106 protein-coding genes, 1 pseudogene and 1 riboswitch (1 of these 108 running past the window's edge) are annotated in these 113,380 nt (G+C 71.9%); of the genes and pseudogenes, 63 read left to right on the forward strand and 44 right to left on the reverse strand.

The annotated features are described in order from the left end of the window. Together OG472_RS27105 and pcrA are read left to right on the forward strand one after the other, a co-directional pair. Positions 1-29, forward strand: the 3' end of a protein-coding gene (locus OG472_RS27105) for an ArsR/SmtB family transcription factor (RefSeq protein ID WP_383565247.1). Its footprint begins 319 nt before the window's first position; the window shows 29 of its 348 coding nt (coding positions 320-348); its start codon lies off the left edge, out of view; its stop codon occupies positions 27-29. Continuing rightward, positions 13-2,529 (forward strand): DNA helicase PcrA, encoded by a 2,517-nt coding sequence (pcrA, locus tag OG472_RS27110; protein ID WP_405942151.1) that lies wholly within the window; start codon positions 13-15, stop codon positions 2,527-2,529. The genes OG472_RS27105 and pcrA overlap by 17 nt, the downstream gene beginning before the upstream one ends. 68 nt (positions 2,530-2,597) lie before the next feature. Here pcrA and OG472_RS27115 read toward each other — a convergent pair whose 3' ends face one another. Both OG472_RS27115 and OG472_RS27120 read right to left on the reverse strand, forming a co-directional pair. Continuing rightward, complete coding sequence (locus tag OG472_RS27115) at positions 2,598-4,142, reverse strand: M23 family metallopeptidase (RefSeq protein WP_405942152.1); 1,545 nt, start codon at positions 4,140-4,142, stop codon at positions 2,598-2,600. Positions 4,143-4,362: 220 nt separating this feature from the next. Further along, positions 4,363-5,121, reverse strand: a complete 759-nt coding sequence (locus tag OG472_RS27120) for an esterase/lipase family protein (RefSeq protein WP_405831653.1) — start codon at positions 5,119-5,121, stop codon at positions 4,363-4,365. Positions 5,122-5,319: 198 nt separating this feature from the next. Here OG472_RS27120 and OG472_RS27125 point away from each other — a divergent pair, with 198 nt between their 5' ends. Then, complete coding sequence (locus OG472_RS27125) at positions 5,320-5,721, forward strand: cobalamin B12-binding domain-containing protein (RefSeq protein WP_401607264.1); 402 nt, start codon at positions 5,320-5,322, stop codon at positions 5,719-5,721. Between the two features lie 88 nt (positions 5,722-5,809). Here OG472_RS27125 and OG472_RS27130 read toward each other — a convergent pair whose 3' ends face one another. Together OG472_RS27130 and OG472_RS27135 are read right to left on the reverse strand one after the other, a co-directional pair. Beyond that, positions 5,810-7,396 (reverse strand): DUF5691 domain-containing protein, encoded by a 1,587-nt coding sequence (locus OG472_RS27130; protein ID WP_405942153.1) that lies wholly within the window; start codon positions 7,394-7,396, stop codon positions 5,810-5,812. A 294-nt stretch (positions 7,397-7,690) separates the two neighbouring features. Next, positions 7,691-9,034, reverse strand: a complete 1,344-nt coding sequence (locus OG472_RS27135) for an SWIM zinc finger family protein (protein ID WP_405942154.1) — start codon at positions 9,032-9,034, stop codon at positions 7,691-7,693. Positions 9,035-9,168: 134 nt separating this feature from the next. On the opposite strand from OG472_RS27135, the gene OG472_RS27140 reads away from it, so the two are divergent. Beyond that, entirely contained in the window at positions 9,169-10,275 is a 1,107-nt protein-coding gene (locus OG472_RS27140; RefSeq protein WP_362852019.1) for an AAA family ATPase, read from the forward strand. 11 nt (positions 10,276-10,286) lie between these two features. On the opposite strand, the gene OG472_RS27145 is transcribed toward OG472_RS27140, so the two are convergent. After that, positions 10,287-11,489: an RNA-guided endonuclease InsQ/TnpB family protein gene (locus OG472_RS27145; protein ID WP_401607254.1), complete on the reverse strand. Its 1,203-nt coding sequence runs from the start codon at positions 11,487-11,489 to the stop codon at positions 10,287-10,289. 167 nt (positions 11,490-11,656) lie between these two features. On the opposite strand from OG472_RS27145, the gene OG472_RS27150 reads away from it, so the two are divergent. From OG472_RS27150 to sucD, 4 genes are all read left to right on the forward strand, one after another. Continuing rightward, positions 11,657-13,915, forward strand: a complete 2,259-nt coding sequence (locus tag OG472_RS27150; RefSeq protein WP_405942155.1) for a DUF5682 family protein — start codon at positions 11,657-11,659, stop codon at positions 13,913-13,915. A 135-nt stretch (positions 13,916-14,050) separates the two neighbouring features. Then, positions 14,051-15,226, forward strand: a complete 1,176-nt coding sequence (locus tag OG472_RS27155; RefSeq protein WP_405942156.1) for a VWA domain-containing protein — start codon at positions 14,051-14,053, stop codon at positions 15,224-15,226. Between the two features lie 292 nt (positions 15,227-15,518). Further along, positions 15,519-16,697 carry an ADP-forming succinate--CoA ligase subunit beta gene (sucC, locus tag OG472_RS27160; RefSeq protein WP_361771006.1) on the forward strand — a complete coding sequence of 393 codons (1,179 nt, stop codon included), beginning with the start codon at positions 15,519-15,521 and terminating at the stop codon, positions 16,695-16,697. Between the two features lie 21 nt (positions 16,698-16,718). Beyond that, positions 16,719-17,609, forward strand: coding sequence for a succinate--CoA ligase subunit alpha (gene sucD, locus OG472_RS27165; RefSeq protein ID WP_362056576.1), 891 nt, complete (start codon positions 16,719-16,721; stop codon positions 17,607-17,609). Between the two features lie 85 nt (positions 17,610-17,694). Here the strand turns inward: sucD and OG472_RS27170 are convergent, their stop codons facing one another. Further along, the gene (locus OG472_RS27170) at positions 17,695-18,927 is read right to left on the reverse strand and encodes a helix-turn-helix domain-containing protein (RefSeq protein WP_405942157.1); all 1,233 of its coding nucleotides are present in this window, start codon (positions 18,925-18,927) and stop codon (positions 17,695-17,697) included. A gap of 119 nt (positions 18,928-19,046) precedes the next feature. Here OG472_RS27170 and OG472_RS27175 point away from each other — a divergent pair, with 119 nt between their 5' ends. Next, positions 19,047-20,702, forward strand: a complete 1,656-nt coding sequence (locus OG472_RS27175) for a DUF6350 family protein (protein WP_405942158.1) — start codon at positions 19,047-19,049, stop codon at positions 20,700-20,702. A 144-nt stretch (positions 20,703-20,846) separates the two neighbouring features. Here OG472_RS27175 and OG472_RS27180 read toward each other — a convergent pair whose 3' ends face one another. Beyond that, positions 20,847-21,425: a hypothetical protein gene (locus OG472_RS27180; protein ID WP_401607244.1), complete on the reverse strand. Its 579-nt coding sequence runs from the start codon at positions 21,423-21,425 to the stop codon at positions 20,847-20,849. Positions 21,426-21,670: 245 nt separating this feature from the next. Between OG472_RS27180 and purN the strand changes: the two genes are divergently transcribed. After that, the gene (purN, locus tag OG472_RS27185; protein WP_401607243.1) at positions 21,671-22,294 is read left to right on the forward strand and encodes a phosphoribosylglycinamide formyltransferase; all 624 of its coding nucleotides are present in this window, start codon (positions 21,671-21,673) and stop codon (positions 22,292-22,294) included. After that, entirely contained in the window at positions 22,291-23,883 is a 1,593-nt protein-coding gene (gene purH / locus OG472_RS27190; protein ID WP_401607242.1) for a bifunctional phosphoribosylaminoimidazolecarboxamide formyltransferase/IMP cyclohydrolase, read from the forward strand. The genes purN and purH overlap by 4 nt, the downstream gene beginning before the upstream one ends. A gap of 83 nt (positions 23,884-23,966) precedes the next feature. Here the strand turns inward: purH and OG472_RS27195 are convergent, their stop codons facing one another. Further along, positions 23,967-24,614, reverse strand: coding sequence for a hypothetical protein (locus tag OG472_RS27195; RefSeq protein ID WP_401607240.1), 648 nt, complete (start codon positions 24,612-24,614; stop codon positions 23,967-23,969). Positions 24,615-24,858: 244 nt separating this feature from the next. Between OG472_RS27195 and OG472_RS27200 the strand changes: the two genes are divergently transcribed. After that, the gene (locus OG472_RS27200; protein ID WP_401607238.1) at positions 24,859-25,719 is read left to right on the forward strand and encodes a bifunctional methylenetetrahydrofolate dehydrogenase/methenyltetrahydrofolate cyclohydrolase; all 861 of its coding nucleotides are present in this window, start codon (positions 24,859-24,861) and stop codon (positions 25,717-25,719) included. After that, positions 25,709-26,248 (forward strand): DUF3017 domain-containing protein, encoded by a 540-nt coding sequence (locus tag OG472_RS27205; RefSeq protein ID WP_405942159.1) that lies wholly within the window; start codon positions 25,709-25,711, stop codon positions 26,246-26,248. Before OG472_RS27200 ends, OG472_RS27205 begins: the two co-directional genes overlap by 11 nt. On the opposite strand, the gene OG472_RS27210 is transcribed toward OG472_RS27205, so the two are convergent. Then, complete coding sequence (locus OG472_RS27210) at positions 26,235-27,152, reverse strand: LysR family transcriptional regulator (RefSeq protein WP_405942160.1); 918 nt, start codon at positions 27,150-27,152, stop codon at positions 26,235-26,237. The two genes, OG472_RS27205 and OG472_RS27210, sit on opposite strands and share 14 nt — an antisense overlap. Before the next feature lie 70 nt (positions 27,153-27,222). Here OG472_RS27210 and OG472_RS27215 point away from each other — a divergent pair, with 70 nt between their 5' ends. The 5 genes from OG472_RS27215 to OG472_RS27235 all read left to right on the forward strand — a co-directional run bounded on the left by OG472_RS27215 (position 27,223) and on the right by OG472_RS27235 (position 32,276). Then, the gene (locus tag OG472_RS27215) at positions 27,223-27,849 is read left to right on the forward strand and encodes a short chain dehydrogenase (protein ID WP_405831672.1); all 627 of its coding nucleotides are present in this window, start codon (positions 27,223-27,225) and stop codon (positions 27,847-27,849) included. 216 nt (positions 27,850-28,065) lie between these two features. After that, on the forward strand, positions 28,066-29,055 hold the full coding sequence (locus OG472_RS27220) for a malate dehydrogenase (protein WP_401607229.1): 990 nt from the start codon (positions 28,066-28,068) through the stop codon (positions 29,053-29,055). A gap of 133 nt (positions 29,056-29,188) precedes the next feature. After that, on the forward strand, positions 29,189-30,898 hold the full coding sequence (locus tag OG472_RS27225) for a hypothetical protein (protein ID WP_405831674.1): 1,710 nt from the start codon (positions 29,189-29,191) through the stop codon (positions 30,896-30,898). Next, positions 30,885-31,274: a hypothetical protein gene (locus OG472_RS27230; RefSeq protein WP_405831676.1), complete on the forward strand. Its 390-nt coding sequence runs from the start codon at positions 30,885-30,887 to the stop codon at positions 31,272-31,274. Before OG472_RS27225 ends, OG472_RS27230 begins: the two co-directional genes overlap by 14 nt. Before the next feature lie 3 nt (positions 31,275-31,277). Then, positions 31,278-32,276: a hypothetical protein gene (locus OG472_RS27235; protein ID WP_405831677.1), complete on the forward strand. Its 999-nt coding sequence runs from the start codon at positions 31,278-31,280 to the stop codon at positions 32,274-32,276. Between the two features lie 79 nt (positions 32,277-32,355). Here the strand turns inward: OG472_RS27235 and OG472_RS27240 are convergent, their stop codons facing one another. Then, positions 32,356-32,880: a carboxymuconolactone decarboxylase family protein gene (locus OG472_RS27240; RefSeq protein WP_401607220.1), complete on the reverse strand. Its 525-nt coding sequence runs from the start codon at positions 32,878-32,880 to the stop codon at positions 32,356-32,358. 47 nt (positions 32,881-32,927) lie between these two features. Here OG472_RS27240 and OG472_RS27245 point away from each other — a divergent pair, with 47 nt between their 5' ends. Then, positions 32,928-34,322 carry a PLP-dependent aminotransferase family protein gene (locus OG472_RS27245; RefSeq protein ID WP_405831678.1) on the forward strand — a complete coding sequence of 465 codons (1,395 nt, stop codon included), beginning with the start codon at positions 32,928-32,930 and terminating at the stop codon, positions 34,320-34,322. Between the two features lie 70 nt (positions 34,323-34,392). Here OG472_RS27245 and OG472_RS27250 read toward each other — a convergent pair whose 3' ends face one another. Then, on the reverse strand, positions 34,393-35,217 hold the full coding sequence (locus OG472_RS27250) for a hypothetical protein (protein ID WP_401607872.1): 825 nt from the start codon (positions 35,215-35,217) through the stop codon (positions 34,393-34,395). 116 nt (positions 35,218-35,333) lie between these two features. On the opposite strand from OG472_RS27250, the gene OG472_RS27255 reads away from it, so the two are divergent. Together OG472_RS27255 and OG472_RS27260 are read left to right on the forward strand one after the other, a co-directional pair. Further along, on the forward strand, positions 35,334-35,636 hold the full coding sequence (locus tag OG472_RS27255) for a hypothetical protein (protein WP_030710521.1): 303 nt from the start codon (positions 35,334-35,336) through the stop codon (positions 35,634-35,636). Positions 35,637-35,650: 14 nt separating this feature from the next. Beyond that, positions 35,651-36,853 carry a glutathionylspermidine synthase family protein gene (locus OG472_RS27260; protein ID WP_401607215.1) on the forward strand — a complete coding sequence of 401 codons (1,203 nt, stop codon included), beginning with the start codon at positions 35,651-35,653 and terminating at the stop codon, positions 36,851-36,853. An 18-nt stretch (positions 36,854-36,871) separates the two neighbouring features. Here the strand turns inward: OG472_RS27260 and rocD are convergent, their stop codons facing one another. After that, positions 36,872-38,074, reverse strand: coding sequence for an ornithine--oxo-acid transaminase (gene rocD / locus OG472_RS27265; RefSeq protein ID WP_405831680.1), 1,203 nt, complete (start codon positions 38,072-38,074; stop codon positions 36,872-36,874). A gap of 134 nt (positions 38,075-38,208) precedes the next feature. Beyond that, a riboswitch (ZMP/ZTP riboswitch) is annotated at positions 38,209-38,299 on the forward strand. Positions 38,300-38,333: 34 nt separating this feature from the next. Here rocD and glyA point away from each other — a divergent pair. The 5 genes from glyA (at position 38,334) to OG472_RS27290 (ending at position 43,248) form a co-directional block, all read left to right on the forward strand. Further along, complete coding sequence (gene glyA, locus OG472_RS27270; RefSeq protein WP_383565302.1) at positions 38,334-39,602, forward strand: serine hydroxymethyltransferase; 1,269 nt, start codon at positions 38,334-38,336, stop codon at positions 39,600-39,602. A 309-nt stretch (positions 39,603-39,911) separates the two neighbouring features. Further along, entirely contained in the window at positions 39,912-40,925 is a 1,014-nt protein-coding gene (gene trpS / locus OG472_RS27275; RefSeq protein WP_383565304.1) for a tryptophan--tRNA ligase, read from the forward strand. Positions 40,926-41,022: 97 nt separating this feature from the next. Next, the gene (locus OG472_RS27280; RefSeq protein WP_383565306.1) at positions 41,023-41,628 is read left to right on the forward strand and encodes a 2'-5' RNA ligase family protein; all 606 of its coding nucleotides are present in this window, start codon (positions 41,023-41,025) and stop codon (positions 41,626-41,628) included. Positions 41,629-41,806: 178 nt separating this feature from the next. After that, entirely contained in the window at positions 41,807-42,706 is a 900-nt protein-coding gene (locus tag OG472_RS27285; RefSeq protein WP_405831682.1) for a YihY/virulence factor BrkB family protein, read from the forward strand. A gap of 245 nt (positions 42,707-42,951) precedes the next feature. Beyond that, the gene (locus OG472_RS27290) at positions 42,952-43,248 is read left to right on the forward strand and encodes a hypothetical protein (protein ID WP_405942161.1); all 297 of its coding nucleotides are present in this window, start codon (positions 42,952-42,954) and stop codon (positions 43,246-43,248) included. A 41-nt stretch (positions 43,249-43,289) separates the two neighbouring features. On the opposite strand, the gene OG472_RS27295 is transcribed toward OG472_RS27290, so the two are convergent. Then, positions 43,290-44,531 (reverse strand): D-alanyl-D-alanine carboxypeptidase family protein, encoded by a 1,242-nt coding sequence (locus OG472_RS27295; RefSeq protein WP_401607202.1) that lies wholly within the window; start codon positions 44,529-44,531, stop codon positions 43,290-43,292. A gap of 121 nt (positions 44,532-44,652) precedes the next feature. Between OG472_RS27295 and OG472_RS27300 the strand changes: the two genes are divergently transcribed. From OG472_RS27300 to OG472_RS27310, 3 genes are all read left to right on the forward strand, one after another. After that, a complete protein-coding gene (locus OG472_RS27300; RefSeq protein WP_401607199.1) occupies positions 44,653-44,955 on the forward strand; it encodes an SCO4848 family membrane protein in 303 nt (100 codons plus the stop codon). Continuing rightward, positions 44,952-46,232 (forward strand): metallophosphoesterase, encoded by a 1,281-nt coding sequence (locus OG472_RS27305; RefSeq protein WP_405831687.1) that lies wholly within the window; start codon positions 44,952-44,954, stop codon positions 46,230-46,232. The genes OG472_RS27300 and OG472_RS27305 overlap by 4 nt, the downstream gene beginning before the upstream one ends. A gap of 122 nt (positions 46,233-46,354) precedes the next feature. Next, entirely contained in the window at positions 46,355-47,911 is a 1,557-nt protein-coding gene (locus OG472_RS27310) for an ABC transporter substrate-binding protein (protein ID WP_405831689.1), read from the forward strand. Positions 47,912-47,926: 15 nt separating this feature from the next. Here the strand turns inward: OG472_RS27310 and OG472_RS27315 are convergent, their stop codons facing one another. The 3 genes from OG472_RS27315 to OG472_RS27325 are packed head-to-tail and all read right to left on the reverse strand — an operon-like array spanning position 47,927 to position 49,533. Then, positions 47,927-48,667, reverse strand: a complete 741-nt coding sequence (locus OG472_RS27315; protein WP_383565320.1) for a TetR family transcriptional regulator — start codon at positions 48,665-48,667, stop codon at positions 47,927-47,929. 11 nt (positions 48,668-48,678) lie between these two features. Continuing rightward, positions 48,679-49,107: a thiol-disulfide oxidoreductase DCC family protein gene (locus OG472_RS27320; protein ID WP_405831691.1), complete on the reverse strand. Its 429-nt coding sequence runs from the start codon at positions 49,105-49,107 to the stop codon at positions 48,679-48,681. Positions 49,108-49,128: 21 nt separating this feature from the next. Then, on the reverse strand, positions 49,129-49,533 hold the full coding sequence (locus tag OG472_RS27325) for a hypothetical protein (RefSeq protein WP_401607188.1): 405 nt from the start codon (positions 49,531-49,533) through the stop codon (positions 49,129-49,131). A 224-nt stretch (positions 49,534-49,757) separates the two neighbouring features. Here OG472_RS27325 and OG472_RS27330 point away from each other — a divergent pair, with 224 nt between their 5' ends. Then, on the forward strand, positions 49,758-51,191 hold the full coding sequence (locus OG472_RS27330; protein ID WP_405942162.1) for a family 2B encapsulin nanocompartment shell protein: 1,434 nt from the start codon (positions 49,758-49,760) through the stop codon (positions 51,189-51,191). A 48-nt stretch (positions 51,192-51,239) separates the two neighbouring features. Here the strand turns inward: OG472_RS27330 and OG472_RS27335 are convergent, their stop codons facing one another. Continuing rightward, positions 51,240-51,791 carry a hypothetical protein gene (locus OG472_RS27335; protein ID WP_401607184.1) on the reverse strand — a complete coding sequence of 184 codons (552 nt, stop codon included), beginning with the start codon at positions 51,789-51,791 and terminating at the stop codon, positions 51,240-51,242. Positions 51,792-51,890: 99 nt separating this feature from the next. Between OG472_RS27335 and OG472_RS27340 the strand changes: the two genes are divergently transcribed. Next, on the forward strand, positions 51,891-52,283 hold the full coding sequence (locus OG472_RS27340; protein WP_401607182.1) for a hypothetical protein: 393 nt from the start codon (positions 51,891-51,893) through the stop codon (positions 52,281-52,283). Further along, positions 52,283-54,694: a DUF4132 domain-containing protein gene (locus OG472_RS27345; RefSeq protein ID WP_405942163.1), complete on the forward strand. Its 2,412-nt coding sequence runs from the start codon at positions 52,283-52,285 to the stop codon at positions 54,692-54,694. Before OG472_RS27340 ends, OG472_RS27345 begins: the two co-directional genes overlap by 1 nt. 75 nt (positions 54,695-54,769) lie before the next feature. Here OG472_RS27345 and OG472_RS27350 read toward each other — a convergent pair whose 3' ends face one another. The 5 genes from OG472_RS27350 to OG472_RS27370 all read right to left on the reverse strand — a co-directional run bounded on the left by OG472_RS27350 (position 54,770) and on the right by OG472_RS27370 (position 58,995). Beyond that, positions 54,770-55,528 carry a succinate dehydrogenase iron-sulfur subunit gene (locus OG472_RS27350; RefSeq protein ID WP_189733159.1) on the reverse strand — a complete coding sequence of 253 codons (759 nt, stop codon included), beginning with the start codon at positions 55,526-55,528 and terminating at the stop codon, positions 54,770-54,772. Next, the gene (gene sdhA / locus OG472_RS27355; RefSeq protein ID WP_266604148.1) at positions 55,528-57,282 is read right to left on the reverse strand and encodes a succinate dehydrogenase flavoprotein subunit; all 1,755 of its coding nucleotides are present in this window, start codon (positions 57,280-57,282) and stop codon (positions 55,528-55,530) included. Before sdhA ends, OG472_RS27350 begins: the two co-directional genes overlap by 1 nt. Positions 57,283-57,305: 23 nt before the next feature. After that, a complete protein-coding gene (locus OG472_RS27360; protein ID WP_383565338.1) occupies positions 57,306-57,797 on the reverse strand; it encodes a succinate dehydrogenase hydrophobic membrane anchor subunit in 492 nt (163 codons plus the stop codon). A gap of 5 nt (positions 57,798-57,802) precedes the next feature. Beyond that, positions 57,803-58,183 (reverse strand): succinate dehydrogenase, cytochrome b556 subunit, encoded by a 381-nt coding sequence (gene sdhC, locus OG472_RS27365; RefSeq protein WP_383565340.1) that lies wholly within the window; start codon positions 58,181-58,183, stop codon positions 57,803-57,805. 152 nt (positions 58,184-58,335) lie between these two features. Further along, the gene (locus tag OG472_RS27370; RefSeq protein ID WP_405942164.1) at positions 58,336-58,995 is read right to left on the reverse strand and encodes a 2-oxo-4-hydroxy-4-carboxy-5-ureidoimidazoline decarboxylase; all 660 of its coding nucleotides are present in this window, start codon (positions 58,993-58,995) and stop codon (positions 58,336-58,338) included. Positions 58,996-59,335: 340 nt separating this feature from the next. On the opposite strand from OG472_RS27370, the gene OG472_RS27375 reads away from it, so the two are divergent. Together OG472_RS27375 and OG472_RS27380 are read left to right on the forward strand one after the other, a co-directional pair. Further along, entirely contained in the window at positions 59,336-60,088 is a 753-nt protein-coding gene (locus OG472_RS27375; protein WP_401607870.1) for an RNA polymerase sigma factor, read from the forward strand. Further along, entirely contained in the window at positions 60,088-61,134 is a 1,047-nt protein-coding gene (locus OG472_RS27380; RefSeq protein ID WP_405942165.1) for a hypothetical protein, read from the forward strand. Before OG472_RS27375 ends, OG472_RS27380 begins: the two co-directional genes overlap by 1 nt. Positions 61,135-61,394: 260 nt before the next feature. Here OG472_RS27380 and OG472_RS27385 read toward each other — a convergent pair whose 3' ends face one another. After that, a complete protein-coding gene (locus tag OG472_RS27385; RefSeq protein WP_401607173.1) occupies positions 61,395-62,270 on the reverse strand; it encodes a peptidoglycan-binding protein in 876 nt (291 codons plus the stop codon). Positions 62,271-62,449: 179 nt separating this feature from the next. Between OG472_RS27385 and OG472_RS27390 the strand changes: the two genes are divergently transcribed. Together OG472_RS27390 and leuE are read left to right on the forward strand one after the other, a co-directional pair. Further along, a complete protein-coding gene (locus tag OG472_RS27390) occupies positions 62,450-64,030 on the forward strand; it encodes a methylmalonyl-CoA mutase (RefSeq protein ID WP_401607172.1) in 1,581 nt (526 codons plus the stop codon). Between the two features lie 61 nt (positions 64,031-64,091). Continuing rightward, entirely contained in the window at positions 64,092-64,742 is a 651-nt protein-coding gene (leuE, locus tag OG472_RS27395; RefSeq protein WP_383565352.1) for a leucine efflux protein LeuE, read from the forward strand. Here leuE and OG472_RS27400 read toward each other — a convergent pair. Continuing rightward, entirely contained in the window at positions 64,735-66,093 is a 1,359-nt protein-coding gene (locus OG472_RS27400; RefSeq protein ID WP_405942166.1) for a polysialyltransferase family glycosyltransferase, read from the reverse strand. The two genes, leuE and OG472_RS27400, sit on opposite strands and share 8 nt — an antisense overlap. Then, on the reverse strand, positions 66,093-67,073 hold the full coding sequence (locus OG472_RS27405) for a glycosyltransferase family 2 protein (RefSeq protein ID WP_405831705.1): 981 nt from the start codon (positions 67,071-67,073) through the stop codon (positions 66,093-66,095). Before OG472_RS27405 ends, OG472_RS27400 begins: the two co-directional genes overlap by 1 nt. Before the next feature lie 176 nt (positions 67,074-67,249). On the opposite strand from OG472_RS27405, the gene OG472_RS27410 reads away from it, so the two are divergent. The 14 genes and pseudogenes from OG472_RS27410 (at position 67,250) to OG472_RS27475 (ending at position 83,497) form a co-directional block, all read left to right on the forward strand. Next, positions 67,250-68,674 carry a DUF6716 putative glycosyltransferase gene (locus tag OG472_RS27410; RefSeq protein ID WP_405942167.1) on the forward strand — a complete coding sequence of 475 codons (1,425 nt, stop codon included), beginning with the start codon at positions 67,250-67,252 and terminating at the stop codon, positions 68,672-68,674. 17 nt (positions 68,675-68,691) lie between these two features. Continuing rightward, positions 68,692-69,066 (forward strand): annotated as a pseudogene (locus OG472_RS27415) (cytidylyltransferase domain-containing protein); the annotation flags it as partial. Between the two features lie 396 nt (positions 69,067-69,462). Continuing rightward, positions 69,463-70,371: an N-acetylneuraminate synthase family protein gene (locus tag OG472_RS27420; protein ID WP_405943212.1), complete on the forward strand. Its 909-nt coding sequence runs from the start codon at positions 69,463-69,465 to the stop codon at positions 70,369-70,371. Between the two features lie 48 nt (positions 70,372-70,419). Further along, complete coding sequence (locus tag OG472_RS27425; protein WP_405831707.1) at positions 70,420-71,643, forward strand: hypothetical protein; 1,224 nt, start codon at positions 70,420-70,422, stop codon at positions 71,641-71,643. Between the two features lie 136 nt (positions 71,644-71,779). After that, positions 71,780-73,024, forward strand: a complete 1,245-nt coding sequence (locus tag OG472_RS27430; protein WP_401607865.1) for an amidohydrolase — start codon at positions 71,780-71,782, stop codon at positions 73,022-73,024. Between the two features lie 230 nt (positions 73,025-73,254). Next, a complete protein-coding gene (locus OG472_RS27435; protein WP_401607162.1) occupies positions 73,255-74,313 on the forward strand; it encodes a BMP family protein in 1,059 nt (352 codons plus the stop codon). Between the two features lie 230 nt (positions 74,314-74,543). Continuing rightward, positions 74,544-76,202 carry an ABC transporter ATP-binding protein gene (locus tag OG472_RS27440; RefSeq protein WP_405834941.1) on the forward strand — a complete coding sequence of 553 codons (1,659 nt, stop codon included), beginning with the start codon at positions 74,544-74,546 and terminating at the stop codon, positions 76,200-76,202. Further along, positions 76,199-77,314 carry an ABC transporter permease gene (locus OG472_RS27445; RefSeq protein ID WP_401607159.1) on the forward strand — a complete coding sequence of 372 codons (1,116 nt, stop codon included), beginning with the start codon at positions 76,199-76,201 and terminating at the stop codon, positions 77,312-77,314. The genes OG472_RS27440 and OG472_RS27445 overlap by 4 nt, the downstream gene beginning before the upstream one ends. Further along, complete coding sequence (locus OG472_RS27450) at positions 77,311-78,576, forward strand: ABC transporter permease (RefSeq protein ID WP_405942168.1); 1,266 nt, start codon at positions 77,311-77,313, stop codon at positions 78,574-78,576. Before OG472_RS27445 ends, OG472_RS27450 begins: the two co-directional genes overlap by 4 nt. Next, complete coding sequence (locus OG472_RS27455; protein ID WP_383565368.1) at positions 78,573-78,971, forward strand: cytidine deaminase; 399 nt, start codon at positions 78,573-78,575, stop codon at positions 78,969-78,971. Before OG472_RS27450 ends, OG472_RS27455 begins: the two co-directional genes overlap by 4 nt. An 88-nt stretch (positions 78,972-79,059) precedes the next feature. Continuing rightward, positions 79,060-80,337, forward strand: a complete 1,278-nt coding sequence (locus tag OG472_RS27460; RefSeq protein WP_405942169.1) for a thymidine phosphorylase — start codon at positions 79,060-79,062, stop codon at positions 80,335-80,337. Positions 80,338-80,435: 98 nt separating this feature from the next. Continuing rightward, positions 80,436-81,029: a Uma2 family endonuclease gene (locus tag OG472_RS27465; RefSeq protein WP_405942170.1), complete on the forward strand. Its 594-nt coding sequence runs from the start codon at positions 80,436-80,438 to the stop codon at positions 81,027-81,029. 52 nt (positions 81,030-81,081) lie between these two features. Further along, positions 81,082-81,390, forward strand: a complete 309-nt coding sequence (locus OG472_RS27470) for an STAS domain-containing protein (RefSeq protein ID WP_401607152.1) — start codon at positions 81,082-81,084, stop codon at positions 81,388-81,390. 319 nt (positions 81,391-81,709) lie between these two features. Further along, positions 81,710-83,497 (forward strand): FG-GAP-like repeat-containing protein, encoded by a 1,788-nt coding sequence (locus OG472_RS27475; protein ID WP_405943213.1) that lies wholly within the window; start codon positions 81,710-81,712, stop codon positions 83,495-83,497. A 57-nt stretch (positions 83,498-83,554) separates the two neighbouring features. Here OG472_RS27475 and OG472_RS27480 read toward each other — a convergent pair whose 3' ends face one another. After that, on the reverse strand, positions 83,555-84,532 hold the full coding sequence (locus OG472_RS27480; protein WP_401607150.1) for a sigma-70 family RNA polymerase sigma factor: 978 nt from the start codon (positions 84,530-84,532) through the stop codon (positions 83,555-83,557). A gap of 169 nt (positions 84,533-84,701) precedes the next feature. Between OG472_RS27480 and OG472_RS27485 the strand changes: the two genes are divergently transcribed. Beyond that, positions 84,702-86,090 (forward strand): MFS transporter, encoded by a 1,389-nt coding sequence (locus OG472_RS27485; RefSeq protein WP_405942171.1) that lies wholly within the window; start codon positions 84,702-84,704, stop codon positions 86,088-86,090. A 4-nt stretch (positions 86,091-86,094) separates the two neighbouring features. Here OG472_RS27485 and OG472_RS27490 read toward each other — a convergent pair whose 3' ends face one another. After that, positions 86,095-86,808 (reverse strand): L,D-transpeptidase family protein, encoded by a 714-nt coding sequence (locus tag OG472_RS27490; protein WP_401607147.1) that lies wholly within the window; start codon positions 86,806-86,808, stop codon positions 86,095-86,097. Positions 86,809-86,899: 91 nt separating this feature from the next. After that, on the reverse strand, positions 86,900-88,192 hold the full coding sequence (locus tag OG472_RS27495) for an MFS transporter (protein WP_405942172.1): 1,293 nt from the start codon (positions 88,190-88,192) through the stop codon (positions 86,900-86,902). 98 nt (positions 88,193-88,290) lie between these two features. Here OG472_RS27495 and OG472_RS27500 point away from each other — a divergent pair, with 98 nt between their 5' ends. Continuing rightward, positions 88,291-89,232 (forward strand): LysR family transcriptional regulator, encoded by a 942-nt coding sequence (locus tag OG472_RS27500; protein WP_037805817.1) that lies wholly within the window; start codon positions 88,291-88,293, stop codon positions 89,230-89,232. A gap of 85 nt (positions 89,233-89,317) precedes the next feature. Next, positions 89,318-90,364, forward strand: a complete 1,047-nt coding sequence (locus OG472_RS27505; RefSeq protein WP_405831720.1) for a hypothetical protein — start codon at positions 89,318-89,320, stop codon at positions 90,362-90,364. Here OG472_RS27505 and OG472_RS27510 read toward each other — a convergent pair. The 3 genes from OG472_RS27510 to OG472_RS27520 all read right to left on the reverse strand — a co-directional run bounded on the left by OG472_RS27510 (position 90,361) and on the right by OG472_RS27520 (position 93,103). Continuing rightward, on the reverse strand, positions 90,361-91,458 hold the full coding sequence (locus OG472_RS27510) for a LuxR C-terminal-related transcriptional regulator (protein ID WP_401607139.1): 1,098 nt from the start codon (positions 91,456-91,458) through the stop codon (positions 90,361-90,363). The two genes, OG472_RS27505 and OG472_RS27510, sit on opposite strands and share 4 nt — an antisense overlap. Before the next feature lie 443 nt (positions 91,459-91,901). After that, positions 91,902-92,270, reverse strand: a complete 369-nt coding sequence (locus OG472_RS27515) for a cupin domain-containing protein (RefSeq protein WP_405943214.1) — start codon at positions 92,268-92,270, stop codon at positions 91,902-91,904. 98 nt (positions 92,271-92,368) lie between these two features. Further along, the gene (locus tag OG472_RS27520) at positions 92,369-93,103 is read right to left on the reverse strand and encodes an alpha/beta hydrolase (protein WP_401607134.1); all 735 of its coding nucleotides are present in this window, start codon (positions 93,101-93,103) and stop codon (positions 92,369-92,371) included. 114 nt (positions 93,104-93,217) lie between these two features. Between OG472_RS27520 and OG472_RS27525 the strand changes: the two genes are divergently transcribed. The 3 genes from OG472_RS27525 to OG472_RS27535 all read left to right on the forward strand — a co-directional run bounded on the left by OG472_RS27525 (position 93,218) and on the right by OG472_RS27535 (position 95,659). Then, a complete protein-coding gene (locus OG472_RS27525; protein ID WP_361757735.1) occupies positions 93,218-94,366 on the forward strand; it encodes an adenosine deaminase in 1,149 nt (382 codons plus the stop codon). A gap of 139 nt (positions 94,367-94,505) precedes the next feature. After that, positions 94,506-94,769: a hypothetical protein gene (locus OG472_RS27530; RefSeq protein ID WP_401607130.1), complete on the forward strand. Its 264-nt coding sequence runs from the start codon at positions 94,506-94,508 to the stop codon at positions 94,767-94,769. Between the two features lie 134 nt (positions 94,770-94,903). Next, the gene (locus OG472_RS27535; RefSeq protein ID WP_405831723.1) at positions 94,904-95,659 is read left to right on the forward strand and encodes a hypothetical protein; all 756 of its coding nucleotides are present in this window, start codon (positions 94,904-94,906) and stop codon (positions 95,657-95,659) included. 40 nt (positions 95,660-95,699) lie between these two features. Here OG472_RS27535 and OG472_RS27540 read toward each other — a convergent pair whose 3' ends face one another. The 6 genes from OG472_RS27540 to OG472_RS27565 all read right to left on the reverse strand — a co-directional run bounded on the left by OG472_RS27540 (position 95,700) and on the right by OG472_RS27565 (position 100,305). Continuing rightward, on the reverse strand, positions 95,700-95,900 hold the full coding sequence (locus OG472_RS27540; RefSeq protein ID WP_401607126.1) for a PspC domain-containing protein: 201 nt from the start codon (positions 95,898-95,900) through the stop codon (positions 95,700-95,702). Between the two features lie 56 nt (positions 95,901-95,956). After that, positions 95,957-96,535: a VanZ family protein gene (locus OG472_RS27545; RefSeq protein ID WP_401607124.1), complete on the reverse strand. Its 579-nt coding sequence runs from the start codon at positions 96,533-96,535 to the stop codon at positions 95,957-95,959. Between the two features lie 85 nt (positions 96,536-96,620). Then, the gene (locus OG472_RS27550) at positions 96,621-97,259 is read right to left on the reverse strand and encodes a PH domain-containing protein (protein WP_405831725.1); all 639 of its coding nucleotides are present in this window, start codon (positions 97,257-97,259) and stop codon (positions 96,621-96,623) included. Positions 97,260-97,295: 36 nt separating this feature from the next. Beyond that, complete coding sequence (locus OG472_RS27555) at positions 97,296-97,919, reverse strand: class F sortase (protein ID WP_405942173.1); 624 nt, start codon at positions 97,917-97,919, stop codon at positions 97,296-97,298. A gap of 84 nt (positions 97,920-98,003) precedes the next feature. Further along, on the reverse strand, positions 98,004-98,972 hold the full coding sequence (locus tag OG472_RS27560) for a hypothetical protein (protein ID WP_405831727.1): 969 nt from the start codon (positions 98,970-98,972) through the stop codon (positions 98,004-98,006). A gap of 352 nt (positions 98,973-99,324) precedes the next feature. Beyond that, positions 99,325-100,305, reverse strand: coding sequence for a hypothetical protein (locus OG472_RS27565; RefSeq protein ID WP_405942174.1), 981 nt, complete (start codon positions 100,303-100,305; stop codon positions 99,325-99,327). 243 nt (positions 100,306-100,548) lie between these two features. Between OG472_RS27565 and deoC the strand changes: the two genes are divergently transcribed. Genes deoC through OG472_RS27580 form a run of 3 tightly spaced genes read left to right on the forward strand, consistent with a single transcriptional unit; the run spans position 100,549 to position 103,839 of the window. Further along, a complete protein-coding gene (deoC, locus tag OG472_RS27570) occupies positions 100,549-101,511 on the forward strand; it encodes a deoxyribose-phosphate aldolase (RefSeq protein ID WP_401607857.1) in 963 nt (320 codons plus the stop codon). A 5-nt stretch (positions 101,512-101,516) separates the two neighbouring features. Beyond that, positions 101,517-102,953 carry an aldehyde dehydrogenase family protein gene (locus OG472_RS27575; protein WP_361757711.1) on the forward strand — a complete coding sequence of 479 codons (1,437 nt, stop codon included), beginning with the start codon at positions 101,517-101,519 and terminating at the stop codon, positions 102,951-102,953. Next, positions 102,946-103,839 (forward strand): aldehyde dehydrogenase family protein, encoded by an 894-nt coding sequence (locus OG472_RS27580; protein ID WP_383565407.1) that lies wholly within the window; start codon positions 102,946-102,948, stop codon positions 103,837-103,839. Before OG472_RS27575 ends, OG472_RS27580 begins: the two co-directional genes overlap by 8 nt. Before the next feature lie 76 nt (positions 103,840-103,915). Here OG472_RS27580 and OG472_RS27585 read toward each other — a convergent pair whose 3' ends face one another. Beyond that, on the reverse strand, positions 103,916-104,266 hold the full coding sequence (locus tag OG472_RS27585; RefSeq protein ID WP_401607112.1) for a hypothetical protein: 351 nt from the start codon (positions 104,264-104,266) through the stop codon (positions 103,916-103,918). A 54-nt stretch (positions 104,267-104,320) separates the two neighbouring features. On the opposite strand from OG472_RS27585, the gene OG472_RS27590 reads away from it, so the two are divergent. Beyond that, a complete protein-coding gene (locus OG472_RS27590) occupies positions 104,321-105,022 on the forward strand; it encodes a uridine kinase (protein WP_401607855.1) in 702 nt (233 codons plus the stop codon). A 7-nt stretch (positions 105,023-105,029) separates the two neighbouring features. On the opposite strand, the gene OG472_RS27595 is transcribed toward OG472_RS27590, so the two are convergent. The 3 genes from OG472_RS27595 to OG472_RS27605 all read right to left on the reverse strand — a co-directional run bounded on the left by OG472_RS27595 (position 105,030) and on the right by OG472_RS27605 (position 106,844). Beyond that, positions 105,030-105,455: a MarR family winged helix-turn-helix transcriptional regulator gene (locus OG472_RS27595; RefSeq protein ID WP_401607111.1), complete on the reverse strand. Its 426-nt coding sequence runs from the start codon at positions 105,453-105,455 to the stop codon at positions 105,030-105,032. A gap of 5 nt (positions 105,456-105,460) precedes the next feature. After that, complete coding sequence (locus tag OG472_RS27600) at positions 105,461-105,904, reverse strand: SRPBCC family protein (RefSeq protein WP_405942175.1); 444 nt, start codon at positions 105,902-105,904, stop codon at positions 105,461-105,463. 244 nt (positions 105,905-106,148) lie between these two features. Then, on the reverse strand, positions 106,149-106,844 hold the full coding sequence (locus OG472_RS27605; protein WP_362852089.1) for a SigE family RNA polymerase sigma factor: 696 nt from the start codon (positions 106,842-106,844) through the stop codon (positions 106,149-106,151). Positions 106,845-107,021: 177 nt separating this feature from the next. On the opposite strand from OG472_RS27605, the gene afsQ1 reads away from it, so the two are divergent. From afsQ1 to OG472_RS27620, 3 genes are read left to right on the forward strand one after another with little or no spacing between them, the layout of a single operon-like run. Next, positions 107,022-107,699 carry a two-component system response regulator AfsQ1 gene (gene afsQ1, locus OG472_RS27610; RefSeq protein ID WP_063754818.1) on the forward strand — a complete coding sequence of 226 codons (678 nt, stop codon included), beginning with the start codon at positions 107,022-107,024 and terminating at the stop codon, positions 107,697-107,699. Then, positions 107,597-109,183 (forward strand): ATP-binding protein, encoded by a 1,587-nt coding sequence (locus OG472_RS27615; protein ID WP_405834945.1) that lies wholly within the window; start codon positions 107,597-107,599, stop codon positions 109,181-109,183. Before afsQ1 ends, OG472_RS27615 begins: the two co-directional genes overlap by 103 nt. Beyond that, on the forward strand, positions 109,167-109,826 hold the full coding sequence (locus OG472_RS27620; protein WP_401607103.1) for a hypothetical protein: 660 nt from the start codon (positions 109,167-109,169) through the stop codon (positions 109,824-109,826). The genes OG472_RS27615 and OG472_RS27620 overlap by 17 nt, the downstream gene beginning before the upstream one ends. A gap of 419 nt (positions 109,827-110,245) precedes the next feature. On the opposite strand, the gene OG472_RS27625 is transcribed toward OG472_RS27620, so the two are convergent. From OG472_RS27625 to OG472_RS27635, 3 genes are all read right to left on the reverse strand, one after another. Next, a complete protein-coding gene (locus OG472_RS27625; RefSeq protein ID WP_405831732.1) occupies positions 110,246-111,892 on the reverse strand; it encodes a phospho-sugar mutase in 1,647 nt (548 codons plus the stop codon). 28 nt (positions 111,893-111,920) lie between these two features. Further along, positions 111,921-112,727 carry a purine-nucleoside phosphorylase gene (locus OG472_RS27630; RefSeq protein WP_327415963.1) on the reverse strand — a complete coding sequence of 269 codons (807 nt, stop codon included), beginning with the start codon at positions 112,725-112,727 and terminating at the stop codon, positions 111,921-111,923. A 210-nt stretch (positions 112,728-112,937) separates the two neighbouring features. Further along, entirely contained in the window at positions 112,938-113,375 is a 438-nt protein-coding gene (locus OG472_RS27635) for a gamma-glutamylcyclotransferase (RefSeq protein ID WP_030290800.1), read from the reverse strand. Between the last annotated feature and the right edge of the window lie 5 nt (positions 113,376-113,380).

A 113,380-nucleotide genomic window follows, 5' to 3' on the forward strand; every position in this document is an offset into this window, starting at 1 on the left:
ACTCGGAATGCGATGAGCAGCCTCTTTGACGACAGTTTCCTGGCGGACCTCTCCCCCTCCGACGAGGTCCCGCCGCCGCCCGAGGATCACGCCGCTCCGGAAGCGGGCGCGGACGATCTCTTCGGGGGGCGCTTCGACGTGCCCATGAGCGGGGACGCGTACTACCGGGACGGCGCCCCCAGGCCCGTCATCGACCCGGCGACGCTCCTTGACGGGCTCAACGAGGAGCAGCGCGCGGCCGTGGTGCACGCGGGCTCCCCGCTGCTCATCGTGGCCGGAGCCGGCTCCGGCAAGACCCGGGTGCTGACCCACCGCATCGGACACCTGCTGTCCGCGCGGAACGTCCACCCCGGCCAGATCCTGGCGATCACCTTCACCAACAAGGCCGCCGGCGAGATGAAGGAGCGCGTCGAGGGCCTGGTCGGTCCGCGCGCGAACGCCATGTGGGTCTCCACCTTCCACAGCGCGTGCGTGCGCATCCTGCGCCGCGAGTCCAAGCGGCTCGGCTTCACCTCCTCGTTCTCGATCTACGACGCGGCCGACTCGAAGCGCCTGATGGCGCTCGTCTGCCGCGACCTCGACCTGGACCCGAAGAAGTTCCCGCCGAAGTCGTTCAACGCCAAGATCTCGAACCTGAAGAACGAGCTGATCGACGAGGAGGCCTTCGCCGACCAGGCCGTCGACGGCTTCGAGAAGACCCTCGCCCAGGCGTACGCGATGTACCAGGGGCGGCTGCGCGAGGCGAACGCGCTCGACTTCGACGACATCATCATGACCACGGTCCACCTGCTCCAGGCGTTCCCGGACGTCGCCGAGCACTACCGGCGCCGCTTCCGCCACGTCCTGGTGGACGAGTACCAGGACACCAACCACGCCCAGTACACGCTGGTGCGCGAGCTGGTCGGCACCGGCTACCCGGACCTGCCCCCGGCCGAGCTGTGCGTGGTGGGTGACGCAGACCAGTCGATCTACGCCTTCCGCGGCGCGACCATCCGCAACATCCTCCAGTTCGAGGAGGACTACAAGGACGCGACGACGATCCTGCTGGAGCAGAACTACCGCTCCACGCAGACGATCCTCTCCGCCGCCAACGCGGTCATCGAGCGCAACGAGAACCGCCGCGCCAAGAACCTGTGGACCGAGGCCGGCACCGGCGCCGTCATCACGGGCTACGTCGCGGACACCGAGCACGACGAGGCGCAGTTCGTCGCCGACGAGATCGACCGGCTGACGGACGCCGGCGACGCCAAGGCGGGCGACGTCGCGATCTTCTACCGGACCAACGCGCAGTCGCGCGTGTTCGAGGAGATCTTCATCCGGGTCGGCCTGCCCTACAAGGTCGTCGGCGGCGTCCGCTTCTACGAGCGCAAGGAGGTCCGCGACGTCCTCGCGTACCTGCGCGTCCTCGCCAACCCGGAGGACAACGTCCCGCTGCGCCGCATCCTGAACGTGCCCAAGCGCGGCATCGGCGAACGCGCCGAGGCGATGATCGACGCCCTCGCGATGCGCGAGAAGATCACCTTCCCGCAGGCGCTGCGGCGCGTGGACGAGGCCTTCGGCATGGCCGCCCGCTCGACGAACGCGGTGAAGCGGTTCAACGTGCTGATGGAGGAGCTCCGCACGATCGTCGACTCGGGCGCGGGCCCGGCGGTGGTCCTGGAGGCGGTCCTGGAGCGGACCGGCTACCTCGCCGAACTGCAGGCGTCGACCGACCCGCAGGACGAGACGCGGATCGAGAACCTGCAGGAGCTGGCGGCGGTGGCGCTGGAGTTCGAACAGGCGCGGGAGGCCGCGGCGGCCGAGGCCGCCGAGACCGGAGCCCCGGCCCCCGGTTCCGGCACCCTGGCCGAGTTCCTGGAGCAGGTCGCGCTCGTCGCCGACTCCGACCAGATCCCCGACGAGGACACCGAGGGCACGGGCGTCATCACGCTGATGACCCTGCACACCGCCAAGGGCCTCGAGTTCCCGGTGGTCTTCCTGACCGGCATGGAGGACGGGGTCTTCCCGCACATGCGCGCGCTGGGCCAGACCAAGGAGCTGGAGGAGGAGCGCCGCCTCGCCTACGTCGGCATCACGCGCGCCCGCGAGCGGCTCTACCTCACCCGGTCGACCATGCGCAGTGCCTGGGGCACGCCCTCGTACAACCCGCCGTCGCGGTTCCTCGAGGAGATCCCGGCCGAGTACCTGCAGTGGAAGCGGACGGGCGCCACCCAGAAGCCGGCGGGACCGATGCGGAGCTCCGGCTACGGGTCCTCCGGTTCGGGGAAGACGTCCTTCGGCACCTCGCCCGAGGCGTTCCTGTCCTCGTCGCGTACGAAGTCGGGCCCGTCCGGGTTCGCGACGCGGCGGGCCGCGGACAAGCCGGTCATCGCCCTGGTGGTCGGGGACCGCGTCACGCACGACCAGTTCGGGCTCGGCACGGTCATGGAGGTCAAGGGCGCGGGCGCGGACGCCCAGGCCACCATCGACTTCGGGGACGACAAGCCCAAGCGGCTGCTGCTGCGCTACGCGCCGGTGCAGAAGCTGTAGCGGCCCGGCGGGGTGGTTGCCCGGCGGGGTGATCGGGCTCGGCCGTCCGGCCGGGCCCCGTCAGCCGGTTACGTCGGGTCCAGTCCGTGCATGCGGAGCCACGCCAGCGGGTCGATCGCGGAACCGCCGCCGGGACGGACCTCGAAGTGGAGGTGCGGGCCGGTGGAGTTGCCGGAGTTGCCGGAGTAGGCGATGACGTCGCCCGCCTTGACCTTGCCGCCGCGGATCTTCGTGGAGCTGAGGTGGCAGTACCAGGTCTCGGTGCCGTCGGGCGCGGTCACTATGGCCATGTTCCCGTAGGCGCTGTTGTACTGCGTGCGCACCGTGCCGTCGGTGGCGGCCATGACCGGGGTTCCGTAGGAGACCGGGAAGTCGATGCCGGTGTGCACGGACATCCACATGCCGCCGGCCTGGCCGAAGTTGGCGCTGAGGCCGTGCTGGTTCACGGGGATGGCGAACTTGGGGCGGGCGGCCTCCTTGGCCGCGGCCTCCTCCGCCTTCTTCTTCTTTTCCTCTTCCTGGCGCTCGCGCAGGTCGATGCGCTCCTGCGTGCGGCTCGCGCGGTCCGCGAAATCGCCCGCGTCGGCGCTGAGCGCGACCAGTTGGGTGTCGAGCTTGGTGTTCGCCGCGACCGGCTTCACCGAGGCCGGGTCGGGCGCGGCCATCGTGGTGGTGTCCTGGGCGGGCTTGTCCGTGTCGGTGAGACCGCCGACGGAGGCGGCCGCCACGCCCGCGACGCCCATCACGCAGGCGGAGGGCACGGCCACGGTCAGCAGGGCGGAACGCTTCGCCGGGGTCCGGCGACGGCTGCTGCCGGCCTTGGCGTTGCCCTTGGTGTTCGTCTTGGCGGCGGTCCGGCGCGCGGAGCGCGGAGCGGCGGTCACGGGCATGGCCTGCGTGGGAAGGTCGTGGACCTCGTGCGCGGCGTGGAGTTCGTGGACCTCGGGCAGCTCGTGGACCTCGGGCTCCAGGGGAGCCTCCGGAGCCTCGTGGCTTCCGTCGGAGAGCACCTCGAAGACGGAGGTCTCGCTGTAGGTGTCGGCGTACGTGTCCGTCCCGGCCTGGATGCCGGCGTCGTAGCCGACGGAAGTCGTCCCGTACGCGTACTGCTGCTGCTCCGGCTGCTCCTGCTGCTGCGGCGCGGGCTGGTACTCGTACTGGTATCCGTACCCGGCCTCGGGCTGGGCCGGGGTCTCGGCGACGGTGTTCCAGGCGGTGGCGTCGTAGGCGCCGGTCTCGGTGCCGGTGGTGCCGTAGCCCGGCATCGCCCAGTGCCCGGTCTGCTCGCCGGAGGCGTCGTAGCCGAAGGAGGCCGGCTGGTACGCGGTGTAGCCGGAGTAATCCGTGCTCTGCGTGTTCCAGGCGCTCGAGTCCCAGGTCCCGGTGGCGTCCTCGGGGGCGGCCTGGGTCGGGATCGTGGACAGATAAGTGTCCTGCGAGGCCCATGCGGTGGTGTCGTACGCGCCGGTCTCGTAGGAGCCGTAGGCAGCGTAGTTGACCCCCTGGCCCTGCGTTTCATAGGAAACGTAGGTCGAGTCACCAGCGAAAGCGGTGGTGGTAAGGCCGTCATACCCGGGATCCGGGTACTGGCCCGACGAGGGGCGGTCGTTCACCAACTTCTCTTTCGCCTCGGCAGTGGGGCCTGGGTGGCCGGGAACTCGTGGTTCACCGGAGGAGAGCAGTGGCGTGACTGTACCCGCCGGTTACTCGCAACGACAATCTTCGCCGGGTCCCCAGATTGCCGGAACCGGGCATTCGGCCGCCTTTCGGTCGCCGAAAGACGCACCCTTGGCCTTGAGTTCGAAATTCGTTCGACTGAAGGTCGCTCAACGGCTAGGCGACGGACGCGGCCTCCGAGCCCGTGACGGCGGACAAACCGGGCCCGTCGAGGGCGCGCCGGACCGCCGCGATCACGGCGGGGTGCGCGGGCAGGGCGAGATGTCCGATGCCGGTGACCTGCACATTTTCCACACATAGATCCGGGTGCTCGATCCGCGCCGTCCCGACCGGAGTCATCAGCGCGTCGAACTCGCTCCAGAACGCAACGCAGCGGGTGGCGCAGCCGGGCGCGGGCGCGGCCAGTTCGGCCAGCACCTCGGAGTCCGGGCGTATCTGCCGCACCAGCGGGTGCGCATCCATGAAGGGCGCGATCCGTGTGCCGGAATGCGGGGTCCCCAGGGTGACGAGGGTCCGCACGCGGGTGTCGCCGCCGAGGCGCTGGACGTAGTACCGGCCGACCAGGCCGCCGAGGCTGTGCCCGACCAGGTCCACCCGGTCCTGCCCGGTGCGCTCGCACAGCTCCTCGACACGCCGGGCGAGATGGCGGGCGGTCACGCGCAGGTCGAGGGTGAAGGGCGAGTAGTTGTACGCCTCCACGTGCCGCAGGCCGCCGGCCCCGAGGGTGCGGCGCAGGAACACGAAGACGGACCGGTTGTCGGTGAACCCGTGGAGGAGGAGGACGGGCGGGCGTGTCGCGGACGCGCCGGCGGTGACCTTTTCCTGGCACACTCCGGTCGGATAGAGGAGGAGGTGCCCGCCGAGCACCACCACCTCGAGCACACCCGCCCGCAGCGCGGCGCCGGACAAGGGCATGGACACAGGTATGTACAGCCCCATCGACGGCCTCCCGTGAGCCTCTTGGGACCCGCGGCTCTTGCGCCACCGTGCCGTGCGGCTGTCGGCGCGGTGGCGCAATGCCGTCCCACGTGTGATTTCCCCCTCGTGATTGACCGCGAAACGGTGGCGTGCGCGATGCTGTACTTAACGTTCGTTCACTCGGGAGGCAGTGCGATGGGTGTGACCGGTCCGATCCGTGTGGTGGTGGCCAAGCCGGGTCTCGACGGCCACGACCGCGGGGCCAAGGTGATCGCACGGGCCCTGCGGGACGCGGGCATGGAGGTCATCTACACCGGCCTCCACCAGACCCCCGAGCAGATCGTGGACACCGCCATCCAGGAGGACGCCGACGCGATCGGCCTCTCGATCCTCTCCGGCGCCCACAACACGCTCTTCGCGCGCGTGCTGGAACTCCTCAAGGAGCGCGAAGCGGAGGACATCAAGGTCTTCGGCGGCGGCATCATCCCGGAGGACGACATCGCCCCGCTCAAGGAGAAGGGCGTGGCCGAGATCTTCACCCCGGGCGCGACGACGACGTCCATCGTGGACTGGGTCCGGGCGAACGTCCGGACCTGACAGCCCGCCGGCGTTTGAGGCATGGGTCTGGGGCGGAGCCCCAGGTCTTTGAGCTGCACCGACCGCCCGGCCCGCCCTCCGGGAGGGATCAGGCGGCCGGCGCCAGCTCCGCAAGCATGGCCGCGCGCAGCCGAAGCGTGGCCACCAGCCGCTGAAAGGCCTCGGCCCAGTACGCGGCGGCGCCGGGAGCCGCGTCCGGCGGCTCCTCCGTGGCTGCGGTCAGGGCCTCCAGCCGGCCGGCCTCCGCAGGATCGAGGCAGCGCTCGGCCAGGCCCATCACTCCGCTGAAGCTCCACGGATAGCTGCCGGCCTCCCGGGCCATGTCCAGCGCGTCCACCACCGCCCGGCCCAGCGCCCCCGCCCACGGCACGACGCACACCCCGAGCAGCTGGAACGCCTCCGACAGCCCGTGGGCCCGGATGAATTCGGCGACCCATTCCGCACGCTCCGCATCCGGCAGGGTCTCCAGGAGCTTGGCCCGCTCCGCGAGCGACGCCGTGCCCGGACCCGCCGCGGGCGAGGCGGACGGCGGGCCGAGCAGGGCCCGCGACCACGCCGCATCGCGCTGCCGCACCGCCGCCCGGCACCACGCCGCGTGCAGTTCCTCGGCCCAGCCCTCGCCCTCGGCCACCGGCAGCATCACGATCTCGGCCGGGCCGAGTCCGCCGAACCGCTCCCGCCAGCACGACAGCGGCGCCGCCTCCACGATCTGGCCGAGCCACCAGGCCCGCTCCCCGCGCCCGGCGGGCGGCCGCTTGACCACCCCGTCGCGGAGCATCCCCGCATCGCACTCGGCCGGCGGGGTCACCCCCTCCGGGCCCACGCAGGCCACGGCGCGCTCGGCCATCCGGCCGGCCAGCGCCGATCGCGGCAGTGCGGAGAGCAGTTCGGCGGCCGTGGCACGGACATTGCGGCTGCGGTCGCCCAGTGCCGCCTCCAGGAAGGGCTCGTCCTCCTCCGACAGCCCCACGCGCAGCGAATCGAGGAACATCAGCCGGTCCTCGGCCCGTTCGGTGGCCCAGGTCGTTGCCAGCAGCCGCGGCGCGGCCGCCGCCTCGTGCGCCCGTACGGCGCCCAGCAGCGCCACGCGCTCCGCGAACAGCCCTTCCTGCCACAGCCGTTCGACCCCGGCCGGGTCGGTCACGTCGGGCAGCTCCCCGGTGCCGCCCGCCCCGCCGCGCAGGGCGAACCGCCAGTCGGGATTCAGCCGGGCCAGCCACAGACCCCGGGTCCCGGCCAGGGCGAGCGCCTGCGGTCGCAGGTCGGTACGGGCCCGGGCCGCGTCCAGCAGCGCCGGTACGAGGGCGGCGGGCGCGCGGTAGCCGTGCCGGCCGGCCGCGGCCAGCCACTGGGGCAGCAGCTCCGTCAGGTCCGGGGCGGCCCCGCGCCGTCCGCTGCCGCTGCCCGCGCCTGTCCGGCCGGCCAGCAGCTGGGCGAGCCGCCGGCGGGCCGCCTCCGGAGGCGCCGGGCGCGGATCCCGGGGTGCGGGCTCCGGATGCGGGCCCGCCGCGGCCGGCCGCAGCCCGGCCCGGCGCCGTACGGTGTGCACGGCCGCCGCGTCCAGCAGCGCCTCCGGCGAGCCGGCCGGGCCCCCGCCCCTGCGCCGGTCGGTGCCCAGCAGCGCGGCGCCGACCAGCTCCTCCCACTCCCCGTACCCCTCGTCACCCATGCTCATCGGGCCCCTCCCTCGCCGCTCGTCCTTCTTCGCGTGCTGCGCTCCGGTCCCGCCCCCTCCACGGGACCGGAGCAGTCGTGCGTCCGTGCCACTGCGCTCAACTGGCGTGGTTGTCGTTCATGCAAGCCCCCCGGCTTCTCGTCGTCACAGCGCCGGCGCCCCCGCGCCGCCGCAAAACCTCGTCGTGCCGCGTGCGGCGCCCCCCGGCGCCCACGCGTTCCCTCCCCGCCGCCCCCGCGTGGCGGCATACGTCCCCCCAGGCCCCCTGCGATGTATGAGGTGTTCCTGCCGCCCTCAGGACAGGGCGACCGGCTCGGGCGAGTCCGGCTGCCAGGCCGTCAGCGGGGTGAAGCCGCGGTGGCCGCACTCGCCGAACACCGTCACCGGCCCCCCTCCCGACAACGCGGCCAGCTGCCAGAGGCCCGAGCGGGAACGGCTGCCGGCCCCCGTCAGGGGCACCGGCAGGGCACAGGTGCCCTCCGCGTCCGCCAGCTGCCAGCCGAGCTCACCCGGTATCGGAACCACCGGGCCGAGCACCACCGGCCAGGACTCCAGCCACGGGTCCTCCCGCAGCGCCGCCCCGTACGCCTCCAGTGCCGCCCCTGCGCTCACCCCGGCCGGAACCGTGGCGCACGGAACGGCCGCCGAGAGCCTCTCCCCGAGGTCCGCCCGCAGCCCCGCCGATCCGGGCCGGAAGCGGACCTCCGCCTCCAGCACCAGCCCGACCGGCAGCGACAAGCCCGGCGGCCGCCCGGGCGGTCCGAAGTCCAGTACCAGGGCGGGCCGTCCGCCCTGCAGTCCGCGCAGCCATATCCGACGGGTGGTGAGCCGGCCGTCCGGTGACACCGAGTCGTACTGGGCCAGCACCAGCCAGCGGTCCCGTACGGCCTCCCCCTCCCCGGAGGCCGGCAGTCCCACCCTGCTGCGCACCGTCGCCGCCAGCTGTTCCGGCAGCCCGGCCACCCCCAGCCAGGCCCGGTCCAGCAGGTGCAGCAGCGCCGCCTCCTCCAGCATCCGGGCGGGCCAGCCCGGGCCGCAACTGGGTATCGTCCCCAACTCCCTTACGCGTCCGGCCAGTCCGGGCGCCTGCGCGTCGACCATCCGGGCGGCGGTCTCCTCCCACCCCGCGTAACCGGCCTGTTCCTGGCCCGCGAGACCGCCGCGCAGCAGATCGGCCAGCCGCTGCTCCAGCTCGGTGACGCCCGCGCCGACGCGGGCCGCCCGCCGCTCGGCCCGCTTCCGCGCCCCCTCCTCGTCCACCGGCCCGCCCGCCCCGGCGGCCGGCCGCGCGGCCTTCGCCGCCCGGTCCGCCAGCCACTGCGCGGCCCAGTCCGGTGCCTCGCCCGGCTCGCAGGCCCCCTCGGCGGACCAGAGCAGCAGCAGTCCCAGCGCGTGCTTGCACGGGAACTTCCGGCTCGGGCAGGAGCACTTGTACGCCGGTCCGGCCAGGTCCACGACCGTCCGGTAGGGCTTGCTGCCGCTGCCCTTGCACAACCCCCATACAGAACCGGAAGCGGAACCTCCGATCTGTGACCACGGACCCGCCCCGCCGAGTCTGCTCCCCGCTTTGCGTGAGGCGTCGTCAGGAGCCAGAGCCAGTACCTGTTCCGCTGTCCAGCGGACCCCCTGCTCAGTCATGTGTCCCACCGTAGAGAACCCCACTGACAATCGCTCTGACCTGCAACAACACTGCGGACAGGGACCGTTGTCAGTGGCGTGGTGCACCTTGGATGCAGCAGTCGGAAGCGGCTGCCGAGCCTTGGAGGGGGACCATGACCACGCCCGAGAACGAACGCCCGGCCGAAGCGCTGCGACCGCACGCCGAAGACGCCTTCGCACACGAACTGAAAGCCCTCGCGGCCGCCGACGACCGGCCCCGCCCGGCCCGCTGGAAGCTCTCCCCCTGGGCCGTCGCCACGTACCTGCAGGGCGGCACGCTCGACGACGGCACGGTCATCACACCCAAGTACGTCGGACCGCGCCGCATCGTCGAAGTCGCCGTCACCACCCTGGCCACCGACCGCGCCCTGCTCCTGCTCGGCGTCCCCGGCACCGCCAAGACCTGGGTGTCCGAACACCTCGCCGCCGCCGTCAGCGGAGACTCCACCCTCCTCGTCCAGGGCACCGCCGGCACCCCCGAGGAAGCCATCCGGTACGGCTGGAACTACGCCCGGCTCCTCGCCCACGGCCCCAGCCGCGAGGCCCTCGTCCCCAGCCCCGTCATGCGGGCCATGGCCGAGGGCATGACCGCCCGCGTCGAGGAGCTCACCCGCATCCCCGCCGACGTCCAGGACACCCTCATCACCGTCCTGTCCGAGAAGACGCTGCCGATACCGGAGCTCGGCGAAGAGGTACAGGCCGTGCGCGGCTTCAACCTCATCGCCACCGCCAACGACCGCGACCGCGGGGTCAACGAACTCTCCAGCGCGCTGCGCCGCCGCTTCAACACCGTCGTGCTGCCGCTGCCCGCCAGCGCCGACGCCGAGGTCGACATCGTCGCCCGCCGGGTCGACCAGATGGGCCGCGCCCTCGACCTGCCGGCCGCGCCCGAAGGCCTGGAGGAGATCCGCCGCGTCGTCACCGTCTTCCGCGAGCTGCGCGACGGGGTCACCGGCGACGGCCGCACGAAGGTGAAGTCGCCCAGCGGCACGCTGTCCACCGCCGAGGCCATCTCCGTCGTCACCGGCGGCCTGGCCCTCGCCGCCCACTTCGGGGACGGCGTGCTGCGCCCCTCCGACGTGGCCGCCGGGATCCTCGGCGCCGTGGTCCGCGACCCGGCCGCCGACAAGGTGGTCTGGCAGGAGTACCTGGAGGCCGTGGTCCGCGAGCGCGACGGCTGGAAGGACTTCTACCGGGCCTGCCGGGAGGTGACGGTTTGACTTTGCTCTCCCTAGCGGGAGAGGTATTCCACCCTCACGGGTGGGACTTCCTGCTTCACCACGGACCGCCCCGACCGAGAGGAGGACTCCCGATGAGGTCTTACACCCGCTCCACAGGCAGCAACCGCCAGCCCGGCGGCAAGAAGATTCACAGCGGCGTTGACGTCCCGGTCATGGACCGTCCCGCAGCCTTCGCACGTCCACGCACGGACGTTCAGGGGCATCTTGTCGGCGATGGCCCCGCAGGCCGAGCACAGGTGCGTGCTGGGAAACCACCGGTCAACGGTGATCAGCTCGCGCCCGTACCAGGCCGTCTTGTACTCCAGCATGGACCGGAGCTGACGCCATGCCGCGTCGCTGATGGCACGGGCGAGCTTGCGGCTCTTGAGCAGGTTGCGGACGGTCAAGTCCTCGATCACGAGCGTTTGGTTTTCGCGCACGAGTCGAGTCGTCAGCTTGTGCAGGTGGTCCCTTCGGCGATCGGCGATCCGGGCATGAATGCTCGCCACCCGCGTGCGGGCTTTGGCTTGGTTCTTGCTGCCCTTCTCCTTGCGCGACAACGCCCGCTGGGCGCGGGCCAAGCGCTCCCGGTCCCGGAGTTCGTGCTTCGGGTTCTCGACCTTTTCCCCGGTGGAGAGGGTGACCAGGGCTGTCAGCCCGGCATCAATGCCCACCACGTTCGCGGTGACCGGCATCGGGGCGGGGGCGTCCTCGCAGAGCAGGGAAACGAACCAGCGCCCCGCGCTGTCGCGGGACACCGTGACGGTGGTCGGCTCCACACCAGCAGGCAGGGGGCGGGACCACACGATGTCCAGCGGCTCGGTCATCTTCGCGAGGGTCAGTCGGCCGTCCCTGTAGCGAAACGCGCTGCGCGTGTACTCGGCCGAGGCGCGGGACTTCCGCTTCGACTTGAAGCGGGGGTACTTCGACCGCTTCCCCCAGAACTTTGTGAACGCACTCTGCAAGTGTCTGAGGGCTTGCTGGAGCGGAACCGAGGAAACCTCGGCCAGATAGGCCAGTTCCTCGGTCTTCTTCCACGCAGTGAGCATCGCCGACGTCTGCCCGTAGCTCACCTGTTGCTCGCCCGCGGCCCGTGTCTCAGCGCGAGCAGCGAGGGCGAGGTTGTAGACCTTGCGCACACACCCGAATGTCCGGCACAGCTCAGCTGCCTGCGCATTGGTCGGATAGAAGCGGTACTTGAATGCCCGTTTCACGGAAGAAGCTCCCACGCCCAGGACGCTAGGGGCGGTCAAGACACGAACACAAGCCTGGGGCACAGCGCCACGCAGCGACACCTGGCTGCTGCGTGGATCCGAGCCGAGGATGCGTTTCCGTCCCTGGCTACATCCAGTTCCTACGATTCCCACACAAGGAGATCCAGATGAGCCCGAGCCCGCAGGGCCCGCTGCTGCTGGGGGTGCGGCACCACGGGCCCGGCTCGGCCCGCGCTGTGCGGGCCGCGCTGGACGCGGCCCGCCCGGCGGCCGTGCTGATCGAGGGGCCGCCCGAGGGGGACGGGCTGCTCGCGCTGGCCGCCGACCCCGGGATGCGGCCGCCCGTGGCGCTGCTCGCGCACGCCGCGGACGACCCCGGCCGGGCCGCGTTCTGGCCGCTGGCCGGCTTCTCCCCGGAGTGGGTGGCGATCCGCTGGGCGCAGCAGGCCGGCGTACCGGTGCGGTTCATGGACCTGCCGGCCGCGCACTCGCTGGCCGCCGAGCCGGATGCGGACCACGAAGAGCCCGACGCGGTCAGGGTGGACCCCCTCGCGGTGCTGGCCGAGACCGCCGGGTACGACGACCCCGAGCGCTGGTGGGAGGACGTCGTCGAGCACCGGGGCACCGGGGGCGGGCCCGAGGAGGTGCTCGGCGCGTTCGAGGCGCTCGGGGAGGCCATGGGAGCCCTGCGCGAGGCGTACGGCGACGGCGGCCACCACCGCGACCTCGTGCGCGAGGCGTACATGCGGCAGCGGATGCGGGCCGCCCGCCGGGAGTTCGGCGACGCGTACGCCGTGGTGTGCGGGGCCTGGCACGTCCCGGCCCTGCGGGCGAAGACCACCGTGGCCGCGGACAGGGCACTGCTGAGCGGCCTGCCGAAGGTCAAGGTGGAGACCACCTGGGTGCCGTGGACCCACCGCCGGCTCGCCCGGGCCGGCGGGTACGGCGCGGGGATCACCTCGCCCGGCTGGTACGCCCACCTCTTCGAGGCCCGGGACCGGCCCGTCGAGCGGTGGCTGACCAAGGTCGCCGGCCTGCTGCGCGCGGAGGACCGGCAGGTCTCCTCGGCGCACGTCATCGAGGCGGTCCGGCTGGCCGACACCCTGGCCGCGATGCGGGGACGGCCGCTGCCCGGCCTGACGGAGACCCTCGAAGCGGTCCGGGCGGTGATGTGCGACGGCTCCGACATACCGCTCGCGCTGATCGAGGACCGCCTGGTGGTCGGCGACGTGCTCGGCGAGGTCCCGGACGCGGCGCCCGTCGTACCGCTCCAGCGGGACCTGACGCGGCAGCAGCGCTCGCTGCGGCTCAAGGCCGAGGCGCAGGACCGCGAACTGGAACTCGACCTGCGCAAGGACACCGACGCGGCGAAGTCCCTGCTGCTGCACCGGCTGCGGCTGCTCGGCATCGGATGGGGCACCCCGACCGCCTCCCGCGGCAGCACCGGGACCTTCCGGGAGACGTGGCGGCTGCGGTGGGAGCCCGAACTGTCGGTGCGGGTCGCCGAGGCCGGGATCTGGGGCACCACGGTCCTGGCGGCGGCCACCGCCAAGGCCGAGGCCGACGCGGCCGGAGCCGAGGAGCTGGGCGAGGTGACGGCGCTCGCCGAGCGGTGCCTGCTGGCCGGGCTGTCGCAGGCGCTGCCAGCCGTACTGCGGGCCCTCGCGGACCGGGCCGCACTGGACACCGACGTGGCGCGCCTCGCCAAGGCCCTGCCCGCGCTGGCCCGTTCGCTGCGGTACGGGGACGTGCGCGGCACCGACGCGACCGCGCTCGCCGTGGTGGCGGCCGGGCTCGCCGAGCGGATATGCGTGGCGCTGCCGCCGGCCTGCGCGGCCGGCCTGGACGCCGACGCGGCGGCGGAGCTGCGGGGCCACGTGGACGGGGTGCACGGGGCGGTGGCGCTGCTGGCCGACGCCGACGAGGGGCTGCGGGAGCGCTGGTCCGCGGTGCTGTGGACGCTGGCCGGCCGGGACACCGTGCCGGGCGTCATCCGTGGCCGGGCGGCCAGACTGCTCCTCGACGACGGGCGGCTGCCGGCCGAGGAGACGGCGCGGCTGATGGGGCTCGCGCTGTCCCCGGCCACCCCTCCGGCCGACGCGGCGGGCTGGATCGAGGGCTTCGCGGGCGGGAGTTCGGGCGGGGGCACGCTGCTGGTCCACGACGACCGGCTGCTGGGGCTCATCGACACCTGGCTGGTGGGGGTGCCGGAGCGGGCCTTCACCGACGTACTCCCGCTGCTGCGGAGGACCTTCGGGGCGTACGAGCCGGGGGTGAAGCGGAGCCTGGGCGAGCTGGTGCGGCGGGGGCCGGGCGGTTCCGCGGCTGCCGTGCCGGGCTTGGCACCTGCGGGTTTCGGGCCCGAGCTGGATCCCGTGCGGGCGGATGCGGTGGTGGGGCTGGTGCGGATGCTGCTCGCCGGGTAACGCGCGGCGCCGTTGCCGGGGCTCCGCCCCGGACCCCGCGCCTCAAACGCCGGCGGGGCTGGATTGGTGCGGCGGGGCCGGATGGTGCGGCCGGGCTGGAAGTGGCAGTGGATACGACGAGTGGGGGACAGGCGGATGAACGGTACGGACAGGGCGCAGGACACCGCGGACCGGGCCGGAGGCGAGCGGTTGCGGCGGTGGCGGATGGTGCTGGGCGGGGGTGAGGCCGACGGGACCGGGTGTGCGCTGGGCGGGCGGGATGCTGCGATGGACGCCGCGCTCGGCGCGCTGTACGGCGGCGACGGGGGGTCCCGCAAGGGATCGGGTGCGCGGTCGGCGGGGCTCGGCGGGTCCGCGCCGAACGTGGCGCGCTGGCTCGGGGACATCCGTACGTACTTCCCCAGCTCGGTGGTGCAGGTGATGCAGCGCGACGCGATCGAGCGGCTCGGTCTGTCCACGCTGCTGCTGGAACCGGAGATGCTGGAGGCCGTCGAGCCGGACGTACACCTCGTGGGCACACTGCTCTCGCTGAACAAGGCCATGCCCGAGACGACGAAGGAGACGGCGCGGGCCGTCGTCCGCAAGGTGGTCGAGCAGCTGGAGAAGAAGCTCGCGGCCAGGACCCGGGCGACGCTGACCGGCGCCCTCGACCGGTCCGCGCGGATCAGCCGCCCCCGCCACCACGACATCGACTGGAACCGCACGATCCGGGCCAACCTCAAGAACTACCTGCCCGAGTACCGGACCGTCGTCCCCGAGCGGCTGATCGGGTACGGCCGTGCGGCGCAATCGGTGAAGAAGGAGGTGATCCTCTGCATCGACCAGTCGGGTTCGATGGCGGCCTCCGTCGTCTACGCCTCCGTCTTCGGCGCGGTGCTGGCCTCGATGCGCTCGATCGCGACCCGGCTCGTCGTCTTCGACACCGCCGTCGTGGACCTCACCGATCAGCTCGACGACCCGGTCGACGTCCTCTTCGGCACCCAACTGGGTGGCGGCACCGACATCAACCGCGCCCTCGCCTACTGCCAGTCGAAGATCACCCGGCCCGCCGACACCGTCGTCGTCCTGATCAGTGATCTCTACGAGGGCGGCATCCGCAACGAGATGCTCAAGCGGGTCGCCGCCATGAAGGGGGCGGGGGTCGAGTTCGTGACCCTGCTGGCGCTGTCCGACGAGGGAGCCCCGGCCTACGACCGCGAGCACGCCGCCGCCCTTGCGGCGCTCGGCGCACCGGCCTTCGCCTGCACCCCCGACCTGTTCCCGGAGGTCATGGCCGCGGCGCTGGAGAAGCGGCCCCTGCCGACCCCCTGACGGCCCGGCTGCGGCCCCGTCCCGGCCCTGCGTGTGAATCGGTGAAACACACGAACTTCCAGTTCAACCGTGAGGCGATCTGTGACAGGTATCACCGCTCAGGTGTGATCTGCGATTTAGGGACCTACGGCCTGCGGGGATAACCTGCGGGACGGACATGCCGCGTCCACGGTCACCGTGTGCGCCTTCCTTGTGACAGCGCCGTCACGTTGCCCTCCGCGGCACGCCCACGCAGATAGCAGACAACCGCGAATCACTGCGAATCTTTAAAAAAGACAAGGGACGGACGCGCGTGGACCTGTTCGAGTACCAGGCGAGGGACCTCTTCGCCAAGCACGGTGTACCGGTGCTGGCCGGTGAAGTCATCGACACGCCTGAGGCGGCTCGCGAGGCCACCGAGCGGCTGGGCGGCAAGTCGGTCGTCAAGGCGCAGGTGAAGGTCGGCGGCCGCGGCAAGGCCGGCGGCGTGAAGCTGGCCGCCACCCCGGACGAGGCCGTCGCCCGGGCGACGGACATCCTCGGCATGGACATCAAGGGCCACACGGTCCACAAGGTGATGATCGCCGAGACGGCTCCCGAGATCCTCGAGGAGTACTACGTCTCGTACCTCCTCGACCGCACCAACCGCACCTTCCTCGCCATGGCGTCGGTCGCGGGCGGCATGGACATCGAGCAGGTCGCCGAGGAGACCCCGGAGAAGCTCGCCAAGGTCCCGGTGAACGCCAACGAGGGCGTGACCATCGAGAAGGCCCGCGAGATCGTCGCGCTGGCGCAGTTCCCGGCCGAGGTCGCGGAGAAGGTCGCCGAGGTACTCGTGACCCTGTGGGCGACCTTCATCGCCGAGGACGCGCTCCTCGTCGAGGTCAACCCGCTCGCGAAGGTCGCCAACGGCGACGTCATCGCGCTCGACGGCAAGGTCTCGCTCGACGAGAACGCCGAGTTCCGCCAGCCGGGTCACGAGGAGTTCGTGGACCACGCGGCCGCGAACCCGCTCGAGGCCGCCGCCAAGGCGAAGAACCTCAACTACGTCAAGCTCGACGGTGAGGTCGGCATCATCGGCAACGGCGCGGGTCTCGTCATGAGCACCCTCGACGTCGTCGCCTACGCCGGCGAGAACCACGGTGGCGTCAAGCCCGCCAACTTCCTGGACATCGGCGGTGGCGCCTCCGCCGCCGTCATGGCCAACGGTCTCGAGATCATCCTCGGCGACCCGGACGTCAAGTCCGTCTTCGTCAACGTCTTCGGTGGCATCACCGCCTGTGACGAGGTCGCCAACGGCATCGTCCAGGCGCTGCAGCTGCTGAAGGACAAGGGCGAAGAGGTCACCAAGCCCCTCGTCGTCCGTCTCGACGGCAACAACGCCGAGCTGGGTCGCAAGATCCTCTCGGACGCCAACCACCCGCTGGTGCAGCGCGTGGACACCATGGACGGCGCGGCCGACAAGGCCGCCGAGCTCGCGGCTGCGAAGTAAGGGCAGAGGTCACAGACTCACATGGCTATCTTCCTCAACAAGGACAGCAAGGTCATCGTCCAGGGCATGACCGGTGCCACGGGCATGAAGCACACCAAGCTGATGCTGGCTGACGGCACCAACATCGTCGGCGGCGTGAACCCGCGCAAGGCCGGCACCACCGTCGACTTCGACGGCACCGAGGTCCCGGTCTTCGGCTCCGTCGCCGAGGCGATGGAGAAGACGGGCGCCAACGTCTCCGTCCTCTTCGTCCCGCCGGCCTTCGCCAAGGCCGCCGTGGTCGAGGCGATCGACGCCGAGATCCCGCTGGCCGTCGTCATCACCGAGGGCATCGCGGTGCACGACTCCGCCGCCTTCTGGGCGTACGCGACCGCCAAGGGCAACAAGACCCGGATCATCGGCCCGAACTGCCCGGGTCTGATCACCCCCGGCCAGTCCAACGCCGGCATCATCCCGGGCGACATCACCAAGCCCGGCAAGATCGGTCTCGTGTCCAAGTCCGGCACGCTGACCTACCAGATGATGTACGAGCTGCGCGACATCGGCTTCACCTCCGCCGTCGGCATCGGTGGCGACCCGGTCATCGGCACCACGCACATCGACGCCCTGGAGGCCTTCGAGGCCGACCCGGACACCGAGCTGATCGTCATGATCGGCGAGATCGGCGGCGACGCCGAGGAGCGTGCGGCGGACTTCATCGCGAAGAACGTCACCAAGCCGGTCGTCGGTTACGTCGCGGGCTTCACCGCCCCCGAGGGCAAGACCATGGGCCACGCCGGCGCCATCGTCTCGGGTTCTTCGGGCACCGCACAGGCCAAGAAGGAAGCCCTCGAGGCCGCCGGTGTCAAGGTCGGCAAGACGCCGACCGAGACCGCGAAGCTGGCGCGCGAGATCCTGAACGCCGCTCAGTAAGCAGTCCCCGTACGGTCACACGTACGGATGTACGGATGCACGGGCGTGGCCCGCACCCCTCGATGGGTGCGGGCCACGCCCGTTCTCATTCGCTCTTCGGGGCGATCCTGGCCGGCCCGGCCTCCGGGTCGGCGCGCAGCTTGTCGTGCAGTTGCCGGCTCCGCACCGTGAGCTGCTGGGGGCCGCTCAGCGGCGGCACGCCGGAGACGCTCTGGCCGGGTGCCTGCGGGGGCTCGTAGTGGTCGGCCGCGGTCACCGCGGTGTAGCCGGTCGCGGTGGCGATCACCGCGGTCAGCCCGAGGGCCCCGCGGCTCCACAGCCGTACGCGCCGCTCGCCCCCGCCCCGGACGGCCGCCGCCGGGCGCGGGTCGAGCGGAGCGGCCGGCCGCAGCGTGGTGAACAGGTCGCGCAGCAGGGCGGACTGCTTCTCGGGCGGTACCTCGGCCAGCTCGGGGATCCGGCCGGCGAGGTCGGCGTGCGCGCGCACGAGGCGGATGCCGGCGGTGGGGGTGCTGGCCTCGGTCTCGGCGGCGGTGTCGGGCAGGTCGAGGCCGACCCCGTCGTAGAGCATGACGGTACGGCGGTGGCGCGTGGGCAGCGCGAGCACGGCATCGAGCAGGATGCGGTCGGCGGGATCGGCGGGGCGGGCGTCCTGCCGGCGGTGGGCGCGCCGGAACCGGTGCCAGGGGGAGAGGGCGTAGTCGTACGCGACCGCGCGCACCCAGCCCACCGGATCCGGGTCGGTCGCCACCTCGGGCCACCGGGCCCAGGCGCGGGTGAACGCGCGCTCCACGGCCTTCAGGGCGAGGGTCCGGCGGCCGGTGAGCAGGTAGGTCTGCCGGGCCAGGGCGGGGGCGGCGTGGTCGTAGAGGGCGTCGAAGTCCGCGGCCGGGCCCCTTGCCGGGCCTGCTGCCGGAACCCCTGCGGAGTCCTCGGCGGAGGCCTCGGCGGGCGCGGTGGGCGCGTCCGCTGCCGCCGTCTGCGCCGTCTGCGCCGTCTGCGCCGTCTGCGCCGTTCGGGGCGTCCCGGCCTCGGATGCCCTACCGGCAGGCCCGTCTGACGTGGTGTCGGCCTGCTCCGGGGCGGTCGCAGGCGCCGCCAGGGCGGTCAGGAACGCCGCGTACGCCTCGCGGTTGCGGCCGCGGGGGTCCGTGCGGCCCGTTTCCCAGGAGCGGACCGTCGTCGCGGTGACGCCCACCGCCTCCGCGACCTGCTCGTGCGTCAGATTCGCCGCTTCGCGCAGTCGGCGCCGCTCCTCGGGGGCGGGCAGGCCCAGCTCCGAGGCCGATGAGGAGGTCGTCTCGACGCTTCCGGTCATGCCACACTCCCCGCGACCCGACCGCCCTGGACGAAAAAGTACATAAACGTATATTGAGCGACACCACGGACATTCGCCTGTTACCCGCCCATAGCGCGTGTCGTTGGCACCATGGCGGGGTGACCCAAGTGACCGAACGCGGGACCTCGTTGCCGGCGGCCCCGCACGCCGGTGCGCGGCGCCGCTCGCCCGCCGCCGCAGCATGCGTGGCGGGCGGCGCCGTGGCGGCCGGACTCGGGCTCGGCTTCCTCGCCGTGCTCGTCATCGTGCTGTGGATCAGTTCCCCCTACCCCGACAGCGGCCCCGGCGGGGCCCTGCACCTCGCCGCCGGACTGTGGCTGCTCGCCCACGGGACCGAGCTGGTGCGGTACGAGACGCTCTCCGGCGTGCCCGCGCCCGTCGGCCTGACGCCGCTGCTCCTCGTCGCGCTGCCCGTGCTCCTCATGCGGCGGGCCGCCCGGCTGGGGAGCGCGTCGGAGGAGGACGAGGAGGTACTGCCGGCCGGCGCCGTGTTCTCTGCCGTGCTCTGCGGATACCTCGCCGTCGGGGCCCTCGCCACGGTCTACGCAGCCGGCGGCCCCATGCCGGCCGACCCGATCAGCGCGGCCTGGCACGTCCCGCTGGTCGCCGTGCTCGCCGCCCTGGGCGGGGTGTGGGGGGCCAGGGGGCGGCCGCTCGGACCGCTGCCGTCCTGGGTGCCAGAGGGCGTACGAAGGGCCGTCGCGCGCCCCCGGTACGCGCTGGCGCTGCGTGCCGGGGCGGGCGGGGCGCTGGTCCTGCTGGGCGGCGGCGCGCTGCTCGTCGGCGCCTCGCTCGCCTGGCACGGCGCTGAGGTCCAGACCTCGTTCCTGTCGCTGACCGGGGTGTGGTCGGGCCGGTTCGCGGTCCTGCTGCTCGCACTCGCGCTGATGCCGAACGCCACCGTCTGGGGCGCGGCCTACGCCCTCGGGCCCGGCTTCGCCCTCGGCGCCGGCGCCACGGCCACGCCCCTCGGCTTCACGAGCCAGCCCGGGCTGCCGCGGTTCCCGCTGCTGGCGGCGCTCCCGCCCGAGGGGCCCGGGACCCCGCTGACCTGGGCGGCCGCCGGAGTGCCGGTGGTCGCCGGGCTGGCGGTGGGCTGGTTCGCGGTCCGGCGGGCGCGCGAGGTCTCGTACGGGGAGACCGCGCTCACGGCGGCGCTGGGCGCAGTGGTCTGCGGGCTGGTGATGACCGGGCTCGCGGCGGCCTCGGCGGGGCCGCTGGGTTCGCGGCGGCTGTCCGACTTCGGGCCGGTGTGGTGGGCCACCGGGGCGGCGGCCTGCGCGTGGACGCTGCTGCTGGCGGTGCCGGTGGCGGTGGCGGTGCATGCGTGGCGGAACCGGCCGGCCAGAGGGCTGGCCGCGCTCGACGCGCTGTCCGCGCTGGACGTGGACGAGGTGGTGGACGACCGGTGGCACGACAGTGGCGTACGGGAGGTTCGGTGGGCCGCGATGCGGAGGGCTGCGGGCACGCTGATTCCGGAGATCGGGGCGGGCGCGTCCCCGCCGGTGCCTCCGGCGGCTCCGCTGGTTCCCCCGACTGCCTCGGCTCCCCCGATTGCCCCGGCTCCCGTGACTCCCTTGGCTCCGGCCGCTGCTGAGGCTCCTGTTGCGCGGGCGCCCCGGGCGGTGACCGTCGTGTCGGGGCGCGGGCTGGATCTGACGCCGATCCTGATCGCGGCGAAACCGGTCGACGTGCCGATGGCTCCGCCGGTCGTGGGGGCGCGGGTGCTGGCCCGGCGGAAGCCGCCCGCCTAGGCCCGGCTGCCGGGGGCTCCGCCCCCAGACCCCCGCGCCTCAAACGCCGGCGGGGCTGGAATGTGACGGCGGAGCCGAGGACCGGGGCTCTGCCCCGGGCCCCGCGCCTCAAACGCCGGCGGGGCTGAAATTGGTGCGGCGAGGCTACTGGCGGACCTTCAGGACGTCGCCGATCACGTTGTCCGGGAGGAGGGTGTTGCACTGGAGTTCCGCCGCGCTCGTGAGGGCGTCGTCGCGGCAGACGTAGAAGTCCTTGTACGCGAGCTGCAGCCCGTACGAGCTCATCGCCAGCAGGATCGCCAGCGAGGCCGTGACCAGGCCGCTCACCGCCGCCGTGCGCTGGGGGCGGGCCGCCGGTCCCAGGGCGTCCAGGCCCGTCGGGGCGCCCGGCTCACCGGTTGCCGCCGCGGGCTTGCCGCGCAGGGCGCTGATGCCCCAGTACAGGGCGAGCGCACCCAGCAGCAGGCCCACCGACGGGATGCCGAAGATCCCGAAGAAGAAGCCCCACATGCCGGCCAGCAGCGCATAGCGGGCGCGGCGCTGGATCGGGTCGGTCGGGTCCCAGCGCGCCGGGCCCCGGCGGCCGTCGGAATCCCCCGGGCCCTCCCCGTTCCCGCCGTCACCGCCGCTGCGCGGCTGCCAGGGCTGGTCGGGCCGGCCTTCCGGCGGAGCCGCGAAGGGGTTGTCGTCGGTGGGGGAGTCGGGCTGGCGGCGGTCCGGCATCGGGTGTGTTTCTTCCCCTGTGTCATGGACGTCGTGGCGACGTCGTGGCGAGGTGAGGCCAGTTTGCGGCTTGTACGCCAGACGCTACCGCCCGGCCGTCCCCCCGTCCCTCGGGGGCCGTCCGGTGTGCCGGTATCGTTGCAGGCGGTCGGTGGCTTCGTATGGTTCCCCGTATATCGGTACCCCGAAGTTTCGTATGACCACACAAAGACGAACACCGCAATTCCCGCGAGAAAGGGCCTCCCATGGCCGCCTCCCGCCTGGTCGTGCTGGTCTCCGGCTCCGGCACCAACCTCCAGGCCCTGCTCGATGCCATCGACGCCCACCCCGGCGGATCCGAGGGCTTCGGTGCCGAAGTCGTCGCCGTGGGGGCCGACCGCAAGGGCATCGCCGGCCTGGAGCGGGCGGAGAAGGCCGGGATCCCCACCTTCGTCTGCCCGGTGAAGGACTACGCGAGCCGCGCGGAGTGGGACGTAGCCCTGACGGAGGCGACCGACGCCCACGCTCCGGACCTCGTCGTGTCGGCCGGGTTCATGAAGATCGTGGGCAAGGAGTTCATCGACCGCTTCGGCGGCCGGTTCATCAACACCCACCCCGCCCTCCTCCCCGCCTTCCCCGGCGCCCACGGCGTACGGGACGCGCTCGCCTACGGCGCGAAGGTCACCGGCTGCACGGTCCACTTCGTGGACAGCGGCGTGGACACCGGTCCGATCATCGCCCAGGGTGTGGTCGAGGTCCGGGACGAGGACGACGAAGACGCTCTCCATGAGCGCATCAAGGAAGTCGAGCGCCAGCTGCTCGTCGATGTCGTGGGGCGTCTGGCCCGGCACGGCTACCGCATTGAGGGACGAAAGGTAACAATCCAGTGACCGCCGCAGACATCGCAGCGAGCAACGACCCGACCACGACCCAGCGGCCGATCCGGCGTGCGCTCATCAGCGTCTACGACAAGACGGGACTGGAAGAGCTGGCCCGCGGCCTGCACGAGGCGGGCGTCGCGCTCGTCTCCACCGGCTCCACCGCCTCGAAGATCGCCGCGGCCGGGGTGCCCGTCACCAAGGTCGAGGAGCTGACCGGCTTCCCCGAGTGCCTGGACGGCCGTGTCAAGACCCTGCACCCGCGCGTGCACGCCGGCATCCTCGCCGACCTGCGCCTGGAGGACCACCGCAACCAGCTCGCCGAGCTGGGCGTGGAGCCCTTCGATCTGGTGGTCGTCAACCTGTACCCGTTCCTGGCCACCGTCCAGTCGGGTGCCACTCCCGACGAGTGCGTCGAGCAGATCGACATCGGCGGTCCGTCGATGGTCCGCGCCGCCGCCAAGAACCACCCGTCGGTCGCCGTCGTCACCAGCCCCGCGCGGTACGCCGACGTCATCGCCGCGGCCCAGGGCGGCGGCTTCGACCTCACCGCCCGCAAGCGCCTGGCGGCCGAGGCCTTCCAGCACACCGCCGCCTACGACGTGGCCGTGGCCTCCTGGTTCACGAACGCGTACGCGCCGGAGCCGGAGGCGGTCCTGCCCGAGTTCCTCGCGGGCGCCTGGGAGCGCAAGTCGACCCTGCGCTACGGCGAGAACCCGCACCAGGCCGCCGCGCTCTACACCGACGGGCAGCCGGGCGGGCTCGCCAACGCCGAGCAGCTGCACGGCAAGGAGATGTCCTTCAACAACTACGTGGACACCGAGGCCGCGCGCCGCGCCGCCTACGACCACGACGAGCCCTGCGTCGCGATCATCAAGCACGCCAACCCGTGCGGCATCGCGGTCGGCGCGGACGTCGCCGCCGCCCACCGCAAGGCGCACGCCTGCGACCCGCTGTCGGCCTTCGGCGGCGTCATCGCCGTCAACCGCCCGGTGACCGTCGAGCTCGCCGAGCAGGTCGCGGAGATCTTCACCGAGGTCATCGCCGCCCCCGGCTACGAGGACGGCGCGGTCGAGATCCTGGCCAAGAAGAAGAACATCCGCGTCCTGAAGGTGGACGGCACCCCGCACCAGCCGGGCGACCTCAAGCCGATCTCGGGCGGCACGCTGCTCCAGCAGTCGGACGTCTTCCAGGCCGAGGGCGACGACCCGGCCAACTGGACCCTCGCCACCGGCGACGCCCTCTCCGAGGCCGAGCTCGCCGAGCTGGCCTTCGCGTGGAAGGCCTGCCGGGCCGTCAAGTCCAACGCGATCCTGCTCGCCAAGGACGGCGCCTCGGTCGGCGTCGGCATGGGCCAGGTCAACCGCGTCGACTCGGCGAAGCTCGCCGTCGAGCGGGCGGGCGCCGAGCGCGCGCAGGGCTCGTACGCCGCGTCCGACGCCTTCTTCCCCTTCCCGGACGGGCTGGAGATCCTCACGGCCGCGGGCATCAAGGCCGTCGTCCAGCCGGGCGGTTCGGTCCGTGACGAGCTGGTCGTCGAGGCTGCCCGGAAGGCCGGCGTGACCATGTACTTCACCGGGACCCGGCACTTCTTCCACTGATCGCCGATACCCGGCCGACGGCGAAGGCCGCGTCCCGCAGTGCGGGACGCGGCCTTCGCCGTGTGCGTGTGTACGGGAGGGTCTCAGTACCGGGGGCGCCGGAAGTAGTCGCCCGCCTTCGCGAGGCCCACGATGACCGTGATGCCGAGGGCGAGGGAGACCAGGGACGGCAGTGCGGCGATCACGGCGAACTCGGCCGGGGTGTGCTCGTCGGCACTGAGCGCGATCATGTTCCCCAGCAGGCCGAGAGCGGCGAAGAGGGCCTGCAGCGATCCGTAGATGATGCCGGAGACGCGGACGCCGCCCCGGCCCTTGGCCATCTTGGCCGCGGTCAGGATCGGCCACAGGGCCAGGCCGATGAAGAAGAGGCCGATGACGACGCCCAGGGTGCCGGCGATGGCCCCCGCGTCCTCCGTGGAGGAGCTGGAGTAGGTGGAGTCCGACAGCACTGCGGCGAACACGGCGCCGCCGATGATGAAGAACAGGCCGCCGAGCACCTGCAGGCCGCCGACGACGAAGAGGATGACGCGGGCCGCCTTCGCGCCGCCGGGCATCTCGTGGACCGGAGCGCCCGGGTATCCGACGGGACCGCCCGGGTACGCCTGCGGTGCCTGCTGCGGGTAGGCGTAGCCGCCCTGCGGGGCCTGCTGCGGGTAGCCGTAGCCGGGCTGGCCCTGCGGGGCCTGGGACGGCTGCTGTCCGTACGGATTGTGCGGGTCGCCGAAGCTCATCTTGGGGTGTTCCTCCGTGGAAGTGCGGGGACGCACGGCAATGAGCGCGGAGGAATCCTGCACGGTGCGGTCCGCCCCCCGGCACTGCCCGCGGCACTCAGTCGTTTCATCGTCGTCCGGCGGGCAGGGCTTGTCCAGTTCGTTACGGTGCGGCCGGTGACTTGTTGTGCAAGTGCAATGAACCCTGCACACCTGTGAGCGCCTTGACTGGAACCGGGGCCACATCATCCGGGAGGATGGGGGCATGACCGCCCAGATTCTCGATGGCAAGGCCACAGCCGCCGCGATCAAGTCCGAACTGACCGCCCGCGTGGCGTCCCTGAAGGCCCGGGGCGTCACTCCCGGCCTCGGCACCCTCCTGGTCGGTGACGATCCGGGCAGCCGCTGGTACGTCAACGGCAAGCACAAGGACTGCGCCGAGGTCGGCATCGCCTCCATCCAGCGCGAACTGCCCGCGACGGCCTCCCAGGAGGACATCGAGGCGGTCGTGCGGGAGCTCAACGCCAACCCGGAGTGCACGGGCTACATCGTCCAACTCCCGCTCCCCAAGGGCATCGACACCAACCGGGTCCTGGAGCTGATGGACCCGCTGAAGGACGCCGACGGACTGCACCCCATGTCGCTCGGCCGACTGGTGCTGAACGAGCCGGGCCCGCTGCCCTGCACCCCGTACGGGATCGTCGAACTGCTGCGCCACCACGGCGTCGGCATCAACGGCGCACACGTCGTCGTCCTCGGCCGCGGGATCACCGTGGGGCGCTCCATCGGCCTGCTGCTCACCCGCAAGTCCGAGAACGCCACCGTGACGCTCTGCCACACCGGTACGCGCGACCTCTCCGGGCTGCTGCGCCAGGCGGACATCATCGTCGCCGCGGCCGGTGTCCCGCACCTGGTCAAGCCGGAGGACGTGAAGCCGGGCGCGGCCGTGCTCGACGTGGGCGTCAGCCGTGACCAGGACGGGAAGATCGTCGGCGACGTGCACCCCGGCGTGGCCGAGGTGGCCGAGTGGATCTCCCCGAACCCGGGCGGCGTCGGCCCGATGACCCGGGCCCAGCTGCTCGTCAACGTGGTCGAGGCGGCGGAACGGACCACCAGTGCAGGCTGAACGGGACGGCGAGCACACAGGGCGCGCGGCCGGCGGCGGTGGCGCGGCCGCGGCGAACGGCACGCCCGTCACCGCCGGTGCGCCCGGCACGCCCGTCACCTCGGGCGCGGGCGGCACGGTCGCCGCGCCCGAGGACGAGGCGCGCCGGTCCCGCCGCTTCCCGTCCGTCACCCGGGACACCGCCCGCCCCGAGGGCAGCGGCCGCGCCGTCCCGGGGGCCGTGTCCACCCCCGCCCGTCAGTGGCCGATGCTCAGCGTGCTCGCCGCGACCGCGGCCGGGCTGCTGGCCACCGCGCTGGGGCACCCGAAGGTCGGCTGTCTGGCGATCGGCGTGGCCCTGATCGCCGCCTCGGTGCTGCGCCGCGTGCTGCCCTCGGTGGGGATGCTCGCGATGCGCTCCCGCTTCACGGACATGATCACGTACGGGCTGCTGGGCGTGGCGATCACGCTGCTCGCGCTGGTGATCGAGCCCAAGCCGCTGCTGGAGATCCCGTTCCTGGAGAGCGCGGTCCGCTTCACCGTGCGGTGAGTGCGGCGGGTCCGGCGAGCGCGGTGAGCCGGGTGAGTGCGGCCAGGGTGGCCGCGATGGCCGGCTGGGTCTCCGTACCCGCCCGGACCTGCACGTCCAGCGTCCGCCCCGGCCCCGGCAGCTCCCGTACGGCGGCGCCGGGCGGCGGGGCGTCGCACAGCAGCCTGGGCAGGATCGACACGGCCCGCCCGGTGGCCACGAGCCACAGCCCGGCCCGCAGGTCCCCGCACTCGTGCGCGATGCGCGGGGTGAACCCGGCGTTGCGGCAGGCGTGGAGCAGCATCTCGCGGCAGCTGCTCGGGGCCGGCGCCGAGACCCAGTCGGCGTCCCGCAGCGCGGCGAGCCCGTCCTGCTCGTAGGCGGGGACCAGGGCCTGCGGCAGTGCCAGGCACAGCGGGTCCTCGAACAGCGGCACCACGGTGGTCCCGGGCGCGGGCGGGGCGCCGAGCAGCGGGTACGCGTAGGTCACCGCCAGGTCCAGGCGGCGCGCGCGGAGCCGGGGCACGGCCTCCTCGGGGTCGGCCTGCACGATGCGCGGCCGCAGCCGGGGGTGGCGTACGGCGAGTTCGGCCACGAGCGGCGCGGCCACCGTGGCCAGCGCGCTCGGGGCGCAGCCGACGGCCAGCTCGCCGCCGGGCTCCGCGTCGAGGGCCCGTACGGCACCTTCGGCCCGTTCCAGGGCGGCCAGTACCGGCTCGCAGGCGGCCGCCAGTGCCGCGCCGGCCGGGGTGAGCCGCAGGCCGCGCCCGTCCCGCTCGACGAGGACGGCCCCGGCCTCGGCCTCCAGCGCGCGCAGCTGCTGGGAGACGGCGGAGGGGGTCACCGCGTGCAGGTCGGCGACGGCGGTGACCTTGCCGTGTGCCGCCAGGTCCCGGAGGATGATCATCCGTTTCACGTCAAGCATGAGTTCATCTTAATGATTGCTGTAGGAGAGGTAGCTGGACTTCATCATGGGGCGGGGTGATGCTCGTGCCATGAACGCGAAGCAGAAGGTCCTCCTGGTCGGAGCGAACGGCACCCTCGGCAGTGCGGTCCACGCGGCCCTGCGCGAGCGCGGCCACCAGGTCGTCACCGCCTCCCGCAAGGGCGCCGACGTCCCCGTGGACATCACCGACCCGGAGTCCGTCCGGGCCATGTACGCACAAGTGGCCGAACGGGTGGGCGCGATCGACGCGGTGGCGAGCGCGGCCGGCAGCGTGCCGTGGCGGCCCCTCGGCGAACTGGGCACGGACGACATCCGCAGCGGCCTCGAAGGGAAGGTCGTCAGCCAGATCGAGCTGGTCCGCCAGGGCCTCGCGCACCTTCCCGCGCACGCCTCGTACACCCTGGTCACCGGCATCCTGGCCCGCGAGCCCCTGCTCACCGGCGCGGTGGCCGCCCTCGCCAACGGCGCCGTCGAGGCCTTCGTGCGCGCCGCGGCCATCGAACTGCCCGGCCGCCAGCGCATCAACGCCGTCAGCCCCACCGTCTTCGAGGAGTCCCTCGACGTGTACGGGGACACCTTCGCGGGATTCGACCCGGTGCCGGTCTCCCGCGCGGCGAACGCGTACGTCAAGTCGATCGAGGGCCACCAGACGGGCCGGATCTTCCTGGTGGAGTAGCCGGAACAGGGGCCGAACGGGGGTCCTGGAACCGGCTCCGCCTTCGAAACGGCGGGGTTTGTGTGCCATGCACCACAGGGACCCGGGGGTTAGCCCGCTTCCGGGTCGGATAGCCTGACCGCGGATGTCTCTTCACGTCAAGATTTACAGGGGAGCGGCGTCCTCCAGCACATGGGGCAGGGACGCCCCACCGCCAGCTGTCTAACGGAGAAGGCCATGACCCGCACTCCTGTGAATGTCACCGTCACCGGCGCCGCCGGCCAGATCGGCTACGCGCTGCTCTTCCGCATCGCCTCCGGTCACCTGCTCGGCGCGGACGTGCCGGTCAAGCTCCGTCTTCTGGAGATCCCCCAGGGCATGAAGGCCGCCGAGGGCACCGCCATGGAGCTCGACGACTGCGCCTTCCCGCTGCTCAAGGGCATCGACATCTTCGACGACCCGAACCAGGGCTTCGACGGCGCCAACGTCGCGCTGCTCGTGGGCGCCCGCCCGCGCACCAAGGGCATGGAGCGCGGCGACCTGCTCTCCGCCAACGGCGGCATCTTCAAGCCGCAGGGCGCCGCGATCAACGCGAACGCCGCGGACGACATCAAGGTCCTGGTCGTGGGCAACCCGGCCAACACCAACGCGCTCATCGCGCAGGCCGCCGCCCCGGACGTACCGGCCGAGCGCTTCACCGCGATGACCCGCCTGGACCACAACCGCGCGATCTCGCAGCTCGCGCAGAAGACCGGCGCCGCCGTCTCCGACATCAAGCGCCTCACCATCTGGGGCAACCACTCGGCGACCCAGTACCCGGACATCTTCCACGCGGAGATCGCCGGCAAGAACGCCGCCGAGGTCGTCAACGACGAGCTGTGGCTCGGCGAGACCTTCATCCCGACCGTCGCCAAGCGCGGCGCCGCGATCATCGAGGCCCGTGGCGCGTCCTCGGCCGCCTCGGCCGCCAACGCCGCCATCGACCACGTGCACACGTGGGTCAACGGCACCGCCGAGGGCGACTGGACCTCGATGGGCATCCCGTCGGACGGCTCCTACGGCGTCCCGGCCGGTCTGATCTCCTCCTTCCCCGTCACCTGCAAGGACGGCAAGTACGAGATCGTCCAGGGCCTGGACATCAACGAGTTCTCCCGCACCCGCATCGACGCCTCCGTCCAGGAGCTGTCGGAGGAGCGCGACGCGGTCCGCGAGCTCGGCCTGATCTGATCCGTCCTTCCCGCCGAGGAGCGCTCGCACCTCGGCGGGAAGTGCGGACCCAAGCGCCCCGGCCCCACCAGGCCGGGGCGCTTTGGCGTGTTTACGCCTGTCGCATGATGTAAGTGAAATCTAAGGTCGGTCGGTGACCGAGAGCCGGATTCCCCGTCAGTCCGCAGGCGAACCGCAGGACGACCTCGGCAACGGCCGTCCACCCGTGGAACCGGCGTTCAGCGAGGCCGGCCGCTTCCTCTGCGCGGGCACCTACATCGACGCCGGCTACCGCGACCGGGTGATCGAGGAGCTGTACGTCCACGAGGAGCGGATCGTCGCGCCCTCCTACGGGTTCGACGCCTCGCGCGTCCTCGCCCACGCCCTCCGCGCCCGCCGCGCCGAACTCGGCTGGGCGCTCGGCGTACTCGGCGCCTGGTTCGTGGGCTCCGTGCTCACCGGGGGCGCCCTCGCCGTGCTGCTCTTCCCGTTCCTGCTGCTGAGCCTCGCCGGCTGGCTCCGGGCCCGGTCCGGCCTGCTGGCCCGCCTCCTGTCCATCGTGGTGCGGATCTACGCCTGGTGGAACCTGCTCGTCATCGTGGTCCTGGTCATCGGGATCTGGCTGGTCCTGCTCGGCGCCTTCGACGACACGGACGGCTCGATCGGCCTCGGCGCCCTGCTCTTCTCGCAGGGCATCGGAGGCGTGGCGACCGGATTCGCCATCGGCTGGGTGCCGGCGGTCTTCGCCGCGGTCGTCACCGTCGTGGGACTCCAGCGCGGATACGTCGCCCGGACCATCGCCAACGACCTCAGCCGGGACCGGTACGCCAACCGGCCGGCCGATCCGGCCGAAGCCGACCCCGGCGTACGGTTCGCCCGTGTTCGGCGGCGCATCCTCGACGAGCAGCACTCGCCGCTGATCATGTACGACATCAACGACCCGTTCGCAGGGGCCGGTCAGGCGTACCGTCCCTGGCAGGATTCCTTCGAACTGCGCCCCCGCGAGGACCTGCCCGAAGGCACCACGCCGGAGCCGCTCACCAACGCCCGCATCCTGGACGGGGTCGTGCCCCTGGTGGAGCGGCTGCGGGCGCCCTCGCCGCACGGGTCGCCGCAGGCCCAGGCCGCCGTACTGGACCGGATGCGCGAGCTGGTCGTCGACCAGTGCGTGTTCCTGCCGGGCGGCGGGCTGGGACACCGCGACGAAGGACCGCACGTGCGGGCGGACTTCGAGACGCACCGGGCCGAGGCCATCGAGGAGGGCGGCGAACGCCGCCGGCACTTCCTGCGCATCCGGGTCGGCGGCTGGGACGAGAACATGGTCGTCACCGTGTTCGTACGGGTCCACACCCAGGGCGGGATGATGATGGTGGAGGTGGCGCCGCACGTCCTGCTGCCCGTCCACGCCGCCTTCCACAACGCGGACGCGGACGCCCACCGGTACCTGAACAACAACCGGTTCGGGAAGGTGATCTGGGCCCTGCGGCACATCCCGGGCTCCTTCCCGGCCTCCCTCGTCACCCTGGGCCGCGGCGTCGCGAGCTGGGTGAGGATCGCGGCCGGCGGTCACGGTGGCGCCCGGCCGGAGGGGCCGCGCGCGTCGGTGCGCGTACTCGCGTCGCAGGACAACGGCTCGCTGTTCCATCTCATGGACCTCGACCGGTACTTGAAGACCATCCAGGACCGGGTCATCGCCGGCATTACCTTGGTCCTGCACGAAGGCGGCTGGCACACCGAGGCGTTCGCGCGGCGCGCGAGCATCCACATCGAGAACTACGTGGGTGCGGCGTACGACAGCTCGATCAGCGTCGGCGGCAGCGGCAATCACAACAGCACACACAGGGGGAGTCATGGCGACAGGTAGCGGAAGCGGGAGCGGGCCGGAGCCCGGGGTGTGGATCGGCGGCGTCCACGGCAGCGCGGTCAGTGTCGGCGGCTCCAACAACACCAACACCGTCCACCACGGCGGTACGGCAGCGGGCGCACCCGACGCGGCGCAGCTGCTGGACGCGGTGCTCACCCTGCGCGAGGCGCTCGTACGGGAAGCCCCCCGGGGCGACGACAGAACCGCGCTCGACGCCGAACTGGACGGGATCGCCGAGCAGCTGGAGGGCGCCGAGACGATCCGGCCCGGCCTGCCCGCCCGGCTGCGCGCAGCGCTGGAGCGGTGGGCTCCGCTGGTCGAGTCGGTGAGCGCGGCCGCTGCCCTGGGCAGCCTGCTCGGCGCGCTGGGAGGCTGATCCGTGGTTCCGGCACAGCCGCCGTCCGGCCCGCGCCGCTGGGACGCGCAGGCGCAGCGCTGGGTGGTGGACCAGGCCCCGGCGGGACCGCCGGCAGGGCCGCCACCGGGCATGCCTCCGGTTCCGCCGTCGCACCCGCCGGGTGCGCCGGCGTACGACCCGCTCGGGCCCGGGGCGCCGCCCCCGCCCCCGTACGGGGCGCCGACCGCGCCGCAGCCTCAGTACGTCCCCGACCCGGCGTACCTGCCGCCGGTACCGCCGCCGCCCGGTTACACCTCGCCCTCCGGCGGGTCGGGCGGCCGGTGGCGGACCCCGGTGACGGCGGCGATCGCGGTCGCCTCCGTCGTGATCGGCGGCGGGGCGGTGTGGTTCCTGGCCCGGGACACGAACGGCGCGGACCGCGCGGGCGAGAAGAACGGGACGGTGGCCTCGGGTACGCCGTCATGGTCCGGCGGGGGCCCGTCCGGGACGGCGTCACCCACCGCCTCCGGCTCCCCGACGGCCGGCGCCGGCCCGAGCCGGGTCCCGGGCCCGAGCCCGTCCGGCACCGGGCCGGGGACGGGGGCGGGGGTCCACGAGACCAAGCAGGACCCGTCGGGCTTCACCATCGCCGTCCCGGCCGGCTGGGTGCGGGAGGAGCTCAAGGAGGGGGTCTTCTACCGCTCGGCCGACCGGACCGCGCTGATCCAGGTCTTCCGGGTGTCGGAGCCGGAGCTCAGCCCGCTCGACGCGGTCAAGCAGGCCTCCACCTACCTGCGGGGCGGCACCCGGGGGTACGAGGAGATCAGCGTGGGCGCGGTTCAGGGCGGTTCCGGGGCGGCGGAGCTCGTCTACCAGTACGACAACGAGGAGTCGCACGGGGTGCGGCGCGGTGTCGAACGGGTCTTCTTCGCCGGGGACGGCGGCAAGTGGGCGGTGCTGGCCGCCGGCCCCGCCGCCGAGTGGCAGGTCACGCAGGACCACCACGCGGCGGCGCTGGCCGCGTTCCGGCCGGCCGGCTGACCGGACGCCGGGCGACCCGGAGGGCCGGGCCGGCGGCTTCTCCGGCTGCCGCCCGGCCCGCTCCGCCCGGCCCGCTGCGTCAGGACTGGTACATGCCCGGCTTGTAGTGGCCCGGCACCATGCGGGTGGTGACGCCGATGCGGTTCCAGACGTTGATCGTCGCGATGACGGCGATCAGCTGGGCCAGCTCGCGCTCCTCGAAGTGCTTCGCGGCCTTCTCGTACACCTCGTCCGGCACGAAACCGTCCGTCAGGACCGTGACGGCCTCGGTGAACTCGATCGCCGCGAGCTCCTTCTCGGTGTAGAAGTGCCGCGACTCCTCCCAGGCCGCCAGCTGCACGATCCGGTCGACGCTCTCGCCGTGCGCGATCGCGTCCTTGGTGTGCATGTCGAGACAGAAGGCGCAGTGGTTGACCTGCGAGGCGCGGATCTTGACGAGTTCGACCAGGGCCGGGTCCAGGCCCTTGCGGGAGGCGATCTCCAGGGCCAGGACGGCCTTGTAGACCTCGGGGGCGAGCTTCGCCATCTGCATGCGCGGGGTGTGCTCGGGCGCGTGCTCGTGCGTCGGGGAGGGGGTCCGGAGGTTCTGCGTGCTGTTCGTCATGTGATCCACCGTAGGAGGAAGGCGGCCCAGGGATATGGTCCATATCCATGACGGAATCGTGGGCCACTTTCGGCGCCGACCTGCATCTGGACCTCTCCGCCGGGCGCAGTCTGCGGGCCGGACTCACCGAGGCGCTGCGCGAGGCCGCACGCAGCGGGCGGCTGGCGGCCGGGACCCGGCTGCCGTCCTCCCGCACCCTCGCCGCAGACCTGGGCATCGCGCGCAACACGGTCGCGGAGGCGTATGCCGAACTGGTGGCCGAGGGGTGGCTGACCGCACGCCAGGGTTCCGGCACCCGGGTCGCGGAACGGGCCCGGCCGCGCCGGGCCGCGGCGGCCGCGCCCGTACGGCGCCCCGCGCGCAAGGGGCCCTCGTACAGCCTCCTGCCCGGCTTCCCGGACCTGGGTGCCTTCCCGCGTGCAGCATGGCTGTCGGCGGCCCGGCGGGCGCTGACCGACGCGCCGAACGAGGCCTTCGGGTACGGGTTCGACGGCCGCGGCCGCGTCGAGCTGCGGCAGGCGCTGGCCGGCTACCTGGCACGCGCCCGCGGCGTGTACGCGGACCCGGAGCGGATCGTGCTGTGCGCGGGCTTCCTGCACGGGCTGACGCTGCTGGCGGGGGTGCTGCGGGCGCGGCGGGTGCGGGAGGTGGCGGTCGAGGGGTACGGCCTGGACTTCCACCGGAACCTGCTGGTGCGGGCGGGGCTGCGGACGCGGCCGCTGGGGGTGGACGGGGACGGGGCCCGCACGGGGGAGCTGACCGCTGCGGCGGGCGCGGTGCTGCTGACCCCGGCGCACCAGTTCCCGACGGGCGCGGCCCTGACCCCGGCCCGCCGGGCGGCGGCGGTCGACTGGGCCCGGACCACCGGCGGGCTGATCCTGGAGGACGACTACGACGGGGAGTTCCGCTACGACCGCCAGCCGGTCGGCGCCCTCCAGGGGCTGGACCCGGACCGGGTGGTCTACCTCGGCACGGCCAGCAAGTCACTGGCGCCGGGGCTGCGGATGGGCTGGATGGTGGTCCCGCCGGGGCTGCTGGACGAGGTCCTGGCGGCCAAGGGCCCCACGGACTGGGCCTCCAGCACGCTGGAGCAGCTCACGCTGGCGGAGTTCATCACCTCGGGGGCGTACGACCGCCACGTGCGCGGGATGCGGCTGCGGTACCGGCGGCGCCGGGACGAGCTGGCGGCGGCGGTGGCGGGCCGGGTGGGGGTGTCGGGGATCGCGGCGGGGCTGCACGCCGTGCTGGACCTCCCGGCGGGGACGGAGCGGTCGGTCCTGCAGTCGGCCGCCTGGCAGGACCTGGCCCTGCACGGCCTGTCCGCGTTCCGGCACCCGGAGGCGGGGCTCGCGCCGCGCGATGCGCTGGTCGTCGGCTACGGGACCCCGTCGGACAGCGCCTGGTCCCCGACGCTGGCCGCCCTTGTCGCCGCCCTTCCCTGACGGGGGCCGGCCCCCGGACCCCCGACACGACGGGCCGCAGTCGGCAGACGGGCCAAGTCAATCGTCCTGGTCACCCTCCCGGGGACGGAGGGGCGGGTTCGCCGAAGCGGGCCAGGGCCAGGGAGCCGGCCACCGCCACGACGAAGCCGGTCACGGCGAGCCAGGTCAGGCCCTCGCGGGTGCGGTCGCCGAGCCAGACCACGCCCACCACCGCCGGGCCGATCGTCTCGCCGAGCACCATCCCCGCCGTCGCCGCCGTCACCGAGCCGCGCGCCAGCGCCGAGGTGAGCAGCAGGAAGGCCGCGCCGCCGCCCAGCAGGAGTGCGTACAGCGCGGGGTTGCGCAGGTCCCAGGGGGAGTCGATGAGCCGCACCGAGACCTCGACCACCCCGAAGCCCGTCCCCGCGGCCAGGCCCAGGACCAGCGCCCGGGGCCCGTCCGGGAGCCGCCCCGCCACCGCGCCGACCACCAGCACCAGCCCCGCCACCGCCAGCAGCCCCAGCTTCAGCGCGAGCGTCCCGGTCCCCGAGCCCTCCTCCCCGGCGGAGAGCCCGAGCATCAGCAGTCCCGCGCACACCACCCACACCGCGACCCACTCCGTCCGGGACAGCCGCACCCGCAGCAGCCGCGCCGCGACCACCGCCGTCACCGCCAGACTGGCGGCCAGCGCGGCCCCCACCGCGTAGATCGGGACATGGCGCAGCGCGATGATCTGGAGGACGAAGCCGACCGCGTCGAGGCCGAGGCCCAGCAGGTACCGCCACTGCCGTGCGGCGCGCAGGAACAGCGCCGCGTCCACCCCGGACCCCGATCCCGGCTCCGCCGCCCGCGCCGCGACCGCCTGGAGAACGGACGCCGTGCCGAAGCAGACCGCCGCACCGAGGGCGCAAATCATCCCAATGAGCACGAACTGACTCTAGGTCACGGATCTCACGGCGGCCGGATTCCATCGGCCGGGGCCACCGCTCTACTCTGTCGGCAGCACGCCAGGCCCCAGGGGGAGCAGCAGACATGGACAGCAGCAGCACCAACCAGCGCCGTATGCGCTCCGGCGCGGTCGCCCTCGGCGGCATGGGCCTGCTCGCGGCCACCCTCGTGGCCTGCGGCAGCAGCGACGAGCCCGACAAGCGCTGCGCGTCCCGCTCCACGCTGGAGCACCTGAACAACAAGGAGTGCAAGAGCGGCGGCCGCGGCGCGTACTACTACGGCGGCTACGTCAGCAGCGGCAAGGTCTCCGGCGGCAGCTTCGACAAGTCCGCCGTCACCCGCGGCGGCATCGGCGGCCACAGCAGCTCCGGCTCCAGCGGCGGCTGAGGAAACCGGAACCCATGCAGCGGCACACCATCGAGCCCCGCCCCGGCTGGCAGAAGACCGTCGAGGAGCAGGGGCTCATCTATCCCCTCACCCGCTACCCCGACGACTCCCTGCGTCCCTACTGGGACGAGAGCGCGTACTACTCGTTCTCCCTCCCCGAGGTCGAGGCCCTGGAGAACGTCGTCGAGGAGCTGCACGCCATGTGCCTGGCGGCGGCCGCGCACATCGTCGAGCACGACCGCTTCGCCGACCTCGGCATCACCGACCCCGCGCTCGCCGGGCTGATCGCCGAGTCCTGGCGCCGCCGCGCCGAACAGCCCTCCCTCTACGGCCGTTTCGACCTGCGCTACGACGGCACCGGCAGCCCGGCCAAGATGCTGGAGTACAACGCCGACACGCCCACCTCCCTCGTGGAGGCGGCCAGCCCGCAGTGGTTCTGGATGGAGGAACGCTTCCCCGGCGCCGACCAGTGGAACTCCCTCCACGAGCGCCTCGTCGACGCCTGGCGCCGCCAGGCGGAGCTGCTGGCGCCCGGCCCGCTGCACTTCGCGCACTCCGAGACCGACGAGCTCGGCGAGGACCTGATGACGGTCGCCTACCTCCAGGAGACCGCCGAGCAGGCCGGCCTGGACACCCACGCCCTCTCCGTCGAGCAGATCGGCTGGGACAGCCTGTCCGGCCGGTTCGTCGACGAGAAGCTCCGCTTCATCCGCAGCTGTTTCAAGCTCTACCCGTGGGAGTGGCTGGCCACGGACGAGTTCGGCCCGCAGGTCCTCGGCACGTACGACCACGGCGGAGGCACCGGCACCACCTGCTGGATCGAGCCCCTGTGGAAGATGCTGCTCTCCAACAAGGCGCTGCTGGCCATCCTGTGGGAGCTCTTCCCGGAGCACCCGAACCTGCTGCCCGCCTACCTCGACGGACCGCGCGAACTGGCCGGGCCCGGGTCCGCCGGCTACGTGGCCAAGCCGCTCCTCGGCCGCGAGGGCGCGGGGGTCACCCTGCACGAACCGGGCGAGGGCGGCGAGCCGTTCGTACCGGAGGAGGGCGAGCGGTACTGCTTCCAGGGCCTGGCCCCGCTGCCCGACTTCGACGGCAACCGGGTGGTGCTCGGCGCGTGGGTCGTCGAGGACGAGGCGGCGGGGCTCGGCATCCGCGAATCGGCGGGGCCGGTCACGGACGAGTACGCCCGCTTCCTGCCCCACGTGATCCTCTAGGGCCCGGCGGCCCCTGCCTCAGGCCAGCACCGCCCGGAGCTGGTCCAGCCCCCAGTCCAGGTCCTCCTTGCTGATCACCAGCGGCGGGGCGAGCCGGATCGTCGATCCGTGGGTGTCCTTCACCAGCACCCGCCGGTCCATCAGCCTCTCGGACACCTCCCGGCCCGACCCGTGGCCCGGGGCGATGTCCACGCCCGCCCACAGCCCGCGGCCCCGTACGGCGGTCACGGCGCCCCCGCCGACCAGCAGGCCCAGCTCGTGGTGCAGGTGGTCGCCCAGCTCGGTGGCGCGCTGCTGGAACTCGCCGCTGCGGAGCATCGCGACGACCTCCAGGGCGACGGCGCACGCGAGGGGGTTCCCGCCGAAGGTGGACCCGTGCTGACCGGGCTTGAACACCCCGAGCACGTCCCGGTCGGCGACGACGGCCGACACCGGCACCACGCCGCCGCCGAGCGCCTTGCCGAGGATGTAGACGTCGGGGACGACCCCCTCGTGCTCGCAGGCGAAGGTCTTCCCGGTCCGCCCCAGCCCCGACTGGATCTCGTCCGCCATGAAGAGGACATTCCGCTCGCGGGTCAGCTCCCGTACGCCGCTCAGGTAACCGGCGGGCGGCACCAGCACCCCCGCCTCGCCCTGGATCGGCTCCAGCAGCACGGCCACGGTGTTCTCGGTGACCGCGTGGGACAGCGCGGTGAGGTCCCCGTACGGGACGATCTCGAAGCCCGGCGTGTACGGACCGAAGTGGTCGCGGGCGTCGTGGTCCGTCGAGAAGGAGACGATGGTCGTGGTCCGGCCGTGGAAGTTGTCGGCGGCGACCACGATCTTGGCGTGCCCGTCGGGAACGCCCTTGACCTCGTAGCCCCACTTGCGGGCGGTCTTCACCGCCGTCTCCACGGCCTCCGCGCCCGTGTTCATCGGCAGCACCATCTCCTTGCCGCACAGATCGGCGAGCGCGGTACAGAAGTCGGCGAACCGGTCGTGGTGGAAGGCGCGCGAGGTGAGCGTGACCCGCTCCAGCTGGGAGCGGGCGGCGTCGATCAGACGCCGGTTGCCGTGCCCGAAGTTGAGGGCGGAGTACCCGGCGAGCATGTCGAGATATCTGCGGCCCTCCACGTCGGTCATCCACGCGCCTTCCGCGGATGCGACGACGACGGGCAGCGGATGGTAGGTGTGCGCGCTGTGCGCGTCGGCGGAGCGGATGGCATCAGCAGTTGTCGACACGGGGTCTCCGATCGTCCGTCTTGCCCGGTGCAGCGGTGACGAGGGTGGCGTCACCCTTCTTATCGTCGCCTTCTTATCGTCGCTCCGATCCCGGATGCAGAAACCTTCCGCGCGGCGCGCCCGCTAAGGTGGGGCGTACGCACGGCGACTGGCGCACGGAGAACGAACTCCGGGGGAGTCGTGCGCGTTCGACCGCATTCAGGGCCGCTCGCCTGGGCCTCGCGGGGTACCGATCACATCGACCCCGGAGGAGCCCGCCATGTCCGCGAGCCGCCATCCCGCCCTTTCCGCGACCGATCCCGAACTGGCGTCGTTCGTCGCGGCGGAAGAAGTGCTCCAGGCGCAGACCCTGCGCCTGATCCCCAGTGAGAACTACGTGTCCGCGGCCGTCCTCGAGGCCTCCGGCACCGTGCTGCAGAACAAGTACAGCGAGGGCTACCCCGGCCGCCGCTACTACGAGGGCCAGCAGAACATCGACCGCGTCGAGGCCCTGGCGATCGAGCGGGCGAAGGGCCTGTTCGGCGTGGACCACGCGAACGTGCAGCCGTACTCCGGCTCGCCGGCCAACCTGGCCGTGTACCTGGCCTTCGCGAAGCCCGGCGACACCGTGATGGGCATGGCCCTGCCGATGGGCGGGCACCTGACGCACGGCTGGGGCGTCTCCGCGACGGGCTCGTGGTTCCGGGGCGTGCAGTACGGCGTCCAGGCCGACACCGGGCTCATCGACTACGACGCCGTGCGCGAGCTGGCCCTCGCCGAGCGGCCCAAGCTGATCTTCTGCGGCGGCACCGCCCTGCCGCGCACGATCGACTTCGCGGCCTTCGCGTCCATCGCCGAGGAGGCGGGCTCGATCCTGGTCGCGGACGTGGCCCACATCGCGGGCCTGATCGCGGGCGGCGCGCACCCGTCCCCGGCGGGCCACGTGGACGTCATCTCCACCACGACGCACAAGACCCTGCGCGGTCCGCGGGGCGCGATGCTGATGTGCCGCGAGGAGCACGCGAAGGCCATCGACAAGGCGGTCTTCCCGGGCCTCCAGGGCGGCCCGCACAACCAGACGACGGCCGGCATCGCGGTGGCCCTGCACGAGGCGGCCCAGCCGTCCTTCACCGCGTATGCGCACGCGGTCGTCGCCAACGCGAAGGCGCTGGCGGCGGCGCTGCTGGAGCGGGGCTTCGACCTGGTGTCGGGCGGTACGGACAACCACCTGATCCTGATCGACCTGACGGGCAAGGACGTGCCGGGCAAGGTCGCCGCCAAGGCCCTGGACCGGGCGGGGATCGTGGTGAACTACAACACGGTTCCGTTCGACCCGCGCAAGCCGTTCGACCCCTCGGGGGTGCGGATCGGTACGCCGTCGCTGACGTCGCGGGGGCTGGGCGTCGCCCACATGCCGCAGGTCGCGGACTGGATCTCGCGCGCCGTCGACGCCGCGGCTAAGGGTGACGAGCCGGCCCTGGCCGTGGTCCGCGCGGAGGTCGCCGACCTGATGGCCGCCTTCCCGGCTCCGGGCCTCCCCCTGTCCTGACCTGCGGCGCCGTTGCGGGGGCGCTGCCCCCGGACCCCCGCGCCTCAAACGCCGGCGGGGCTGGATTTCCAGCCCGCCCGGCGTTTGAGGGCGTCCCTCGGCCGGAGCCGCCGCCGCACCGTCCGGCCCCGCGCAGCGGTGTCCGCCTGCGTCGGCACGGCGCGGAAAGCGGTCGCTCGGCCGGGGCCGGATCCGGACGCACCGCTACCGCCCGGTACCCCCGCACCGCACCGGCACCCGCGGCGCGACCCGGAAGGATCCGGCCAGCGGCGGGCCCGAGCCCGCCCCCGCACCTGAGAGAATGAAGCCATGGCTTCTGATCGTCCTCGCGCGCTCTCCGGCATCCAGCCCACCTCCGGTTCGTTCCACCTCGGGAACTACCTCGGAGCCATCCGCCAGTACGTCGCCCTGCAGGAGACGCACGACGCCTTCTACATGGTCGTCGACCTGCACGCGATTACCATGCCGCAGGATCCGAAGGACCTCCGCGCGAACACCCGTCTCTCCGCCGCGCAGCTGCTCGCGGCCGGCCTGGACCCCGAGCGCTGCACGCTCTTCATCCAGAGCCACGTGCCCGAGCACGCCCAGCTCGGCTGGGTCATGAACTGCATCACCGGTTTCGGCGAGGCCAGCCGGATGACCCAGTTCAAGGACAAGTCCGCGAAGGGCGGCGTCAACAGCGCCAGCGTGGGCCTGTTCACGTACCCGATCCTCCAGGTCGCCGACATCCTGCTCTACCAGGCGAACGCCGTCCCCGTGGGCGAGGACCAGCGCCAGCACATCGAGCTGACCCGCGACCTCGCCGAGCGCTTCAACCAGCGCTACGGCCGGACCTTCACCCTGCCCGCCGCGCACATCGTCAAGGAGGTCGCGAAGATCTACGACCTCCAGGACCCGGCGATCAAGATGTCGAAGTCCGCGTCGTCCCCCAAGGGCCTGATCAACCTCCTCGACGAGCCCAAGGTCACCGAGAAGAAGATCAAGAGCGCGGTCACCGACACCGAGGCCGAGATCCGCTTCGACACCGAGAAGAAGCCCGGCGTCAGCAATCTGCTCACGATCTACTCCACCCTCACGGGCGAGACGATCGCCGAGCTGGAGGCGAAGTACGAGGGCAAGGGCTACGGCGCGCTGAAGACCGACCTGGCCGGTGTGATGGTCGATTTCGTCACACCGTTCAAGCAGCGCACCCAGGAATACCTGGACGACCCGGAGACGCTGGACTCCATCCTGGCCAAGGGCGCGGAGAAGGCCCGTGCGGTCGCCGCAGAGACCCTCGCGCAGGCGTACGACCGCCTCGGTCTGGTGCCCGCCAAGCACTGACGAACGCAACTACGGACAGAGGGCCCTGGCAAGAACGGGGGTGCTGCCGCCACACTGGGGCGGCAGCAGTCCACAGCGACAAGCGGAGGAGAGATACGTGGGGACCGTAACGCTCGGCGTTTCGATCGCGGTCCCGGAGCCGTACGGCAGCCAGCTCCAGCAGCGGCGCGCCGGCTTCGGGGACGCTGCCGCGCACGGCATCCCCACGCACGTCACCCTCGTCCCGCCGACCGAGGTGGAGGCGGACCGGCTCCCGGCGATCCGGGCCCACCTCGCCGGGGTCGCGGCAGCCTCCAGCGCCTTCCGGATGCGGCTGGGCGGTACGGGAACCTTCCGCCCCCTCTCTCCGGTCGTCTTCGTCCAGGTCGTCGAGGGCGCCACGGGCTGCACCCGCCTCCAGGGCGAGGTCCGCGACCCCCACGGGCCGCTCAGCCGCGAGCTGGCCTTCCCGTACCACCCCCACGTCACCGTCGCCCACGGGATCTCCGAGGAGGCGATGGACCTGGCGTTCTCGGCCCTCTCCGAGTACGCCGCCGAGTGGCTCTGCGAGGGCTTCGCGCTCTACGAGCAGGGCTCGGACGGGGTCTGGCGCAAGCTGCGCGAGTACCCCTTCGGGACCGGGGCGAGCGGCGTGCCGACGCAGCCGGGCTGCCCCGCGGGCGAGGCGGCCGGGGCCACCGGGGCGACCGCCCTGCCGTCCTGACGGAGCGGGCGCAGGGTCAGCCGGGCGGTGCGCCGGGCGCGGAATCTCAGCCTTCGCAGGACCAGCGTGTGGAACGGGCGACCCGCAGGGCGCGCTTCGGAAAAAGTCACAGTCGACGACCGTAGTCCCCGAAACCGACAATCCCGGCTATTTCCGAGCGCTCATTTACGGTGACCCCATGGACTGGCTGACGAAACTCCCGGTGATCGGGCCGCTCGCGGCCCGTCTCATGCGTACGCACGCGTGGCGTTCGTACGAACGCCTCGACCGCGTGCACTGGACCCGGCTCGCCGCCGCGATCACCTTCATCAGCTTCCTCGCGCTCTTCCCGCTGGTCACCGTGGCCGCCGCGGTGGGCGCGGCGCTGCTCAGCGAGAAGCAGCTGGACCAGCTGGAGAAGAACCTCTCCGAGCAGGTCCCGGGCATCTCCGACCAGCTCGACATCGAGGGGCTCGTGGCGAACGCGGGCACCGTCGGGCTCGTCGCCGGCGCCTTCCTGCTCTTCACCGGCATCGGGTGGGTGGGCTCGATGCGGGACTGCCTGCGCGCCGTGTGGGACAAGGACGACGAGGACGACGGGAACCCCATCGTCCGCAAGGGCAAGGACGGGCTCGTGCTGCTCGGCCTCGGCGCGGTGGGCCTCGCCTCGGCCGCCGCCTCGATCTTCGGGGCCTCGGCGGTCGGGAAGTCCGCCGAGTGGCTGGGCATCCCGCGCGAGGGCGCGGGCGGCGCGCTCCTGCGCACGGCCGCCTTCGTCGTCGGCGTCGTGGCCGCCTTCCTGGTCCTGCTCTACCTGCTGACCCTGCTCCCCGGGGTGGAACCGCCGCGCCGCCGCCTGATCGAGGCGGCGCTCATCGGCGCGGCGGGCTTCGAGCTGCTGAAGCTGCTCCTCAGCGGCTACATGCGGGAGGTCGCCGCGAAGAGCATGTACGGGGCCTTCGGCGTGCCGATCGCCCTGCTGCTGTGGATCAACTTCTCGGCGAAGCTGCTGCTCTTCGTCGCGTCCTGGACGGCCACGCGCGACGACGAGGAAGACCCGAAACCCCAGGTGAGGGGCGAGGAAGACTCGATCGAGTGAATCATTGGCTCGGCCCCGGCAGGCGTGGGTAGTTCCCCCCCGCGAGGTTCCGTGCACGATGCAACGGGACCGATCGTCCCGGCCGCCCCTGGAGGGCCCATGTCCGCACGCCGCACGCACAAGCTCCTCACCACGACCGCCGTGCCGTCCTTCTCTCCGCAGCCGGGGCCGGTCTCGCGGCCCCCGCGAGCGCCACCGCCCCCGCCGCGGTCCAGAGCGCGGTGCAGCACGTCAAGGCGGTGCCCTTGTTCAACGCGGGCGGGAAGTGGGAGCTGTACCAGACCAATGCCACGGTGCACGTGAACCTGCGGCAGGACGCGGGCGGGACCCTCTTCGGAACCGTCGCGTCCGGGAGCACCGTCGGGACCCTCCGGGAGGGCTGGGTGGACGGGAACAAGATCTACTTCCTCGTCGACTGGTCGCACGGCCCCGTGGGGCGCTACGACGGGACCCGGGGGGCGGACGGACGTCTCTCCGGCACCACCTTCGACATGACCAACCCGTCCAGCCACGCCAACTGGTCCACCCTGCGCCAGTTCTGACCGAAGGGGCCGGGCCGGGCCCGTGCGGGTCCGGCCCGGGCCTACACCAGGTCCTCGCCCCGGCTGCGGCGGCCGCGCGGCCAGCGCCGGTTGACCACGAAGGCGCCGCCCGCCAGTACGGCCAGCACGCCGCCCGCGACGCCCAGCGCGGTGCCCACGCCGCCCGAGCCGTGCCCGGCCGCCGACGGGTTGTTCTCGTGCGACTGGGCCGGGGAGCCGTGCGAGGAGGTGTCGGCGCTCTTCGGCGGCACCAGCTCACCCACCGGCTTGACCTTGCCGGCCGCCGCGAAGCCCCAGTCGAACAGCGCCGCGGTCTCCTCGTAGACCGAGTTCGCGCCGCCCGCGTCCGGGTTCATCACCGTGACGAGCAGCTTCTTGGAGCCCTGCTGGGCGGCGCCGGTGAAGGTGGCGCCGGCCATGGTGGTGTTGCCGTTCTTCACCCCGGCGATGCCCTTGTAGGGGGAGAGCCCGCCCGCACCCGTCATCAGCCGGTTGGTGTTCTGGATCTCGAAGTACTCGCGCGGCTTGCCGGCCTCCTGCCGGCCGGGGAACTTCGCGCTCGCCGTGCCGCAGTACTCCCGGAAGTCCTGCTTCTGCAGCCCGGAGCGGGCGATCAGCGTGAGGTCGTACGCGCTCGACACCTGTTCCGGGGCGTCGTACCCGTCGGGGGACACGACGTGCGTGTCGAGGGCCTGCAGCTCCTCGGCGTGCGCCTGCATGTCCTTGACGGTCTTGTCGATGCCGCCGTTCATGGCCGAAAGTACGTGCACGGCGTCGTTCCCCGAGCGCAGGAACACCCCGAGCCACAGGTCGTGGACGGAGTACTCGAGGTCCTCCTTGACCCCGACCAGGCTGCTGCCCGGGCCCACGCCGTCCATGTCCTGCTCGGTGACCTTGTGGACCTGCTCCTTGGGCAGGCCCGGCAGCACGGTGTCCGCGAAGAGCATCTTCATGGTGGAGGCCGGGGGCAGCCGCCAGTGCGCGTTGTGCGCCGCCAGGACCTCGCCCGACTCGGCGTCCGCCACGATCCAGGACCGCCCGGTGAGGTTCGTGGGCAGGGCGGGCGCGCCGGGCAGCAGGTTCACCTGGGTGCCGGGCTGGCCGAGCAGGGATCCGCCGACCGTCGACATCGACACAGGCGGCGCGGGCGCCTGCGGCGCCTTGGCGGGCCCGCCCTTTCCATCGGCCGGCGGGGTCGGCGCGGCGTGGGCAGGGGCCACCAGCAGGGCGGGCGCCAGCAACGCGGCGGAAAGGACCGTCAGCGCGGTCGTCTTGGCAGACACGCAGGTGAAAGTACCTCCCGATGAGCTGTCCGGCGTCGCGGACCGGCCAATTCGGTGCAACCACCCCCGGGACAGCCCACCCCGGCGCGTCCGTCCTGGGGACGAATCCGATACTGAAGGCATGAAACTCAGCCGTGCCGCCTCCTGGTTCCTGCTCGCCTTCGGAGTGTGGAGCTGGTTCATCTGGGTGTCTTTCGTCCGGAACCTGTGGAAGAACGGCAGTGGCCAGGCCTTCGATGCGGCGGGCGATCCCACTTCCTACTTCTGGGTGCACCTGACGCTTGCGGTGACGTCCTTTCTCCTGGGGACGGCGGTCGGTGTGATCGGGTTGCGCGGGGTCCGGGCCCTGCGGCGTGAATCACGTACGGCCGCGGGCACGGGGACGGGCACCGGCGCGGGCGGCGACAGAGGGGCCTCGGCGTGACGATCCTCGTCTTCGCGCTCGTCGCGCTCGCGGTCTGCGCCCTGCTGGTGCTCGTGCACCGCTGGCTCTGGATCCGCCTGGTCCGCGACACCACGGCGCCCGGCGCCCTCACCCGCCGCATCGGCACGGCCTTGACCATCGCCCTGCCCCTCCTCTCACTGGCCGCCCTGACCACGGGTCGCGCCGGAGCCCCCTTCTGGCTGCAGCAGACGGTGGCCTGGCCGGGATACCTCTGGCTCGCGGTGCTCCTGTACCTGACCCTGACGATGCTGGTCGCGGAGCCGATCCGCGCGCTGTTGCTCCGCCGTCTGGCCCACCGGGTCCCCTCCGGAGCGGTCACCGCACCTCCCGCGCCGCAGACCGTTCCCCGGGCAGCCGCCCCCGAGCCGGCCCCGGCGTCCGGCGCGGCCGCCACCGCCGAGCCCGCCGAGCCCGCCGTCATGGGGCTGGAGCTGACCCGCCGCCGGTTCGTCGCGCGGGCGGTCGGCGGGGCGGCCGCCGCCGTGGCCGTCGGCACCGTCGCGACCGGGACGTACGGGGTCCTGCGCGGACCCAGCGTCCGGCGGGTGCGGGTACCGCTGGCCAAGCTGCCGCGCGCGGCGCACGGTTTCCGCATCGCCGTCGTCAGTGACGTCCACCTCGGCCCGGTGCTCGGCCGCGCCCACACCCAGCGCATCGTCGACACCGTCAACCGCACCCAGCCCGACCTCATCGCCATCGTCGGCGACCTCGTCGACGGCAGCGTCCCCGACCTCGGGCCTGCCGCGGAGCCGCTGCGCCGGCTCTCCGCCCGCCACGGCTCGTACTTCGTGACCGGGAACCACGAGTACTTCTCCGGGGCGCAGCAGTGGATCGACCACGTCCGCGAACTCGGGCTGACCCCGCTGGAGAACGCCCGCCGCGCGCTGCCCCACTTCGACCTCGCCGGCGTCAACGACATCCAGGGGGAACAGGAGGGGAGCGGCCCCGACTTCCGGGCGGCCCTCGGTGACCGCGACCGGACCCGCGCCGCCGTGCTCCTCGCCCACCAGCCCGTCGTCATCCACGACGCCGTCCGCCACGGCGTCGACCTCCAGCTCTCCGGCCACACCCACGGCGGCCAGCTCTGGCCCGGCAACTACCTCGCAGAGCTCGCCAACCCCACCGTCGCCGGGCTGGAGCGCTACGGGGACACCCAGCTCTACGTGTCCCGCGGGGCCGGCGCCTGGGGACCCCCGGTCCGGGTGGGCGCGCCGTCCGACATCACGGTCGTGGAACTCGCCTCATATCAGGCCTGACCCGTCCCAACTGCCGCTGAACTCCCGTGAATCGGCCTTCCGGCGGCTGATATTCCGTGATGGGATGACCGTTAATCGGACAGCGCATCGCTGTCACCGGGACAAGGGGCGGGGTTCACGGGATGCGGTCTGTCCGCTGGAAGATCATCGCGGCCGGGCTGGTCCTCGGCGTGGCCGGCGTCGGCGTCTGGCAGTTGCTGCCCGAGGACGGCAGCAGCCACGGCGCCATCCGGGTCGGGACGAGCGACGTGGTGTCCTCCCTCGACCCCGCCGGTGCGTACGACGTCGGCTCCTGGGCCCTGTTCGGCAACGTCTACCAGTCGCTGCTGACCATCAAGCCCGGTTCGGACGCCCCCGTGCCGGACGCCGCCGCCTCCTGCGCCTTCGTCGGCCAGAAGCTCACCACCTACCAGTGCGAGCTGCGCCCCGACGTGAAGTTCGCGGGCGGCCGCGCGATCACCGCCGAGGACGTCAAGTACTCCTTCGACCGCATCAAGGCGATCAACTCCGACCAGGGCCCGGCCCCGCTCTTCAACACCCTGGAGTCGGTCAAGGCCGAGGGCCGCACGGTCACCTTCAACCTCTCCGCCCGCGACGCCACCTTCCCCTTCAAGATCGCGACGGGCGCCGCCTCGATCGTCGACAAGGAGAAGTACCCGGCGAAGTCCCTGCGCGAGGACGGCAAGGCCGACGGCTCCGGCCCGTACACGCTGGGCGCGTACAAGGCCGGTACGAGCGCCGAGCTCAAGCCCAACGCCTCGTACAAGGGGCAGGGCAGGCCCGCCCGCGCGTCCGTCACGGTGAAGTACTTCAAGGACTCGGCGGACCTCGACCAGGCGTGGAACGCCCGCCAGATCGAAGTGGCCCACCGGGAGATGTCGCCGGCCGTGCTCGCCGGCCTCAACCCGGGCATGAAGGACCTCCGCTACCAGGCCTCCGGCGGGAGCGAGACCCGCTCCATGGTCTTCAACGTGCGCCCCGGCTCCGCCGCCGCCCCGCTCGCCGTCCGCCAGGCCGTCGCCGCCCTGCTCGACCGCCCCAAGGTGGCGAGTGACGTCTACCTGGGCACCGTCACCCCGCTGTACTCCCTGGTCCCGGCGGGCATCGCCGGCCACAGCACGCCGTTCTTCGACGCCTACCCGACGCCCAGCGTCGCCACCGCCAGGAAGCTCCTCAAGGACGCCGGGATCAACGGTTCCGTCGCCCTCGGCCTGGGGGTGAACGTGCGCGGTGCGAACATGCCCGAGGCCGAGGAGCTCAAGCGGCAGCTGGAGGGCAGCGGGCTCTTCCAGGTGACCGTCAAGCCGGTCGAGAAGTGGGCCGACTTCCAGAAGCGTTATGCGGCGGGCGAGTTCGACGTCTACACGATCGGGTGGATCGCCGACTTCCCGGACGCGGACAACTTCCTCGCCCCGCTCGTCGGCGCCGACTCGTCCATGAACAACGGCTTCTCCGACAAGCACGTCGACGAGCTGATCACCCGTACCCAGTCCCACTCGGAGCGGGCCGACGCGGCCGCCGAGTTCCGCGACCTCCAGAAGGCCGTCGCCCAGCAGGCCCCGATGGTGCCGATCTGGCAGAAGAAGGACTACGTGATGTCCCGCGACGCCGTCACCGGCGCCCAGTACCTGTCGGACGGCACCGGGGTCTGGCGCCTGTGGGAACTCAACTGGCTCTGAGCCGGCCTCCCGGGCCTACGAGGGGTCCGGCTCCGGGTCCGGGTCCGACGCCTTGCGCCGGGCCCCCGCCGTGGCCGTCTGGGCCATGCCCGGCAGGAAGTCCGCGAAGAGTTCGTGGACTTCCCGCACCAGCGGCCGCAGCACCCGGAACCGGGCCAGCACGATGCCCCGCGTCGTCAGCTGCGCGCCCCGCTCGGCGAGCCGCCGCGTCTTCTCGCTGTTCGGGGAGCGGTCGAAGACCCAGTACAGGACCAGGCCCATCTGCGAGAGCCACATGAGCTCCGGCAGTACGTCGGCCAGCTCGGCCGGCACCTTGGTCTTCGCACCGGCCAGCACCTCGCGGTGGATGTCGATCGCCGCCTGCCGCGCCGTTTCGGATTCCGGCGAGAACGGGCTCAGCGGACTCTCCGGGTCGGCCGCGTTCTTGAAGAACTGCGAGGCGAACTCGTGGTACGGGGCCGCGATGTCCATCCAGCTGGTCAGTACGCCCGCGAGCCGCTTCTGCAGATCGGTCTCGTTGTCCAGGATGGGCCGGACCGCCGCCTGGTGGGCGGCGCCGATCCGGTCGTAGAACCCCTGGACCAGGTGTTCCTTCGATTCGAAGTAGTAGTAGGCGTTGCCGACCGAGACACCGGCCTCCTTCGCGATACCCCGCATCGTCGTCTTGTCGAAGCCGCGCTCCTGGAAGAGACGGAGCGCGGTTTCGAGGATGAGCGTGCGGGTCTGCTCGCTCTTGGGAGCCTTCTGATCAGTCACGGTGTATGAGCCTATCGGGGGACGGAGCACTGGTCGTCACAGGCCGGTCCCTCGGCGCCCTGGGGCCCGCCCTCCGCGCCCCCGGGCCCGCCCTCGGTCCGTACCGCCTGCCGCCAGGCGGAGGCGGTGTGCATGGCGGCCCGAGCGAAGGGCCGGCCGGCCGCGGTGGCCAGCCAGTTGGCCTTCGGCCGGTGTTCCGCCAGCGCCCACAGGCACACGATGAAGGCGTCGGTCCCGGTCCAGACCTGCCCCGAGTCCCCGATCACGGTGATCTCCTTCAGCGTCGACGCGTGGTCGAGCTGCGGGTACCGGCGCTGCGCCTCGTACGAGGCCGCGGGGACCAGGGCGAGCGGGACCAGCCAGCGCTGCGCGAGCAGCCAGTGCCGGATGTGCACGCAGAGCGGGCAGTTCGCGTCGTAGAGGACGGTCAGTTTCCGCACCGCTCCCGCGGGGGCCACGGTTCAGGCCCCGGCCGGCGCGGTCCACCCCTGCGGGGGGACGGGCGGGGTCTGCTGGCGCTCCATGATGCCCCGGCGGCGCATCTTGTTCAGGACCCACACGTTTCCGAGGTGCATGACCCCGAGGACCAGCAGGACGACGCCGAGCTTGACCGAGAGGGCCTCGAAGAGGCCGCGGGCGCTGTCGACCTCTTCGCTCGACCTCAGGTAGAGGGTCACGAAGCCGATGTTCACGAGGTAGAAGCCGACCACGAGCAGCTGGTTGACGGCGTCGGCGAGCTTCTCGTTCCCCTGGAGGACGTCGCCTATGAAGACGCGGCCGTTGCGGCTGAGCGTGCGGGCCACCCAGACGGTGAGCCCGATGCTGATGAGCAGGTAGATGACGTACGTGACCACGGTGAGGTCCATAGCCCCAGCCCCCTTGAACGCGTTCAAATGCTTACGTCGTTGACTGTAGGCCCTTTTTTGAACAAGTTCAAGCGAACGGGGGAGGCGTTCCGGCTGGGCCGGACGGCCCAATCGCCTCACCCGGTCGTGGAGATGTCTGGCGACAGCCGCAACCACCATGCGTTACATATAGCCACGCAGAGTAACCGTCCCTGGATCACGTGCATTCGAAAGTGAGGCGGCCCATGTCGGTCGAGACAGCACCGGGCACCCGGACCGGAACGGCGCAGCGGCATCAGGAACAGGAACAGCACAGCCTGAGCACGGCGGCGGCGCGCAACCTCGCGACGACGACCAAGTCCGAACCTCAGATGCAGGGCATCAGCTCCCGCTGGCTCCTGCGGAAACTGCCCTGGGTGCACACGCCCGGCGGCGTCTACCGGGTGAACCGCCGGCTCTCGTACACGCTCGGCGACGGCCGCGTCACCTTCGTCAAGAACGGCTCCAAGGTCCACGTCATCCCGGCCGAGCTGACCGAGCTGCCGCTCCTGCGCGGCTTCGACGATCCGCTGGCGCTCGGCGCGCTGGCCGAGAAGTTCGTGCAGAAGGAGTACCAGCCCGGCCAGGTCATCGTGCACTCCGGCAAGAAGGCCGACCACGTCTTCCTCATCGCCCACGGCAAGGTCGAGAAGATCTGCCCGGGCAAGTACGGGGACGAGAACGTCGTCGGCCGCCTCGGCGACGGCGACACCTTCGGCGGCCACACCCTGGCCCGCGCCAAGGGCACCACCTGGGAGTTCACCGCCCGTGCGGCGACCGCCGTCACCATCCTCGCGCTCCCGGAGACGGCGTACCGCGCGGTCGCCGACCAGTACGCCCACCTGCGCGACCACGTCGCGGGCCTGAACGGCAGCCGCAACGGCTTCCGGACCAACCGGGCCGGCGAGAAGGTCATCGAAATGAGCGCCGGCCACCACGGAGAGCACGTACTGCCCGGCGCCTTCGCCGACTACGAGCTCACGCCGCGCGAGTACGAGCTGAGCGTCGCCCAGACCGTGCTGAGGGTGCACACCCGTGTCGCCGACCTCTACAACCAGCCGATGAACCAGACCCACCAGCAGCTGCGGCTCACCGTGCAGGAGCTGCGGGAGCGGCAGGAGCACGAGCTCGTCAACAACCCGGAGTTCGGACTGCTCCACAACGCCGACTTCGACCAGCGCATCCAGACCCACTGCGGCCCGCCGACCCCGGACGACCTCGACGACCTGCTCTCCATGCGGCGCGGCACCCAGTACCTGTTCGCCCACCCGAAGGCCATCGCCGCCTTCGGCAAGGAGTGCAACAAGCGGGGCATCGGTCTCGACAGCGTCGAGGTCGACGGCCACCACATCCCCGCCTGGCGAGGGGTGCCGATCCTGCCCTGCGGGAAGATCCCGCTCACCGAACAGCACACCTCCTCGATCATCGCGGTGCGCACGGGCGAGGACAACGAAGGTGTGATCGGCCTCTACCAGACCGGCCTGCCGGACGAGTTCGAGCCGGGGCTCAACGTCCGATTCATGGGCATCGACGAGCGCGCGATCATCTCGTACCTCGTCACCGCCTACTACTCGGCGGCCGTCCTGGTCCCGGACGCCGTCGGCGTCCTGGAGAACGTCGAGGTCCGTCCGCGTGCGTGAGGGCGGGGCCACCGCCGGCCGGGGCCCCGCCCCGCCCGGTCGGATCCGTCAGAAGCTCAGCGAACGAGCGTAGTTCACCTGCGACATCACCCACTGGTAGGTGCCCGCGTTCGCCGCCGGGATCATCGTGGAGTGGTGGCGGCCGCCGCTGGTCACCGTGACCTGGATGTAGCCGGTGGTGGTCTTCTCCTTCATCAGGAGGAAGAGGAGGCCGAGCAGGCAGAAGATGAAGAAGACGATCGCGAGCACGATCGCGTGGGGCGGGATCTTCTCCTCGGTGCGCGAGAAGTCGGTCGCGTTCCACATCGCGCCCTTGAGCGGCATCGGGCCCGACGGGGTGATGATCTGGTCCCCGGCGATGGTGATGTCACCGAGGGACAGGCCGGCGCCGCCGGCCGGGGCGGCGGCGGGGTAGCCGGGGGCCGGCAGGCCCGCGCCGCCGATGGTCGGCTGGTAGGCCGGGGCCGCCGGGTAGGGCTGGGGGTAGCCGTAACTGGCCTCGCCGGGGCCCCACTTGTAGTCGTCCTGGCCGGGGATGCCGGGCTGACCGCCCTGGCCGGCCGGGTCATTGGCGTACGGGTTCGGCTGCTGCTCGCTCATATGGCCGATCCTTCCACAACGACCCCCGTCTCCGTGTGCCGGTCAGAGGTCCGGTGCATGCGCCGCCCGTTGTCGGTGGTCGCCCCTACGGTCGGCGGTATGGGAATGGTGACTTTCGTCGACGAGACGACCGCCGGAGGCCGTGGCGACGGCTGGGGACTCGAGATCGCCGAAGAGCGGCTCGCGCTGCGCGAACTGATCCGGCGCAGGGTGTTCCAGGAGGTCGCGGAGTACCACGCCCGGCCGCTTGAGGTCTTCCGGGGGCTGGTGCAGCCGGAGGGGGCCGAGCGGTCCCTGAACGGGTACGCGCTGCGCACGCCGCGCCGCATCGACCCGGAAAGGCAGACCGGGTTGGCGCTCAGGGCGTTCGAGCGCAACGGCTTCCTGGTGCTGGTGGGGGACCGTCAGATCACGGAACTGGACGAGGAGGTCGTCCTCCCGCTCGGCGTCGAGGTCACCTTCCTGAAGCTCGTCGCGCTGGTGGGTGGCTGATGACGCACGACTTCACGGAGATGGCGCGCCGGCTGATCCACAAGGCCGCCGACAGCTCCTTCTACAACCCCGAGACGAAGCGGCTGCTGGACCGGGCCCAGGCGCTTCCGGCAGAGGAGCGGCGCGCCTTGGCCGAGGCCTTCGCCGACCGCTACCGGAGCGGGATCGAGGTGGAACCGGTGCGGTCGAAGCTGCTCACGCTCACCGCCCTCGTGGGCCACGGCCTGGACGGTCTTCCCCTCGCCGAGGAGCGGACCGCGCAGCTCGACCGGCTCTCCCGGACCCACTCGGTCTGGGGAGGCGACCGTCACGAGGCCCTCTGCCAAGCCGAGGTGGCCGCCGGGCGCACGCTCTCCGCCGCCGTCGTGGCCACCCTCCGGCGCACCGCCCTGATCGCGGACCGCGACGGTGATCTCGTGGCGTTCGCCGGGCAGTTCACCGACCCGGTGCTCAACGTCGGTGAGGAATGGGCGGAGAAGGCGATGGAGGACGAGCGCTGGCGCAAGCTGCTCGCCCACGCGGTCACCGCCAAGTCCGCCAAGCCCTCCGCCGCGTGGGAGAAGGGCGCCCGGGCGCTCGTCGACGGCCTCGGCGCCGGGGCGGTGCACGGGGCCGTGCTGGACTGGCTCGCGCTCGTCGGCCGGCCCCGGACCTTCGAGCTGCGGAGGAAGACCTACGAACCGGACGTCAACGCCTCCTTCGACCCGTACAACGCCAACGCCCTGCGCGGCCTCGCCTGGCTCCTGCCCCTGCTCCCGCCGCACCCCGACACGGCACGCGCACTCGGCGTACTGGTGGAGACCTCGCTGCGCAAGGCCGCCGGGCTCGGGCCGCGCAATCCCAAGGTGGCCAACGCGGCGGTCAACTCCCTGACCCGGCTGGACGGTGAGGCCGCCCTCGCCGAACTGGCCAGGCTCGGCACCCGGGTGACCTACAAGGGCACCCTCAAGCTCATCGACGCGGCGCTGGAGGCGCGGGCCGCCGCCCTCGGCCTGAGCCGCGAGGAGATCGAGGAGCTGGCCGTGCCCGCGCACGGGCTGACGGAGGTGGGCAAGGCCGGGTTCCGCCTGGGTGAGGCGACCGCGCTGCTGGAGGTGCGCGGGAACAAGGCCGTACTGGCCTGGAGCAACGCCACCGGGAAGCAGGTCAAGGCCGCGCCCGCCGCCGTCCGCCGGGACCACGCCGAGGAGCTCAAAGAGCTCAAGGGCCTGGTCAAGGACATCGACAAGTCCCTGTCCGCCCAGGCGGAACGGCTGGACCGGCAGTTCCTGGCCCGGCGCACGTGGGCGTACGGGCAGTGGCGTGCGCGCTACCTCGACCACCCGCTGGTCGGGACCCTGGCCCGGCGGCTGATCTGGACCGTGGACGGGACGGCCGCCTGCTTCGCGGACGGCGAGCTGCGCACCCTCACCGGAGCCCCCGTCACCGGGGGCACCACCGTCGAGCTGTGGCACCCGGTCGCCACCGTACCCGCCGAGGTGATCGCCTGGCGGGAGTGGCTGGAGCGGCACACCGTGACCCAGCCCTTCAAGCAGGCCCACCGCGAGGTCTACCTGCTGACCGACGCCGAACGCAGGACGCGGACGTACTCCAACCGCTTCGCCGCGCACATCCTGCGCCAGCACCAGTTCAACTCGCTCGCCGCGGTCCGGGGATGGCACAACAAGCTCCGTCTCTGCGTCGACGACTCCGCCCCGCCGGCCACCCGCGAGCTGCCGCAGTGGGGGCTGCGGGCCGAGTACTGGATCGAGGGCGAGGGGCAGGAGTACGGGCTCGACACCACCGACGCCGGGACCTACCTGCGGCTGCGGACCGACCAGGTGCGCTTCTACCCGATCGACGCCCCGCAGAACCGGGCGAGCACCTACGGCGGCGGGTACGCGATGTGGCCGGAGGCCGGGCGCGGCCGCCGCGTCGACCCGCTGCCGCTCAAGCGGATACCGGCGCTGGTGCTGAGCGAGGTACTGCGCGACGTCGACCTGTTCGTCGGCGTGGCCAGTGTCGGAAACGACCCGACCTGGTCCGACGGCGGGCCACAGGGCCGCTTCCGCGACTACTGGACCTCGTACGGCTTCGGCGACCTGAACCAGAGCGCGGAGACCCGGCGGGCGCTGCTGGAGCGGCTGGTGCCGCGCCTGGCCATCGCCGACCGCTGCACGGTCGAGGGCCGCTTCCTGCACGTGCGGGGCGAACTGCACACGTACAAGATCCACCTGGGCTCGGGGAACATCCTGATGACCCCGAACGACCAGTACCTGTGCATCGTCCCCGGCGCATCCACCGCCCCCGACACCGGCTACCTGCCCTTCGAGGGGGACCGGACGCTGGCCGTGATCCTCAGCAAGGCCATGCTGCTCGCGACGGACACGGAGATCACCGACCCGACCATCCTCAGCCAGCTCCGCCGCTGAGCCCAGCGGGAACGACGAGGGCCCCGCACCCGGTGAACCGGGTGCGGGGCCCTCGTACGGGCACGGGCCGGGAAATCAGAAGCGGCGCGTGATCAGGGCGCGCTTGACTTCCTGGATCGCCTTCGTGACCTCGATGCCGCGCGGGCACGCGTCGGTGCAGTTGAAGGTCGTGCGGCAGCGCCACACGCCGTCCTTGTCGTTCAGGATCTCCAGCCGCTGCTCGCCGGCCTCGTCACGCGAGTCGAAGATGAAGCGGTGCGCGTTGACGATCGCCGCCGGGCCGAAGTACTGGCCGTCGTTCCAGAACACCGGGCACGAGGACGTGCACGCGGCGCACAGGATGCACTTGGTGGTGTCGTCGAAGCGCTCGCGGTCCTCGGCGGACTGCAGGCGCTCGCGCGTCGGCTCGTTGCCCTTGGTGACCAGGAACGGCATGACGTCGCGGTACGCCTGGAAGAAGGGCTCCATGTCGACGACGAGGTCCTTCATCACCGTGAGGCCCTTGATGGCCTCGACGGTGATCGGCTTCTCCGGGTTGATGTCCTTGATCAGCGTCTTGCAGGCGAGCCTGTTCTTGCCGTTGATCCGCATCGCGTCGGAGCCGCAGATGCCGTGCGCGCACGAGCGGCGGAAGGTCAGCGTGCCGTCGAGGTCCCACTTGATCTTGTGGAGACCGTCGAGCACGCGCTCCTTCGGGTCGATCTCGACCTGGAAGTCCTGCCAGGTCGACTCCTCCGAGATCTCCGGGTTGAAGCGGCGGATCCGGAAGGTGACCGTGATGAACGGCGAGGCGGCGGCTGCCGCCTCCATCTTGTCCAGGGTGGGGGTGGCCATCAGTACTTACGCTCCATCGGCTGGTAGCGGGTGACGACGACGGGCTTGTAGTCCAGCCGGACGGAGTCCTTGCCGTCGTCGCCGACCTCGCGGTACGCCATGGTGTGGCGCATGAAGTTGACGTCGTCGCGGTTCGGGTAGTCCTCGCGGTAGTGACCGCCGCGGGACTCCTTGCGCGCCAGCGCGGACACGGCCATGACCTCGGCCAGGTCGAGCAGGTTGCCCAGCTCGATGGCTTCCAGCAGGTCCGTGTTGAAGCGCTTGCCCTTGTCCTGGACGGACACGTTCTTGTAGCGCTCGCGCAGTTCCGCGATCTTCTCGACCGCGGTCTTGATGGTCTGCTCCGTACGGAACACCATCACGCACGCGTCCATCGTCTCCTGGAGCTCCAGGCGCAGTTCGGCGACCCGCTCGTTGCCCGTGGAGTTGCGCAGGTGCTCGACGAGGTCGGCGACCTGCTGCGCCGGGTTCTCCGGGAGCTCGACGTAGTCGTTCTCCTGCGAGTACTTCGCGGCGGCGATGCCGGAGCGCTTGCCGAAGACGTTGATGTCCAGCAGCGAGTTGGTGCCCAGGCGGTTCGCGCCGTGCACCGACACGCACGCGACCTCGCCGGCCGCGTACAGGCCCGGGACGACGGTGGTGTTGTCCGCCAGGACCTCACCCTCGACGTTGGTCGGGATGCCGCCCATGGCGTAGTGCGCGGTGGGCTGGATCGGGATCGGGTCCGTGTACGGCTCGATGCCCAGGTAGGTGCGCGCGAACTCGGTGATGTCCGGAAGCTTCGCGTCGAGCTGCTCCGGCGGCAGGTGCGTCAGGTCCAGGTACACGTGGTCACCGGCGGGACCGCAGCCGCGGCCCTCACGGATCTCCGTGTAGATGGAGCGCGAGACGACGTCACGGGACGCGAGGTCCTTCATGACCGGCGCGTACTTCTCCATGAAGCGCTCGCCGTCCTTGTTGCGGAGGATGCCGCCCTCACCGCGGGCGCCCTCCGTCAGCAGGATGCCCATGCGCCAGATGCCCGTCGGGTGGAACTGGAAGAACTCCATGTCCTCCAGCGGCAGGCCGCGGCGGTAGCAGGCCGCCTGGCCGTCACCCGTGAGGGTGTGCGCGTTGGAGGTCACCTTGAAGAACTTGCCGGTGCCGCCGGAGGCGTAGATGACGGCCTTGGCCTGGAACACGTGGATCTCGCCGGTGGCGAGCTCGTACGCGACCACACCGGCCGACTTCTTGACGCCGTCCTCCTCGACCAGGAGCTGGTCCAGGACGTAGAACTCGTTGAAGAACTCCACGCCCTCCTTGACGCAGTTCTGGTAGAGCGTCTGGAGGATCATGTGACCGGTGCGGTCCGCGGCGTAGCAGGACCGGCGGACCGGGGCCTCGCCGTGGTTGCGCGAGTGGCCGCCGAAGCGGCGCTGGTCGATGGTGCCGTCCGGGGTGCGGTTGAACGGCAGGCCCATCTTCTCCAGGTCGAGGACCGCGTCGATGGCCTCCTTCGCCAGGATCTCGGCGGCGTCCTGGTCGACCAGGTAGTCACCGCCCTTGACCGTGTCGAAGGTGTGCCACTCCCAGTTGTCCTCTTCCACGTTGGCCAGCGCGGCGGCCATGCCGCCCTGCGCGGCACCCGTGTGGGAGCGGGTCGGGTAGAGCTTCGTCAGCACGGCGGTGCGGCTGCGCTTCGTCGACTCGATGGCGGCGCGCATGCCTGCGCCGCCCGCGCCGACGATGACGGTGTCGTACTTGTGGATCTTCATTGGTTTCGCCTCAGCCCCGTTGCCTAGCGGATGTTCGGGTCGAAGGTGAAGATCACCAGCGTGCCCAGAAGGATGGTGAACACCGTGGCGGTGTAGAGCAGGCCCTTCAGCCACAGCCGCGTGTTGGCGCGCTCCGCGTAGTCGTTGATGACCGTACGCAGACCGTTCGCGCCGTGCAGCATGGCCAGCCACAGCATCAGCAGGTCCCAGACCTGCCAGAACGGGGAAGCCCACCGGCCGGCCACGAAGGCGAAGCCGATCTTGGAGACGCCGCCGTCGAGCACCAGCTGGATCAGCAGGTGGCCGATGACCAGGACGACGAGCACGATGCCCGAGAGGCGCATGAAGAGCCACGCGACCATCTCGAAGTTGCCGCGGGTCGAGCGCGGGGTCTTGCCCGTGCGCTTGCGCGGGGCCTCGATGTAAGGCGCCGGGTTGTCGACGTCGTAGAGGGACACGCCCTCAACGCCGCCGGCACCCTTGGTCATGTCGACGGAAGAAGTGTCAGAAGACATGCGTGTCACTTCCCGAACAGTTCAAGGTAGGCGTGGCCCAGTACGGGGTACAGGGCCCCGAACATCAGCACGATCCAGATGCCCACGACGGACCAGAGCATCTGCTTCTGGTAGCGGGGGCCCTTGGACCAGAAGTCCACGGCGATGACACGGAGACCGTTGAGCGCGTGGAACAGGATGGCGGCGACGAGGCCGTACTCCAGCAGCGCGACGATCGGAGTCTTGTAGGTAGCCACGACATCGTCGTACGCCTCGGGGGAGACGCGAACGAGTGCGGTGTCGAGGACGTGTACGAACAGGAAGAAGAAAATGAGGACGCCGGTGACTCGATGAGCCACCCAGGACCACATTCCTTCCCGGCCGCGGTACAACGTTCCAGCCGGCACGGAAAACCCTCCGGAAGCGGGGCGGGGGCCAGCCGGCTTCTTTGTCGGTCGGGCCCGGCCGGGTACGGTCCTCCGGCCCCGGACATCGTAGCGACGCTTTGTCGGTTCCCTTGCGCGGGGGCCATCGGTGTGATCAAACAGGCACGTACGGACTATCCCACAGGGGCGAATAGCCCGATTTCCGTGGCAGTCGGCCCATCCGTCGAGGTCAGCCAGCGTGTCAGATCCCGGAGCCGGGCCTGTGCGACGCGGCGCAGCTCGTCCGCGGAGATCGAGCGCTCCTCGTCCACCTCGTGCGTCATCCTGCGGCGGATCGCCCCCAGCAGCTGGTCCGCCTGCTCTTCGGGCGGATGCCCTGCGAGGCAGATCACGAAGGCGTGGCCGAACTTCCGTTCGTACTCCGCGTGCGCCGCGTCGAGGGCCAGCAGGGCGGCGTACGGCGCGCCGTGGTCCAGCTCCGCCGAGCTCTCCGCGGCCAGGGCCTCGGTCAGGTCGGCCTGCGAGAGGTCGTACGAGGCCTCGTCCGCGGCGGCGAGCAGGGCGCCCGGATCGGGGTAGGGGCGGTGGGAGGCCACCCGGTGCGCCCAGCGGCGGCTCCCGCAGCACTGCAGCAGGACGGCATGGGCGGTCTCGGGGGACAGGGCGTTGAACCGCGCCAGCCCGGAGCCGTGGGAAAGATCGGAGCGTCTCCCGGACTTCTCCCCCAGACTTGGTCCGGGAGGGGCCCCCAGGGAGGTGCCCCCATGGGCCTGTGCCGGAAGGTGGCTGGACAGCGGGGGACTCCTCGGGGCGCGGCGCGGGTGTACCGCCACGCTAACGATGCAAGGCAGGGTGTGTCGTACCCCTCAGGGGTTTTCACCCGGAAGTGAGTCGAAAGGATGACGTGAGCGCCGCAGCCAGGCCCGGGAAGTGGCCCGGGAGGGGGAGGGCGACCGAGGCCGCCACCCCCCACAGGAGAGGCCCCGGCCGCCATCCGTCACGGACTCGTGCGACAAGCCCGTATCCCTGTCAGCGCCTCGAGTGCGTTTTGTGTCACACCTCGCTCCGCACAGGATTGGTTGCGCGTTGTATCACTCGTGGACGTGAGGTACTTGAAAGCCGTAACGTGCTGATTTGCGCCACACGTACAGGACAGTGAACGGGTTGGGGACTTTGCTGGGGGACGACGCGGAGCTGACCGCCGCGGTGCTCGCGGCACAGGACGGCGACGAGAACGCGTTCCGTGCTGTGTACCGCGCCGTGCACCCACGCCTGCTCGGATACGTACGCACGCTCGTCGGGGACGGCGATGCCGAGGACGTGACCTCCGAGGCCTGGCTGCAGATCGCCCGCGACCTCGACTCCTTCACCGGCGACGCCGACCGCTTCCGCGGCTGGGCCGCCCGCATCGCCCGCAACCGGGCCCTCGACCACATCCGCATGCGCGGCCGCCGTCCCGCCATCGGCGGCGACGACACCGAACTGACCGCGTGGGCCGCCGACTGCGACACCGCGGGCGCGGCCATGGAGTCCCTCTCCACCGGCCGCACCATGGCCCTGATCGCGAGGCTGCCGCAGGACCAGGCCGAGGCCGTCGTCCTGCGGGTCGTGGTCGGACTGGACGCCAAGAGCGCGGCCGAGACCCTCGGCAAGCGGCCCGGGGCCGTACGGACTGCGGCGCACCGGGGTCTGAAGAAGCTGGCCGAGCTGCTCGGCGAAGAGGGTCCGGAGGGCGGCTTCGGGCCCGAACCGGGCACCGGCGCGGAGCCGGCCGCGGCGGTCGGCCATAATGCCGGTGGCCAGCCGTGGGACGGCGGGGGCGGGAGGGATCTCGACGCCGTACCCGCACAGCGGGGCCGAGGCGGGGGCTTCGTAGAGCAAACCGGTGTGACGCATTCACGTTGGCGGACGCAGAAGGACATGTGATGGCCGACGAGCGCAACAGGTGGCTGGACCAGGCCGCGGCAGACAGACTGCTGCGCGGCGAACCGGCGGAACCTGTGGGCCCGGCCGGCGCCGAACCGCGCGCCCGCGTCGAGGCCGCCCGGCTGCGCGCCGCCCTCGACGCCCTGGAAGCACTGGGCGCCGGCGGAGAGCTGCCGCCCGCGGGAACGGAACTGCCCGGCGAGGCCGCGGCCGTGGCCGCCTTCCGCACGGCGCGGACCGCCGTCGGCCGCTCCGCGGACCGGTCGGAGCGGACCGCGACGGCCGGATCCGGCGAACCCGTGGTCGATCTCGGCCGTCTCGTCCCCTCCTTCACCCCCGCACCCCGGCGCGTCCGGACCGTGAGCTTCGGCCTGGCGGCCGCTCTGGCGAGCGTCGCCGTCGGCGGCCTCGCCGCGGCCGCGGGCGCCGGGCTGCTGGACCGCGACCGGCACGACACCGCGGGACCCGGACCGGCGATGTCCGTCACCGCCGGCGAGAACGCGGACCCGGGCCTCGACAGCGGAGCCCCGACGCTCATCCCGAAGCTGCGGCCCACGCCGCTGCCGGACGGCTCGAATTCGATGCTCACCCCTGGCCCGTCGCAGTCGCCGGGCACGGACGGGCTTACGGTGCCCGGCACCGCAACCGGCGGGGACACCTCGGCGGGCACTTCGGTGACCGGCGGCTCGGGCAGGGACAACCGGGGCGATCTGAGCGGCGCGGGCGGCACGGGCGACAAGGACCGGGACACCTTCGGCGGCGGGGACTCCGGCAAGGACCGTGAGCGGCGCGAGCGGGAGAACCTCATCAAGGCGATGGACCTCTGCCAGGACTACCGGTCGGGCCGCCTCGACGACGACCGCCGCGAGCGGCTCTCGCGTCTGGCCGACGGGCTCACCCGGATCCCGGACTACTGCAAGTCGCTGCTGGAGCGGGACTCCGGCGGCAAGCGCAGCGACACCCCGCTGGGGGACGGCGTGCTCAAGGCCCCGACCCTGGCCCCGGCGGCTCCGCGGGGCTCGACGGGCCTGCGCACCGGGCTCTGAAACGTGTGCTGACCCGCCTGTAACACTTTTCGAACCGGCGGCGCAGTACATATCGAGCCGACTGGTCATCGGCCGCGCATGAGCCGGGGTTCCCCCCGTACCCCTGGGCTCTGCGCAACCGGCGCGGGCGGGGCACGTTCCCCCGGCCCTGCCCGCGCCCTTTACTTCGACCCCGGAGGCCGACCCCCGGCCCCAACAACAAGGCCTTCGACCGGATCCCGGTCGAAGGCCTTCCGCGTGGGCCCGTGGGGCCGCGCGCATCACCAGTACACGACGACCTTGTCGCCGACGTTGACCTGGCCGAAGAGGCTCGACAGCTTGCCCTTGTCCCGGACGTTCACACAGCCGTGCGAGGCGCCGGCGTAGCCGCGGGCCGCGAAGTCGGCCGAGTAGTGCACGGCCTGGCCGCCGCTGAAGAACATCGAGTACGGCATGGCCGTGTGGTAGAGCGTGGACGTCCACTCCTTCTCCTTGCGGTCCACCTTGAAGACGCCCTCGCGGGTCGGGGTGTTCTCCGAACCGAAGCGGACGTCCATGGTGGAGATGACCTTGCCGTCGATCATCCAGGCGAGGGTGCGGCTCTCCTTGCTGATGCACATGACCCGGCCCTCCATGCAGCGCGGGTCCGGCGCGTCGACCTCGTTGACGGTCGGCGGGCGCAGCTCGTCGGCGGTGGGCTTCTTGCTGGCGCCCTGGATCTTCTTCCAGGTGGCGTCGTCGACCGAACCAGTGGCGTTCAGAGCGTTCTTCGACTGGAAGGACTTGACCGCGGCCGTGGTCTTCGAACCGTAGAAACCGGTCGGCGCCACCGACATCAGCTTGAGCTGCCGCAGGCGTGCCTGGAGCTCGCGCACCTGGTCGCTGTCGTCGCCGTTGGCCATGATCTGCTTCACCGACGGCGAAGGAGAGGCCGATGGGGAAGCCGAGGCGGAGGGCGACGCGGAGGCCGACGGCGAGGCCTCGGGCTTGTTGTCGGTGGTCGGTGAGGCTTCGGGGGAGGTGCCCGCCGTGGGCGAGGACGAAGCCGGGGAAGCGGGTCCGGCGGACTCCGACTTCTGCGGCCCGCAGGCGGTCGCGGCGAGCGCGACGGCGGTGGCAACCCCGATCGTGCGGATTATGAATCTCTGGCGCTGCATTGCAGTCCCCCGGTTTCTACGTCGTGTATCTAGGTGATGCGCGGCGCGCGTGGAGAGTTGCACTGGGCCACGGGATGTTGCGCCATTGTGACCAGCAGCCGTCCGCCGCCTTAAGAAGCGATGCGCGGGCAAGGTTGTACCAGCCCCGGGCCCGGTAGCTCCACGGAGGTCTTCGTCACATGGCACGCACCGAGAGCGGACTCCCGATCGAACCCGTCTACGGGCCCGGCGACCTGACGGGGTGGGACCCCGCGGCCGTTCTGGGCGAACCAGGCGATTTCCCCTACACCAGGGGGATTTATCCGAACATGTACACCGGTCGGCCGTGGACCATGCGGCAGTACGCCGGCTTCGGCACGGCCGCCGAGTCCAACGCCCGCTACCGGCAGCTCATCGCCGGCGGCGGCACCGGACTCTCCGTCGCCTTCGACCTGCCGACCCAGATGGGGCACGACTCCGACGCCCCGCTCGCGCACGGCGAGGTCGGCAAGGTCGGGGTCGCCGTCGACTCCGTCGACGACATGCGGACGCTCTTCGACGGGATCCCGCTCGACCGGGTCTCCACCTCCATGACCATCAACGCGCCCGCCGCACTGCTCCTGCTGCTCTACCAGCTGGTCGCGGAGGAACAGGGCATCCCGGGCGGGCAGCTGACGGGCACGGTCCAGAACGACGTCCTGAAGGAGTACATCGCGCGGGGGACGTACATCTTCCCGCCCGGGCCCTCGCTCCGGCTGACGGCCGACACCTTCCGCTACTGCCGGGCCGAGATCCCCAGGTGGAACACCATCTCCATCTCCGGCTACCACATGGCCGAAGCCGGGGCCTCGCCCGCGCAGGAGGTGGCCTTCACCCTCGCCGACGGCATCGCCTACGTCCGTACGGCCCTGGCCGCCGGGATGGCGGTCGACGAGTTCGCGCCCCGGCTCTCCTTCTTCTTCGTCTCCCGCACCACCCTGCTGGAGGAGGTCGCGAAGTTCCGCGCGGCCCGGCGGATCTGGGCCCGCGTCATGCGCGAGGAGTTCGGGGCGCGGGATCCGAAGTCGCTGATGCTGCGCTTCCACACCCAGACGGCCGGGGTCCAGCTGACCGCGCAGCAGCCCGAGCTGAATCTCGTACGGGTGGCCGTGCAGGCGCTCGCCGCCGTCCTGGGCGGCACCCAGTCCCTGCACACCAACTCCTTCGACGAGGCCATCGCGCTGCCGACGGAGAAGTCCGCCCGCCTCGCGCTGCGCACCCAGCAGGTGCTCGCGTACGAGACGGACGTGCCGCACACCGTGGACCCCTTCGCCGGGTCGTACGCCGTGGAGCGGATGACGGACGAGCTGGAGGAGGCGGCGCTCGCGCTGATGCGGCGGGTCGAGGACCAGGGCGGGGCGGTGGCCGCGATCGAGAACGGCTTCCAGAAGGGCGAGATCGAGCGGAACGCCTACCGCATCGCGCAGGAGACCGAGAGCGGGGAGCGGGTGGTGGTCGGCGTCAACCGTTTCGCGCTCGACCGGGAGGAGCCGTACGAGCCGCTGCGCGTGGACCCGGCCATCGAGGCCCGGCAGTGCACGGCGCTGGCGCGGCTGCGGGCGGAGCGGGACGCGGCGGCGGTCTCGGCGGCGCTCGCGGCCCTGCGGGAGGCGGCCGCGGGAACGGACAACGTGCTGTATCCGATGAAGGAGGCGCTGCGGGCGCGGGCCACGGTGGGGGAGGTGTGCGGGGCGCTGCGGGAGGTGTGGGGGACGTACGAGCCGACGGATTCCACATGGTGACCATGCTCATTGAAAGAGGGCACTGGACTGTCAGGTGTGTCCTCATGGGACACTCCTGCACATGCTGGGTGTCACCGATCTGCCGACGTACCTCGCCGGCCTCGTACTGATCATTCTTCTGCCGGGTCCGAACTCGCTGTACGTGCTCTCCGTGGCCGCACGGCGCGGGGTGCGGACCGGATACAAGGCCGCCGCCGGTGTGTTCACCGGCGACGCCGTGCTGATGCTGCTCACCGCCGTGGGCGCCGGAGCACTGCTGCGGGCGAGCCCGCTGGTGTTCACCGTGGTCAAGTTCCTCGGCGCCGGGTACCTGGCCTGGCTGGCCGTGGGGATGATGCGGGGCGCCTGGGCGCTGTGGCGCACGCGCCGGGAGCGGGAGGAGGCGCCGGCCGCCGCCCCCGCCGAACCGGGCGACAACGAGCGGCCCTACCGGCGGGCGCTGCTCATCAGCCTCCTCAACCCGAAGGCCATCCTCTTCCTGATGTCCTTCTTCGTGCAGTTCGTGGACCCGTCCTACGCCTACCCGGCGCTGTCGTTCCTGCTCCTCGGCGCTCTGCTGCAGACCGGCAGCTTCGTGTACCTGACGCTGCTGATCTTCGGCGGCACCCGGCTCTCGGAGGCGTTCCGCCGGCGCAAGCGGCTGTCGGCCGGCGCCACCTCCGCGGCGGGCGTGCTCTTCCTCGGCTTCGCGGCCAAGCTCGCCGTCAGCTGACGGCGCGGCGCAGCCGGCTCAGCCGCCGTACGGCCCGGCGCACCGCGCGGCTGCGCGGCAGGAACGAGAGCTGCGCCGGGATGCCGCCCGGCAGACCCAGGGCCGTCAGCCGGCGCCGGGTGAAGTACCGCCAGGTGCGGGTGGTCAGGTGCCGCGCCAGGTAGGCCTCGGCCGCCGGCCGGCGCGCGGCCAGGATCTGCGGCTGCATGGTGAACCCGACGGCGGTCAGCAGCGCGGCCGGCTCCCCCCGGACCTGCTCGGGGGTCGGGGGCGTCCAGGCGCGCACCGCCTCCGCGTCGGCGAGGTCCGGGAGCAGGGCGTCCACCAGGGCCAGCGGGACCCGGTTGCTGTTCGGGTACGGGGTCAGCCGGGCCAGGACCGCTTCCGTGCCGGTCCGGGCCACCGGGAGCCCGTACAGGGTGGCGGCGGTCAGCAGGCCGGTGGAGAAGCAGCCGACGACCAGGGCCGGCCGCAGCCGCTGGTAGAGGGTTTCGGCCAGTATCGGGGCGGCGATCACGGTCAGCCGGGCGCCGAGCCGCCCGGCCTCCTCCTCGGCCCGGCGCCAGTACGCGGCCGGGGCGCCGGGATGCGGTTTGAACACCAGCTCGTCGTGGCCCAGGGCGTGCGCGCCCCGGACCATCGACACGTGGAGCTCCTCCTCCTCGGCCAGGGTCATGAGGTCGAGCGCCGAGAGGTACTGGCCCAGGAGGAGCGCCGGCGGCTCGGCCCCGGCGGCGCCCGCGGTGGCCTCCGTGGCCGCGGTGGCCTCGGCGAGCTCGGCGAGGACCTTCAGGACGGACTCCGTCGGCACCAGCTCCTGCCGCGCCCCGAACTCCGTCAGCAGCAGAGGCTTCAGCCCCGGTACGAGGTCCAGGTGGAGCACCCGCCGCACCCGCATCCCGAGCTGAGGGTCGAGCCGGAAGCGGGTGGGTCCGTAACTCATCAGCCCGTCGGCGTAGACGTCGACCGCGGCGCCCGGGAAGAGCCGGCACAGGGTCTGCGCCGGCGGCACCTGCAGGGACTCCACGATCAGCTCGACGCGGTCCTCGCCGAGGCCCCACAGGGAGCGCAGCTGCCGCTCCCAGATCGGGACGTCCTCCGCGCGCGGGGCCCAGGTGCTCGGGTGCTGCGGCTCGATGACCCGGTTCCAGTCGAGCACCTCGTCGAAGCGGGTGCTCAGGGCGGCGAAGCCCGGCATGTCCGCGACCCCCGGGGTCACCTCGGCGGTGACGGCGTGATTGCTGGTCAGCAGGATCCGGCGGCCGGCCGGCGGGAAGCAGCCCGTGTCGATGCCCGCCGCGAGCGTGGCCACACCGTAGAGGGTGGAGGCCAGGAAGATCTGGGTGGGCATCAGGCGGCCGCTCCCGCCGGGGTGCGGCGGCCGCCGCGCACGCGCCGCAGCAGGGTGGAGCGTTCGATGTCCATCGAGTCCAGGACCTGGTCCAGTACGTCCCGGGGCATGCGGCCCATCGCGGCGGTGCTCATCGCACGGAGTTTCTTGGCCACGGCCGGTTCGAACCTTTCGATGGAGCCGAAATGGTGCGCGATAATCGCGCAATATGTTCGGACGGCTTTCGGGAGCAGCAGACCGGATTCCCGGTCGGCGGCGACGTCCGCCAGTACTTGATCAAATGCGCGGATGAAATCGAGCTGCCGTTCGTCCCCGGTCTGCGTCAGCGACGTGGAAACCCCGCGCCGGTAGAAGATCCCGGGCAGACCCACCGCGGCGAAGGACTCCGCCTCCCGGTGCAGCCGCCAGATCCACGGCCGGTCCTCCGCCGTCCGCAGCCCGTCGGTGAAGTGCAGGACCCCGCGCTCCAGCAGCCGCCGGTGGTACATGCCGGCCCAGGCGTACGGATAGTCCACCGAGGTGGCCCGGTCGACGGGCAGGATCGCGGTGCGCGGATCGGCGACGACCGACTGCGGGCCGTAGGGGACGCGTTGCACGCTCCGCGACCTGCCCGTGCACCGGACATGGTCGGTGCGGACGAAATCGCAGTTCAGCGCCTCTATGGCGGCCAGCGTGCGGGCCAGGTGGCCCGGCGCCAGCCAGTCGTCGCCGTCCAGGAAGGTGACGTACTCGCCGCGGGCCGCGTCCAGGCCGGTGTTCCGCGCGGTGGCGAGGCCGCCGTTGCGCTCGTGTCTGAGGTGCACCGCCCCGGGCAGCTCGCTCGCCGCCCGCTCCAGCAGGCCGGGCGTCCCGTCCGTCGAGCAGTCGTCGACGAGCAGGAACTCGAAATCCTCCCGTGCGTTGAGTTCGAGACTCTTCAGGGCATCCGGTGCGTATGTCTGCACGTTGTAGAACGGCACGACAACAGAGAGCTTGGGCACCCGCGAGACATTAGGGCGCCGCCCGGCATTCACTGTGGCCCGGATGCGGATTCCACGTGAACGGCGCGGGGCGGGCGAGTTAACCCGTGCGCTTTCGCATTCAGTCGACGCGTTGTTAACCCGCTGTTGTGCGTTCGTTGGGCCGATCACCGAAATTGCGGAATAGCTTCTGCCGCGTGCCAGAACGCAAACGCGTCGCCGTACTCGCCGATTCCGATACGCGATGGAAATGGGGCGCACTCACCGCCCGCCGTCTCGTGCCCGACCACCAGCTCACCGGATACCTGCTGCGCGGCCGCGCCACACCCACCGCGCGCCAGCTCGGCGAGGTGGGGGTGCGGGCCGACCGGCTGACCGAGGTGACCTGTGCGGAGTTCCTCGCCGAGATCGGGCGGGAGGGCTACGACGTGGTCGTCCTCGCCCTCGTCGGAGGGGCCGTCCAGGCCGTCCTGCACGGGGCCCGCGCCCTGTGGCCGACCCCGGCGAAGCGCCCCGTACTCGTCACCGGATACGTCGGTGTCGTATACGAGAAGCTCGCCGACGGGCTGCTGCTGCGGCACGGGGCCGACCTCGTCCTCGCCAACTCCCGCCACGACGCGGAGCGTTTCCGCGCCGTGTACGAGGGGGTCGGCGCGGACGCCGGAGCCGTCACCGAGACCGCGCTGCCCTTCCTGGGCGGGGCGCCGTACGAGCCGGCCGGCAGCAGGGCCCACACGGTGGTCTTCGCCGTCCAGCCCTCCGTGCCCGACAGCCGCGCCGACCGCGCCTACCTGCTGGAACGGGCCGCCGGGCACGCGCGGCTGCACCCCGAGCGGGAGGTGCTGATCAAGCTGCGCAGTAAGCCCGGGGAGCACACCACGCACCTGGAGGAGCAGCCGTACCAGCGGCTCGCGGAGAAGGTCCCGGGCGGACTGCCCGCCAACTGCCGCCTGGTGTACGGGAACATGGGCGAGGTCCTGGACGGCACCGACCTGCTGGTCACGGTCTCCTCCACCGCCGCCCTGGAATCCCTGCACCGCTCCATCCCGACGGCGGTCCTCACCGACCTCGGCATCCGCGAGGCCCTCGGCAACCACCACTTCCTGGGCTCCGGCTGCCTGGCCTCGTGGGACCAGCTCGACTCCGGCCTCCTCCCCGAGGGCGATCCGCTCTGGCTGGCGGCCCAGGGCGTGCTCCCGGGCGCAGCCGCGCCGGTCGCAGGCACGTCGGTCGCAGCCGCGCCGGGTGCGGCCGAACCGGCCGAGGCCGCGCGTTCGTCCGCCGCAGCCGCGCCTTCGTCCGCGGGGCCCGCCGCGGGCGTGGCGCACGACGCCTACGCCGTCGCCCGGGCCAAGGTCGCCGGGCTGGTGGCCGCGACCCGGCTGCCCGCCCCCGCCCCGTACTACACGCTCACCACCGCCCCCCGGTACCTGCCCGGGATCCTCGCCCGGCACCACCTCGCCCCCGACGGCACCCCGCTGCCCGGCGCGGTGCGCCCGACCGCGGGGGAGTCCCGGCTGCGCCGCCGGCTCCGCGCCCACCTGCGCGAGGCCGCGCGCGGTGCCTACCGGCACGGCGTGCAGCGCGTCGCCCCGGTGATCCGCAGACTGGGGGAGCTGTGAGCCCCCGCGTCCTCGCCGTGATCCCGGCCCGCGGCGGCTCCAAGGGAGTTCCGGGCAAGAACCTCGCCGAGGTCGCCGGCACCCCGCTCGTCGCCCGCGCCGTCCGCGCCTGCCGCTCCGCGCCGACCGTCACCGACGTGGTGGTCTCCACGGACTCCGACGCGATCGCCGAGGCCGCCCGCGCCGCCGGCGCCGACGTGATCGCCCGTCCGACCGCGATCTCCGGCGACACCGCGAGCAGCGAGGCCGCCCTCCTGCACGCGCTTGCCGCCTTCGAGGAACTGCACTCCGTCACCGTGGACGTGGTCCTCCTCGTCCAGTGCACGAGCCCCTTCCTCACCGCCTCCGACGTCGAGTCGGTCGCCGTGGCCGTCGCCACCGGGGAGGCCGACTCGGCCCTGACCGTGGCCCCCTTCCACGGTTTCCTCTGGCGGTCCGGAGCCGACGGCTCCGGCGCCGGGGTCAACCACGACCAGGCGTACCGCCCCCGGCGCCAGGACCGGCCGCAGGACCTGCTGGAGACCGGCGCCGCCTACGCCATGAACGCCGACGGCTTCCGCGCCGCCCGCCACCGCTTCTTCGGCCGCACCCTGCCCGTCGCCACCGACCCCTCCCGGGTCCTGGAGATCGACGACCCGCACGACCTGGAACGCGCCCGCCTCCTGGCGCCCCTGCTCGATCCGCACCCCGCACCCCACCCGCCCCCGCACACCGGGCAACACCCCGAGCCGCACCCCGACCCGCAGCCCACACCCCGCACACCCCCGCACCGAAGGACGCCCCCTGCCATGACCTCCACCCCCGACCCCCGCCTCCGAAGCTTCGGAGCGCGCACCGCGGGCCCCGGCCGCCCCGTCTACGTCGTCGGCGAGATCGGCATCAACCACAACGGCGACCTCGGCAACGCCTTCGCCCTCATCGACGCCGCCGCCGAAGCAGGCTGCGACGCCGTGAAGTTCCAGAAGCGCACCCCGGAGATCTGCACCCCGCGCGACCAGTGGGACATCGAACGCGACACCCCCTGGGGCCGGATGACCTACATCGACTACCGCCACAAGGTCGAGTTCGGCGAGGACGAGTACCGCGCCATCGACGACCACTGCGCCAAGCGCGGCATCGACTGGTTCGCCTCCCCGTGGGACACCGAGGCCGTCGCCTTCCTGGAGAAGTTCGACGTCCCCGCCCACAAGGTGGCCTCCGCCTCCCTCACCGACGACGAGCTGCTGCGCGCCCTGCGCGCCACCGGCCGCACCGTCGTGCTGTCCACCGGGATGTCCACCCCGCAGCAGATCCGCCACGCGGTCGAGGTGCTCGGCAGCGCCAACATCCTTCTCTGCCACGCCACTTCCACCTACCCGGCCAAGGCCGAGGAGCTCAACCTGCGGGTTATCAACACCCTGCGGGACGAGTACCCCAACGTCCCGATCGGCTACTCCGGCCACGAGACGGGCCTGCAGACCACCCTCGCCGCCGTCGCCCTCGGCGCCACCTTCGTCGAACGGCACATCACCCTCGACCGCGCGATGTGGGGCTCCGACCAGGCCGCCTCCGTCGAGCCCGGCGGCCTCACCCGCCTGGTCCGCGACATCCGCACCATCGAGACCGCCCTCGGCGACGGGGTCAAGCGGGTCTACGAGTCCGAGCTCGACCCCATGAAGAAGCTCCGCCGCGTCCGGGGCGAGCTGGCAGCCGTCTGACCTCCGGCCCGGCGCGTACGAGTTCCGCCCCCTGACAAGGAGTACGTGGTGACCCCCTCCGCCTCCACCCTGGCGTTCGTCGAGAGTCCGGTCCAACTCCTCAACGTGCTGGAGTGGGCGCACGCGCGCAGTGCGCCGGCGGGCCCCGGCCCGCAGCAGCCGCAGCTGGACGGGGTCCCCCGCCAGCGGGGCCCCCGCACCGGCGGGGCGGAACCCGGACCGGACCGGGGCCGCGCGGAGGGCAGCGGCGAGGCCGGGCCCGGCACCGGCCCCGCTCCGGCGGGCGCGGGGCCGTCCCTGAGGATCGTCGTCCTGCCGCCCACCGACCCCATGTCCCGCGGCCAGCTGCGCCGGATGGCCGCGCTGGCGCGGGACGAGGGGTACGAGGTGAGCTGGCAGGAGGCGCGCGGCAGCCGGTTCGCGCCGCTGAAGGCGCTGGCCGCGCTGGCGCGCGCCGTCCGCGCGGCGCGCACGGTCGTCATCGGCGACCCCTTCTCGCGCTACGTCCAGCTGCTGCTCACCCTCGTGCGCGCCGAGGAGCTCGTCGTGGTCGACGACGGCACCGCCACCATGGAGTTCATCGCCCAGACCGCGCGCGGCGAACGCCTCGTACGGTGGCACCGGGTCGGCGGCGGGGGACTGCCCGGCCGGGTCCGCGAGCTGGCGTACGCGCCCGTGTCGGCGACCGCGCGCCGCCGTTTCACCCCCGTCCGGGGCCGCGGCCACCGCGTCGAGGTCTTCAGCTCGATGCCCGTCACCGCCCACGGCGCCATGACCCTGCGGGTCAACGACTTCGCCTGGACCCGCGCCCGCTTCGGCCCGCCCCGTCTGACCAAGGGCACCGACCTGGTCGGCACCTCGCTGGTGGAGACCGGCGTGGTGGACCCGGCCCGCTACCTGGAAGCGGTGCGCGCCCTCACCCTGGAGCACGGCGCCACCCGCTACTTCGCGCACCGCCGCGAGTCCCCGGAGAAGCTGCGCGCGCTGAGCCGGGCGACCGGGCTGGAGATCGTGCGCCCGGACCTGCCGCTGGAGCTGATCGCACGGCGCGGTCCGGTCGGCAGGACGATCGTCAGCTTTCCGTCCACGGTCGTCCACACGCTGCCGTACGCCCTGACCGGTACCGGTGTGACCGTCGCCGTATGCGATGTGGACCCCGCATGGCTCACCGGGTCCGCGTCCGCGCGCGCCCGCAGTTTCCTCGCCGGCGTCACGGACACCGCCCGTGATGTGCGCAGACTCCCTGCCCAGGCGGCTCCCACGGCCGGATGAGCGCGCGAGTTTACCCCCGGGGGCACCCGGTCATGCGCCAGAGGCCGTGTTTCTTTCCCCTAACGGCATGAACTTTTCGGGATCCCCGGCCAGTTGACCCGTCCGTGGGCCTACCCTTCAACGGGTGAACCAGTTGATGTCCCGCGAGTCCCAGACCGCCCAGCCCGCCGCGTCCGACCGGCCCGAGCTGCCCGGCACACTTCCGGACCACCTGCGTACCGAACTGATCGCCTTCCGCCGGGACTTGCACATGCACCCGGAGCTCGGACACCAGGAATTCCGTACCACCGCGGCGATCAAGGCCCGGCTGGAGAAAGCCGGCCTGCGACCACGGGTGCTGAAGTCGGGCACGGGCCTGATCTGTGACGTCGGCACCTGGGACGGGGGCCGGCCGATGCTGGCCCTGCGCGCGGACATCGACGCCCTGCCCATCCCGGATGCCAAGACGCACGTCTCGTACCGCTCGACCTTCCCGGACCGCGCCCACGCCTGCGGCCACGACGTGCACACCGCGGTCGTCCTCGGCGCCGGCCTGGTGCTCGCCGAGCTCGACCGGCAGGGGCTGCTGCCCCGCCCCGTACGGCTGCTCTTCCAGCCCGCCGAGGAGGTGCTCCCGGGCGGGGCCACCGACGCCATCGACTCCGGGGTGCTGGACGGCGTGGGCCGGATCGTCGCCGTGCACTGCGACCCCCGCGTCGACGCGGGGCGGATCGGGCTGCGGGCCGGCCCCATCACCTCGGCCTGCGACCGGCTGGAAGTCACCCTCACCGGCTCCGGCGGCCACACCGCACGGCCGCACCTGACCACCGACCTGGTGACGGCCGCCGCCCGGGTGGCCGTCGACGCCCCGGCCCTGCTGGCCCGCCGGATGGACGCCCGCTCGGGCATGTCGGTCACCTGGGGCCGGATCGCGTCCGGGCACGCCTGCAACGTCATCCCGATGCACGCCGAGCTGTCCGGAACCGTCCGGTGCCTGGACCTGAACGCCTGGCACGAGGCGCCCGACATGATCCACGCGGCGATCGACGAGATCGCGACCATGCACGGGGCCAAGTTCGAGATCAACCACGTGCGCGGGGTGCCGCCGGTGGTCAACGACCCGGTGATCACCGAATTGCTGCGCGAGGCGATGGCGGCCCGCTGCGGCACCGAGTCGGTCGAGGACACCGAGCAGAGCCTGGGCGGGGAGGACTTCTCCTGGTACCTGGAGCACGTCCCGGGCGCCATGGCCCGCCTGGGGGTCCGCGCACCGGGCGACACCGCCAAGCGCGATCTGCACCGCGGTGACTTCGACGTGGACGAGGACGCGATCGCGGTCGGCGTGGAGTTCTTCACCGCCGCCGCACTGCTGGACGGACGTCGATCCGTGCCCGCCAGGTAGCGGCCGGAGCGAAGTTCCTTACAACATCAACGGATCTTCCGTCGGGCGTGTCCGGCCCTTGGTACACAAGGGCTGGGCGCGTGAAGAGTCACCAATCGGTCACTGTCCGGTTCACGACGATCCGATAACGACTCATGAACGGGCCTTTAACTGACATCTACGCGCGTTACGATCGCCGCGAAACCAGCGCCGGTCGTGGCGCTTCGGTCAGGTTTTGAAGGAGCCTCCCCTTGCGCCGGATCACCAGGATCGCCACCGTGGGCATCGCGTCCGCGGCGCTGGCCCTCTCGGCCACCGCCTGTGGCGGTAAGAAGTCCTCTGATGCCTCCTCCTCCCCCTCGGAGTCGGGTCAGAAGTCCGCTGCCATCGCGTACGACATCGGTGGCCGCGGCGACCAGTCGTTCAACGACGCCGCCTACGCCGGCCTGAAGAAGGCCGAAACCGATCTGAAGATCAAGGGCGCCGAGGCGGAGCCCACCGACGGTGAGGGCGAGGCCGACAAGGTCCAGCGCCTCACCGAGCTTGCCCGCAAGGGCAACAACCCGGTCATCGGCGTCGGTTTCGCCTATGCCCCGGCCATCAAGAAGGTCGCGCCGAAGTTCCCGGACACCACCTTCGCCATCATCGACGACACCTCGGTGACCGGTCCGAACATCGCCAACCTCGTCTTCAACGAGGAGCAGGGCTCCTACCTGGCCGGCGTCGCCGCCGCCAAGGTGTCCAAGACCGGCACGGTCGGCTTCATCGGCGGTGTCGAGGTTCCGCTGATCAAGAAGTTCGAGGCGGGCTTCACCCAGGGCGTCAAGGACACCAACCCGAACGCCAAGGTGCTCTCCCAGTACCTGACCCAGCCGCCGAACTTCGACGGTTTCGCCAAGCCCGACCTCGGCAAGGCCGCTGCGCAGGGTCAGATCGACGCGGGCGCGGACGTCGTCTACGCCGCCGCCGGTCTCGCGGGTTCCGGTGCCATCGAGGCCGCTTCGGCCAAGGGCAAGTGGGCCATCGGCGTCGACTCCGACCAGTACAACCAGGCGGGTCTGGCGAAGTACAAGGACTCCATCCTGACCTCGGTCACCAAGGACGTCGAGGACTCCGTCTTCAACGTGATCAAGTCGGTCCAGGACGGCAAGCCGACCACCGGTGAGATCCGCTACGGCCTGGACAAGGACGGCGTCGGCCTGGCCGACTCCAACCCGAAGTACAAGGCGATGACCGACGTCACCGCCGCGGTGGAGAAGGCCAAGGCCGACATCATCGCCAAGAAGATCGAGGTCAAGACCCAGCCGTAAGGCCGTCTCTGACATGTAGTCCTGGTCTCCGGGGTCCGGGAAGCGGTCTCGATCGCTCCCGGGCCCCGAGCCACGTTCTGTGATCACTATTCTGTGACCAAGTGGCCCCATGGCCGCGAGTTTTCACTTCCGACAGTGCTACGCGCGTAGAAGCATCGTGGACGCGATACTTTCACTCCCCGCCCTGTCCCCCCTGCCTTCCGCTCCTTCCGCGCCAAGGAGAGTGCGTCATCAACGCGTCCAGCCCGCCCCCCGCCGTAGAACTGCACGGCATCACCAAGCGCTTCCCCGGCGTCGTCGCCAACAAGGACATCGCGATCACCGTCCGCAAGGGCACGGTCCATGCCTTGATCGGCGAGAACGGCGCCGGCAAGTCGACCCTGATGAAGATCCTCTACGGCATGCAGAAGCCGGACGAGGGCACCATCGCCATCGACGGGGAGCAGGTCTCCTTCAGCACCCCCGGCGACGCCATCGCCCTCGGCATCGGCATGGTGCACCAGCACTTCATGCTCGCCGACAACCTCACCGTCCTGGAGAACGTGGTTCTCGGCGGCGAGAAGCTCTACGGCATCGGCGCCAAGGCCCGCAAGAAGATCAAGGAGATCTCGGACGCGTACGGCCTCGGCGTGCGTCCCGACGTCCTGGTCGAGGACCTCGGTGTCGCCGACCGGCAGCGCGTGGAGATCCTCAAGGTCCTCTACCGCGGCGCGAAGATCCTCATCCTCGACGAGCCGACCGCAGTGCTCGTGCCGCAGGAGGTGGACGCCCTCTTCGACAACCTGCGCGAGCTCAAGGCCGAGGGCCTGACCGTCATCTTCATCTCGCACAAGCTGGGCGAGGTCCTGAAGGTCGCCGACGACATCACCGTCATCCGGCGCGGCACCACGGTCGGCACCGCCGACCCGAGGACCGCCACCACCAAGCAGCTCGCCGAGCTGATGGTCGGTGCGGAGCTGCCCTCGCCGGAGACCCGCGAGTCGACCGTGACCGACGTCCCGATGCTGCAGGTGAAGAACCTGACCCTGGCCGCGAGCGACGCCGTCGTCGCCGAGCCGGAGGTCCTGGTCCCCGCGGGCGCCCCGGACTCCGCGACCGTGGAGAACGTCGAGACCGGCCGCCTCCTGCTGGACGACATCAGCCTCACGATCCACAAGGGTGAGATCCTCGGCATCGCCGGTGTCGAGGGCAACGGCCAGACCGAGCTGATCGAAGCCCTCATGGGCATGGCCGCCGCCGACGCGGGCGTGATCATGCTGGACGGCAAGGACATCACCAGGACCCCGGTGCGCAAGCGCCGCGAGGGCGGCATCGGGTACATCCCCGAGGACCGCCACCGCCACGGCCTGCTGCTGGAGTCCCCGCTGTGGGAGAACCGCATCCTCGGCCACGTCACCGAGGCGCCGAACTCCAAGCGCGGCATCCTCGACCCGAAGGCGGCCCGCAAGGACACCGAGCGGATCGTGCGCGAGTACGACGTCCGCACGCCCGGCATCGAGGTCACCGCGGCCTCGCTCTCCGGCGGCAACCAGCAGAAGCTGATCGTCGGCCGCGAGATGAGCCACAACCCGAAGTTCCTCATCGCCGCCCACCCCACCCGTGGTGTGGACGTCGGTGCGCAGGCGCAGATCTGGGACGCGATCCGCGAGGCCCGTCGCGAGGGCCTGGCCGTCCTGCTCATCTCCGCGGACCTGGACGAGCTCATCGGCCTGTCCGACACCCTGCGCGTGATCTACCGCGGCCGCCTGGTCGCGGACGCCGACCCCGCGACCGTCACCCCCGAAGAGCTCGGCACCGCCATGACGGGCGCCGCCTCGGGGCACCTGGAAGCAACCGACAACCACTCCGCCGCTGCCGACGGTGACACGACGGAGGACGAGGCCCGATGAAGAAATTCGACAAGGACCGGCTGCTCCTCGGCTTCGCCGGGCCCGTGCTCGCCCTGGTCAGCGCCTTCCTGCTGACCATGATCGTGCTGGCCGCGACGGGCATCGACCCGATCGAGCCGCTGCGCCTCATGGTGGAGAACGCCGGCTACGAGGACGTCCAGGTCCTCATCGTGAACCAGGCCGGTACGTACTACCTGGCGGCCCTGGCCGTGGCCATCGGCTTCAGGATGAACCTCTTCAACATCGGCGTCGACGGCCAGTACCGCCTCGCGGCGATGCTCTCCGCCGTGGTCGGTGCGGCCGTGGTCCTGCCGGGCCCCCTGCACCTGCTGCTGATCATCCTCGTGGCGATGTGCGTCGGTGCCTTCTGGTCCGGTATCGCCGGTGTCCTCAAGGCCAAGCGCGGGGTGAGCGAGGTCGTCTCCACGATCATGCTGAACGCCATCGCGACCAGCCTGATCGCCTGGCTGATGCTGACGAAGAACCTCGGCGTCCAGATCGAGGGCTCCAACGACCTGACGACCGGCGACATCGCCGAGTCGGGCTGGTTCCCGGCCGTGTCCCTCGGCGAGGGGCTGGAGCTCTACGGCTTCACCTTCGTGGCCTTCGCCCTCGGCATCGTCTACTGGTTCGCGCTCAACCGGACCCGTTTCGGCTTCGACCTGCGCGCCACCGGCGCCAGCGAGTCCGCCGCGCAGGCCTCCGGCGTCGACGCCAAGAAGATGATCATCACCTCGATGCTCATCTCCGGTGCGGTCGCGGGTCTCGCCGGCATGCCGCAGCTGCTGGGCGAGACGCACACCTACAACCTGGCCTTCCCGGTCGGTGTCGGCTTCACCGGCATCACCATCGCGCTGCTCGGCCGCAACAGCCCGGTCGGCATGCTCTTCGCCGCGTTCCTGATGGCCTTCATCGACAAGGCCTCGGCCTCGCTCGACCAGGCCGGGTACGCGAAGGAGATCGGCACGATCATGAAGGGCCTGATCGTGATCGCGGTCGTCGTCTCGTACGAACTCGTCGGCCGCTACGGCATCCGGCGTCAGCAGCAGAAGGTCGGCGAGGAGCTCGCCGCCGGGCACGCCATCAAGACCGACAAGGAGGTCGCGGCGTGAGCACCAGCACTGTCTCCGCGACGGCTGCCGCCCCGAAGAAGTCCGGCGGCCGCAAGAAGCTCACCCTGCCCTGGATCATGCTGATCATCGCGGGCGGTCTCGCGCTGGTCTCGCTGGTCCGCCTGATCAGCGGCGCGAACGACCTGACCTCCGTCGGCCAGGTCTCCGGCGCCCTCTCGCTCGCCGTGCCGATCGGCCTCGCCGGCCTCGGCGGCCTGTGGGCCGAGCGTGCGGGCGTCGTCAACATCGGCCTCGAGGGCATGATGATCCTCGGCACCTGGTTCGGTGCCTGGGCCGGCTACCAGTGGGGTCCGTGGACCGGCGTCATGGCCGGCATCATCGGCGGCGCCGTCGGCGGCCTGCTGCACGCGATCATCACGATCACCTTCAACGTCAACCACATCGTCTCCGGTGTGGCCGTCAACATCCTGGCGCTGGGCTTCACCCAGTACCTGTCGAACTTCACCTTCGCGGACGCGCCGGGCGGCTCCTCCAAGCAGTCGCCGCAGGTCGAGCCGATCTACAAGATCACCGTTCCAGGGTTGTCCGACTGGATGTCCGACCTCCAGGCCAAGCACTGGTTCTTCGTCTCGGACCTTGCCGGCGTCATCGGCGGCCTGGTCACCGAGCTGTCGCTGCTGACCGTCGTCGCCCTGCTGCTGATCCCGGCCACCTGGTGGGTGCTGTGGCGGACCACCTTCGGTCTGCGGCTGCGCTCCTGCGGTGAGAACCCGATCGCCGCCGAGTCGCTCGGCGTCAACGTCTACAAGTACAAGTACATCGCCGTGATCGTCTCGGGCGGCCTGGCCGGCCTCGGCGGCGCGTTCCTGTCGATCGTCGCCAGCCCGATCTACCAGGAGGGCCAGACCGGTGGCCGCGGCTACATCGGCCTCGCCGCGATGATCTTCGGTAACTGGATGCCGGGCGGCATGGCGCTGGGCGCGGGCCTCTTCGGCTTCATCGACAGCCTCAAGCTGCGCGGTGGCGCCACGAACGTCCACGCGATGCTGCTGCTGATCGCCATCGTGCTGATGCTCGTCTGCGCCTGGCAGCTCTACAAGAAGAAGTACCTGCAGGCCGGCATCTCGGCGGTCTTCGCCGCGCTGCTGTTCGTCTGGTACGCGATGACCGACTCGGTGCCCAGCCAGTTCGTGGACGCGGCGCCGTACGTGACCACGCTGCTGGTGCTCGCCCTGTCCGCGCAGCGCCTGCGGATGCCCAAGGCGGACGGCATGCCGTACCGCAAGGGTCAGGGCAAGTGACCCCGGCGCACGCCGTGGACTGGGAAGCCCTGCGGACGGCCGCCCGGGACGCGATGTCCCGGGCGTACGCCCCGTACTCGGGCTTCTCGGTCGGGGTCGCCGCCCTCGTCGACGACGGCCGGACCGTCGTGGGCTGCAACGTGGAGAACGCGAGCTACGGACTCAGCCTGTGCGCCGAGTGCGGCCTGGTCTCCTCCCTCCAGGCCACCGGCGGTGGCCGCCTCACGCACTTCACGTGCGTCGACGGCCGGGGAGAGATCCTCGTGCCCTGCGGCCGCTGCCGCCAGCTGCTCTTCGAATTCGGCGGGCCGGAACTGCTGGTGGAGACCCCGAAGGGGATCCTTCCGCTGGCGGAGATGCTGCCCCAGGCCTTCGGGCCCGACCACTTGAGATAGCCGTGCCGACGGCCCTTCGCCCCCGGGGGCGGAGGGCCGTCGTACTTCCGCAAACCCCTCTCTCTATGCGCGTAGAAGGAAGCACCACATGGACGTCATCTCCGTCATCCGTACGAAGCGGGACCGAGGCGAGCTGAGCCCGGAGCAGATCGACTGGGTCATCGACGCGTACACGCGCGGTGTCGTCGCCGACGAGCAGATGTCGGCGCTGGCGATGGCCATCCTGCTGAACGGCATGAACCGCACCGAGATCGCCCGCTGGACCGCGGCGATGATCGCCTCCGGCGAGCGGATGAACTTCGACTCCCTCTCCCGCCCCACCGCCGACAAGCACTCCACCGGCGGCGTGGGCGACAAGATCACCCTGCCCCTGGCCCCGCTCGTCGCCGCCTGCGGCGCAGCCGTCCCGCAGCTCTCGGGCCGCGGCCTCGGCCACACCGGCGGCACCCTCGACAAGCTGGAGTCCATCCCCGGCTGGCGCGCGCTGCTCTCCAACGAGGAGATGCTGCACGTCCTCGACACCACGGGCGCCGTCATCTGCGCGGCCGGCGACGGCCTGGCCCCCGCGGACAAGAAGCTCTACGCGCTGCGTGACGTCACCGGCACCGTCGAGGCCATCCCGCTCATCGCCTCCTCGATCATGTCCAAGAAGATCGCCGAGGGCACCGGCTCGCTCGTCCTGGACGTGAAGGTCGGCACCGGCGCCTTCATGAAGAACCTCGCGGACGCGCAGGAGCTGGCCCACACGATGGTCGGCCTCGGCACGGACAGCGGCGTCAAGACCGTCGCGCTCCTCACCGACATGTCCACGCCGCTGGGCCTGACGGCCGGCAACGCGCTGGAGGTCCGCGAGTCGGTCGAGGTCCTGGCCGGCGGCGGCCCCTCGGACGTCGTGGAGCTGACCATCGCACTGGCCAGGGAGATGCTGGACGCCGCGGGCATCAAGGACGCCGACCCGGCGAAGGCCCTGGCCGACGGCTCCGCGATGGACCACTGGCGCCGGATGATCGCGGCCCAGGGCGGCGACCCGGACGCGACCCTGCCGGTGGCCCGCGAGCAGCACGTGGTCACCGCCCCGGCCTCGGGCATCCTGACCCGCCTCGACGCGTACGGGGTCGGCGTCGCCGCCTGGCGCCTCGGCGCCGGCCGCGCCCGCAAGGAGGACCCGGTGCAGGCCGGCGCGGGCGTCGAGCTCCACGCGAAGCCGGGCGACACCGTCACCGCCGGCCAGCCGCTGATGACCCTGCACACGGACACCCCGGAGAAGTTCGAGTACGCCCTGTCCTCGCTGGAGGGCACCTACGACATCGCCCCGGCCGGCACGGCCTTCAAGGCGTCGCCGATCATCCTGGACCGCATCGCGTAGTTCCGCACGCTCACTCGTACGGTTGAACGGGACCGGTGGACGCCCACCGGTCCCGTTCGTCATGCTGGGATCGGTGTCATCAGCTTGAGGAGCACACCATGAGCGCACTCACCGTCCAGCACGAGCCGGTCAGTGGCGACAGCTGGGACGGTCTCGTCCGCCTCTGGGAGGAGACGGACGCGCCGGAGGGCTGCAAGGTGGAGATCATCGAGGGGATCATCACCGTGGCGCCACCGCCTGCCAACCACCACAACTTCATCGCGGCCAAGGTGCATCGATGCCTGCTGGCGGCGATTCCCGAGAACTGGGAGATCTTCCAGACCCTCAACGTGGCCGTCCCGTCCCGCAGTGGCCTGTACATCCCGGACGTGGTGGTCGTCCCGGAAGATCTGGTCCTCGAAGACGACGGCAACTTCATCTCAGCCTCTGCTGCGGAGCTGGCCGTCGAGATCACCTCGAAGTCGAACGCTTCGCACGACCGCATCGCCAAAGCCGCCGGATATGCCCAGGCAGGGATCCCGCTCTACCTGCTCGTCGACGGCCACGCGCCTGGCGGCGCGACCATCACCCTCTACGGCGAGCCCGGCAACGGTGTTTACCGGGTCCTTCAGGCCGGCAAGTTCGGTGAGACCTTCCACCTTCCGGCACCCTTCGACCTCAAGCTGGACACCTCCAACTTTCCGATGCCATGACCTGCGCGACCGGCATCGATGAGTTCCGGGTGCCGGGGGAGTCACCCCCCATGTGACGACCAGACGACTCGTACTGCCCGGACCCGGCCCGACCGGACACGACACGGCCCGACTGTGCGCCCGGCTGGCCCGGCTGTACGAGGGCGGGGCGACGGCGGTGGAGTGCGACGCCGGGGCCGTCACCGCGCCGGACCTGGCCGCCGTCGAGGTGCTGGCGCGGCTGCGCCTCACAGCCCGGGGCCGGCCGCTGCGCGTGACCGGCGCCGGCCCCGCGCTGCGGGCGCTGCTGCACCTCGTAGGCCTCGTCGAGCTGCTCGGCGAGCCTGGGGAGCGGGAACCGCCGGACGGTGTCCAGGAGTAGGGCGGCCTTCCGAGTGGTTCCGGGCGCACTGCCGGTGGCGCCGTCCCGCCCGGCCGGACCGCGGTGTCAGAGTGCTGACTTGCCGGGCTGCCAGAGGGGGCGGCGGCTCACGCCCAGCCGCCCCGCACGCCCGCCGCCGCCATGTCCACGTGTCGGGTGCACGGTGTGGCTCACGCTCCGGTGTTCCCGGCCGGCCAGCCGTGAATGAGGGTGTCGCGTGATCAATCTGCCGGTCTGCCGCGCAACCAGAACCACCGGGTCCCGTGCGCGGGGCGCCGATCCTGCCGCACGGCGCAGACGCAGGGGCGTCTTGGCGGGGGTGACCGGCGCGCTGTTCCTCGCCGCGCTGCTCGGCGCTCCGGCGGCCCACGCCCAGGACTTCGCGCCCCCGGTGAACTACGCCGTCGGCAACTCCCCGCAGTCGGTGGCGACGGGTGACTTCGACGGCGTCAGCGGTCTCGACCTCGTCACCGCGAATCCCGGCAGCGACAACGTCTCGGTACTCCTGAACACCGGCTCGGGTACGTACGGTGCGGCCACGAACACCAACGTGGGCCAGCTGCCGGTCGGGGTGGCCGTGGCGGACGTCAACGGCGACGGCAAAGCCGACCTCGTCGTGGCGAACGCGGTCGATGACGACGTGTCGGTGCTGCTGGGCGACGGGACCGGTGCGTTCCCGACGCGTACGGACTTCTCGGCGGGCGATGTGCCGGTGTCGGTGGCGGTGGGCAACTTCGACGGTGTCAACGGCCTCGATCTGGCCGTCGCGAACGCCGGCAGCGACAACGTGTCGGTGCTCCTGAACAACGGGTCCGGCACGTTCACCCCGGCCGTAGGATCCCCTTTCCCGGTGGGCGACAACCCGTTCTGGGTGGCGGTCGGCGACTTCAACGGCGACAACAACCCGGACCTGGCCGTCGCGAACTCGTCGAGCGACAACGTGTCGGTGCTTCAGAACACCGGGTCCGGCACCTTCGGCCCGGCCGTGAATTACGCCGTCGGTGACAACCCGTTCTCGGTGGCGGTGGGCGACCTCGACGGCGGCAACGGTCCCGACCTGGCCGTCGCGAACCTCAACGGCAACACCGTGTCGGTGCTGATGAACAACGGGTCCGGCACGTTCGGCCCGGCCGTGAACCACCCAGTGGGTGCCCAGCCGTTCACGGTGGCGGTGGCCCGGCTCGACAACGTCGGCGACCCGGACCTCGTCGTGACGAACCAGGGGAGCGACAACGTGTCGGTCCTGCCGAACATCGGGTCCGGCACGTTCGGCCCGGCCGAGAACCACCCCGCGGGCGACGCGCCGACCGGGATGGCCGTCGGTGACTTCAACGGCGACACCCGCCTGGACCTGGCCACCGCGAACGCCAACGGCAACAACGTGTCGGTGCTGCTGGCGGTCAGGGCCCCCACGGCCACGGCGCTGGTCTCGTCGCTCAACCCGTCCGCGGTCGGGCAGACGGTGACCTTCACCGCCACGGTGAGCGGTGGCGAGGGCACCCCGACGGGCACGGTCACCTTCAAGGACGGCGCCACGACCCTGGGCATCGACGCCCTCGACGGCACCGGCACGGCGTCGCTGCCCGTCACGGACCTGTCCGTCGGCACCCACCCGATCACCGCCGTCTACGGCGGGAACACCATGTACGGGCCCTCCACCAGCAATACCGTCAACCAGGTCGTGAACCCGCTGACCTGTGACAACGCCACTGCCACGATCACCGGTACCAACCGCGCGGACAACCTCGTGGGCACCCCGGGCAACGACGTGATCTTCGCGCTCGCCGGCAACGACACGGTCAGCGGCCTCGGCGGCATCGACCTCATCTGCGGCGGGCCGGGCAACGACGTCCTGACCGGCGGCGCGGGGAACGACCGGATCGAGGGCGCTGCCGGCAACGACACCATCGGCGGCGGCGACAGCGACGACACCCTCCTCGGCGGGCCCGGCAGGGACACCCTCAGAGGCAACGCCGGCAACGACTCCCTGTTCGGCGACGCGGGCGACGACAGCCTCGACGGCGGCACCGGTACCAACACCAACAACGGTGGCACCGGCAGGAACGTCTGCACCAACCCCACCACGGGATCCGGCTGCACCTTCTGATGCACGTGAGCCCCCTGGAACACCTCCAGGGGGCTCACGGCTTCGCAACGCGCGGTCCTACTCCAGCTCCTCCGGGAGTCCGAAGAGCGGGAACCAGCGGGCGGTGTCCAGGAAGGCGTTGAGCCCGACGATCCTGCCCCCTGAGATCTCCAGGACCTGGAGCGCCCACGGGGTGTGGCCCTTCCCGTCGGCGGCCGGCCGGTACTGCCCGAAGGCCGGCATGCCGTTCGCCGTCGTCGGGACCAGCCGCGAGCCCTTGCAGCCGATGCCCTGGTTCAGGTGCCAGGCCGCGATGTCCTCGTGGCCGCGCAGCCACAGGTCGAACGGCGGCATCGACAGCACCGCGTCCTCGTGCAGCAGCGTGGTGAGCCGCGTGATGTCGTACGCCTCGAAGGCGGACAGGTACCGCTCCAGCAGCTTCGCCTGGTCCGGGTCCAGCGGGTCCGCCGGATCGCTGTCGCGGATGCCCTGCGAGGCCAGCGTGGCCCGCGCCCGCTGCAGCGCGCTGTTCACCGAGGCCACCGTGGTCTCCAGCAGCTGCGCGACCTCGTCGGCCTTCCAGGCCAGCACCTCGCGCAGGATCAGCACCGCCCGCTGCTTCGCCGGCAGGTGCTGCAGCGCCGCGACGAAGGCCAGCCGTACGGACTCCTTCGCCAGCGCCATCTCGGCCGGATCGGCGGTCTGCGGCAGTACCCGGCCGTCCGGGACCGGCTCCAGCCAGGTCACCTCGGGCCGCTCGTTGAGCACGGCGGAGGCCTGGTGCTGCGGGGCGGTCAGGTCCATCGGGCGGGCCCGCTTGTTCCCCGCGTTCAGCAGGTCCAGGCAGACGTTGGTGGCGATCCGGTACAGCCACGACCGCAGCGAGGAGCGGCCCTCGAACTTCTCGTAGCTCCGCCAGGCACGGACGTACGTGTCCTGCACGGCGTCCTCGGCGTCGAAGGAGGAGCCGAGCATCCGGTAGCAGTAGCCGGTGAGCTCGACCCGGTACCGGTCCATCGCCGCGTCGAGGTCCGTACTGGTGGCGAGGTCGCTCATGTCCGTTCATCCCCCTGCTCGTTCGGCTACTCCCGAAACTATCGGAGGCCTCTGACAACGGCAGCCGGAAGCGCTCGTCCGGCCAGGTCTGTCGATATCAAGTATCTTGACGTCAAGATTGAACTGGGGCAGGCTTCCGCATGTATCTCGACATCGAGATACATGGGCGGTGGATGCGGGGGCTGGGATGCGGCGCGGCGGGGAGATCCGGAAGGCACGGCAGGGGGAGGCCGGGCTGCTGGCGCAGCTGCGCCGGCCGCCGGGCGGCCGGGACGCGCGGATCATGCTGCTCGCCCAGCTGCTGGACCGCGCGGGCACGGGCGTGTGGGCCGCGTCCTCCGTCCTGTACTTCACCTTCATCGTCGGCCTCGACGCCGGGCGGATCGGCCTGCTGCTCGGCGCGGCCGGGGTGGCGGGCATCGCCGGATCGCCGCTGGCCGGCCACCTCGCCGACCGCTTCCCGGTCCGCACCCTGCTGATCGGATGCCACCTGGTCCGCCTCGGGACCCTCTGTGCGCTGCTGACCGTCACCGACTTCGCGGTGCTGCTGCCCGTCTTCGCCGTCACCCACCTCGGAGACCGCGCGGCCAAGACGCTGGAGATGCTCTTCGCCACCCGGGTCGCGGGCGAGCGGCGCGCCACCTACCAGGCGCTGTCGCGCAGTTCGGCCAACGCCGGCTACGCGCTCGGCGCCGGCCTCGCCGCCCTCGGCCTCGCCGTCGGCACCCGGGGCGCCTACCAGGCGCTGATCCTCGCCAACGCACTGTCGTTCCTCGTGGCCGCGGCCCTCGTGTGGCGCACCCGCGAGCCGCGCGGCCGCGGGCTCGTGGCCGCACCCCCCGGCGGCGCCGCGCCGGGCACGGCCGAGGGTGCGGCCCCGGATCCCGCGGCCGGTTCCGGGCCGAGCGCCTGGCGGGACCGCGGCTACCTCCGGTTCGTCCTGCTGGACATCCCGATGAACCTGGACGACTCGATCCTGGGTGTCGGCCTGCCGCTGTGGCTGGTCGGCCACACCACGGCGCCGCACGCCCTGATCCCGGCCTTCCTGGTCGTCAACACCGTGCTCGTCGTCGTCCTGCAGCTGCGCGTCACGGCGAAGTTCCAGGGCGCCCGCGCCGCGACGCGCGCGGTCGCCCTCTACGGGGTGACGACCCTCGTGTGCTGCGTCCTGCTGGCCGCCGCGGCCGGCGGCGGGATCCTGCTCGCCTCGGCGGCCCTGCTCGCCGCGGCGGTGCTGGCCACCGCGGCGGAGCTGATGCGCTCGGTGAGCTCCTGGGAACTGGCGGTCTCCCTCGCACCCCGGGAGGCGCGGGCCTCGTACCTCGGAGTCGCCGGCATGGCCCAGTCCGTCCAGAAGTCCGCAGGCCCGCTGCTGCTCACCGGCGCCGTCATGACCGCTGGCCCCGCGGGCTGGCTGGTCCTCGGGGCCGCGGTGGCCGGCCTGTCCCTCGTGCAACGGCGGGCCAGTCTGCGGCGGTTGGACGACCTGCGGCGGTTGGACGAGCTGCTGGCGGCGGCGGGCGAGCGCGCCGCGGCGGAGCCCGCGCCCGCACGCTGAGGAATCAGGTGCCGGGCTTGCGGCCGTACACGTAGACGTCCTCGCCCTTCCCCAGGAGGTTCCAGTACGCCTTGGCGTCGGCGAGCCGCATGTTCACACAGCCGCCCGAACCGGGCGGGTTCCACATGCTCTTGGCCGTCGAGTGGAAGGCGATGCCGCCGTCGAAGAACTGCGCGTACGGCATCGAGACGTTGTAGAGCGTCGACCAGTGGTCGATGCTGCGGTAGTAGATCTTCTTCAGGCCGGTCCGGGTCTCCGTGCCGTCCTTGCCGGTGCGGACCGGGACGGGACCGTACTTCAGCGCCGCGCCGTCCTGGATCCAGCTGAGCTGCCGCGTCAGGTCGACGCAGGCGATCCGCCCGCGGTTCACCGGGCAGGTGCCCGCCTTGTTCGGGGTGCTGCCCGCCGCCCGCTGGGCCAGCATCGTGCTCATCGTCTGCCAGGTCAGCGGTCCGGCGTACCCCTGGGCCGGGGTGATCCCGTGGGTCGTCTGGAACGACCTGATCGCCGTGCAGTCCGCCGCGGACTGCCTCCCGTCCGCGGGCCGCCCCAGGAACTGCTCCACCTGCCGCTGGTACGGCCCGGTGGTGAGATTGCAGGAGGCGGCCGCCTGCGCCGTCCCGCCTCCCGCGACCACCAGCGGCAGCGCCAGCGCCACCACCCCGCCCAGTACCGTCGCCCGCCGCTTCACGCGCCCGCGTGTCGTCAGCGTCCCCATCCGGTCCTCCCCTGATCGCACCGCTTCCGTTCACCGTGTTGAATGCCCGGAAAACATGCAGGGGTTGCCTCGTGCGGGAGCGTAGATTTCGTCAGCGCGCGGCCATGGCCGACGTCGGCATCCGCCGCTCCGCACGGGCCGCGTGCGACCCGTACAGAGTGATCGACACGACGCCCAGTACCGCCAGCAGCGCGATCCCGACCGTGGCCGCCCACCCGGCCGAGTGGTACGCGAGGGCGCCCAGGGTGCCGCCGGCACTGGAACCGAGGTAGTACGCCGACTGGTAGAGCGCGGAGGCCTGCGCGCGGCCCGTCTTCGCCGTCCGGCTGACCGCGGCGGAGGCCACCGCGTGTCCGGCGAAGAAGCCCGCCGTGATCAGCACCAGGCCGATCAGGACCGCCGCCAGGGACTCGGCCAGCGACAGCAGCAGCCCCAGCGCCGTGGTCGTCACGGCCAGGTACAGCGCGCCGCGCCGCCCCGTGCGGGCCACCAGCTTGCCGGCGGCGGCCGAGGAGACCGTCCCCACCAGGTAGATCAGGAAGATCGACCCGATGACGCCCTGCCCGAGCGAGAACGGCTCGTCCACCAGGCGGTAGCCGATGACCGTGTAGACCGCGCCGAAGACCGTCATGAACAGCGCGCCGATCCCGTACAGCCGCAGCAGCAGCGGATCGCGCAGATGACCGGCGACCGTACGTCCCACCGCGCGCGGGTTCAGCGACGCCGGGCGGAAGAACCGCGCCCGGGGCAGCAGCACCAGGAACGCCACCGCGCAGACCAGCGACATCAGCGCGACCGCGCCCAGCCCCGCACGCCAGCCCCACACCTGCGCCGCCCAGCCGGTGACGAGGCGGCCGCTCATGCCGCCGATGGAGTTCCCCGCCACGAACAGGCCGATCGCTCCCACCAGGGCCTTCGGCTTGACCTCCTCCGCAAGGTACGCCATCGCGGAGGCCGGGATCCCGGCGATCGCCGCGCCCTGGACGGCGCGCAGCGCCACCAGCCACTCCAGGCTCGGCGCGAACGGCACCAGCAGGCCCACGCCCACGGCCACGGCCATCGACCAGGTCATCATCCGGGTGCGGCCGAACCGCTCGGACAGCGCGCTGAGCGGCAGGACGAACAGGGCGAGCGCGCCGGTCGCGGCGGACACCGTCCAGCTGGCCTGACCCGCGGTCACCCCGAAGCTGGCGGAGATCGCGGGCAGCAGCGCCTGGGTGGAGTAGAGGAGGACGAAGGTCGCGAGTCCGGCGGCGAAGAGCGCGAGGCTCATCCGGCGGTAGCCGGGGCGTCCGGGGGCGCGGAGCTCGGGGGTGTTGGGCTGCGGAAACGACGGGGTGGAGGCACCCGGGATGACGGGTGCCCCGGTATGAACGGGAGGCATGTATCGAAGGTAGGCCGGTGTTTTTGATGCGTCCAATGCACAGAATCGCGATAATCGATCCACTCACGCATCAGCACAGCTCAGGGCGGCGCCTGTCTATGAACCGTTACGAAGAAGACATGGCAGTGACACGTCTGCTGGCGCCCCGGCTGGCCTATTTCGCCGCCGTCGCCCGGCACGAGCACGTCACCCGCGCCGCGCACGAACTGGGGGTACCGCAGTCCACCCTGTCGCGGGCCATGGTTCGCCTCGAACAGGACCTGGGCGTCACGCTGTTCGCCCGCAAGGGCCGCAACGTCGCCCTCACCACGGCGGGCCGCACCTTCCTGGCCTCCGCCGAACAGGCCCTGGACGGCATCGCCCGCGCCGCCGAATCCGTCCAGCAGGACGCCGACCCGGCCCTCGGCAAGGTCGCCTTCGGCTTCCTGCACACCCTCGGCTCCGAGACCGTACCCGGCCTGATCCGCGCCTTCCGGGCCGACCACCCGCGCGTGCGCTTCTCCCTCGTCCAGAACTACGGCGAGGCCATGCTGGAGAAGCTCCGGGCCGGCGAACTCGACCTCTGCCTCACCTCGCCCCTCCCCGACGCCCCCGACCTCGTCGCCCGCCGCCTCGACGAACAGCGCCTGCGCCTGGTCGTCCCCGAGGACCACCGCCTCGCCGTCCGCAAGCGCATCCGCCTCGCCGAGGCCGCGGAGGAGACCTTCGTGACCCTCGAACCCGGCTACGGCCTGCGCCGCATCACCGACGACCTGTGCGCGGAGGCCGGCTTCACCCCCCGCGTCGCCTTCGAGGGCGAGGAGGCCGAAACCCTGCGCGGCCTGGTCGCCGCCGGCCTCGGCGTGGCCCTCCTGCCGCCCCCGGCCGTGGCCCGCCCCGGGGTGGTCGAACTGACGGTCACCGCCCCCCGCGCCGTCCGCGAGATCGGCCTCGCCTGGCTCGACGGCCACCCCGACACCCCACCGGTGGCAGAGTTCAAACGCTTCCTCCTCTCCAGGAGGGGGCGCCTGATCCCCGAACTGGAGCCGCCCGCCGCGTGAGCCGCGCGGCGCTCCGAAATCCGCTGGCCCCCACACGGCCCGACCGAGCAGAATCGCCGCCTACGGGGGACGAGGGGGCTGTCGGTTGGACGTGTTCGCGTGCGCCGGGTGCGGTGCGGAACTGACGGCCCCGGTCTCCCGGGTCGCCCTCCCCGACCACACCCACTTCGGGGCGTGGGAGGAGTTGCACCCCCCACTGATGGAGCCGTCGACGTACGCCGTGGACCCCCTGCCCAGCGGAGCGCCCTGGAGGGTGTGGGGCGAGGTGGGGGAGGAGCCGGCGGCCCGGCAGGGGGTCCACGCGCCGGTGTACTCCGTGTCCTTCGGGGCGCGGGGCAGGATCGTCATCGCGCCCGGCGACTCCCGCGGCATGGCCTTGATCCCCGAGAAGTGCGCGGGCTACTGCAGGGGCATCGACGGCCGTGACGGCCCCAACCTGGCGTGCGAGCGGTGCGGCCGCGCGGTCGCGACGCGGATGGACGACTGCGGGCTGTGGCAGACGGTGTGGCTGGAGCCCGACGCGGTCCGCCGCCTCCCCTCCGGCATGCCCGCCGTCCCGATTCCCGACTGGGACGAGCTGGACCTGACGTCGTACGCCGTCCCGCCCGTCGAACCCGACGGGTCCTGGAGCCGCCGCTGGGAGGCCGCGGTCCCGGTGGCGCTCGCGCGCCTGGTGGTGGCCTGCGACGCCCGTGCGGTGGCGCTGCCCGGCCCCCTCGCCGAGCTGCTCGGCGACGCGGTCGCCGGCTACCTCCCCGCCGGGCCCCCGGCCCTCACCGCGGGCCTCGCCGGGCCGGGGGTGCCCGCGCCCCGGCCCGGCGACGACATCCTCCTCGTCCCCCGCCATCCGGTCACCGGGGAGCCGTGGCGGCCCCCGCACGGCACGGCGGCCGTCGTCCCGCTGGACATCGGGGTCTGGGCCCACCTCGTCCTCCCCGCGGAGACCTCTCCGCTGCCGGCGTCCGGCAGGCTGCCGGAAGGGGTCCTGCGCGACGACTACTGCCTGCCGCTGCGCCCCTGGCGGCCCTTCCTGCCCCACTCCAGAGCCTTCTCGCACACCCTGGTCCGGTTGCCCGCCATCCGCCGCCCGGCGCTGCGCGCGTACTACGAGCGGTACGGCAGGCCGTACTAGGCCCTGTCCGGGGCGGCGTCCTCCGCAGCCGCCGGGGCCGGGGCCGGGGTCGGCGCCGGGGCGGGGGTCGGCGCCGGCGTCGCGGAGAGCAGGTATCCCGCCTGGAAACGGGACTTCGCGCCCACCGCCCGCATGATCTCCGCGATGTGCCGCTGGCACGTCCGCTCCGACATGCCGAGGCGGCGCGCGATCACCTTGTCCTCCAGCCCCTCCGACAGCAGCCGCACGATCGTCTGCCGCAGCTCGTCCGAGATCGACCGCGCCGCCTCCGGGCTCACCGAGGTCGGGAACGGCTCCGCCCCCAGCCAGGACCGTTCGAACGCCGCCGTCATGAAGTGCACGACGCTCGGCTCCCGCACCACCAGGGCCGCCCCGGTCCGGTCCGGCACCGCCATCAGCCCGGTGCGCCCGTCGAAGACCAGCATCCGCATCAACCCGTCGCCCAGCGTCCGTACCTGCGCGCCCAGGGCCGTCACCCGCTCGACGTACGCCGCCGTCGGCCGCGAGTACCGCGCCGTGTGCTGGTAGATCGTCCGCATCCGGACCCCGCGCACCAGCAGCGACTCGTCCCGCCCGATCGACTCCTCCAGCGTCTCCAGCGGCCGCCCGCCGCCGGGCTGCGAGGTCAGCAGCTCCTGCTCGCACGAAGCCACCAGCTCCGCGATCAGCCCCCGTACCGCGCCGAGGTCCGTGACCAGCTCCAAGCGGCCCGACCCGCTCAGGTCCCGGTGCGCGGTCCCCGCCTCGTACGCCGGCACCAGCGTCTCCAGCCGCCCCCGCAGCCGGTCCATCTCGTCGTGGGTCTCCCGTACGAGCAGGGCCAGCGGGGCCAGCGCCCGGGCCGCCGCGGCCCGGGGCGCGACCGCGCTCCACCGGTCCGGCCCGCCGCCCGGCGCCCGCTGGAGCAGGTGCGCGGCGGCCAGCTCGGTGATCGCGGCGGCGGCGCGCACGCCCAGCGCCCCGGTGGCCTCGGCCGCGTCGAAGGCGTGCCGCTCGACGGCGTACGCGTACAGGCGCCGGGCCGCGGGACTCAGCTCCCCGGCGGCTCCGGTCCCTCCGGGCGCTCCGCCTGCTCCGGTCTCCTCTGCGGGCATATTCCAATTCGTCCCGTTCTGTGCCTGTCTGTAAACCCCTCGTGTTCCCGCAAGGCGGCAAGACGACGCCTGGCCTGGCGCGATCGGCACATGCCGAACCGGCACAGTGGATGCACGGCGTGAGGGGGAGCGCGGTATGCGGCAGCGGACGCCGGGTGAGGGGCGGGGGCCCTGGCCGTCCTGCTGAGCCCGCGACCAGCCGTGGTGGCGGCGGCCCGCCGTGCGGGCGGGCACACCGTGGTGGTCGCGCCGGGTCCATCGGTGCCATCCGACCGTGAGGGGACGGAACGGCGGGTACGGACGGACTGGCGCGACCACCGTCACCTGTCCCCCCGGCTACCGCTGGGAGGTGCCCCCGGGCCGTCGGCGGGCTCACCGGCCCGCACTCTCGACCGGGCCGCGGTCTGCTCGGGCAGGGGTCGCCGGCGGGTCTGCGGGGGGCCTCAGCCGGAAGGCTGCGCGAAGGTCCCGTAGCCGGTCCAGTCCAGGACGACGCACTGTTCGTCGCCCACGACCCAGGCGTCGTGCCCGGGCGGGATCCGGACGTAGTCGCCCGCCGCGACCTCGATCTCGGCGCCGTCGTCCATGACGATCTGCATGCGGCCCTTCACGACGTACCCGGTGTGGTCGGCCAGGCAGCTGTCCGTACCGGCCAGCGGCTTGACGTGCTCGGACCACTTCCAGCCCGGCTCGAAGACGGCGCGCCCGACCAGGCCGCCGTCCGTCTCCACCAGGTCCAGCCGACCCTTGCCGTCCTCGAACGGCCGGGTCTCGTCCGCCTTGTCGAAGCTCTTGGACACCAGGCCGGCCATGGTCATCGCCTCCGTCGCAGAAGCCCGAGTCCTTGTATTTCACTCTACGCGCGAGCCCGCTCTCCGGGCGGGCTCCGGGCGCGCGGGACGCCCCGCCCTCACCTGCGCAGCGACCTGCCGAAGCCGGAGGCGAGCGGCATCCGCAGACCCAGGGGCGGCGGCGCGGCCAGGGCGTCCGTCACCGGCCGCGAGTACCGCCCCGAGAACACCGCGCCGAGTACGAAGTCCACGGCCAGCGCCACCACTTCGGCCTGGTGCTCGCGCAGCCCGTGGCCGTCCGAATGCACCTCGAAGCGGCAGGTCGAACGATTCGCCTTCTTCGCCCGCGCCGCCAGCCGGAAGGAGGCCTCCGGGTCGCTGCGCGCGTCGTTGGTGCCGTGAACGATCAACACCTGCCGCCCCGACAGCTGTTTCACCGGTTCAGGGGAGTCGGCGGCGGCGGCCTCGCCCAAACAAGGGGCCATCGCCAGTACAGAGTTGACGGCCCCGTGTCCTGCGGCGCGCAGCGCGGCCAGGCCCCCCGCGTCGTAGCCGGCCAGGCACACCGGCACGTCCCCGTACCGCCGCACCACCTCGTCCGCCGCCCACCCGGCCTGTTCCTCCCGCGAGGACTCCCCGCCGTGGATGACGGCGTGCGTGACCAGCCCCTCCGCCCCGCCCGCCCGGGCCAGCGCCCGCGCGAGCGGACGTACCGGACCGGGGGAGAATCTGGACGCTCCGGGAAGCAGGAGCACCACCCCGTTGACCGGGCTTTCCGTCGAACCCGAGCCGGTTCTCGCGCCGGCCGCCCGCCCCAGGCGGGCCCCGCGCGCCGGCGGCGCATGCTGTGCCATGGCGGAACAGTCTCAGACACCGAGGTGTACGCCATCCGTCCGCGCGGTCTCTGTTACATATCGACGCCCGTCGCGGACACCCCGCTCTACGCGCGTAGGAGTTAGAGTGCGCAGATGACGAGCGAGACCCCCAACCTGCCGACCCCGGATCAGATCCGCCGCTCCCCGAAGGTGCTGCTGCACGATCACCTCGACGGTGGGCTGCGCCCCGGGACGATCATCGAGCTGGCCCGCGAGGTCGGCTACGAGAACCTCCCCGAGACCGACGCCGACAAGCTCGGCATCTGGTTCCGTGAAGCCGCCGACTCCGGCTCCCTCCCGCGCTACCTCGAGACCTTCGCGCACACCTGCGCGGTCATGCAGACGAAGGCGGCCCTCTTCCGGGTCGCCGCCGAGTGCGCCGAGGACCTGGCCGAGGACGGCGTCGTGTACGCCGAGATCCGCTACGCCCCCGAACAGCACCTGGAAGCCGGCCTGACCCTCGAAGAGGTCGTCGAGGCCGTGAACGACGGCTTCCGCGAGGGCGAGCGCCGCGCGAAGGCCAACGGCCACCGCATCCGCATCGGCGCCCTGCTGACCGCGATGCGCCACGCGGCCCGTGCGCTGGAGATCGCCGAGCTGGCGAACCGCTACCGCGACAACGGCGTGGTCGGCTTCGACATCGCCGGCGCCGAGGCCGGTTTCCCTCCCACCCGCCACCTCGACGCCTTCGAGTACCTCAAGCGCGAGAACAACCACTTCACCATCCACGCGGGCGAGGCCTTCGGCCTGCCGTCGATCTGGCAGGCCCTGCAGTGGTGCGGCGCCGACCGCCTCGGTCACGGCGTGAAGATCATCGACGACATCGAGGTCGCCGAGGACGGTTCCGTGAAGCTGGGCCGCCTGGCCTCGTACGTCCGGGACAAGCGCATCCCCCTGGAGATGTGCCCGACCTCGAACCTGCAGACGGCCGCGGCCGCCTCGTACGCCGAGCACCCGATCGGCCTGCTGCGGAAGCTGCACTTCAGGCTCACGGTCAACACCGACAACCGGCTGATGAGCGGCACCAGCATGAGCCGCGAGTTCGAGCACCTGGTGGACACCTTCGGCTACACGCTGGACGACATGCAGTGGTTCACCGTCAATGCGATGAAGTCCGCGTTCATTCCTTTCGATGAACGACTGGCCATGATCAACGAGGTCATCAAGCCCGGTTATGCGGAGCTGAAGTCGGAGTGGCTGTTCCAGCAGACCGCTTCCACCAGCGGTTCTGTCTCGGCCTAGGCCACGGCATGACGTACTGAAAGCGCCCGGGAGGGGCAATTCCCGGGCGCTTTCTCGTATTTAATGATGTTTGCGGGCGAGGGTTTGAAGTGACTAGTTTGCGGAGCCGCTCAATTCCCCGTCGCAAGGAATACCTTTCATGAAGCAGTCAGCTGCCAAGACCCTCGGTGTCGCCGCTCTCGGTGCCGCCCTCGCCGCCGTCGCCGCCGGTACCGCTTCCGCCGCCGTTCCCGCAGTCGGCCTCACCGAACTGGCGGGCACCGTCACCGGCGCCGCCCAGGGGCTCACCAGCCAGCAGCAGGTGAAGCCCGGGGAGGGACAGCAGTCGAGCGACCCGGCCGCCGCGCTCGCCCCGGTCACCGGTCTGCTCGGCGGTCTGCCGACCAGCAACCTCGGTGGCTGATTCGTAGCTGGATTCGCACGCGTGCACGCGCGGCGCACACCAGAACGAGCAGGTGGGCGCCGCGTTGTGCCGTGTGCCACGATCGCCACCAACTGCCCGCCGACGTAAGCGGTATGAGGTCCTTGGTCATGCGCATGAAGGCACGAGCGACGATGGTCGCGCTGGTTCCCGCCCTGCTCATCGCGGCGGTGGGCTGCAGCAGCGGCACCCCCGCCACGGGCAAGGACCCGGACCCCAAGGGGTCCTCCGGCGCACCCGGCGCCCCGGCGCCGTCCGCCGGCGCGGCGGGCTCACCGGCATCCGCCCCGCCGAAGACCGGCGGCACCAGGCTGGACCGCTCCGCGCTGGAACAGGGCGACCTCCCCGGCTACCAGATCTCCGCCCAGGGCAAGAACCCGAACGCCCCGGACGGACAGCCGCAGGCCGACCGCAAGGCCTGCCAGCCGCTGGCCGACATCATGGGAGACAAGCCGGACCCGGCCGCGCGCCAGACCGTCAACCGCGGCATCGGCTCCCAGAAGCAGGTCGGGCTCGCCGTGTCCGCCTCCGTCAGCTCCTACGCCGAGAGCGACGCCAAGGCGCTGATCGCCCGGCTCAAGGCCGCCGTGGCCGCCTGCGGTACGGGCTTCTCCGCCACCGTGGAGAAGCAGACCGGCAGCTACCGCGAGGTGCGGGCCGCCGCCTACCGCACGAGCGGCGACGAGACCGTCAGCTGGACCACGACCGCGGCCGCCCAGGGCGTCTCGGCGCCGGTCCACCTGGTCGTCGCACGCGAGGGCGACACCGTCGTGCGGCTGATGGCCCTCAACGTGGCGGCGGCCGAGAAGAAGGCCCAGGTGCCGCAGGAAGTGGCCGACAAGCAGCTGGAGAAGGTCCGGAAGGCCGGCTGACCCGCCGACCGGCCCGGCCGCCGCCGATCGCGGCCGCCGCTCACCAGGCGGTGGAGGCGGACTTCTCGTTCGGCAGCAGCACCCACAGCGCGATGTAGATCAGGAACTGCGGGCCGGGCAGCAGGCACGAGACGGCGAAAATGACGCGCATCGTGTTCGCGGAAATTCCGAAACGCCTGGCCAGTCCGGCGCACACTCCACCGATCCAGCGGCCGTCACGGGGGCGGACAAGGGCGCTCATGGGGTTCTCCTTCGTCGGGATCGCGGTTTTGAAGACCATCACGGCCTCGCGATGACTCAATACTCCCGCTGGACCGCTGACAGAACGTCGGTCCAGGGGCCGAGCCCGACCCTGGAAATCTTCGGGGTGTTCCCCTGATAAGCGGTGTGTGAACGCCGCAGCCGGGCCCGCAGCGCCGGTACGACGGCCACGTGCGCGAGCAGCACACCGACGGTGTTCAGCAGCACCGAATCCACGTCGACGACCTGGCCCGGGACGGCGGTCTGGAGCATCTCGATGCTCAGCGAGACCAGCGCGCCCGCGGCGGCGGTCCGGGCCAGGGAAGACCACGCGGACAGCGTCGACAGCGCGAGCCGTCCGTTGACCAGCGGCAGCAGCACCCCGAGCGGGGCCAGCAGGGCCAGGCCCTCGCCGATCCGCCGGGCCGCCTCCAGCGGCCCGTAGGAGAGGTCCGTCCGGATCCCCTCCAGGGGGGTCAGATTGGCGGCCGCGGCCCAGGGCACATCGAGCGGCCGAAGGGTCAGCCAGCCGACGACCAGGAGATGGGCGACGAGCAGGACCCCGGCGAGGAGTCGGAGCCGAAGATGGATCGCGGTGGCGGTGGCGGCGCTGCCGCCGGCCTCAAGACGCTGCACACCTGCGAGGACGCACCACCCGGTAGCCCCGGTTCCGCCCTGACGGGGGGTGTGGCCGGGAGCACCCGGGGCCGCTCGGTGCAGGTCAGCGGACGGCGATGAGGACGATCAGCGCCAGCGCGCCGACCACGGCGGGCGCGATGATCTCGTACGACCAGTGGACGCGCACGCTGCCCTGGGCACCGGCCCGCTCGGCGCCGCGTTCGGCCATCCGCTGCAGCTCGTCCACGATCCGGTCCGCGCTCGCCCGCATCGGCTCGGCCGGCATCCGGGGCCGCTCGCCGGGGCTCCGCTGCTCCCGGTCCTGCAGCCCCTCGTGGCGCAGCCGCTGCCGGTTCGCCTTCTTCCGCTCGCGCAGCGAGACGGGCACGGACCACAGCTGGTACTTCGACCCCTCGGCCAGCACCTCCGCCGAGTAACCGGAGCGCACCGCGTCCACGGCCGCCCAGGGCAGCTCGATGATCCGGAAGGGGTTGCGCACGCGCATCCGGTCGTCGTTGGCGAAGACCGCCGGGCGGATCGTGAACGCCACGATCAGCGGTACGGCGCACAGCGCCACCGCCACCGCGATCCAGGGAGTGTTCCCCGAGCCGCGCAGCACGGCGTCGGCGCAGAGCCATGCGGTCAGCGCGAGCAGCACTACCCCCGAGACGACGCCCATGGTGGAGCGGTAGACCCGGTCGTCGTGGACCGGCTCATCGGTCGGCTGCTGCTGGCTGCTCATGGGGTCGATTCTGCCCCACGGCGCCGCCTGGTCGGATCAGCCGACGAGATCGGCGTACAGGATGATGTTGTCGGGCCGGTGGCCGTCGGTGATCTCGCCGCCGCAGGTGATGATGCGCAGCTCGGGGCGCGCGGTGTCCCCGTACACCTTGGCGGTCGGGAACTTCTTCTTGTCCACCTGCTCCAGCTCGCGGACGCGGAAGACGGCCGTGCTCCCGTCCGCCCGCGAGACCGTGATCTCCTCGCCGACGCGCACGCGCGCGACGTCCTTCAGCACGGCCGGGCCGCGCGCGGTGTCGAAGTGGCCGATCAGCACGGCTGGACCGGTCTCGCCGGGCGTGACGCCCTTGGTGTACCAGCCGATCTTGTCCCCGTCGGGCACGGAGGGCACCTCCACGGTGCCGTCGGCGGCCAGCCCCAGCCGCAGCAGCGGGGAGGCGTCCACGCCGGCCGCGGGGATCCGTACGCGCACGGGCTCGGAGGCGGCCATCGGGGCGGCCGCCACGGGGGCCGCGGGGGCGGTGGTGGGCGTGACCGAGGGCGGGGCGGCGGAGGGGGCGGTCGCCCCGGGCGCGGGTGCGCCGGCGGTGGCCGCGCCGCAGCCGGTCAGGGCGGCGGCGAGGAGGACGGCGGCGAGCAGCGGGCGGACGCGGTGGGCCATGGAGGACTCCGGGACGGCTTTCGGCGGGCCACCGGGTCGGTGGCCCGCCGGAGGAGGGCAGGACAGGAAGCGGACGAAGGGGCGTCAGCCCTGGCTGGCGCGGCGGCGGCGCAGGACCACGCTGGCGGCCAGGGCGCCGAAGGCGGCGATCAGGGCGGCGCCGGCCGTCATGGTGGCGGTGTCGGCGGTGTCCGCGGCGGTCTCGACCGGGAGCTCGGCGCCCGCGGCGACCGGGCCCTTCGGGACCACCGACGTCTGGCCCGCGGTCTGCGGCTTCACCGGAGCGGGGGTGGAGGTGGGGGCGGGGGTGGTGGGCTTCGTCACCGGCTTGTCGTCGGTGAACTTGTAGCTCGGCTTGCAGCCCTTGGGGAACGCGGGGAACGCGACCCGGCCGACCGTGTCGTTGCCGCCCTGCGTCTTCCACTCGAAGACGGGCTTGGCGCCGCTCGGGTTCACGATCCGGGCGATGATGCCCGCGGACTCGGGCAGCGAGGGGTGGGTGCGGTCCAGCTGGCCGAAGCCGCGGCCGCCGTCGCCCGCCTCCAGGAGGACCACCTTCGGGCCCAGCTCGGAGACGTACAGCTCGGCGGACATGCCCGCGCCGATGTCCTGACCCACCGGACCGACCCGGCAGTCCGTGCTGGCCTCGCCCGCGGGCAGCGGGTAGGACTTGGCGGTCCCGTCCGCGGCGGTGACGACGAGCACGGGCTTGGCGCTCGCGGCCTTGGTGAGTTCGAGGTCCAGGCCCTTGGCCTTGTCGTGGGGCTGGGTCCGGTCCAGCTTCGTCACGACGTGGACCATGTAGGTGTCGCCGGGCTTCCAGTCGGGGCCGACCTCGCGGATCCACGCCTCGGGACCCTCCGACTTGTTGCGCAGCACCGCGACCAGGCCCTCCCCGATGTAGACGGGCTTGCCCTCGTAGCGGCTGTTGTCCGAGGCCGCGGCCGACTGCGGGGCCGTGGCGGGCGCGGCGAACGCGGCGCCGGCAGCCGGGACGAGCATCGCGCCGGCGAGGGCGACGGTGACTATCGAGGTGCGGAGGGCGGTACGCATAACGACTCCTGAGGCGTGGGTGAGGAGAGTGGAGGAGAGTCGCATGCCGCGTTGCGTCTGTTCGGTCTGGTTCACCGGGTCAGGTGTGGCGGGCTGCTGAAGACAAATCTATGGATCTTGTGCGGGTGGACGATCCGCCTCCTGTCATGGCCGTGTAACGGACGAATGCGTGTCGGAATGGAGCTGTCCATTCCATCGTGGATCCCCCGAAAACGGGCCGCCTCCGGCCGGGATCCGTACACGCACGAAAAAAGCCCCGGCGGGCCACCGCATGGTGGCCCGCCGGGGCGAGAAGGTGTGACCGGGGCGAGAGGGGTGTGCCCGCCCCGGGAGGGGTGTGGCCGGGGCCGGATCAGCCCTGGGTGCGGGAGCGGCGGCGCAGCAGCAGGCCGGCCCCGAGCGCTCCGAGGGCGGCGACGAGGCCGGCCCCGGCGGCGTAGGCGGTGCGGTCGGCGGTGTCGGCCGGGATCTCGGCACCCGCGGCGACGCCGCCCTTGGGCACGACGGAGGTCTGGCCGGCCGTCTGCGGCTTGGGGGCCGTCGGGGTGCTGTGGCCGGTGGAGGCGCTCGGGCTGGGCTTCGGCTCGGGCTTGGTGTCCGGCTGGGGCTTCTCGGTCGGCTTCTGGAAGGTGTAGTCGAACGTGCAGCCCTTGGGCAGCTTCGGGAACGAGGCGTGCCCGTACAGCGTGTTGCCCCCCTGGGTCTTCCACTCGAAGACCGGCTCGGCGGAGCTCGCGTTCAGGATGCGGGCGACGATGCCGGCGCCTTCCGGCAGGGAGGGCGTGGAGCGGTTCAGGCTCGTGTGTCCTCCGGGACCCTCCTCGTCGAAGTCCAGCTGGGCGACCGGACCGTTCGGGGTCATCATGAGCTGTGCCTCTGCACCCGCCCCGATGGGCTGCGACACGGGCTTGCTCACGCACTCCGGACCCTGGCCCTTCGGCAGCGGGTAGGAGCTGGTCTTGCCGTCCTTGGTCACGGAGAGGACGGGGTGGTGGACGTCCTCCTCGGTGAGTGCGAGCTGCAGGCCCTCGGCCGAGGCCGTGGGGTGCTCGTGGTCCAGCGTGGCGAGGACGCGGCCGATGTAGGCGTCGCCCGGCTTCCAGTCCGCCGGTACCGAGCGGATCCAGGCCTCGGGACCCTCCGACTTGTTGCGCAGCACCGCCACCACGCCCTCACCGATGGAGACGGGCGTGCCGGCGTAGCGGTCGGGCACGGAGGACGACGCGGCCGCGGCAGCGAGGGGGGTCGCGGCGAACGCCGTGCCTGCGGCAGGGGCCAGGAGCGCGCCGGCGAGGGCGGCCGTGACGATGGAGGTGCGGAGGGCGGTACGCATAACGACTCCTGGAGCGTGGGTGAGGAAGGTGGAGGAGAGTCGCATGCCGCGTTGCGTCTGTTCGGTCTGGTTCACCGGGTCAGGTGTGGCGGGCTGCTGAAGAGAAAACTATTGATCTTGTGCGGGTGGACGATCCGCCTCCTGTCATGGCCGCGTAACAGCAAACGGGGCCCTCGGTTCCGAATGAATCGGAGGGTGGGGGTGACAGGTCGCTACGCGCGTAGATATGCTCATGTGGTGACCATGCCCACCACCCTCACCGCATTCGCTGACGTGACGACGTCCGACAGTGCGCTGCGCCGCTTCCTGCACGGGCTGCCCGGCGTCGACACTGTCGGCCTGGAGGCCCGCGCGGCCTCCCTCGGCACCCGTTCGATCAAGACGACGGCCAAGGCGTACGCCATCGACCTGGCCATCTCGATGATCGACCTGACGACGCTCGAAGGCGCGGACACCCCGGGCAAGGTCCGGGCGCTCTCCGCCAAGGCCGTCAATCCCGATCCGACCGACCGTACGACGCCCATGACCGCCGCGGTCTGCGTCTACCCCGACATGGTGGCGACCGCCAAGGCCGCGCTGAACGGCGCCGACGTCAAGGTCGCCTCCGTCGCCACCGCCTTCCCGGCCGGCCGCGCCGCCCTGCCGGTCAAGCTCGCGGACACGGCCGACGCCGTGGCCGCCGGCGCCGACGAGATCGACATGGTCATCGACCGTGGCGCCTTCCTCGCCGGCCGCTACCTCGACACGTACGAGCTGATCAAAGCCGTCAAGGAGGCCTGCGTCCGCCCCGACGGCACCGCGGCCCGCCTCAAGGTCATCTTCGAGACCGGCGAGCTGTCGACCTACGACAACATCCGCCGCGCCTCCTGGATCGGCATGCTCGCGGGCGCCGACTTCATCAAGACGTCGACCGGCAAGGTGGGCGTCAACGCCACCCCCGCGAACACCCTGCTCATGCTCGAAGCCGTCCGCGACTTCCGGGAGCAGACTGGAATCCAGATCGGCGTGAAGCCGGCCGGCGGCATCCGCACCACCAAGGACGCGATCAAGTTCCTGGTCCTGGTCAACGAGACCGTGGGCGAGGACTGGCTGAGCAACCACTGGTTCCGCTTCGGCGCCTCCAGCCTGCTCAACGACCTGCTGATGCAGCGCCAGAAGCTGAGCACCGGCCGTTACTCCGGTCCCGACTACGTGACGGTGGACTGATCACCATGGCATCTGTATTCGAGTACGCACCGGCTCCCGAGTCCCGCTCGGTCGTCGACATCGCCCCCTCCTACGGGCTCTTCATCGACGGCGAGTTCACCGACGCCGCCGACGGCAAGGTCTTCAAGACCGTCTCGCCGAGCAGCGAAGAGGTCCTGGCCGAGATCGCGCAGGCCGGCGCCGCCGACGTGGACCGCGCCGTCAAGGCCGCCCGCAAGGCCTTCGAGAAGTGGTCCGCGCTGCCCGGCTCCGAGCGCGCCAAGTACCTCTTCCGCATCGCCCGGATCATCCAGGAGCGCAGCCGCGAGCTCGCCGTCCTGGAGACCCTGGACAACGGCAAGCCGATCAAGGAGACCCGCGACGCGGACCTCCCGCTGGTCGCCGCGCACTTCTTCTACTACGCGGGCTGGGCCGACAAGCTCGACCACGCGGGCTACGGCGCCAACCCCCGCCCCCTCGGCGTGGCCGGCCAGGTCATCCCGTGGAACTTCCCGCTCCTGATGCTCGCGTGGAAGATCGCCCCGGCGCTCGCCACCGGCAACACGGTCGTGCTGAAGCCGGCCGAGACGACCCCCCTCTCGGCGCTGTTCTTCGCGGACATCTGCCGCCAGGCGGGCCTGCCCAAGGGCGTCGTCAACATCCTCACCGGATACGGCGACGCGGGCGCGGCCCTCGTCGAGCACCCGGACGTCAACAAGGTCGCCTTCACCGGCTCGACCGCCGTGGGCAAGAAAATCGCCCGCCACGTCGCCGGCACCGACAAGAAGGTCACCCTGGAGCTGGGCGGCAAGGGCGCCAACATCGTCTTCGACGACGCCCCCATCGACCAGGCCGTCGAGGGCATCGTCAACGGCATCTTCTTCAACCAGGGCCAGGTCTGCTGCGCGGGCTCCCGCCTGCTGGTCCAGGAGTCGATCCACGACGAACTGCTGGACAGCCTCAAGCGCCGCCTGAGCACCCTTCGCCTGGGCGACCCGCTCGACAAGAACACCGACATCGGCGCGATCAACTCCGCCGAGCAGCTCGCCCGGATCACCGCGCTCGCGGAGACCGGCGAGGCCGAGGGCGCCGAGCGCTGGTCCCCGGCGTGCGAGCTGCCGTCCGCCGGCTACTGGTTCGCCCCGACGCTCTTCACGAACGTCACCCAGGCGCACACCGTCGCCCGTGACGAGATCTTCGGCCCGGTGCTGTCCGTGCTGACCTTCCGCACGCCCGACGAGGCCGTCGCGAAGGCCAACAACAGCCAGTACGGCCTGTCCGCCGGCATCTGGACGGAGAAGGGCAGCCGCATCCTCGCGGTCGCGAACAAGCTCCGCGCGGGCGTCGTCTGGGCCAACACGTTCAACAAGTTCGACCCGACCTCGCCCTTCGGCGGCTACAAGGAGTCGGGCTTCGGCCGCGAGGGCGGCCGCCACGGCCTGGAGGGCTACCTCGATGTCTGAGTCGACCCGTCTGAACGTCTTCAAGACCTACAAGCTGTACGTCGGGGGCAAGTTCCCCCGCTCCGAGAGCGGCCGGGTGTACGAGGTGACGGACTCCAAGGGCAACTGGCTGGCCAACGCGCCGCTGTCCTCCCGCAAGGACGCCCGTGACGCGGTCGTCGCCGCGCGCAAGGCCTTCGGCGGCTGGTCGGGCGCGACCGCGTACAACCGCGGGCAGATCCTCTACCGCATCGCCGAGATGCTGGAGGGCCGCCGGGAACAGTTCGTCCGCGAGGTCGGCGAGGCCGAGGGGCTGTCCAAGTCGAAGGCCGGCGCCGTCGTGGACGCGGCCATCGACCGCTGGGTCTGGTACGCGGGCTGGACCGACAAGATCGGCCAGATCGTGGGCGGGGCCAACCCGGTCGCGGGCCCGTTCTTCAACCTCTCCACCCCGGAGCCGACGGGCGTCGTGACCGTGATCGCCCCCCAGGACTCGTCCTTCCTGGGCCTGATCTCGGTGATCGCCCCGGTCATCGCGACCGGCAACACGGCGGTCGTGATCACCTCCGAGAAGTCCCCGCTGCCGGCCCTCTCCCTGGGCGAGGTGCTCGCCACCTCCGACCTGCCCGGCGGCGTGGTCAACATCCTGTCCGGCAAGGCCGCCGAGATGGGCCCGCACCTGGCGTCCCACCAGGACGTCAACGCGATCGACCTGGCCGGAGCCGATGCGGCGCTGGCCAAGGAGCTGGAGATCGCGGCGGCCGACAACCTGAAGCGCGTCCTGCGTCCACAGCCTGTGGACGACTGGAACGCCGACCCGGGCACGTCGCGCATGACGGCGTTCCTGGAGACCAAGACGGTCTGGCACCCGACGGGCTCGCTGGGCTCGGGCGGATCCTCGTACTAGAAGATCCCCGCGAACCGGCCCCGGCAGCGTCCCCCGCGCTGCCGGGGCCTTCGCGTACCCGCTTCTACCTGCTCCCCTACTTCTTCGGGAGGACCGGCCCCAGCAGCGAGGAGACCGCCGCGGTGGGCAGCTCGCCGACGGACGGCCCCTGGGTCAGGACCCCGGTGACCATGCCGGTGCCGACGGCGGGGAAGTCCGCGACCTTGGTGGCCACGCCGTTGTCCAGCGGGTCCACACCGGTGTGGGCGAGCGGGTTCACCTTGAGGTTCGCGATCGGGTCGGCGACCCCGGCCAGAGCCGCCGGTACATCGAGCTCACCGGCCTGAGCACCCCCCGCGGCCATGGCGAGCGCGGCGCCGGCCATCGAGAGGGTGAGGCCCGCGGAGCGGAGCCGGTTCGGTGCGTTCGGGGCTGCGTGACGTGCCATGGGGATCCCGCCTGAGGTCGTAGTCGCGTGCGCACGCAGCGTAGTGGAGGTGTGATCCTCGATACCAACCGGTCGCCGGAGGCATCCCCTGCGCGGGGGAATGGTTCACACTGGTGTCCTGTGAGCTCCTCCTCTCCTTTGCCTACGCGTGTCGTCCTTCTGACCGGACCCTCGGGGTCCGGCAAGTCCTCGCTGGCGGCCCGGTCGGGTCTGCCCGTGCTGCGCCTGGACGACTTCTACAAGGAGGGTGACGACCCGACCCTCCCGCTGGTGGAGGGCAGTTCGGACATCGACTGGGACTCGCCGCTGTCCTGGGACGCGGACACCGCCGTGGCGGCGATCGAGGAGCTGTGTGCGGTGGGTCGCACCGAGGTTCCGGTGTACGACATCGCGACGTCCTCGCGGACCGGGGCGGAGGCGCTGGACATCTCGCGTACGCCGCTGTTCATCGCCGAGGGGATCTTCGCGGCGGACATCGTCACCCGCTGCCAGGAGCTGGGGCTGCTCGCGGACGCGATCTGTCTGCGCGGGCGGCCCTCCACCACCTTCCGCCGCCGGCTGGCGCGCGATCTGCGGGAGGGCCGCAAGTCGGTCCTGTTCCTGCTGCGGCGCGGCCTTCGGCTGATGCGGGCGGAGCGGGGCATCGTGGCGCGCCACATCGCGCTGGGCGCGCACGCGTGCGGCCGTGACGAGGCCCTCGGCCGCCTCGCCGCAGCCGCCGCCGGCCGCCGCCGCCACACCCCCACTCACGCCTAGCCCCCGGCTACTCCCCGCCTTCCGCGGCCAGGCGGCCGAGCAGGGCCACCGCGTCCTCGACCGGGACCGGCCCGAAGAACCGCGCGTCGACCTCCTCGACGGCGGCGATCGCACGGGGGGCCAGTTCGGCGCCGGGGCCGGTGACGCGCAGCCGCTTGGCGCGGGTGTCGGCCGGGTCCACCTCGCGTTCGATCAGGCCCTTCTTCTCCAGGGTGCGCAGCACCTGGGAGGTCATCTTCACGTCCGTGCCCGCCTGGCGGGCGACGGCCTGCTGGTTGGGCCGCTCGCCCTGGCCGTTCAGCCACCAGGTGCAGGCGAGCAGGACGAACTGCACGTGGGTCAGGTCGAGCGGGGTCAGGGCCGTGGCGATGTCGCGCTGCCAGCGCAGCGTGACGTGCCAGAGCAGGAACCCGGGGCTCTCGCCGGGCTTCAAGGCGCTCAGCTCCGCGCCGCGAGGGCCACGAGCGCGGCCATCGTCTCGGGCCAGTCCGCGGTGATGCCGGGACCGATCTGCGGTCCGGCCTCGGCGGCGCCCTCGCCGGTGATCTCCATCCGGTACGCCACCTTGGTGCGCCCCTGCCCGAGCGGGACGAGCCGGTGCGTGGTGCGCAGGACGAGCGGCCTGAACCGGGCCTCGTCGGTGAAGTGCTCGCCCTCGCCGAGGTCGGTGACGGTCAGTTCCACCGGTTCGTCGCCGGGCGGGGTCATCGTGATCACGGCGCCCTCGGCGAACGGGCCGCGGAGCTCGATCTTCTCGATCCCGCCGTTCCAGGCCCCCCAGTTCTCCACGTCGCTCCAGAGCCGCCAGATCGCCTCGGGTGCGGCGTCGGTCTCGATGTCGTGCTCGTACTCCCACATGACGGCCTCCTCGATCCGGAACATCTGCGGAAAGATTATCTGCGCGCAGACTATCTGTCCAGGAGGCGCCGCCGTGATCGCCGCCGTGATCGCCGCCGTGATCGCCGCGGTGACGCCGCCGTCATCGCCGTCCCACCGCCCGGCCCCGCACATGTGAAAAGGCGGGATCAGGCGGACCCCCGGCCGCTTGATCCCGCCTTTTCCCCCCGCGGCCCCCGTCCCACCCCCGTAGGACGGGCCCCCTGGCCCGATGGTCTCTTGTGCCGCGTTACGCGACGAGCTCCTCGAAGGACTCCGCCTCGTCGCGGCCGAAGCTCAGCGCCTCGTCCTCCCGCAGGCGGCGCAGCGAGCGCCAGATGCTCGACTTCACCGTGCCGACGCTGATCCCGAGGATCTCCGCGATCTCCGGGTCCGTGCGGCCCTCGTAGTAGCGCAGCACCAGCATCGTGCGCTGCGGCTCCGGGATCCGGGTCAGCGCCTGCCACAGCACCGCGCGCAGCTCCGTACCGCGCATCGCGTCCGTGTCGGAGGCCGTCTCCGGCAGCTCCTCGGTCGGGTACTCGTTCAGCTTGCGCCGACGCCACGCGCTGATGTGCAGGTTGGTCATCGTGCGGCGCAGGTAGCCGCCGACGGCCGCCTTGTCGCTGATCCGGTCCCAGGCGCGGTACGTGGAGAACAGCGCGCTCTGCAGCAGGTCCTCGGCCTCGTAGCGGTCGCCGGTGAGGTGGAAGGCCGTCGCGTAGAGCGCGGCCCGCCGCTCCTGGACGTACGCCGTGAACTCGGCCTCCGACGTGGAGGACGGGGTCTGCTGGGCGGGAACCGCCTGGTACTGGTTTGCGTCAATGGCTACGACGTGGGCCGGCCGGGGACGGGCGACCGCCACCGTACGGACACCCGCCCGGCGGTTCACATCGTGCAGCCGCGTGACAACCGCGCTGGTGTTGGTGCTGTGCAGCGTGTTCATCTCGCGCCCCCCGTCGTGGAGTGTCTCTGCTTCGGTCCGTTGTGCGTTGATAGAAGACTGCCCCGCCGACTTAACCGGGGTGTCCGTCGACTGTCACAGCACTGTCACAGCGACCTCCGTGGGATCACCTCGCTCCGACGGTCGAACTACAGACTGCCGATGGGACAGAATGAGCCCGTGCCTTTCCTGTTGCTGATCGAGGACGACGACGCCATCCGCACGGCCCTCGAACTCTCCCTGTCTCGCCAGGGCCACCGTGTGGCCACTGCGGCGACGGGCGAGGACGGCCTGAAACTGCTGCGCGAGCAGCGGCCGGATCTGATCGTGCTGGACGTAATGCTGCCCGGGATCGACGGTTTCGAGGTGTGCCGGCGCATCCGCCGCACCGACCAGCTGCCGATCATCCTGCTCACCGCGCGCAGCGATGACATCGACGTGGTCGTCGGCCTGGAGTCCGGCGCCGACGACTACGTGGTCAAGCCCGTCCAGGGCCGGGTGCTCGACGCCCGCATCCGGGCGGTCCTGCGCCGCGGCGAGCGCGAGTCGAGCGACTCGGCGAGCTTCGGCTCCCTCGTCATCGACCGGGCCGCCATGACGGTCACCAAGAACGGCGAGGACCTCCAGCTCACCCCGACCGAGCTGCGGCTGCTGCTCGAACTGAGCCGCAGGCCCGGGCAGGCGCTCTCCCGCCAGCAGTTGCTGCGGCTGGTCTGGGAGCACGACTACCTCGGCGACTCGCGGCTCGTGGACGCCTGCGTCCAGCGACTGCGCGCCAAGGTCGAGGACGTGCCGTCCTCGCCCACCCTGATCCGTACGGTCCGCGGCGTCGGCTACCGCCTGGACTCACCGCAGTGATCCGCGCGTTGCTCGCGGGCCGGCGCTGGACCAGCCTGCGGCTGCGGCTCCTCATCGTCTTCGCCCTGGTCGCCCTGACGGCCGCGGTCTCCGCGTCCGGGATCGCGTACTGGCTCAACCGGGAGGCCGTGCTCACCCGCGTCCAGGACGCCGCCCTCGGCGACTTCCGGCAGGAGATGCAGAACCGCGCCGCGGCGCTGCCCGCCGACCCGACGCCGGAGGAGATGCAGCGCACCGCCGAGCTGATGGCGGGCAGCAGCCCCGGCTACAGCGTGCTGCTCGTGCACGAGCGCAAGGACCGCCGTCAGGTGTTCGGCGCGGCCGGTCCCGACTCCTTCGGGCTGCAGGACGTGCCGAAGTCCCTCCAGAACGCCGTGAACGACGAGCAGAAGACGACCGCGGCGAACGACGCCGAGTACCACATGTACTGGCAGCGGACGAAGCCGAACGGCAACCCGTACCTGGTCGGCGGCACCCGGATCGTGGGCGGCGGGCCGACCGGCTACATGTACAAGTCGCTGGCCCAGGAGCGGGACGACCTGAACGCGCTCGCCTGGTCGCTGACGATCGCCACCGGTCTGGCGCTGCTCGGCTCCGCACTGCTGGCGCAGGCGGCGGCCCGTACGGTGCTCAAGCCCGTGCAGCGGCTGGGAGACGCGGCCCGGCGGCTCGGCGAGGGCGAGCTGGACCACCGGCTGGACGTGTCGGGTACCGACGAACTCGCCGACCTGTCGCACACCTTCAACAAGACGGCCGAGGCGCTGGAGAAGAAGGTCGCCGACATGAGCGCGCGGGAGGAGGCGAGCCGGCGCTTCGTCGCGGACATGTCCCACGAACTGCGCACGCCGCTGACCGCCTTGACCGCGGTCGCGGAGGTGCTGGAGGAAGAGGTCGACGACCTCGATCCGATGATCGCACCGGCGGTGGCGCTGGTCGTCAGCGAAACGCGGCGGCTGAACGACCTCGTGGAGAACCTCATGGAGGTCACCCGCTTCGACGCCGGAACGGCCCGCCTGGTGCTGGATGACGTGAACGTCGCCGACCAGGTCACGTCCTGCATCGACGCGCGGGCCTGGCTCGACGCGGTCGAACTCGACGCCGAGCGGGACATCGTGGCCCGGCTCGACCCGCGCCGCCTCGACGTCATCCTGGCCAACCTGATCGGCAACGCGCTCAAGCACGGCGGCTCGCCGGTGCGGGTGTCGGTGACCGTGGACGGGGAGTGGCTGGTGATCGCGGTCCGCGACAACGGTCCGGGCATCCCCGAGGAGGTCCTGCCGCACGTCTTCGACCGGTTCTACAAGGCGAGCGCGTCGCGGCCGAAGTCGGACGGGAGCGGGCTGGGCCTGTCGATCGCCGTGGAGAACGCACACATCCACGGCGGCGACATCACCGCCGCCAACGCGGCGGGGGGCGGAGCGCTGTTCACGCTGCGGCTGCCGGTGGACGTGGGGAAGGTGATCGCGGATGACCGGGATGCGTAGGGCTCTGCCGGTGGTGCCGGCCGTGGTGGTCCCGCTGGTGGCGATCGCCCTGCTCGCGACGTCGGGCTGCGGGATCAGGGCGACGACCGTGCCGGTGGACGTGGGCCCGGCGCCGTCACGGGTGTCGTGCGACACCCCGCCGGCGCCCGCCGGGCAGAGCGGGGTGCAGGGCTTCCGGGCCACGGTCGAACTGGTCTGCGGATCGCAGCTGGTGGGCGTGGACCGAGTGGTTCCGGTGCCCGAGAAGATGCCCGTACGGGAGCCCGTGGGCCTCGTCGCGCAGGCACTGCTGGAGGCGCTGGAGCAGACGCCGACCGGGGACGAGCGGGACGCCGGCTTCACGACCGGGGTGCCGGCCGGCCTGTCGGTGTCCGCGCCGCGGGCGGGGGATCCGGCGGGCACGGTGCGGTTGAGCCGCAAGCCGGAGGATCTGCCGCCGGTGGCCCTGTCGCAGGTCGTGTGCACGCTGTCGGGCAACGACGCGGTGTCGGCGGGGCCGGGGCCGGTGGTCCTGGGCGGGCCGGACGAGGATCCGCCGCGGGCGTGGGAGTGCACGGAGGCGGTGCGGTCGCGGCCGGAGTCGGTGCCGACGCTGGGCGAGATCGTCCGCCCGTCCGCCTCACCGAAGGCCACCCCCCGCTGACCCTCCGCCGCCGCGGCTCCCAGACCGGGGCTCCGCCCCGTATCCCGCGCTCGAACGCCGGCGGGGCCGAAGGAGCGGGGCTCCGCCCCGGACCCTCCTCCCCGGACTCCGTCCGGGGGGACCCCCGGTCCTCGAAGGCCGGACGGGCCGAAAGATCGCCTCAAACGCCGGCGGGCTGGATTTCTGCCCCGCCGGCGTTTGAGTGGGGTCCCTGGTCCCTCCGGACGAAGTCCGGGGGAGGCCGCAGAGCCCCGCAGGGACCCCCGAAAACGGCGAAGGCCCGGCCCCGCCGGACGGGGCGGGACCGGGCCGGGCAGGGGCCGAAGCCCCGGCCCCGTGCCCGACGGACGGAGTCGGGCGCAGCGGCGCGAAGCCGGTGAGGCCCCTGGGGCCGGGGCGCGCGAGCGGCGCCGGATGAATCAGATGCCGGCTGCCGCCGCGAGGTCCTTCTTGATCGCGTCCAGGATCTCCTGGCCGCGGATGCGGGCCGGGGCGAGGTCGGAGGCCTCGGCGACCGGGACCACCACCTCCAGGTAGCACTTCAGCTTCGGCTCCGTGCCCGACGGCCGGACGATCACCCGGGCCTTGTGGTCGCCCTCCAGGTAGTAGCGCAGGCCGTCCGTGGGCGGGAGGGTCTCCGTGCCCTTGGTCAGGTCCTCCGCCGAGACGACCCGCAGCCCCGCCAGGGACACCGGGGGCTCCGCCCGCAGCGCGGCCATCGCCGAGGCGATCACCGACAGGTCCGAGACGCGGACCGACAGCTGGTCGGTGGCGTGCAGCCCGTGGGCCATCGCCAGGTCGTCCAGCAGGTCGGTCAGGGTGCGGCCCTGAGCCTTGAGCTCCGAGGCCAGCTCCGCCACCAGCAGTGCGGCGGTGACGCCGTCCTTGTCGCGGACGCCCTCGGGGTCCACGCAGTAGCCGAGCGCCTCCTCGTAGCCGTAGCGCAGGCCCTCGACGCGGGCGATCCACTTGAAGCCGGTGAGGGTCTCCTCGTAGCCGACGCCCGCCGCCTCCGCGATCCGGCCCAGGAGTGAGGAGGAGACGATGGACTCCGCGAAGACGCCCTCCGCGCCCTTGTGGACCAGGTGCTCCGCCAGCAGCGCGCCGACCTCGTCGCCGCGCAGCATCCGCCAGCCGTCCGCGGTCGGCACGGCCACCGCACAGCGGTCGGCGTCCGGGTCGTTGGCGATCACGATGTCCGGGTCGACCTCGGCGGCCTTCGCGAAGGCCAGGTCCATCGCGCCCGGCTCCTCCGGGTTGGGGAAGGCCACCGTCGGGAAGGCCGGGTCCGGCTCGGCCTGCTCGGCGACCAGGACCGGCTCCGGGAAGCCGTGCCGGGCGAAGGCCGCCATGACGACGTCCTTGCCGACGCCGTGCATGGCCGTGTAGACGGTCCGCACGCCCCGGGCGGACCCGGGGGTCAGGACGGCGTCCGTACGGGCCAGGTAGGCCTCCAGGACCCCGTCGCCGAGTTCCTCCCAGCCGGACTCCGGGCGGGGGACCGAGGCGAGGGTGTCGACGCGGGCGATCTCCGCCGCGATCTCGGCGTCCGCCGGGGAGACGATCTGCGAGCCGTCGCCGAGGTAGACCTTGTAACCGTTGTCCCGGGGAGGGTTGTGGCTCGCGGTCACCTCGACGCCGGCGACGGCCCCCAGGTGCCTTATGGCGTACGCGAGGACGGGCGTCGGCAGCGGGCGGGGCAGGACGGCGGCGCGCAGCCCGGCGCCGGTCATGACGGCCGCGGTGTCGCGGGCGAAGTCCGCCGACTTGTAGCGGGCGTCGTAGCCGACGACGACCAGGCCGCCGGCGTGGCCCTGGGCCTTCAGGTAGGCCGCGAGGCCCGCCGCGGCCCGGATGACCACGCTGCGGTTCATCCGCATCGGGCCCGCGCCGATCTCACCGCGCAGTCCGGCGGTGCCGAACTGGAGGGTGCCGGCGAAGCGGTCCGCGAGCTCCGCGGTGTCGCCCGCGTCGATGAGCGCCGCGAGCTCGGCCGCCGTCTCCGGGTCCGGGTCCTCCGCCAGCCAGGCTTGGGCCCGGGTGATCAGGTCGTCCTGTTCCTGCACTACTTCCGCCTTACCTCTCGTACGTCGATCAGATGCGGGCGAGGACCTGCGTCAGCAGCGTGCCCATGCGGGCGGCCGAGTCGCGGCCGGCCTGGAGGACCTCTTCGTGGTTCAGCGGCTCGCCGGAGAGGCCCGCCGCCAGGTTGGTGACGAGGGAGATGCCCAGCACGTCCGCGCCGGCCTCACGGGCCGCGATGGCCTCCAGCACGGTGGACATGCCGACCAGGTCGGCGCCCATGACGCGGATCATGTTGATCTCGGCCGGGGTCTCGTAGTGCGGGCCGGGGAACTGGACGTAGACGCCCTCTTCCAGGCTCGGGTCGATCTCCTTGCACATCGCGCGCAGCTTCGGCGAGTACAGGTTCGTCAGGTCCACGAAGTTCGCGCCGACGATCGGCGAGGTGGCCGTCAGGTTGAGGTGGTCGCTGATCAGCACGGGCTGGCCGGGCTTCATGCCCTCGCGCAGACCGCCGCAGCCGTTGGTGAGGACCACGGTCTTGCAGCCGGCGGCGACGGCGGTGCGCACGCCGTGGGCGACGGCGGCGACGCCGCGGCCCTCGTAGTAGTGGGTCCGGCCGAGGAAGAGCAGCGCGTGCTTGTCGCCGATCTTGTACGAGCGGATCTTGCCGCCGTGGCCCTCGACGGCGGGCGGCGGGAATCCGGGCAGCTCGGTGACCGGGAATTCGAATTCGGGGGCGCCGAGCGCCTCCGCGGCGGGGGCCCAGCCGGAGCCCATGACGAGCGCGACATCGTGGGAATCGACGCCGGTCAGCTCGCGCAGGCGGGCGGCTGCGGCGTCGGCGGCGGCGAAGGGGTCGGTAACAGATGCGTTCACGCAGACGAGCGTAACCGCTCCTGGCCTACGCGCGTAGATGGCACAGCTCACGGTGTTCGGATCGTTGCCTTGTCGTTTCCGCCGAATCGTCCCCGAGGGGTGGCGGGGGCCTTGCGGGACGCTGGCCGCGGGCTTCGGCGGGGCCGAAGGAATCGGGGCTCCGCCCCGGACCCCGCGCCCCAAACGCCGGCGGGGCTGGAACGGCGGGGGTCAGCAGGGGCGCTTGCGGAGTTCCATCACGTAGTCGTGCGGGGCGCCCGCGGACTCGGCGGCGTCGGCGAGCTCGCCCAGGTAGCGGGCCGAGGGCAGGCCGCCCTCGTAGCCGTTGAGCACGTAGCACCAGGCGGCCTCTTCGCCGTCCAGGGTGTGCACCCGGATCCGCATGCGGCGGTAGATGTCGAGCCCGACGCCCTCCCAGCGGTCCATCGAGTCCTCGTCCAGCGGCGCGATGTCGTACAGGGCGACGAAGACCTGGTGGCGCGGGGCCTCGACGATCGTGGCGAGAGCGCCCTCCCAGCCCATCTGCTCGCCGCCGAAGGTCAGCCGCCAGTCGTTGATCCAGCCCGTTCCGCGCAGCGGCGAATGGGGAGCGCGGCGCGTCATCAGCCGCGGGTCGAGGTTGCCGGCGTACGCGGCGTAGAGCGACATGAGGT

It is taken from the genome of Streptomyces sp. NBC_00207 (assembly GCF_045160965.1).
Lineage (GTDB): Bacteria > Actinomycetota > Actinomycetes > Streptomycetales > Streptomycetaceae > Streptomyces.

Excerpts from the sequence above, each read along its gene's own strand:
- OG472_RS27155 (WP_405942156.1), top strand. The coding sequence starts at position 14,051 with ATGAACGGTACGGACAGGGCGCAGGACACCGCGGACCGGGCCGGAGGC.
- OG472_RS27150 (WP_405942155.1), top strand. The coding sequence starts at position 11,657 with ATGAGCCCGAGCCCGCAGGGCCCGCTGCTGCTGGGGGTGCGGCACCAC.
- OG472_RS27585 (WP_401607112.1), bottom strand. The coding sequence starts at position 104,266 with ATGGCACGTCACGCAGCCCCGAACGCACCGAACCGGCTCCGCTCCGCG.
- OG472_RS27220 (WP_401607229.1), top strand. The coding sequence starts at position 28,066 with ATGACCCGCACTCCTGTGAATGTCACCGTCACCGGCGCCGCCGGCCAG.
- OG472_RS27460 (WP_405942169.1), top strand. The coding sequence starts at position 79,060 with ATGGACGTCATCTCCGTCATCCGTACGAAGCGGGACCGAGGCGAGCTG.
- OG472_RS27525 (WP_361757735.1), top strand. The coding sequence starts at position 93,218 with ATGACGAGCGAGACCCCCAACCTGCCGACCCCGGATCAGATCCGCCGC.
- OG472_RS27210 (WP_405942160.1), bottom strand. The coding sequence starts at position 27,152 with ATGCTTGACGTGAAACGGATGATCATCCTCCGGGACCTGGCGGCACAC.
- OG472_RS27520 (WP_401607134.1), bottom strand. The coding sequence starts at position 93,103 with ATGGCACAGCATGCGCCGCCGGCGCGCGGGGCCCGCCTGGGGCGGGCG.
- OG472_RS27490 (WP_401607147.1), bottom strand. The coding sequence starts at position 86,808 with ATGGGGACGCTGACGACACGCGGGCGCGTGAAGCGGCGGGCGACGGTA.
- OG472_RS27130 (WP_405942153.1), bottom strand. The coding sequence starts at position 7,396 with ATGAGCATGGGTGACGAGGGGTACGGGGAGTGGGAGGAGCTGGTCGGC.
- OG472_RS27600 (WP_405942175.1), bottom strand. The coding sequence starts at position 105,904 with ATGTTCCGGATCGAGGAGGCCGTCATGTGGGAGTACGAGCACGACATC.
- OG472_RS27550 (WP_405831725.1), bottom strand. The coding sequence starts at position 97,259 with ATGAGCAGCCAGCAGCAGCCGACCGATGAGCCGGTCCACGACGACCGG.
- OG472_RS27530 (WP_401607130.1), top strand. The coding sequence starts at position 94,506 with ATGAAGCAGTCAGCTGCCAAGACCCTCGGTGTCGCCGCTCTCGGTGCC.
- OG472_RS27170 (WP_405942157.1), bottom strand. The coding sequence starts at position 18,927 with ATGACCGGAAGCGTCGAGACGACCTCCTCATCGGCCTCGGAGCTGGGC.
- OG472_RS27240 (WP_401607220.1), bottom strand. The coding sequence starts at position 32,880 with ATGACGAACAGCACGCAGAACCTCCGGACCCCCTCCCCGACGCACGAG.
- OG472_RS27385 (WP_401607173.1), bottom strand. The coding sequence starts at position 62,270 with ATGCAGCGCCAGAGATTCATAATCCGCACGATCGGGGTTGCCACCGCC.
- glyA (WP_383565302.1), top strand. The coding sequence starts at position 38,334 with ATGTCCGCGAGCCGCCATCCCGCCCTTTCCGCGACCGATCCCGAACTG.
- OG472_RS27575 (WP_361757711.1), top strand. The coding sequence starts at position 101,517 with ATGGCATCTGTATTCGAGTACGCACCGGCTCCCGAGTCCCGCTCGGTC.
- OG472_RS27500 (WP_037805817.1), top strand. The coding sequence starts at position 88,291 with ATGAACCGTTACGAAGAAGACATGGCAGTGACACGTCTGCTGGCGCCC.
- OG472_RS27260 (WP_401607215.1), top strand. The coding sequence starts at position 35,651 with ATGCAGCGGCACACCATCGAGCCCCGCCCCGGCTGGCAGAAGACCGTC.
- OG472_RS27335 (WP_401607184.1), bottom strand. The coding sequence starts at position 51,791 with ATGAGCGAGCAGCAGCCGAACCCGTACGCCAATGACCCGGCCGGCCAG.
- OG472_RS27215 (WP_405831672.1), top strand. The coding sequence starts at position 27,223 with ATGAACGCGAAGCAGAAGGTCCTCCTGGTCGGAGCGAACGGCACCCTC.
- OG472_RS27430 (WP_401607865.1), top strand. The coding sequence starts at position 71,780 with ATGTCCCGCGAGTCCCAGACCGCCCAGCCCGCCGCGTCCGACCGGCCC.
- OG472_RS27510 (WP_401607139.1), bottom strand. The coding sequence starts at position 91,458 with ATGCCCGCAGAGGAGACCGGAGCAGGCGGAGCGCCCGGAGGGACCGGA.
- sucD (WP_362056576.1), top strand. The coding sequence starts at position 16,719 with ATGGCTATCTTCCTCAACAAGGACAGCAAGGTCATCGTCCAGGGCATG.
- OG472_RS27495 (WP_405942172.1), bottom strand. The coding sequence starts at position 88,192 with ATGCCTCCCGTTCATACCGGGGCACCCGTCATCCCGGGTGCCTCCACC.
- OG472_RS27195 (WP_401607240.1), bottom strand. The coding sequence starts at position 24,614 with ATGAGCTTCGGCGACCCGCACAATCCGTACGGACAGCAGCCGTCCCAG.
- OG472_RS27420 (WP_405943212.1), top strand. The coding sequence starts at position 69,463 with ATGACCTCCACCCCCGACCCCCGCCTCCGAAGCTTCGGAGCGCGCACC.
- OG472_RS27250 (WP_401607872.1), bottom strand. The coding sequence starts at position 35,217 with ATGATTTGCGCCCTCGGTGCGGCGGTCTGCTTCGGCACGGCGTCCGTT.
- OG472_RS27465 (WP_405942170.1), top strand. The coding sequence starts at position 80,436 with ATGAGCGCACTCACCGTCCAGCACGAGCCGGTCAGTGGCGACAGCTGG.
- OG472_RS27535 (WP_405831723.1), top strand. The coding sequence starts at position 94,904 with ATGAAGGCACGAGCGACGATGGTCGCGCTGGTTCCCGCCCTGCTCATC.
- OG472_RS27620 (WP_401607103.1), top strand. The coding sequence starts at position 109,167 with ATGACCGGGATGCGTAGGGCTCTGCCGGTGGTGCCGGCCGTGGTGGTC.
- OG472_RS27515 (WP_405943214.1), bottom strand. The coding sequence starts at position 92,270 with ATGGCCGGCCTGGTGTCCAAGAGCTTCGACAAGGCGGACGAGACCCGG.
- OG472_RS27560 (WP_405831727.1), bottom strand. The coding sequence starts at position 98,972 with ATGCGTACCGCCCTCCGCACCTCGATAGTCACCGTCGCCCTCGCCGGC.
- OG472_RS27120 (WP_405831653.1), bottom strand. The coding sequence starts at position 5,121 with ATGCCCTTGTCCGGCGCCGCGCTGCGGGCGGGTGTGCTCGAGGTGGTG.
- OG472_RS27140 (WP_362852019.1), top strand. The coding sequence starts at position 9,169 with ATGACCACGCCCGAGAACGAACGCCCGGCCGAAGCGCTGCGACCGCAC.
- OG472_RS27345 (WP_405942163.1), top strand. The coding sequence starts at position 52,283 with ATGACGCACGACTTCACGGAGATGGCGCGCCGGCTGATCCACAAGGCC.
- sdhA (WP_266604148.1), bottom strand. The coding sequence starts at position 57,282 with ATGAAGATCCACAAGTACGACACCGTCATCGTCGGCGCGGGCGGCGCA.
- OG472_RS27285 (WP_405831682.1), top strand. The coding sequence starts at position 41,807 with ATGGACTGGCTGACGAAACTCCCGGTGATCGGGCCGCTCGCGGCCCGT.
- OG472_RS27565 (WP_405942174.1), bottom strand. The coding sequence starts at position 100,305 with ATGCGTACCGCCCTCCGCACCTCCATCGTCACGGCCGCCCTCGCCGGC.
- pcrA (WP_405942151.1), top strand. The coding sequence starts at position 13 with ATGAGCAGCCTCTTTGACGACAGTTTCCTGGCGGACCTCTCCCCCTCC.
- OG472_RS27255 (WP_030710521.1), top strand. The coding sequence starts at position 35,334 with ATGGACAGCAGCAGCACCAACCAGCGCCGTATGCGCTCCGGCGCGGTC.
- OG472_RS27360 (WP_383565338.1), bottom strand. The coding sequence starts at position 57,797 with ATGTCTTCTGACACTTCTTCCGTCGACATGACCAAGGGTGCCGGCGGC.
- leuE (WP_383565352.1), top strand. The coding sequence starts at position 64,092 with ATGCTGGGTGTCACCGATCTGCCGACGTACCTCGCCGGCCTCGTACTG.
- OG472_RS27330 (WP_405942162.1), top strand. The coding sequence starts at position 49,758 with ATGTCGGTCGAGACAGCACCGGGCACCCGGACCGGAACGGCGCAGCGG.
- OG472_RS27380 (WP_405942165.1), top strand. The coding sequence starts at position 60,088 with ATGGCCGACGAGCGCAACAGGTGGCTGGACCAGGCCGCGGCAGACAGA.
- OG472_RS27580 (WP_383565407.1), top strand. The coding sequence starts at position 102,946 with ATGTCTGAGTCGACCCGTCTGAACGTCTTCAAGACCTACAAGCTGTAC.
- OG472_RS27605 (WP_362852089.1), bottom strand. The coding sequence starts at position 106,844 with ATGAACACGCTGCACAGCACCAACACCAGCGCGGTTGTCACGCGGCTG.
- OG472_RS27230 (WP_405831676.1), top strand. The coding sequence starts at position 30,885 with ATGGCGACAGGTAGCGGAAGCGGGAGCGGGCCGGAGCCCGGGGTGTGG.
- OG472_RS27310 (WP_405831689.1), top strand. The coding sequence starts at position 46,355 with ATGCGGTCTGTCCGCTGGAAGATCATCGCGGCCGGGCTGGTCCTCGGC.
- OG472_RS27300 (WP_401607199.1), top strand. The coding sequence starts at position 44,653 with ATGAAACTCAGCCGTGCCGCCTCCTGGTTCCTGCTCGCCTTCGGAGTG.
- OG472_RS27200 (WP_401607238.1), top strand. The coding sequence starts at position 24,859 with ATGACCGCCCAGATTCTCGATGGCAAGGCCACAGCCGCCGCGATCAAG.
- OG472_RS27540 (WP_401607126.1), bottom strand. The coding sequence starts at position 95,900 with ATGAGCGCCCTTGTCCGCCCCCGTGACGGCCGCTGGATCGGTGGAGTG.
- deoC (WP_401607857.1), top strand. The coding sequence starts at position 100,549 with ATGCCCACCACCCTCACCGCATTCGCTGACGTGACGACGTCCGACAGT.
- trpS (WP_383565304.1), top strand. The coding sequence starts at position 39,912 with ATGGCTTCTGATCGTCCTCGCGCGCTCTCCGGCATCCAGCCCACCTCC.
- OG472_RS27340 (WP_401607182.1), top strand. The coding sequence starts at position 51,891 with ATGGGAATGGTGACTTTCGTCGACGAGACGACCGCCGGAGGCCGTGGC.
- OG472_RS27555 (WP_405942173.1), bottom strand. The coding sequence starts at position 97,919 with ATGGCCCACCGCGTCCGCCCGCTGCTCGCCGCCGTCCTCCTCGCCGCC.
- OG472_RS27445 (WP_401607159.1), top strand. The coding sequence starts at position 76,199 with ATGAAGAAATTCGACAAGGACCGGCTGCTCCTCGGCTTCGCCGGGCCC.
- purN (WP_401607243.1), top strand. The coding sequence starts at position 21,671 with ATGGCCGCCTCCCGCCTGGTCGTGCTGGTCTCCGGCTCCGGCACCAAC.
- OG472_RS27400 (WP_405942166.1), bottom strand. The coding sequence starts at position 66,093 with ATGCCCACCCAGATCTTCCTGGCCTCCACCCTCTACGGTGTGGCCACG.
- OG472_RS27180 (WP_401607244.1), bottom strand. The coding sequence starts at position 21,425 with ATGCCGGACCGCCGCCAGCCCGACTCCCCCACCGACGACAACCCCTTC.
- OG472_RS27390 (WP_401607172.1), top strand. The coding sequence starts at position 62,450 with ATGGCACGCACCGAGAGCGGACTCCCGATCGAACCCGTCTACGGGCCC.
- OG472_RS27480 (WP_401607150.1), bottom strand. The coding sequence starts at position 84,532 with ATGAGCGACCTCGCCACCAGTACGGACCTCGACGCGGCGATGGACCGG.
- OG472_RS27350 (WP_189733159.1), bottom strand. The coding sequence starts at position 55,528 with ATGGCCACCCCCACCCTGGACAAGATGGAGGCGGCAGCCGCCGCCTCG.
- OG472_RS27125 (WP_401607264.1), top strand. The coding sequence starts at position 5,320 with ATGGGTGTGACCGGTCCGATCCGTGTGGTGGTGGCCAAGCCGGGTCTC.
- OG472_RS27135 (WP_405942154.1), bottom strand. The coding sequence starts at position 9,034 with ATGACTGAGCAGGGGGTCCGCTGGACAGCGGAACAGGTACTGGCTCTG.
- OG472_RS27325 (WP_401607188.1), bottom strand. The coding sequence starts at position 49,533 with ATGGACCTCACCGTGGTCACGTACGTCATCTACCTGCTCATCAGCATC.
- OG472_RS27635 (WP_030290800.1), bottom strand. The coding sequence starts at position 113,375 with ATGTCGCTCTACGCCGCGTACGCCGGCAACCTCGACCCGCGGCTGATG.
- OG472_RS27245 (WP_405831678.1), top strand. The coding sequence starts at position 32,928 with ATGACGGAATCGTGGGCCACTTTCGGCGCCGACCTGCATCTGGACCTC.